Here is an 85,324-nt window from a genome sequence, read left to right as displayed (position 1 = left end):
ATTAGTCATTAGTCATTAGTCATTAGTCATTAGTCATTAGTCATTAGTCATTAGTCATTAGTCATTAGTCATTAGTTGTTGGTTGTTAGTTATTGTTGTTTTTAATTACCAATAATCAATGCCCAATGCCCAATGCCCAATGCCCAATGCCCAATGCCCAATGCCCAATGCCCCATGCCCAATTCCCCATTCCCCATTCCCCATTCCCAAATTAAATTATGCCTAACCTGAAAGAATTCTTAGAAGCTTGCGAACAATTGGGCACGCTGCGTTTAATCGTGACTAGCAGCGCGGCTGTGCTGGAAGTGCGCGGTTCCATTCACAAGCTGTTTTATGCGGAGTTGCCGAAGGGAAAGTATGCCAATATGCACGCCGAAATATTTGAGTTTCACCTAAATATGGACAAAATAAAACAGGTGAAGTTTGAAACTGGGGAGGCGAAAAGAGGCAATTTCACTACTTATGCAATTCGTTTTCTCGACGAACAAAATGAGGCTGCTTTGAGTGCGTTTTTGCAGTGGGGAAAGCCGGGGGAATACGAACCAGGACAGGTGGAAAATTGGCACGACTTGAAGGAGAAATACGGGGAAGTTTGGGAACCTGCACCTGTTGAGGCGCTTTAAAAAATCGGTTTTTCCACCTTTGAATTGCATATTGGGGGCGGGTAGGATGCCCAACCCCTACTCCCCACAAGCAGAACTTTTATTTTTGTGAAACAGGCATCTTGCCTGTTTATGAAACTTCTATAAAATATGATGTTTAAGTCGTTTGTTGTCTAATTTTTGAATTTATGAACCGCAGAGGGCGCAGAGAACGCAGAGAAGAGATAAAGAAGAGAAAGAGAGACATAAGGTTAGTTGTTTGAATGTAATTGGGTATGAAGGGAATTTGGGGTTTTTGTCTGGTTTTGCTGGTGTTGCTGTGGGGTGGCGTTGCGAGGGCAGGGGTTTTGGGCGATCGCATATCAAGTTTTCCCAATTGGGGAAGCAAGCCTCCTATCGCTGTAGCTAAGGGAGATTTGGTATATCCCGACTGGATGGCGGGGAATTGGAATGTTGCTAGCACTTTGGTAGATTTAGCCGCTCCTTTAGCGCCAAATATTGTCACGCCAGGGTTTGAAAGCAACCGCCAGTATTTGCAGCAGCCGATATTATTTAAAGTGCGATTTCAACCTGAAAAACAAAATGGGTTAAGTTCTAATTCTACATTAAAAAATGCTCAAAAGATTGTAGCCGATCGCACTTTTAACGGTTTGAATATTGCCAAGGCTTATTTAGGCGATCGTGGCGTACTTTCGGTGAAAGTCGATCCGACCAATCCCAACCGCCAAATTACTGTTTTGAAAGGGGAACGCCAACTAATTTCGATTGTTACCAGTCGGGGAACTGAGACGCCGAATCCTCGCGAGTTTGTGTCTACAGAGATTTCTCAGCAGATTTTTCGGGGAGAGTCTGATATTTATTTAAACGAGGTGGAAACAACAACGGCTTATCGAGTGGTTGCAGGCGGCGGGAAAAAGGGCGATTCTGCGAGTAAAAGAATTGAGGCGGATCAGGTGACAGCGATTTATTTGTCGCCGCAAGACCCGGATTATTTTGCTGCTGGGGGGCATCCTGTGGCTCTCTACCGATATCGGTTGGAGTTGGTGCGGGCCTAATTAAGCTGTCATCTCGATCGGTCTAGCAATGGACTTTTTTCGCCCCTGTCTCTCCTTACATCAGCTTTCCTGATGACCCTCATCAGTTTAACTGTCGCTCAACCCCTTTACAAACCTTAACGATACCGTTAATAATAGAAACATAATCCGAACATTGACAACCAAATACAGCAATCATAAAACCATGACAACAACCTTACAGCAGCGCGAAAGCGCCAACGTCTGGGAACGCTTTTGTGAATGGGTCACAAGCACCGACAACCGGATTTACATCGGTTGGTTCGGAGTCTTGATGATTCCCACCTTGCTCAGCGCCACCATCTGCTACATCATCGCCTTCATCGCTGCTCCTCCAGTGGACATCGACGGCATCCGTGAACCAGTAGCAGGTTCCTTAATGTACGGTAACAACATCATCACAGGTGCTGTTGTTCCTTCATCTAACGCAATTGGCTTGCACTTCTACCCAATCTGGGAAGCAGCTTCCCTCGATGAGTGGTTGTACAACGGCGGCCCTTACCAATTGGTAATTTTCCACTTCCTGATCGGTGTATTTTGCTACATGGGTCGTGAATGGGAATTGTCTTACCGCTTAGGTATGCGTCCTTGGATCTGCGTAGCTTACTCTGCACCAGTTGCAGCAGCCACCGCAGTATTCTTGATCTACCCAATTGGACAAGGTTCGTTCTCTGACGGTATGCCTTTGGGTATCTCCGGCACATTCAACTTCATGATCGTGTTCCAAGCCGAGCACAACATCCTGATGCACCCCTTCCACATGTTGGGAGTTGCTGGTGTCTTCGGTGGTTCTTTGTTCTCCGCCATGCACGGTTCTCTCGTTACTTCCTCTTTGGTTCGTGAAACAACCGAAACCGAATCGCAAAACTACGGTTACAAATTCGGTCAAGAAGAAGAAACCTACAACATCGTTGCAGCCCACGGCTACTTCGGTCGTTTGATTTTCCAATACGCTTCTTTCAACAACAGCCGTTCTTTGCACTTCTTGTTAGGTGCATGGCCAGTTGTCGGCATCTGGTTTACCGCTTTGGGTATCTCCACCATGGCTTTCAACTTGAACGGTTTCAACTTCAACCAATCGATTATCGACTCGCAAGGTCGTGTCATCAATACTTGGGCTGATGTGATCAACCGCGCTAACTTGGGTATGGAAGTAATGCACGAGCGCAATGCTCACAACTTCCCGCTTGATTTGGCTGCTAGTGAAGTCACCCCAGTAGCAATGGTTGCTCCTTCTATCAACGGTTAATTTTTAACTTGAGATTGACAAAAAGCGCTCCTAGAAATAGGGGCGCTTTTTGTTTGGGGAAAATATTTTGCGATGACTCGGCGGTTGAAACCGCGTCTACACAAACGAAGTCCGCCTCCGCGGACTAAAGAATAGAATATTACGATAGACTCCAAATTTTTGAAGTCGTATATTATGGAAAAATGATTGTGAAAGGTAAGTCAGATGGTTGTCGCAATTTCTAAAGCAGGATTGGGTAAAGGTGCGGCTTTCCTGTCAAACGTGACATGGGAGACTCTGGAAAAATTGGATGCTGATTTGGCGGACACTGGGGCGCGTTTAACTTATTTGGATGGGTGTTTAGAAATTATGGCTCCTTTATCTGAAGAACATGAAGAACCTAAAAAAACTTTAGGTCAACTTTTAGAAAGTTATATGCGGACGAAAGACATTCGTTTTTATGCGCGCGGCAGTACAACTATCGGGATGAAGAAATTAGGCGCGCGGAAGGAACCAGATGAGTCTTACTGTTTGGGTACGCGCAAGTCGGTTCCAGATTTGGCGATCGAGGTGACAGTGACGAGTGGTGGAATTGATACGCTGGAAATTTATCGTCGGGTGGGTGTGCAGGAGGTTTGGTTTTGGGAGGATGGTGTAATTTCGGTTTATTGTTTGCGCCCAACGGGGTATGAGTTGGTGAGTAAGAGTGAACTGTTGGCGGATTTGGATTTGCGATCGATCGAGTTCTATTCGCGTATGGCAGACCAATATGATGCGGTGAATGCTTTTATGCGATCGTTGTAGAAGTTGAGAAGTGCGATTAAAAAAATCATGCTTTCCCCTCACATTTTGCCTTGGCGGGAGTTTGTTTCCCAGCAGTTTCGGTTCCCGGATTTCGGTAGTTTTGCAGCAGCAATTGGGGCAAAAAGTAGTCACGTAGTTCACGTAAACTCACCGGGACTCCAACATTTCCTCAACTGTCAAGCCAATATCAATTGCAATCCGCTGAAGCAATCTAAGTCATGTATCACGCCCTTTATGAAAAGGAACAGTAGTTCCTCGCCCATCTTGATGACGGAACTGCTTATGTGAGCCTTGTTGACGCACCTCTACAAAGTCAAGGTTCTCTAGTATGCGGACTATTTCCTGTGGTTTCAGAACTGGGATATTGCTCGTGTTTATCGGATCGCAATCTGTTGTGTACCTATAAACTCAGTCTGAAGGACGAGAGTATCATCTTCTAGGAGCATCTCAATTACCTCACGCAGATTCTCGTGTAACTCATCCAAGGTTTCTCCCTGGGAATGCGCCCCAGGAAATCCAGGAATATAACCAACGTAAAGCTTGGTATCAGAATCTTTTTCGATTATAGCGGTAAATGTTTTCATAAGATTCGCTTTCTATTCGTTAAATGTAAGAAATGTAATCTCTCATATATTATATAATATTTCACCTGCACTGAATGTATGCTTTGAATACGGGATTGAGGAAAAAGAGCGATCGCCCTCCTACTAACACTTTTTCCACTAAGCCGCGTCGCGCTAAAGATTGTATGGCTTGCCAAAATTCTGGTTGGGATAATTCACTCTCAGTAGCTTTTCGGGAAATATCTACACTTTCATTTTGAGTTGCCAACCAGTATAATGCCTTTTTTTCTGAGCCTGATAAACGCTCTAGGTGAGAGTCTAAGATGGGTTCTAAGTCACCTAAAAATAAATCATTTACATCGGATAAAAACCGGGAAACGCTACCATCAAACAACTCCAAAATAGTTGCAGCAATGATATTTAGCCAGGAAGGATGACCTTGATAAAGGGCGAGCAAGTCTGACCATTTTTCCTCATCGACTAATCCTTTTTGTTGGAAAATTTCTGTGGCTTGTTGTCCTAACCCTTTGAGGTGTAAGCTTCGCGTGGAGAGGTTTTCGGCTTCTAAATTCGCGATTTCTTTGGGTTTTTCCCAACTGAGGAGGATTAAACAACTCTGATGGGAGGATGTAGCAATTTGTTTAAAAAATTTGCCATAGTCTTCATAGCCTGCTAAATATTGACCTGCTAATTGACTGCTACTAAAAATATTCTGTACGTCATCAAGAATGACTAGACAGCGAGAAGATCGGAAATAATCGATGATTGTGGGTAATGGGGGTTGTTGCGATCGCCCAAAAAATTGCTTGAGTTCGGTTTGGAGGGTTGAAAGTGCGGGAGTGTGGGTGAGGCTTAACCAAATAATATAATCAAATTCGGTTTGAATTTGTTCGATGAGTTTGAGGGCGATCGCACTTTTGCCAATTCCGCTTAAGCCGTAGACGGTAATTAAGCGGGTGTGGGCTTGTAAAATCCATTGTTTGAGGGTGGAGAGTTCTGAGGTGCGATCGTAAAAGTAAGGCAGTTCGGGTGCGTCTGTTAAATCGATTATTGGGGATTGACTTTTGTTTTGGGGAGAGTCTGGGGGAAAGGGCGATCGGGTTTGGGAAGATTTTATAGTTTGTATAAATTGACCACAAATAACATTATCAATTTGTAATAAAGAGTCATGTAAATGAGAAATGTTAGAAACCCTATGTTTTTTCTCTACCTTGGAACTAAAATTATATTTATTAAGGTCTTCTCCTAATTCCTCACGCAACTTTTCCCATAACTTAGCCGCTTCTTTTTTAACGTGAGATTCACTGCAATTAAACTCTTTAGCTATTTGAGGATATTTTTGCCTTTGCCAAACACCCGTTAGTATTGCTTCGTGTAGGGGTGTGAGATGTTCTCCAGTTTGATCAAAAATCGAATTATTAGCCCATTGTACAACATCTTCAACATTCATGGGTCAGGGTTGAATGAGGTTTACTGAACTATATCCTACTAAATCCTACTTTGTCAACCGATTTATACTAAGTTCTACTAAATACCTTCAGGATGGTTAAAAATTTAGGGTGCTAAATCCAACCGTTTTGAGTTGTCATATCTCAGGTAAATGTTGCAAACTATAAATTAGTTTAAATAGTTAGGAGGGTATGTATTATGGATTTTTTATTTGCCATACCAAGTTTTATTTTCCACTTGATATCAAGTTTATTTTCTTGGGTTTTCAGTGTCCTATCGGGAATTGTAGGTATTTTTCTATTGCCCGTTAAGTTCGTGTGGGGATTATTGATGGGGGTTGGTAAAACACTAATTTCAATAGTATTATTACCAACTTTATTATTTTCCCACCCAGGAGACATCTCATCATCGCAACCTGTTGTCGCCACAACTCCTACAATTCCTAATAACAATCTTGAACAAATATTCAATGAAATAAAGCGGCTAGAATTCGCAGGCAGAAATATGGAGCCTTTGAGAACTAAAGAAAAATCAGGACAGTGCGGTGACAAAATGCGAGAATACAAAGCTCAAGCAGAAAATTTAATTAATAAAACGAAGGCCCTACCTATAAAATATAAGATAACATTAGGATCGGCAGCTATAAGACTCGATTCTTGCGTGTCTTGCACAACTGATGCCAAACAACAATGCGAAATGGTTCTAGTTGATCTCAGTGATTACCAATCAATGATGAATGAAGAGTAAGGAATAACCAGTATTAGTAGGGTGCGTCACATTTATATAAATTTTTGCTCCAACAGAGCGATTATAGCAGGTGACACACTCTACTAAGTAAAACTAACGTCGATAGAGAGTGCCATCAGGCATTTTTGCCCCATTGAGATTTGCTTGTCTCAAGTCTGCACCACTCAGGTTAGCTTGCTGTAAGTTGCTACCAGTAAAGTTTGCTTTTTGTAAGTCAACCCCACTTAAGTCTACTGCACTCAAATTGTTTGCTAGTAAATTTAGTAAGTCTTGACTATTTAACGTGGAACTCCGCCATAAAGCGCTGTTATTTAGGTGTAGCTGAATTAACCCTAGTAATTCTTCCTTACTAAGATTCACTTTATTAGGATCGCTTTTGATTAAGTTAATTAAATCATGTTGATTTAGCTTAGAGCTGACAAGATTCTGTACATCTTGCTGGCTCAAGTTAACTTTATTCCAGTCTAACCCTCTGAAATCCAAGTTACTAGGGTCAGCTTTGATAAAATTCACTAAATCTTGCTTGCTCAAGTTAGCTGTAACTATCTTAATTGAATCTTCCTTACTCAACTTAATTTTACTCCAGTCAAATCCCTGAAAATCTAAATTACCAGGGTTTTTAACTTTGCTGATTTTAACTTCACTCAAGTCAGCACTATTCAAGTCTACTCCAGTCAAATTTGCACCACTCAAATCGGATCTTCTCAAATCAGCATTATGCAGGTTAACACCTTGTAGATTCTTCCCACTTAGGTTAGCGCCTGGTTTGATTTCGGTTTCAGGCGCTACTGGATTGCTTGTAGATTCTTTACTGTCACAACTTCCTCCGAAAACTAAAAAGCAATCAGTTTTTTTAGTTACATTAGGTTGACTTCCTTCTGCTCTGACTTTTTCAGGGTGCATCAAGAGGATTCCCAGACAGAAAAATATGACAATTAAAAACTGGCTAGTCAACTTTTTAGCTTTTGTCATTTGAGGTAGCATCGTAAACTTTCTCCTACAGTGAGTTTGACAGAGATTGAGACAGATATAATATTTGCTAGTGTAACAGTAAAATAGGGAAACGGCGCGATCGAGCGCGCTACTTTTTTCAAGTATAGTTTCCCTAAGTTTTATCTCCACCTTTAGCTAGCGAGGTCCACCTTCAATTGCAGAATTGGCTATTTGAACGAGCGTTTCCTCTCGCCCATTCTTCATCGTTACTCGATACAAAACTCCTTGATACTGCCATTCAACTAAGGCCGTGCAGTAAGCACCGCAGCCATTAGAAAAAACTCCTTGTGTTCTGCCGGCTAATTGAATGGTTTTGAATTCACTCCTAAATCCTCTAGGGGGTGCTTGGGCTGGTTCTCCACCTCTTTCTGCTGAGATACTCCCGATATAGCAAGGCGTACTGCTGCAATTAGGTATGTGGCCCATTTCAACACTATAGCCATTTGTTTCTACTCGGTTTTTTAAGTAAATTTTTTCTGAGAATGGAAGCTGACTGGGGAGAAAAATTGGTACTCTCGTCTTACCTTCAATCTGCGATACAATTTCACGAACTGGAAAAGAAATACTCGATCGAGAATTACCACCTTCAGAATTAGCAGACTGAGGGCGAAACCCTTGCACAAAATTCGTCCACCGCTGAATTTTATTACCAGTAATATCTAAAATTGGAATAGAACGAGTCCTCGATATTGGCCGCCCAGCCTCCCCCTGAGAATATTCGATCGCAGTACGCTCTGGTTTCCCTAAAGCATAAGTATTAGCAATATCGCTAGCCAACTGACAGTTGATTCTGAATTGCCCCATATCAATTTTACCATTTCCGGCGCGGTAGTACCAAGTTCTACCGCCAGCGTTGGGTATCTCCTGACAGTCCGAATATGTCACCTCAAACATTTTGGCAATATGCACGTCATAGAGGCGCAATTGACCCCCATAAGCAGATTTTGTGGTATTGGTTTCTGACACCGTAAGGGTATAAGTTCCTTCCGCGTGTTGCAATCTCATGGGAATTTGTGTTTGAGCGATCGCCCTCGGTATCCCCTGAATTTGGGTTACTGCTCCCCAACTCAAAGTAACAAACCCCAAACTTGTTAGTAATAATTGTTTTGTAACTTTCATTTGTCCCTTAAAAGCTAGAGGATATTTAGAGCCTATCTTCAATATAAGTTAAAGCCACGTTAATTTGTTCCTCTGTAAGCTCAAATAATCCCCCGATCAACTTAGGTGGATATTGAGCCGTCACATAGTCCATGATGCCCTAGATAGTGATGCGCGCACCGGCCATCGCTAGTCCTCTTTCTGTACGGATGATAGCTGTTTGTTCGTTAGGTATGCTTGTCATCTTTATAGCCTCCTAGAAGTTATCTCTATATTACTAGCTGATTACTTGCAAGTCCTGGATTTGCGAGCCCTAGAGTTCTATTCGCGAATAGCCGATCAATATGATGCGGTGAATGCTTTTATGCAATTGATGTAGAAATTGAGAAGAGTGCAGCACTAGCATTGTTAACTTTCATTAGAAGTGTCACCCGATCGCCCTTGAAAACTAATGCGGCGGTAGACTTCAGACATCGGAAGCTCTATATTTAAACTGTGCAGGACGATCGCCCGATCGAGCCGATCGCACACTTGCCATTGCCAGCGCTCGCTACTTGGGCGATCGCCATTATAATATTGCTCAATGTAGGGTTCAGCTTGACTAACCAGCAAATATTCACAAAAACTAGCAAGAGAGCGATATTTTCTGAACTTTTCACCTCGATCGTAGCCTTCAGTAGAGGGGGAAAGAACCTCAACAATCAGTAAAGGATTGAGAATTTCATCCGTGCGATCGCCATTGAATTCCGGTTCGCCATCAATTACCATAACATCAGGATAAGTTCCATGATTGAAGCTAGGAATCCAAATTCGTAAGTCTCCGTTGTAGGTTTGAAAATTTGTGTCTCGCAGAGCCACGTTAAGAAAAGTCGTAATGTCTACGGCAATACGGCTGTGAGCGGGGGAACCTCCTGGCATAGCGATAATCTCTCCGTTACAGTATTCGTGACGTTCTTCGGCAGTTTCCTCGATCGCCCGGTATTCATCTGGAGTAAAGCGAGTCTTTGTCGCATCTGGAAGATTTGGCGGGTTGGTTTGAGTTATAACCACGATCGCACCTCCTAAATAATTAGACCTTAAATAATTATGGCTGACAGCTAGATAATTGTCTCAACCCAGAGGCGTTTTCTGGATTTCCTTCAAATTCCAGAAAAAACTCTCCATGCCTTTGTCCGATTCTGCTTCACAACCGTTAAATTCTCGCTTTCCTTTTAGTTTTAACACTCAATTGCTTAGTAAGCGATGTATAATAATGCAAAGCAAAAAGCAGATTAATTCCAAAAAATACCAAAGTTAAAACAAATGTAAAAAAAGACGTAAACGACAGCCGGGAAGTCATCGTAAACATCGCCAAAATGATTGAGCAAAGCCCAAAACCGGAAGCAAAAGAACTTAAAAGCAGCAACCGCACCTTAGACATAGTTTAATTTAAAGATTATCAGTAAAATACACTCTTGGCATCTACAGATGAGTGCCAAATGATACTTATTACTATATAGCGGAATTGCTCAGTTCCGCCAAGGGCAAAACGACTCTTTTCCTAAAAAGGTTTGAATTATACAGAAAAATACAGCCCGCGCTCTGGTAAACTCCTGTTGCTCGACTTAATATCAATCAAAGGAATTCCCCGGCCTCCGCGAGCATTCCACCTTTCGCCGTACAGTCACCGCAGCCGCAATCGGGCTGACAGCAAAGTATTCGCTTCCAAAACCGCGCTTTCCCTGGGATTCCAAACATGGCCAAAATCCACAAACGCCGTCACCTGCAAAACTCCCTGTTTGTCGTCGGTGCGCTTGCATCGGATACCGCAACTCGGCTGAATCAAAAATCCCGCTATCGGCCAGCAAAGCCTCCTGACCAGGAATTTCAAAGGTGGTACCCGCCACGTGATTTATCCGTGGAATCAATCCAAAATCGAAAATCTAAAATCAGAAGAGCCCCCGCATTTATCTCGCGCAAGTCAATCTAAAATCTAAAATCTAAAATCTAAAATCGATTGACGGTAGCCCCGCAATGTGTCTGAGCCCCCTATACCCAATGGTTCGATCGACAAAAGCTCTGCCCCAGCCAATTCCACATCCGATCGCACCCGCAGCAGCCTCTCAGGAACCAACAACCGCACGTACTGCAATTGACCCCGCCAAATCAAAAATCGACTGTCAGGGCTGCTGCTGCTCACCGTAGCGCCAAATGCTGCCACTCCCTGACAAAACTGCGATCGCGCCGCCAAGACATCTCTCTCCCCTCTGAGTAAAATCCTGAAACAGCCTCAGCACCGCAACCGGATGTCTACCCCGATTATCTGCTTCCGGCGACAGCGGAAAATCCTTTCCCAGCAAAGATGTATCGCTTTCTCGCCTGCTGGTACCAATACCGATGGCAATTTCTCTTCTCGGATTTTGCACGATCGGCTCGCGGTAAGTCAACTGCCAACTACTTCAAATCGATCGACTTTTATCGTACCCGCCATCTTAGCAATTCTGCAGGCTGTGCCGGCGCGGGAACAGCAGGCGGCAAAAGCTGTTCGCCTGAAAGCAAGGGCGCTGGCGGCGCGGGTTACGGGAGACGAGGCGGATTTGGCCGCCGCGGGTTGGGAATCGGAAATTCGTGTCTGTTTTCTCCTCGGTTCGGCAATGGAGGGATAGTTTCTGGGGTCTCACTTTGGGTCAATTGATCGAACTCCGGGATGCTATTTTCTTGCTCTGTAGTGTCTCTATCTAATTCTGAACCCGAGTATAAATCACGAAGCCGATCGCGATCGTCTGCGGTTTCTTGATTTAGTTTGAATTGAGACGGTAAATTATCATGCAAAATTGGCGCTTGCACCCCTGAGTCGGTAGCAACCATCGACTCGCCAAGACTTAGAGCTGATAGCAGTGCGGGGCAAATAGCGGCCATTGAAAAACCAAGCGCTAATGCCTTGAAAAACTTGATTTTACAAAAGCCTCTAGAAGATTGCACGGGCATGACAGATTAGCCATATTTGGTAGTTATTTACACTTACGAGCGGGCGAGACCGACGCAATTGCAAGGAATAAAACCACTCTATCACTTTTTAAACAATTAATTCCTTAACTCAATATAAAGATAGTTGACAGCAACTCTAGTTTGTGTACTTAACAATTACTAAAAACACTCCGACCGAAAGCATCCAGGATACAAGCCCCCGGATTCATTCCGAAAGCAGACTCAGGACCGGGGAAATAAAAAACCTGTATCCGATGAAACTTGCCCCCGGAATTTATCCGTGGGGCCAATGCTTCAATTCTTGAATCTAAAATCTAAAATCTAAAATCTAAAATCGATTGACCTCCCAAGCTAGCCCTCTTGCAAGGAATAAAATTACTTTATCACTTTTTAAACACTTAATTCCTTAAATAAATATAAATATAGTTGACATAATTACCACTTTGTGCATAAAAGAATTTGTCAAAAAAACTCCGACCTCCCAAGCTAGTCCTGTAGGTCGGCGGAGCATTCTATCAAACCTGCGATCTGACAAATAGGTAAATTTTGATACAGATTACTACATTTTATTGAGCTGCGATCGCAATTCTTCCAACTCAGCATCAATCACCGGGCTCGACTCCGAGCTACTAGCTGCTGCCGTTTTACCCGCTGCAGGCAATTGACCTTGAGACACAGAACCCCCGGTCAGTTGAGCTTTCATCTGAGCCAACTCGTCGTCAACATCACCGCCACTTTCGAGCAAGCGGAACTGTTCCTCTAAATTGCTGCCGCCGGCAGCCAATTCTGCCGAAGCCCCCGCGCGAGCTTCAATCTGCAAAACTTTTTCTTCCATGCGATCGAAAGCCGCCATTGAACTGCCAGTATTCAAGGTGCCAATGGTATTGTTGAGCTGTTCCTGAGCCTTAGCAGCGGATATCCTCGCTTTGAGCATATCCTTCTTAGTCTTAGCTTCGGAAATTTTGCTCTCCAAACCGATCAAGTTGCGCTTGAGACTTTCCACCTGAGCCGATTGCTGATCCAGACTGGCTTTCAGGGTAGCCGCCGTTTCAGCGTGAGACTTTTTGCGAACTAGCGCTTCCCTGGCCAAAGTCTCGTCTCCTTTTTGCAGGGCTAGCTGAGCGCGCTGCTGCCACTGGTTAGACTGAGATTCAGCTTGATTGTACTGAGTCTGGGTGCGCTTTTGAGTGGCGATCGCGCTGGCAACGGCCTGACGCAACTGCACCAAGTCTTCCTGCATATCCGTAACAGACTGTTCTAAAATCTTTTCCGGGTCTTCAGCTTTGTTGACCAGATCGTTAAGATTGGCTTTGACGACTCGGCTAATGCGGTCAAATAATCCCATAATGCTATTTTTCCTGGGTGAGGTGTACGAAGTAGGCGGCAAGAAGGCTTGATAGCCCTAGCCCGCAGTTGTGAAATTCACTCTGGTCAGATTTTTAGTGCGATTTAGTTTTTGGCAATTTTTGCAGACAGATAAATCCAGTTTAAAGCGATCGAGTAATGTGATGCAGGCAAGCTTATTCATGCACCTACCTATTGAGTTTAACTTCGATCCGGGAATTCCCCAACAGGCTTCGAGCCATCTCTAGCTAGGCTGTTGAGAAGTTTTTGCTGGTTCCGACTCTTGTTCTGTTGCCGGGGTTCAGGATGCGGGCGGCTCCCTCGACGGCAATTTGGGTGTATTGTGGCCCGGAAGCAGTTGTGCTTTCATCGCCGCCAACTCGGTATCCACATCGTCGGCACCTTCGAGAGAGAGAAACTTCTTTTCTAAATCATTAGTTCCGAGTTCTGCGATTGCTTCGGAGCGAGCTTCTAGCTGCATGACTTTCTCTTCCATCCGTTCAAAGGCGCTCAAAGTGCTGCCGGTACTGAGATTGCCCATCATTTCTTGCAGCCTTTCCGACGATGCGGCCGATCGAGCTCGGGCAATGTACATATCTTTTTTAGATTTTGCCTCGGAAATTTTACTTTCGAGCGCCCGCATATTTTCTTTAAGTTTACTCACAACAGCCGATTGCTGATCCAGACTGGCTTTCATCGCCGTTGCCGTTTCTTGATAAGATTTCTTGCGCGTCAGAGCTTCCCGCGCCAAATTTTCCTCGCCTTTTTGCAAAGCTAGCTGCGCCCGCTGATGCCATTCTGCTGCTGTAGACTCAGCTTGGGAGCACTGGCGTTCAGTGCGTTTTTGAGCTGCAATCGCTCCTGCCACAGCTTGTCTGAGCTGCACTAAATCTTCCTGCATATCCATTACAGCCTGTTCCAGAATTTTTTCTGGGTCTTCTGCAGCGCCGACCAAACTGTTAATATTGGCTCGAATCACTCGCCATAGGCGATCGAATAATCCCATTTTGCCAGTCTCCCAATTTTAAACTTTAGAATTAAGACAGAGAAATCACCATTAAAAATTAAAAATGAATACTCATCAATCGTCTTTTTAATTTTTAATTGTGAAATTTTAATTCCCTCTAAGTTAGGTCGTCATGATTATTTTTAGGATGGGTAGGGCGCGAGCATTACCCATCAAAACTGAGCAAATGTTGGGTGAAGCGAAACCGAGGGTTCGTGCCTGGGCCCAACCTACTCCCCGATCATTAGTTTAATTGTCTTTGCCTAATTTATGGTTGATAGTATTGTGGCTTCACCCCTTTTTCTTGGAGTTCTTTCACCAAACGTTCTGCTGAGGCAGCATCGTTCAAAGCCCCCATTTGGATCTTGACACCCTTTGAGAAGTTCCGCACGTAGGCATCGGGAACTGCGGTTCTGGCTTGCTGCAGCGATTTTTCGTCTGTGTAATCGGTGACAACGTAATAGAAACCGTCGGCAGCCCGTGCAGGCCTTCCCAGCGGGGGTGTGGCGGCTGGGGATGCTGTCGCCGGGGATGCGGCGGCTGGGGAGGTGGCGGCTGGGGATGCTGTCGCCGGGGATGTGGCGGCAGGCTGGGCTGGGGAGGGTGTTGGAGGCAGTGTCGGCAGTGTCGGCACTGGCTGGGCGGCGCTGGGGCTGGGAGTGGGAAGCAAAGCCGTGCTCAGATTGTTGAGTCCTTGTTCCCTGCCTCTGGCCGGGTTGCCGTCTTCTGTAGGAATCGGCACAGCCCCGCTGGGGCCCGGAGGCGCTGGCGGAGTTGGCGGGATTGATGCTTTGGGTGACGGGGAAGGAATCGGGCTGACTGTCGGCTTGACATTGCTGAGAGTGCTCAAATCTAGCTCGACAAATTCCTTGGATACCAGATTTGGAGCTTTCGGCAGTTCCTTGGTGCTGGTATCTGAGATGGAAGTAGAGGCGGGACTGTCGCTGGGAGAGGGTGAGGTGCGATCGAGCAAACGGTTCAGGCCTGCCATCTTAACTAAATTTGACGGGTACATGACTGCGTAGCCCAAAGCTGTGCATGACAGCAAAAACAGCAGCATCGAACTCAGTCCCAAGGGAGTTAACAAACTGGCGGCTAAACTGCGTTCTACTGTAGGCTCAGCTTTTGACTCGTCCAAACTTTCGATCAGTTTTTCGCTTGATTCGAGATACTTGTTGGGTGCGAAGGCACTGCTAGATAATTTTGTGCCACCCCTGGTAGTTGCTAGCGGGGCATCGCCCTGAGTGCCGGCAAGGGATAGCGGCAGCGATAGCGGCTGCTGGGTTTCCTCCGCAGTCTCTGGCGGCAAATTTTGGGCTAGCTGTTGCTCGGTTGTGGCTGTTTGCTTGCCGGTACGAACTGAGGGCGACACCCACTGTTCTGCCCGCCGCCGGTGCCTTCTGTATGTTGTCAGTTCTGCTTCTAGGTTTACATCTAGACTCCCCAGCACTGCTTGCAAAGCAGGGTTGATTGGGGTTGAAGAGGATTGATGATTTGGGGATTCAACCGAAGAACGCTTACTCATTAGCAAAACTCCTACCGCCTCTGAATTAATTTTAATATGTTGATTGTAGAGATAAACATGAAGGTTGAAAACTTGCCTATTTTATGATTAGCTACTTTTGGCGTCAATGCAACAGGGGCTCGCTCGCCGGCAGCTATTTTTCATTTTCAGTGGAAAAGTCAATTGTTGCTGTTTCCCGGAGGCTGCTAACCGACACTCTCAGCCAATTTTTGTATTCTCTGCTACCGCTTATTTGTAACCTCTCATACTGGTTGGGCATTTGTACTTTTTCTTGATCCCTAACGGCTTTATAAACTTTTAACCTGTGTTTTTACCTATACAATGAGCAAGCACCGAGCTAATTGTTTCTATATATAACGAGATTATAAATAAATTATAAAATTTATTTATGCTCCGGGGATCGCTACAACCCAGACAGCATAAAGGTTGGGATGCTCTAAGGCAGACTAGCTCTGCAAGGGAGAATTAGAGATGAAAATGATTTCCCTAACAACTTTTATGCAAACCTCCTTAACTTCACCTTTAACTTCAGCTTGTGGTCACTGCCGTCACTATACCCCTGAAGGCAGACGCGGGGGTGTTTGCGCTTTACTAGGCGGCCCGGTTCAAAGTCAGTGGAAAGCTTGTGCTTTAGCGGTTTCGCCTTTTAGGTCATCTTGGGAAAACATAGAAGAAATTGGAATGTGGCAAGAATCGACTCTGACGCTGCAGGATGCCACCGTCACTCTTTCCGATCGCCATGCCGGCCAGCTTACAGGCACAACCTTAACCGAAAAATCCGCTGCAGCATTCTCGGTCTAGTTAGTCTGCAGCAGGACAGCTCATACCATTTTCGATTGTCAATTTTCGATTGGGGAATCACTGATGACTATCATGGTTTGGATCTGGCAAAGCAGTTTCATTCTTTTTGGGAACTGGTATCCATACTGACACTTTTGGACGATCGCGTGCATTTGGCTTTACTAACTCATAAAACTCAGCAGCATCTACTTTAATATGAGCGCATAAAAAAAACTGATTTCTCCATCCAGCTATGGCAGCCAAGGATATTGACTAAAATCAGGTTGCCGTTTTTCTAAAAAGGCTTGTTTGCCTTCGGCGCCTTCTTCGGTCATATAGTACAGCAAAGTGGCATTTCCCGCCAGTTCTTGCAAACCGGCTTGACCGTCGCAGTCGGCATTAAAAGCGGATTTCAAGCAGCGAATCGCGATCGGACTTTTTTCGAGAATTTCCGCAGCCCACTGAATCCCTTCTATTTCTAGTTGTTCGACGGGCACGACGCAGTTGACTAAACCCATTTCTAGGGCTTGCTGCGCGCTGTACTGGCGACACAAAAACCAAATTTCTCTGGCTTTTTTCTGGCCGACTACTCTGGCGAGATAGCTAGCTCCGAAACCACCGTCGAAACTGCCGACTTTGGGGCCGGTCTGTCCGAAAATAGCATTGTCAGCAGCGATCGTCAAATCGCAAATTAAGTGCAGAACGTGACCCCCTCCAATTGCGTAGCCTGCAACTAAAGCAATTACAACTTTGGGCATAGATCGAATCAACTTCTGCAAGTCGAGCACGTTCAAGCGGGGTATGCCACCTTCGTCTACATATCCCGCCGAACCCCGCACGCTTTGGTCGCCGCCGGCGCAAAAGGCGTATTTGCCGTCTGTATGAGGCCCGGCACCGGTGAAAAGGACAACGCCGATTTTTGTGTCTTCACGGGCATCAGTAAAGGCATCGCACAGTTCCTGCACGGTTTTGGGACGGAAAGCGTTCCGTTTGTGAGGTCGATTGATGGTAATTTTGGCGGTGCCGCCGCTTTTGTGATAGAGAATGTCTTCGTAGGTTTTGGCGGTTTGCCATTCAATTTGCATAATCAATCAATTTTAGATTTTAGACCGAGCTCGGTCTATCAAGACAGCGACAAGTCGCTTTTAGATTTTAGAGGCATTCGGTTCAATGGGATACCAGGGTCGATCGACTGTTGCAAAAAAAAATAAAGCGGGACTTAGGCAGAAACCAGGTTTTCGATCGACATACGCCGTGCAGCGCTCTTGGCAGGGGTTAAACAACCCGGTTTTTGAGAGTAAGAGCGCCCAATTCCCATCTCAAATGGAAACAGCGTCAAATCCTCGAACTCCTCTGACTACTTTGTACTGCCCAAAAAATTATAGGGGCTGGATTATTGGCGGAGTAAAATACTCAGCAAGTGCTTTGCTGCTTTGCCAAATACCGGATCGCGGGACTCGAATTCGCTGGGATCGAGTAAAGCTTTAACTTCGGCAAAAGCTTCTGAGTCGAGGGTTCCTTCTTTAGTAAATAAAGTGTCTATGACTGCAATGTGTCTGGAGTCGAGGCCGAGCCGATTTGCGATCGACTGTAAGTACATTTGCTCCCGCATATCGATGTGTCCGTCGGCCGCTGACATTTCGTAGCCGGAACCGATGAGCAACAGTTTTTCAGATTCTGAGAACAAAGCTGTCAGGGTTAGCAATTCCGTGGGGTTGAAGTAAACCTGCTGTTTCGATACTCCTTTGACAAGGCGCTGAATTAGTTCGATCCGATCGCGGTCGCCGCTGGCAAAGGCTTTGAGAGTCTTTTGCAGCCGTTCTTCTTCTTCAACTGCGATCGTCCTGTCAATAATCATAACTCCGCGCAGGATGGAAATCAGAGCCGTCAGAAACACTACCAAAGGAGTGATATCTTGTTCGCGCAGCTTTTGCCGACTAATGCGGCACAACAGCTCAACAATTTCAGTGGTAATCGTAGTGGTGTCCATAATTAAAGACTCTCGATTAAGCTGTAATGTAACTTTCTATATCGATCTTAAGTTTTTCTGTAACTTAGGTATGACGTGAATTATAAAGCTGAGCCGTTGGCTATTAGTGAGACTACTTATTTTATTCACAAACGCTGGATGACTAGGGCTGTGGAACTGGCGCAAGCAGCCGGTGATGCTGGTGAAGTACCCGTGGGTGCTGCAATTGTTGACGGTACTGGCAAATTGATTGCCGAAGCGCAAAATCGGCGAGAGCGAGATTGCGATCCGACTGCTCACGCTGAAATCTTGGCTTTGCGGGCGGCCGGCAAAGTTTTGCAAGACTGGCATCTCAACAAATGCACGCTCTACGTAACGCTGGAGCCTTGCCCGATGTGCGCGGGTGCGATCGTCCAAGCTCGGATTGGTCTGCTGGTATACGGAGCAGATGATCCGAAAACTGGCACGATTCGGACTGCGGCTAATATTCCAGATAGCGCGCATTCGTGTCACCGATTAGAGGTGCTCGGCGGTATTATGGAGTCTGTTTGCCGCGAGCAGTTGCTTTCTTGGTTTGAAGCACGCCGGAAAAATTAACCGGTAAAATTTTTTACTCTCTTCGGGGCGATGTTTAATTGAAATTGATCCTTTAACTGAAATAATAGATCCGTAATTGCCCGATCAAGCTTTCCAGGCGGCCGACTGCTCTGCATTAGTGCTGTCCGGTTGGCTGAGGTTTTACCTGTGACAGATTATCTCTTGCGGGCGCGATCGCTCGATCGGCACAAGGCCAATAGCAAAACTGTCCTGAGCCAAAAACTAAAGATTTGTCCAACAACTTACTTTAGACTTTATATTTCGATAAGGCAGCTTAATTGCTATGCGCCACACCGCCACGATCGCCGTTGAGTCCAGTAAATCATCTCTAGTGAAGCCCATGCCTGCCAAGGTAGCATCTAATACCTCTCGCGTTTCTCCTTGGTTAACCTCCTTGCTCTATCCGCTAGGTCACTATGTTGTCCTACCGTTTCATTTTGGCAAGATTGAGATAACCGGACAGGAGCACTTGCCGAAAGACGGGCCTGTCATCTTAGCCCCTACGCACCGCTCCCGGTGGGATGCCCTGATGATGCCTTATTCAACGGGACAGATGGTGACTGGACGCGATTTGCGGTTTATGGTAACTGCTGATGAAGTGAAAGGACTGCAAGGTTGGTTCATCAGAAATTTGGGGGGGTTTGCTGTGGATCTCAAGCATCCGGCAATTGGCAGTCTCCGTTACGGCGTGGAACTACTCCTCGACAAAGAAATGTTGGTGATTTTTCCCGAAGGCGGTATTTTTCAGGATGGCGAAGTTCACCCGATTAAGCCTGGATTGGCGCGTTTGGCAATGCAAGCAGAGTTGAGCAAACCGGGTTTGGGGGTGAAAATTGTACCGATGAGTATCCGCTATCGCCCGCGCATTCCTCAATGGGGTTGTCAGGTAAAAATTGCGATCGGTGCTCCGATTTGCGTGGCGGATTATGCCAATGGTGGCGGTGGTAAAAAAGAAGCACGATTGTTGAGTGCCCAGCTCGAAATGGAGCTTAAAAAGCTTGATGAAAGTTGTTAGTTGTCAGTTGTCAGTTGTCAGTTGTTCTCAAGTAAGTGAGGTAAGTCAGCTAGTAATCACCAATGACCAATCACGCATCTCATATTACTAAAAAGTGCTATAATATTTGTTACGACTGTTGAATACAGTGGTAATTTTTTGCTATGCAATGTCAGAATCTATGGGTTTTGCTTTGAACTTTAAGCCCGGTCAAATTGTCAGTTTAGAATGTGGAGATGCGTGCCTCCATTCCGAGGTGATCCAAGTGGTTGAGGCACGTCAAGTTTGTTGGGTGCGCCCTTTGATGTTAGTTGTATCGGCGTGGGGGAAAGATTTATCGGCAGAATACACTTTATCGGATTTGCGGGATGGTGCTGATTTGCTTTGGCCGCTGAGCTTGTTTCGGGAGGCTTTTGATACTGAGGTAATTTCACTGTTGACTGAGTTGCACTCTCTGGATGCTGAAAAAAAGGATGGTGCGATCGCATCTCGGCAACTTAGAGATTTTGTCGATCGAGTTTGGGAAGCTTTTCCCAGTGCTTTTCATTAAGCAGATATCGGGTGTTTTGTCTATTAGTCCGCCAGGGGTTTTCAACCCCTGTCTAATAGCTAAAGCCCTCTTGGATAGAAGTAATACTCTCTTGATTCTTCAGTCCGCGTAGGCGGACTTCGTTTGTCTAGAAGCGATTTCAATCGCCCAATTTTCTGTTCGCTTTTGGCGGACTTTTATACTAAAATACCGCGTGTGAAAGCTCTTCCGGGTTGAGATTATTGTGAATAACTTGACCGTCCCGGAACCAGACAACGCGGCGAGTTTGGCGCGCTACTTCCGGTTCGTGCGTTACCATAACAACAGTCATGCCGCTTTCGTTGAATTCTGTAAAAATATCCATTACTTCTTGAGTAGTTTTTGTATCCAATGCACCTGTAGGTTCATCAGCCAGCAACAACACGGGACGGTTGACAATAGCCCTGGCGATGGCTACGCGCTGCTGCTGTCCTCCTGATAGTTGATTCGGTCTGTTTTGCAGGCGACTTTCCAGGCCTACTTTCGTTAAAGCATCTACTCCGCGTTCGCGTCTTTCTGCTGCGGGAATGCCGGCATATACCATCGGTAACATGACATTTTCTAAGGCTGTCAATTGAGGCAACAGGTGAAATTGTTGGAAGACAAAACCTAATTTTAAATTGCGAATTCCGGCTAATTCTGATTCGGGCATTTGGGCGACATCTACGCCGTCTAAGTAGTAACTGCCGCTCGTAGGTCGATCGAGACAGCCGATAATATTCATAGCTGTAGATTTGCCGGAACCCGATGCGCCCATAATCGAGCAATATTCTCCTTGTCTTACGGTCAAGCTGACGCCGTTTAAGGCGCGAACTTCCAGGTCGCCAATCCCGTAAACTTTTGTTACCTCTTCCAGACCGACAACAACGGGCTTTGAGAGGACTTGCGGGTCGAGGTCTTGGTATGTATCGGTTTGTAGTTCAGGCATTTTTTTTCTGTGCGATCGACACAACTAACTACTAAGCTAACACTTCCCATCGGTTTTGGCGATCGGGGTGACGGCTGTTTCGATGCTAATGAACAGAAAATCTATATTCAAATCAAAGTGAATACTTTGACACCAACTGGGAGGTAAAGTCGGAGTGGAAACAAAAATCGGCGTTGCTGAATGGGGTATAAAATTTGTAGGGGAAATCCCCCCGTGATTGCCCCACCGCTGACGGTGTAAGGACTTAGAATTATCCCTACAGGCAAAATCATACATAAATTCAGCAGAGCCAAAAAATCTATACTATTTATGCAGTGACCGAAAGCATCCAGGATACAAGTCCCCGGATTCATGCGTCCAGAAATAAAAAACCTGTATCCGATAAAGGAACCCCCGAATTTATCCGTGGGGTCAATGCTAAAATCTAAAATCTAAAATCTAAAATCTAAAATCGATTGACTCTCTCTGTAGGGTGCTTATGGCAACTACTGTCAAAATACGCTCGCCCTGCTTTACCTCATCCTACCCGTTGGCGATGACCAATAAACCCAGTTTATTGGTCATCTACTGTTATACAAGGAATATTTAAAGATCGCCATCAACAACTTTTCAAGGGTTTCAGGGCCTTCTTCACCAAGTTGACAGGGCTTGGGTGAAATAGACACCCAAATAGGCTAAACTTGTGTCCGATCGCCAAACAGAGTACAAACCAATGACTACTTCTGCGGATACAAACCAGACCGAGATTTCCAATACAGTCTCATCGAGTCCACAAATGTTATCTTTCCTGAAAATTGTTGAGTATTTATCCATAGCCGCTTTTGTGGGTGCGTGCCTCCTTACCAGAGTTTTTCCAGACAATCAACTTATCGTTATTTTGGGATCGGTTTTTCTCTCTAGTTTTATTTTTCTCTTCCTGACCAATAGGCAATTGGCTCACAACTCTAGGAATAATGCTAATCAGTTAGAAATCCGAAGAAAAGCGGAACTATATAATTACCTCTTAAATCCGAATAATGTTTCGGATAACAATTCGATTACCCCGGTGAGAGAAAAGGCTTTACGATATTGCCAGGAGTTGATTGACGACTATAAAAACACCAGAGAGACTTCGAGAAATATTTACTATACTTTCCAGTTGGCAACCGTGATTTTCTCGGGAGTCACACCAATTTTAGTATTGGTAGACAAATTGGAACCAGGTCAATCTTTGCTCAAATGGCTGCCCGTAATTTGTCCCGCTGTCGCCTCGATAGTCGCCAGTATAGTTACCTCCTTTCCTTTTCAGGAGAATTGGATTTCTGCTAACACGGCTGTGGAATTGTTAGAAGCGGAACAGGAGAAATTTGTATTAGGAGTGACTCCAGCTTATCGTTGCTATGATGTAGCCGACGCAGCCCAACATCAACAAATGACAAAAATGGCAATAGAAAACTTTATCAATCAGGTGAATGAGATTCATCTCAAGCAAATCCAAAAACCAGATGATACAGCGTCAAAGGATCAGAATACAGAGCCAGCTCAATCTACCGAGTCAAAGTAGGGGCAGAGTTAACGAATCTGACAATACCAGTAAGCAGGTAGGGTTGAGTGAGGGGGAGCATCTCACTTTTTCAGCCAAGCTAGAAATTGGAGTTTTGAGGCAGGAGGCAGGAGGCAGAAGGCAGTAGGAAAGAGGAAGAAGGAGGGAGCTAGAAGAAGTTTTTTTACAAATATGAGATGCTCCCGAGTGAGGCCACCTGCTCTTATACGGCTAAACTTTTCATCACAGATGGCATTTTGGGGCTATCCTATAACCAAATATCGGCTAGTCCCCCGTTTTTTTACCCCTCAATTAGCTATCTATGTAGCGATCGGAAGTTCTCAAAGGCAAAATTTTTGAGCTATCATTAAGAAAATTTAAACGTAAACTTGGTAAGTTGGAGATTTTAGGTAAACACAATTATGACATACGATTACGACTTGTTTGTGATAGGTGCCGGTTCCGGCGGATTGGCGAGTTCCAAGCGAGCAGCATCCTACGGCGCAAAAGTGGCGATCGCCGAAAATGACTTAGTAGGCGGAACCTGCGTAATTCGCGGCTGTGTCCCCAAAAAGCTCATGGTGTACGCCTCCACATTTTCGCACCTTTACGAAGATGCGGTGGGCTACGGTTGGAGTCCAGTAGAAAGCAGCTTTGATTGGGAAAAACTTGTCACCACCGTAGATGCAGAAGTGCGGCGGCTGAGCAAACTGCACATCAGCTTCCTCGAAAAAGCCGGAGTCGAATTAATCTCAGGATACGCGAAATTTATTGACCCCCACACCGTCGAAGTTGGCGACAAAAAATTTACCGCAGCCAAAATCTTAATTGCAGTCGGCGGAGAAGCGCAAAGAGTCCCAATTGTCGGCATTGAACACGCGATTACCTCTCGCGAAATCTTCCTACTAAAAGAGCAGCCAAAACGCTTGGCAATTTGGGGAGGAGGCTACATCGGCGTCGAATTTGCTTGCATTATGAACGGGTTGGGAAGCCAAGTAACTCAAATCATCCGCCGTGACTTAATTTTGAACGAGTTCGACACAGAAATTCGCACCAACGTGCAAGAAGGAATGATTAAGCACGGCATAAACATTTTGACAGAAAGCTCGATAAACCACATTGAGAAAACCCCCGAAGGCTTAAAATTAACTCTGTCGGGAACAGCCGAAGGAACGCTAATAGTAGACGCGCTGTTGTGCGCTACCGGGCGCAAACCCAACTTGGAAAAATTGGCTTTAGAAAATGCGGGAGTAGAAACAGATAAAGGTGCGATCGCCGTTACCAAAGACAGCCGCACCAGTCAGCAGCACATTTTTGCAGTCGGAGATTGCACCAACCGCATCAATTTAACGCCAATTGCGATCGCCGAAGGACGCGCTTTTGCAGATACTGAATTTGGCAACAATCCGAGAGCAATCACTCACGAAAATGTCCCGTCAGCGGTATTTTCCCAGCCGGAAGCAGCTACAGTTGGCTTAACAGAAGAGGAGGCTAAAGCCAAGTTTCCCGAATCAATTAAGTGCTATACAGCCAAGTTTAGACCGATGTTTCATTCTTTGACAGGTGCAGATGAGAAGACTTTTGTCAAGTTAGTTGTTGAGACTAATACGGACAGAGTTTTGGGCGTGCACATGGTTGGGAAAGACGCGGGGGAGATTATTCAAGGAATGGCGATCGCTGTTAATATGGGAGCTACGAAGAAAGACTTCGACGCGACTATTGGCATTCACCCATCGACTGGTGAAGAGTTTGTGACTCTGCGGTAAAGCGGGCGAAGCAGCCAGGGGTTTAAACCCCTGCCTAACAGCCTAAAGTCAGTTAAAATTCAGATATTGCACCATTTTCCAGAACAGGCAGGATGCCTGTTCCACAGAAAAATTAAATTTTATTGTGGGGTGGGCATCCTGCCCGCCCGTAAAGGGATTAATGAGTAATTCAACCAAACAAAACAAAATTTTAGCATTCTATCTCGGCCAGCAGCCTGATTCACAAGGTCGGGCGATCGAGGATATTTGGTCGTGGGATTACCAGAAGCTGGAATCCGTGCACAATTACATTCAATGGCTGTTTCCGCTGAGAGAAAAGAGCCGCTTTAATTCCAGTGCTCCTACTTTAAATGATGAGGTTATTCAAGCTTTTAGAACAAGTGAAGAGTTAAGAAGTCGCTTAGTCAAATCTCTAAAAGTCATGCTGGGGTTTTACGGGTTGGAATGCCGCGAAGGGGAAAACGCAGAAATTGTAATTGCCAAGTCCCCAGAATATTTGTCAAGGAAAAGAGAGTGGATTGAACAATTTAATCACAACTACCTGCGGCTGACTAGGATTCTCACAAGTTTGACAGAGTTGGGATTGAAAAATTACGCTTTAGCTCTTTTCAGGTGTTTGGATGAGATATATAATGAAAATCAAAAAAGTATTGGTTTAAAAACTTATACATATTGGAAAAATGCTGTAAATAGTTAAATCTAGCGAAGCCAATCAGCGGGACAGTAACCGGACGCTACGAACACAATAAATAATGGATAAAGCAATTACAGAAAATCACGCTCAGTCGGGCAGAGAAATTTATCAAAGGATTTCCAACAACATTCAAAAAGTCGTGAAAGGGCAATCAGCAGCAATCAGGAAATTGCTGTCAGCCTTTGTCAGTGGCGGGCACGTCCTCCTAGAAGATTATCCCGGTACAGGTAAAACTACCCTAGCTAAAGCCCTAGCCTTATCTGTAGATGTCAGCTTTAAACGCATTCAATTTACACCTGACCTTTTGCCATCCGATATCTTGGGCATATCCATGCTCGACCCCAATCAACGCACGTTCCATTTCCACGAAGGGCCTATTTTTGCTAATATTGTCTTGGCTGACGAAATCAATCGCTCATCACCGCGAACCCAATCCGCCCTCCTAGAAGCAATGGCAGAATTTCAAGTCAGCATTGACGGAAATTTGCACAAACTTAAAGACCCATTTTTTGTTATTGCTACTCAAAATCCAGTAGAATCTCGTGGCACTTATCCACTTCCTGAAGCCCAAATGGATCGCTTTGCAGTTCAATTTAGTCTAGGATACATCTCGCCCGAAGACGAAGTTAACCTGCTCGGAGACCAAATCCATCAACATCCTATTGATACACTTCAAACCTGCGTTAACTTAGAGGATATAATTAGCTTAAAACAGCAGGTAAAGCAAGTTAGAATTAGTGAAGAATTGAAACGTTACCTCGTAGATATCGTGAATGCAACTCGCTCAGCCGAAGGCGTACAACTAGGAGCGAGTCCCAGAGCTTCCATAGCTTTAATGAAAGTTGCTCAAGCATTAGCTTTGTTCGATGGCTATGAGTTTGTTACGCCTGAACATATTCAAGAACAGGCGGTATCAGTCATCGCTCATCGCCTAGTAATGGAACCTCAAGCGCGTTTTTCGGGTAGAATGGCCCCAGGTGTAGTTGAAGAAATTATCAAATCTATTCCTGTACCCGCCTAAAAAATGAAACGTTTTTTCTACGCTATTTTTCGCTTCTGTGCGCGTGTAAATCGCTCGCGAAAGAAGCGATTGACCAACAATGGGTTAGCAGTGCTTAGCTGCACGCTTTTAGCGGGAATTTTAGGATTAGATACTAATCAGACTGTGACTTATCAAATCTTTACTTTCCTGTTGTCAATTATAGGAATAGCCATAATTTTTAGTAAATTTTTTCGCTTCCGCTTCAATGCAGTACGGTTTTTGCCAAAGTTTGCAACTGTTGGAGTCACTTTAAAATACCGTATACTCATTCATAACAAAACTAGCCACAGTCAAAATAACCTGAAATTGTGGGAAAATTTTGCCGACACCTTCCCAAGTTTTCAAGAATTTATAGAAACACCTGAACCGGGTGAAGAACAGCGCACTTCATTGGATAAATACTTCGGCTATTATCGTTGGCTGTGGCTGATTTATAGAAAACAATGCGCCACAGCTAAAGTCATAGAATTGCCTCCTCTTCCACCCAATAGCAAAACAGAAGTGGTAGGTGAAATCACGCCGTCCTGCAGAGGTGTTATCCGCCTCAGTGGTCTAACAGTTACTAGGTCAGATCCTTTTGGGATTTGGAATGCTTGTAAAACAAATTCCTTGCCCCAATCTATGTTAATTTTACCCAAACTATATCATTTACCACCAATTCAGCTTCCTGGCTCAAGAAGATATCAATCAGGTGGCGTAACATTAGCTTCATCCGTAGGAGATTCCGAGGAATTTAGGTCTCTGCGGGATTATCGACCGGGAGATCCGCTACGAAAAATTCACTGGAAAAGTTGGGCAAAAGCAGGTAAGCCAATGGTCAAAGAAGAACAGGATGAATTTTTTGTGAGGCACGCCCTAATTTTGGATACATTTCAAAATGTAAAATATAGTGAAATTTTAGAAGAGGCAATTTCAATTGCGGCTTCATTATCCTATGAAGTTCAGACTCAAGAATCATTATTGGATTTGATGTTCGTCGTTCAAGAAGCTTATTGTTTTACCTTTGGCAGAGGGCTGAACTCTACTGATAAAATGCTAGAAATTCTCGCCTCCGTCGGTGCCTGTCAGGATAAAGTTTTTGACTCGCTCACCTCAGTTTTGATGGAGAAAATCTCTCTGCTAAGCGGTTGTATTTGTATATTTTTGTGCTGGGACGAACCTAGAAAAAGATTAGTAAATTATCTGAGAAGTCGCGGTATCCATACCTTAGTTTTAATTTTAACAGAGCGAGAAGCTCAATTAGATAGCTTAAATTTAGAACTCATTAAAGATGACTTAACAAGCTGCCATATTTTAAAGCTAGGTCAAATACAAGAGGAGTTAATGAAATTATGAAAATGCCAGTGTTTCTTTTGGGTGTTAGTGTAATTTTTTGGGGCTGGCAGACGGGACTATGGTTTTTTGCGTTGCCAATTGCTCTGATTTTAGAGGCAGCTAACTGGTGGCCTTATCGGTGGGATTTTTCAGCTAGTGATTTTAGGCGCATTGCTAATTTATGTCTGATTTTTTTGTGCTGTTTGCTGGTTTATCTCCTGGTCGCCAACCGCTCTATTTACTTGATATATAATTTGTTGCAGTGGCTTCCTGGTGTATTCTTTCCACTGGTAGCTGCTCAGGTATATTCTGTCAAGGAAAGTCTGGATATACGCCTAATGTTTTTGTGGCTAAACAAGGCCACAAAAAAAGCACCACTTAACCCCTTGATGGTGAATCTAAATTATCCATATTTTATCTGTTGTCTGCTATCCGCTAGTGCGACGAATAGTAGAGAGATATTTTTTTATGCTGGGATATTTGTCTTAACAGCTATTGCTTTGTGGTCTGTGAGAACGAAAAGATTTTCATCTATTCTCTGGCTTTGTCTGATGTTAATTGCTGGCAGTATAGGATTTATAGGACAGATGGGTCTGCACCAACTTCACCTAGCAGTAGAACAGCAAGCAATTTCCTGGCTTAGTAATGGGAATTCTCAAGAAACAGATTTTTTGAAAAAACAAACAAACATCGGGTCAGTGGGATTATTAAAACAGTCAAATGAAATTATTTTTAGAGTTGCTCCTGAAGCTAAACAGACTCCTCCCCGACTGCTAAGAGAAGCCACTTATAATCGCTACAACTCTTCACTGTGGCTCGCCTTAAATCCTAACTTTGTTCCCGTACAACCAAAGACTAATGGCACAACTTGGGATTTAGGCGACCAACTACCGAATCCATCAACGATTACTATTTCGGCTACACTCCAAGGCAACCAAGGTTTATTAAAGCTGCCAGATGGAACTTTTAAAATTGACGCCTTGCCTGTCAGTCAGATGGAAAAGAATAAATATGGCACAATTAAAGTGGTAGGAAAAGTTGATAGGCTGGCTTATCGAAGCTACTTTAATAATAATTTTTCTGTAGATAGCCCGCCTACAGCAGACGACCTGCAAATACCAAAATCAGAAATGGCTGCACTGAATAAAGTCCTCAGCCAAATGGATATTCAAGGCCAGTCTCCACCACAAATTTTAGATAAAATAGAGTGGTTTTTCCTAAAAAATTTCGTTTATTCACTGAAGCTTAGGGGCCAAGATAATGATGCTACGCCTCTATCAACATTTTTACTGAACACTCGCTCTGGACATTGTGAATATTTTGCTACTGCTGCGACACTTCTCCTGAGAAAACTCGGTATTCCAGCCCGTTATGCTGTTGGATATTCTGTTCACGAATTTAGTTCTTTGGAGAACCAGTATATTGTAAGAAGTCGCCATGCTCATGCTTGGACTTTGGCTTATATCGCGGGAAAATGGCAAGCTTTTGATCCTACGCCTTCTGATTGGCAAAGCATGGAGGATGCTGCTGCTCCCCCAGGGGCATTTATCTCTGATTTATGGTCGCTATTGAGTTACAAAATTTTGCTGGGGTTGCGATATTTATCAGGTAGCAATGGATTGAAGTATGGGGGAGTCATCCTGCTGATCTTAATATTTTTCTGGAGGTGTAATCCTAATTTTAAGAAAAATGTACGCCTTTTATCTAAGAAACAAAGCTGGCTAAAAGCTATTTATAACAAAGATTCGTTGAGTCCGAAATCGGAATTTTATTTAATCGAACAGGCTTTAAATGAGTCTGGATTGATTCGCCATCCTTCCGAGTCTTTTAAAAATTGGATCGAGAGGTTAAAAAAAGAAAAACCGGAGTTATATTGTCTCGAAGAGTTAGCATTGTTGATTGAGATTCATTATTGCGATCGCTTCGATCCAAAAGGAATTCAAGACGCACAAAAAGCTGAATTTAAATTGGCAATTCAATCCTGGATAGAGCAATATCACCGGCAGGCGATCGCCTCAAACTCTCAGGTCAATAAAAGCGCTAAGCCTACTATAGCTTTTCTCAGGTAGATAATGTACAGATTTAGATTTTAAATTGGGGTATTGAGGACTTTTTAATTGATTCGTAAATTCCCCAACTATTCAGTTATTCAATCTAAACTTGTACCTCCCTTAATTGATAACCGCTATACATAGCTTTTCTAAATCACTTGTAAAAGTAACGCTTCTGGGGCGAGTCAGAGCGTCCATTTTCTCAACCAAGGCTGGGACTCTGGATCTGGGTTCCCAGGTTTACACCTCGGAACCCGTTAATTACAGGAAAAATCAGGACACGGCAGTGCCGTTTCCCTACCTGCCGCCTCGTCGAAAAAAAATTTTAAATCCTTTGAACCTTTTTTGCGATCGCCCTGTCTAAACACTTCAGATAACGAACTGGTGGGGGAGACTTCACAGGTGTTAGCTGTGTCAGCCAATGTTTTAACCGATGACTGTTCCGACTCGGACTTAGTTGCTCAATGTTTAAAGGGCGATCGCACTTGCTTTCGCTACCTTTACCAACGGTACCAACACAAAGTCAGGTCAACCCTTTACCAACTCTGCGGCCCCTCACTTCTTGACGATTTAGCACAAGAAGTATTCCTGCGAGTCTGGAAAGGATTGCCCAAACTCAAGCACCAGGAAAACTTTTCTACTTGGCTTTATCGAATCACGTGGAATGTGGCTTCCGACCAAAGACAAGCATTTGCTAAACAGCATTCTTTTGACTCCCAACTCAAAAATCAAGAAACAATGGATCGGGTTATTTTCAAAGATAACACATCGGACTTGATGCAGTTGCACTATCAAGATTTAGTGCAACGGGGACTGGAGCAATTGAGCTTTGAACACCGCAGCGTTTTGGTGCTGCACGACTTAGAAGACATCCCGCAAAAAGAAGTAGCCCAAATTTTGGGACTGCCTGCGGGAACCGTCAAATCTCGCGTGTTTTATGCCCGAAATTCTCTGCGGCAATTTTTGCAAAAAGAAGGTGTCAGCGAGCTATGAATAACCCAAGCAGCGACCAAGAGTTAGTTAATTTTTTGAAGCAACATCGCCCAAAGATTCCTGAAGCTGCACCAGATTTAGAGCAAAAAATTCTAGCAGCAATAGAAAGTAATCAGGCGAGCGTTGTTAATGAAACCCACCGGGAAAAAACGCCAGTAACTACGTCACCTAAGTCTAATGACAGGTTAAAAATATCATCGGTTTCTAAGTGGGCTGTGTCGTCTGCGATTGCTGCTGGTCTCCTAGTTCTTTGGTCTGGCTACCGTCCGTTTGAGACTGCACAATTGCCAGATGAGGAAACAGCTAAGTTAGAAGCATTTTTAGTTACTAACTGGGAGGGTGTCCTCCATGATTCTCCGCAAGAAAGTATGACCGATCGCTCACAAACAGACTGGTTGACTTTCAGCCCTGGTGCTGACAGTGAACCGCCCACAAATAAGTAATATCAAAGAGGTAATTTTCATGTCAATTCGTCGTATTTCTGCCCTAGCCGTTTTAATGCTGACTCTCGGCAGCACAGCCGCAGCAATAGCAGTTCCCAATCCCCTAGAACCAGAAACAATTGCACAAAACCAGCGTCCCAATCGACCCGCTGGCAGGGAAGGTGGGATGTTCGAGAAACTTAATTTAAGCGCAGACCAAAAGCAGCAAATGCAGGCAGTGCGCGATCGCTACAAAGACCAAGTTTCCCAGCGAATGCAAGCAGTCCGCCAAGCCAGACAAGAATTGGAAACGATGATGTCCGGCAAGGAAAATGCCAGCCAAATACGCGACAAACACCGTCAAATAATGGGATTGAGGCAGCAGTTGGAAGAGGTGCAATTTGAAATTACACTCGCAATGCGAGAAGTGCTCACTGCCGAACAACGTAGCCAATTAGCTCAACTGATGCAGCAGCGCCGACAAAATGCTAAAAACCGGATGCAAAACGGTCAAAAACCGCAGTAATTGACGAGTAGTTTAGAGTGAATTGCAGGGTGCGTAATTCGCACTCTGCGATTCATTGTAAGCAGGTATAAATCAATAAATACAGGCATCGATAAACGCTGGTTTTCTGTAATCTACGCGATGGCTTTCTCTCTTCGGATAATTCGTCTAAAAAGTAAGCGATTTCAAGTCTATGCGATGGATTTCTCTCTTGGGATAATCAGTAAATATGTTCATCTACTTAGGGTCTTATTTTTTTATTTAATAACTCATTTTAAGTTAAAATAATTAGTTGAGAAGTCTCATAAAATTTTCTGGATGAATCTACAGAACGATTCGAGTTACATTTATTTACACGGATTTGCTTCAAGTCCCGATTCCCTTAAGGCAAAATATTTCCGAGAGCGCTTTTCGTCCCTAGAAATTGACCTAAAAACTCCCGATCTCAATCAAAACGATTTTTCCGGCCTCACCCTCACCCGTCAGTTGCAGCAAATAGAAACAGACTTTCTGCAAACCCAATCCTCGCAATCGGCAGAAAAGGTAAAAGAATTAGGCGGAGTTACAATAATAGGGTCTAGTTTTGGGGGGCTGACAGCGGCTTGGTTGGCCGATCGACAATTGTCCGTAAAACAAATAGTTTTGTTAGCACCGGCTTTTGACTTTATCTCCCACTGGCTGCCGCTGCTGGGACAGCAACAGTTAGAAAAATGGCAGTCTGAGAAATATTTGCCCGTTTACCACTACGGCGAACAAGGTTATCTGCCGCTGAATTATCAGTTTGTGGCAGATATGGCTCAATACCCTGAAGAAAAATTAATGCGCTCCGTGCCTACGTTAATTCTCCACGGGAAGCATGATACAATAATACCGATTCAAGCTAGCAGAAATTTTGCCGCTAACCGTCCCTGGGTGCAATTAATCGAATTAGAAGACGATCATTCTTTGGGAAATGTCCTAGCGGAAATGTGGGAAGCGATTCAAAAGTTTTGCCAATTCAAAAATTAAAATTTGACCAACTTGCAAGTCTTAACACTCAAATGACTGAACAAGATCGATCGACTCGCACCCTAGCCGTTGACATTGGCGGAAGTGGCATCAAAGTTATGGTTTTGGACAATGAAGGCGAGCCCCAAACGGAACGCAGCCGTTTAGAAACGCCTCAACCACCGAAACCGGAACCCGTACTAGAGGCGATCGCCTCTTTAGCAAGCGGACAAGGGGAATTTGACCGAGTATCCGTCGGTTTTCCCGGTGTCGTGCGTCTAGGCGTCATCAAAACCGCAGTGAATTTAGATCCGTCTTGGATAGATTTTGACCTAGAAACTACCCTCAAAGATCGCTTGGGAAAACCTGTGCGAGTGGCTAACGATGCCGATATTCAAGGATTGGGAGCAATTGCTGGGACGGGGGTAGAATTAGTAATTACCCTTGGCACCGGTTTCGGTTCTGCCTTATTTGTCGATGGTATCTTGGTGCCAAATCTAGAATTAGGACATCACCCGTTTCGCAAAGGGGAAACTTACGAACAGCAATTAGGGCGATCGGCATTAGATACAGTGGGCTCCAAAAGATGGAATCGCCGTCTGGAAAAAGCGCTCACCTATCTGCAAAATCTCTTTAATTGCGATCGTATTTACATCGGCGGCGGCAATACTAAAAAGATTGCTGTTGAGTTACCGCCACAGGTTAAAATAGTACCCAATGTGAGCGGTTTATTGGGCGGGATTGCTTTGTGGCGCGATTGAATAAACTTTGTGGCTAAAATAGCCATCAATAATATCAAAGAAACCGGATTTTTTGGTTGGATTAAAGGCAATAATCCAGTCTTTAGGTAAAAAACCCGGTTTCTGAATCCACGACGGTTGATTGGGTTTTTGGCTGGTGCGATGGCAGTTTAAAAAATTATTCGCCCATCGGATCGCGGTAGCGTTTGGGTTCATCCTTGCGAAAGAGATTCGCCAAACCGAGGATGCCCAACAAACCCAAAGCACCCCAATGATTGTTGTCTTCCTTGCTTTCTTGAAGGGGAGTGGTGTCTAGAACAACTCCATTAGACTCAGTATTGTTCTGTGCCGGAGCTGACTCGGTTTGAGCTGAGGCAGGCATAGCTGAAGGGAGAACAGCCAAACTCAAAGCTATGAGGGTAGCGGCGGCATTTTTAGATAAATCGGAAGGCTTAACTTTCATACTCGGTCTCCAAATATCAGCAGTTACTTTATCAAAATAATCAATTTGTTACAGCCGACGCATCAATCGATCGACAGAAACTAAATCCCCCTCTCCTCTTGCTTTCGAGATAGAACAAGCTCTATGCTAAGTTCAGATGCTTCTAAGCAGATAATCTAAAATAAAAAGTCGTAAATTATACCATGCTTCCCTTTATCCGAAAAGATTTAGCCGAACTTACCGCATACACTCCCCATCCGGGCGGCACATCAGGAGAATCAGCGCACTCGGAAAGTGCGATCGATCGCCTGGATACCAATGAATGCCCCTACGAGTTGCCAGAAGAATTAAAAAAAAAGCTAGCTTGGACTTACCAGCAGTTAATTGAGACAAATCGTTATCCCGACGGAGGCCACGCAGCGCTCAAAGAGGCGATCGCCCAATACGTCAATGAATCCCTAAATGTCCCCCCCCTTAACAAGGGGGGGCTAGGGGGGGTTACACGGCCAAAAACCGCCATTACAGCCGACAATATTTCTGTGGGCAACGGTTCCGACGAACTAATTCGATCCATCTTAATAGCTACTTGTTTAGGCGGCCAAGGCTCTATTTTGGTAGCGAATCCCACCTTTTCGATGTATGGAATAATCGCCCAAACCCTCGGCATTCCCGTTGTGAGTGTTCAGCGGAAAGAGGAGAATTTTGAAATCGATATCGAGGAGGCTAAAAGGGCGATCGCCCAAAATCAAAATCCCCCCGTGCGCGCCGTCTTTGTCGTTCACCCCAATTCGCCCACAGCCAATGCTTTGACAACCGATGAAATAGAATGGTTGTCAACTTTACCCGAAGAGATATTAGTAGTAATTGACGAAGCATATTTTGAATTCAGCCAAAATACTTTAGCCGACCAATTGCACAACCACCCGAATTGGATAATTTTGCGGACATTTTCCAAAGCATTTCGGCTAGCATCAATGAGAGTCGGATATGCGATCGCCCATCCCGAACTCACAGCCGCCTTAGAAAAAATCCGTCTCCCCTACAACCTTCCCAGTTTCTCGCAAACTGCAGCCGAGTTAGCTCTAGCGCAGCGGCAGTTATTGCTAGCAACTATTCCAGAAACTCTATCAGAAAGAGCCAAATTAATTGCAGCGCTAACTCAGCATCAAAAATTGCAAGTTTGGCCGAGTGCGGCTAACTTCGTTTACCTGCGCGTGAAAGCCAGCGAGGGCGAATCTGCCGAACAGGAACACAAACAAATGATGCAGCAGCTAAAAGAGGGAGGTACTTTAATTAGGCATACTGGGGGAGGTTTGCGAATTACGGTGGGTAGCCCGGAGGAAAATCAGCGGACAGTCGATCGAATTGGAGAAATTTTTGACAACTCATAATATTCGGTCTCCAGTTTCTGCTTGACACAAAAATAACTTAGGAGAAGATATATATGCTTCAAGGAAAGGTTTTACGGGTTGCTCGTCCAACGGATTGCCTCGATCGAGTTGTTCATTTTTACACAGAGGGTTTAGGGCTGCAAATCCTCGATAGTTTTGAAAACCATGAAGGTTTTGACGGAGTAATGGTTGGGATGCCAGGAGAAAGCCACCACTTTGAATTTATCCATCAACGGGGACATATTGTAGGTGGCGCTCCAACTCAAGACAATCTTATCGTCTTTTACCTTCCTAACCAACAAGAATGGCAGCAGGCTGTTGAGCGAATGAAAGCAATGGGATTTGAGCCTGTAAACTCCTACAATCCCTACTGGGACAAAGATGGAGTGACCTTTCAAGACCCAGATGGCTATCGAGTCGTTTTGCAGAATGCCGAGTGGAGCTTGTAGCTGGTATTCTGTAGGTTGGGTTAAGTGATAGCGAACCCTACGCTTCGCTCTGCCAAACACCCAATTGATTAATAATGTTGGGTTTCGTTTCTCAACTCCACGGCTTATACAGAATGTTGGGTTTCGTGCCTCAACCCAACCTACACTATAAAAATCAGTGCTTAGCACATGCAGTATCGTCGTCTAAAAACTCCCGGAGCTACCTATTTTTTTACTATTGTTACGTATCAGCGCCAACGCTTATTTTCTGACCCCGAAATGGTAGAGCTGCTTCGCGCTGCATTCCGCAATGTTATAGGTGGATTTCCCTTTACAATTGATGCTATTGTTGTTTTACCAGATCATCTCCATTGTATTTGGACGCTGCCAGATCAAGATGCTAATTTTTCAACTCGCTGGCGATCGATCAAGAATTATTTCAGTCGTAATTGTCCTGAGCAATATAAACAAACTCGTTCAGTATCTCGTTTGAAAAAAGGTGAGCAAGCTATCTGGCAGAGGCGGTTTTGGGAGCATCAAATTAGAGATGAAGTGGATTTGGCAAATCATGTGGATTACATTCATTATAATCCGGTCAAGCATGGATTAGTTGCCGCACCACGGGATTGGGAATATTCCAGTTTTCATCGCTATGTGCAGGATGGTTCTTATTCAAGGGATTGGGGCGCGAATGTTCTGATTGAATGGGACAATGAAGTTGGTCAGGAATGATGAATATTAATTTTGCAACAAATCTTGCGTAGGTTGGGTTGGAACGATAGTGGAAACCCAACATCAACATCGGTTGCGTTGGGTTTCGTTCCTCAACCCAACCTACGGCTAAAATGATGCAATAACATTTTTAATTATCAATCTGCCGTGCCGCCCGAATGGTTTGAGGAAATACGCCTACTAAAAGTGCCAAAGCTTCATCGGGAATTTGTGCCACCGTTTCCCAATCCAAATATTGTTCAAACTGAGTTAAAACCATTTGTGCGCGTTCCAAAGCTGCTGGCTTTGCCGTTAACTGTTCCATTAACCGCACCCACTGCCGCCGAATTCCAAAAGCTTTCTGTATTTCTTCGGGAGATTGAGGGCAAACCAAACAAAAATCGCCCACGGGAATCGCCTGCTGAGAGTCAACATCAAAAGCGCCCCCAACGGCAGCCCCAGGCCCGGCAAACTCCGCGTGGAAACGTTTAATCAAAATTAGGCCGTTCCGGCGACGGCTATCTACCATCAACAGCTTGCCGCTGTTGATTTCTGCGAGAATGTCAGAGGAGTGGGGGTGTTCTGTCAAATCTGTGCCAAGGTTTCGAGTTCGCAAGTCCGGGTCAGCAGAAAGGCCGAGGGGGACAATATAATTAGAGGTAAGATTAGAGCTGGTTGAAGTATCAATTTTTTTCTCCTCCCGCTGCCGATCGAGATTATTCATTTAAAGTCATAAATTAATACTGTCACAAGGTGGTAGTTTGAGCGCGATCGAATATCAAATGCAGGTAGAACAAGCAGTAGACACCCTGAAAGCGGATCTCCCGACGCTTTTTGAAAAAGACATCTCCTACGACATCTACACAAAAGATGTTTATTTTCAAGACCCTGTTAACAAATTTAAAGGAAAAATCAACTATCGCATTATCTTTTGGACTCTGCGATTTCACGGGCAGCTATTCTTTAACGAGATTTACTTCGACCTCCACGACGTAGGTCAGACAGCCCCTGATACTATTGTGGCAAATTGGACTGTTCGCGGGACACTGCGGGTTCCCTGGAAAGCTCGGATTTTTTTTAACGGCTACTCTACTTATAAACTGGATAAAGACGGCTTAATTTACGAACATATCGACACCTGGGACAGAGAACCCGGAGAGATTTTAAAGCAGTTTTTCCGCAAGGGGGAGGAGGCGAGCCAAGTATAAGCCAAAAAGGTCGATCGGGCCGAGCCATCAGGGTCGGCAACCGAATTAACTTATAGTCAGTAACTCAGCTCTAAAGAGACTGAGCTTGTAAGAAATTGCAAGCTATGCTGACCAGCCTAAGATTCTTGAAATCTACGTTATTTTAGTCACGACACCAGGCGAATGCGAAGCTAGTTCCCTGCTCTGTCATCTGCAACTAAACAGTCTTAAAGTCACTGAGGCAGTGTTGCAGGTTTAAAAAGCTCTTATAACCTTGGCGAAGCTAACATTACACGCAAGTGGAGGGACGCAACAATGTCCAATTTTATTTTCGTACTTGATACAAACAAAAGACCGCTAACACCTTGCAAGCCTTCAATGGCTCATAAGTTGTTAACTGCCGGCAAAGCGGCTGTTTTTAGACGGTTCCCATTCACAATTATTCTCAAAAAGGTGATAACAGCAACTATTGAATCAATTAGTCTCAAGTTAGATCCAGGTTCTAAAACTACTGGCATCGCTTTACTAGAAGGTGAGAAAGTAATTTTTGGCGCTGAACTAACTCATCGAGGTCAAGCCATCAAAGCAAGTCTTGATTCCCGTCGCGCACTGCGTCGAGGAAGACGAAACCGTCATACTCGCTACCGCCAAGCAAGGTTTTTAAACCGTACCCGCCAAAAAGGTTGGTTAGCACCATCTTTGCAGCACCGGGTAGAAACCACCCTAACTTGGGTCAACAAATTACGCAGACTTGCACCAATCAGTCTAATCGTTCAAGAGCTTGTCAGATTCGATCTACAACAACTAGAAAACCCAGAAATTAGTGGACTGGAGTACCAGCAAGGCATTTTATGTGGGTACGAAATCCGCGAGTATTTATTGAATAAATGGAACAGGAAATGTGCTTATTGCAACCTTGAAAACGTACCTTTGCAAGTTGAACACGTTCATCCAAAAGCCAAGGGTGGAAGCAATCGAATTTCTAATCTCTGCCTTGCTTGCGAGAAGTGCAACCAGAAGAAAGGTACTCAAGATGTTCAGCAATTCTTAGCCAAAAAACCTGACATTTTGAAGCACATTCTTGCACAAGCAAAACGTCCGCTCAAGGATGCTGCTGCCGTGAATTCGACTCGATGGGCGCTGTTCTCTCGACTGAAAGAAACGGGGTTGCCCGTCTTAACTGGTTCAGGTGGACTGACCAAGTTTAATCGTACTCGACTGCAACTACCTAAAACTCATTGGCTTGATGCTGCTTGTGTCGGTCAACTTGAATCATTGTCTGTAGTAACGAGTAAACCATTGCTAATCAAGGCGACTGGACACGGAACTCGTCAAATGTGCCGCACAGACAAATTTGGCTTTCCATCTCGGTACGTTCCGAGAAACAAGTTTGTCAAAGGTTTTCAAACGGGCGACATTGTAAAAGCAGTCGTTACCAGTGGCAAGAAAATTGGTGAATATGTTGGTCGAGTTGCGGTTAGAACGACGGGTTCGTTTAATATCTCGGCATCAGAATTGATGCAAGGGATTAGCCATAAATACTGCAAAATTGTTCATCACAAAGATGGCTACAATTACTCATTTTGAACTTGAAGATTCACGGCGCTTGAAATCGCCGGGTCGTTTTCCTCTCAGGACTGAAGTCACTGAGTTTCCCACTTACCGAGTGTTTTTTATGACTAAAATAATCATCATCCCTCCGATTCATTTTCTGCTATTTGTAAATTGCTAAAATGAGTGTCGCCTCTGATTCATTTTCTGCTATTTGCACTCCTGAAAAACATCATGGCTGATATTGTCGAGACTGCCACCAATGCCGGCTCTTTCAAAACCCTCGTGACTGTTATTGAAGCGGCTGGTTTGTTAGATTTATTGCAAAGTCCGGGCCCCTACACCGTCTTAGCACCAACTGACGAGGCATTTGCCAAAATTCCTACGAACACTATTACGTCTTGGCTGGAAGACATACCCAAGCTCAAGAAAATTCTGACTTATCACATTCTGTTTGGCGAGGTACTAACTGAGAATTTGCTTGAGTTAAGTTCTGCTGAAACAGTGGAAGGTTCTGTGGTAGGAATTGATACTTCTGACGGACTTAAAGTGAATGATGCTAAAGTTCTCACTTCCAATATTCTTGCCGACAATGGCGTCATTCATATCATTGATGCGGTGCTAATACCAGCATTGGTTGCCGCATAATCAAACTTGCGGCCTCTCTAAATTTAGTAGGGTGCTTATGGGCGCACATTACATTTTAAACTAGAGAACTTACGCAAGTGTCACAATTAGTAAGGTGCGTCAGAGCCAAAACCCTGGATCATCCGTCCATCAATCGGTTTGACGCACCCTACAAGTCGATTGAATCGTGACACTTGCGTAATTGCTGAACTAATTATCCGAACCTAAAATCAATGCCGATCGCGCCGGCAGCATCAATTCTAAATGCCGAGTTTCCCCGTCACCTTTCCAAACAAACTCGCCTTTACCGAACAGCAATTTATCGTGAGGAGATTTCAAACTAGCTGGCTCAAAGCTAATATTAGCTTCTTCGGTCGCGACATTGACAGCAACAACTATTTCCTCATCCCCCAAAATTCTGGCAAAAACGTAAACCGTTCCCTCAGCAAACAGAACTTGGTACGAACCAGTGCGGAGGGCAGCGTATTTGTGCCGCAAAGCTATCAACTGCTTGTGATAATCTAAAACATCAAGTTCCCACTGACCTTGTAAGGGAAAACTGCGACGAGAATCGGGATCGAGAGCACCGGGCAAACCAACTTCATCGCCGTAGTAAATGCTAGGAGCTCCGGGAAAAGTTAACAGCAGCAAAGTTGCGAGTTCGACACTAGCTCTATCGCCTCCTGCAATTGTTAACAACCTCGCAGTATCGTGACTGGCTAACAAATTAAGTTGAGTTAGCTGTATTGGCCACGGGTACAGTTCCAAAACCTGCTGAATTTTGTCGCCGTACTCTTTAGCAAAAAGCGGTGGGTAGGGATGGTAAGCACGGCCTTCAATTTGAGTTAAATCTACCCTGTCCCCCGCTGCAAAAGCAATAGTCGGTGCAGCAAAAAGATAATTCATTACCCCGTCAAATTGAGTGCCGTCGAGCCATTCTCTCGCATCCTCCCAGACTTCGCCGACAATGTAAGCTTCGGGATTAACTGCTTTAACTCGGTCTCGAAATTCCTGCCAAAATCCCGGAGTTTTAATTTCAAAAGGAACGTCCAGCCGCCAGCCATCGACGCCGAATTCAATCCAATATTCGGCGATTTCCATGATGTATTCTCGCACTTCGGGATTGTCGTGATTGAATACAGGAAGGGCTCGATTCCCATCCCAACCGGCATAATTAGCAGGAAAATTGCCGTCGTAGGCAGATAACGGCCAGCCTTCAATTTTAAACCAATCGAGCCAAGGAGAACCGGGGCCGTTTTCGAGGATGTCGTGGAAGAAGAAAAAGCCGCGGCTGGCGTGGTTGAATACGCCGTCGAGGACAACTTTGATATTGCGATCGTGGGCGGCGTCTAGAAGCTCTTTAAAAGCTGGATTGCCACCCAACATCGGATCGACTTGATAGTAGTCGTGGGTGTGGTAGCGGTGATTGCTGGCCGACTGAAATATGGGGGTGAAGTAAATTGCGTTAATGCCTAAGTCTTGCAAGTAGTCTAGCTGTTCCATCACGCCCCACAAGTCGCCACCTTTGTAGCCTTGCAGGGTGGGCATTGCCTGCCATTCTTCCCACATGAAGTTTTGCAGCATGCGTTTGCGAGGCTGTTTGCTTTTGGCGAAGCGATCGGGGAATATTTGGTAGAATACGGCGTTTTTAACCCAGTCCGGCGTTTGAATTTGCATACACTTTTTCTAGCTTTTAGGGGTTAGGCTACAGTAGCAGATGTTTGTTGCGGATCTAGCTTTTGGTAGAGAATAGACATTTTCTGCAATTTTCTCGATCGACAAATTGTAAAATATTACACAAATTTGCAGTCAATCTAAGACTGAAAACTGACTCTACCTAGAAATTTATCGTCCCGACGGGCGGCGCTTTCTGACTGGTGTGGAGTCGGACAAACTCAGATAACAGGAACGCCAGCAAAAAGAACCGGATCAAATTCAAGCAGAACCAGAGCGCACTTTGGGCCCATACAGAGCGTCAATCGATTTTAGATTTTAGATTTTAGATTTTAGATTAAAGAATGGAAGCATTGACCCCACGGATAAATTCGGGGGGCAAGTTTCTCGGATACAGGTTTTTTATTTCTGGACGGATGAATCCGGGGGCTTGTATCCTGCATGCTTTCGGTCAGTGGGCGTGGCGGTGCGAGTATCGACCTGCCTTGAAAAAGAACAACAGCACCATGAGCCTCGATCGAGAAATTGTGAAAACGGGGAATTTACCCAAAAAACTTGTTATTAACAGCCAAAACCCCGAACCTTATTCTTTCCTTAAACTGCCTTTATTTAGGGAAGGGTATTTTAACTCACAACTCAAAACTTTTTTAAATATCCATTATGGATTGATGGGTATTTTAACTCACAACTCAAAACTCTTAACTCCTGTCCCGGAAGCACTCCAACTCTCATAAACCGGGTTTTTTAACTCTTATTGAGGGTTTGAAGAAGTATTTGGATTAAACAACCCGGTTTCTGTGTAAGCGACTCAACTCCTAACTCAAAACTCAAAACTTCCTTGCTCCCCCCCCTTGTCAAGAAGCCCTCACCATCCGACACTGTACTTGGAGAGTTAATCGACCCTAGGGAGAAAGTTCCTTGAAAAAAGTTTTAGCCATCATCCTCGGTGGCGGTGTAGGCACCCGCCTTTACCCCCTAACCAAATTGCGAGCCAAACCCGCAGTTCCCCTCGCAGGCAAATATCGCCTCATCGATATTCCTCTCAGCAACTGCATCAACTCGGAAATAGTCAAAATCTACGTCCTCACGCAATTCAACTCGGCATCCCTGAACCGTCACATCGCTCGCACCTACCAGTTTTCGGGCTTCACCGAGGGATTTGCCGAGGTGCTCGCCGCCCAGCAAACTCAGGAAAACCCCAACTGGTTTCAAGGGACAGCCGACGCAGTTCGCCAATATCTCTGGCTGCTAGAAGAGTGGGACGTTGACGAATACTTGATTCTTTCGGGCGATCACCTCTATCGCATGGACTACCAGAAGTTTGTGCAGAGACACCGCGAAACCAACGCCGATATCACCCTCTCGGTGTTGCCTATGGACGAGAAGCGGGCCTCGGATTTTGGTTTGATGAAAATAGACGACAACGGCCGCATTGTTTCTTTCAGCGAAAAGCCAAAAGGCGATGCGCTCAAACAAATGCAGGTGGATACTACTAAACTGGGACTGACAGCGCAGCAGGCTCAGGAAAGTCCTTACATTGCTTCGATGGGGATTTACGTCTTCAAAAAAGAAGTTCTGATTAAACTTCTGAAAGAATCTCCCAACCAAACTGATTTTGGTAAAGAGATTATTCCGAATAATGCAAAAGACCACAACGTTCAAGCTTATTTGTTTGACGATTACTGGGAAGATATCGGAACCATTGAGGCTTTTTACGAGGCTAACTTGGCTCTGACAAAACAGCCTCAGCCGCCTTTCAGTTTCTACGATGAAAATGCGCCGATTTACACTCGCCCGCGTTTCTTGCCGCCGACTAAGCTTTTAGATACTCACGTGACTGAATCGATTATTGCTGAAGGCTGCATTCTCAAACAGTGCCGGATCGACCATTCTGTGTTGGGAGTTCGATCGCGCATTGAAGCTGGATGTACGATTCAAGACACCCTGGTGATGGGTGCTGACTTCTACGAACCCGACGCCGAACGGCATTCGAGTTTGGACAGCGGCGGCGTCGCCCTCGGTATCGGTGCAGATACTACAATTCGCCGCGCGATTGTGGATAAAAATGCCCGCATCGGCCGCAATGTTCAAATAATTAATAAAGACCGAGTGGAAGAAGCCAACCGCGAAAACCAAGGTTTTTACATCCGCAGCGGCATTATCGTAGTTCTGAAAAATGCCACGATTCCTGATGGAACTATCATTTAGTTATTAGTCATTAGTCATTAGTCGTCAGTCATTAGTTTTTTAAGTTAAAATCTGTTACCTGCTTTTCAAGTGACTGATGATAAATAATGAAATTAGTGACAGATCACCAATGACCGATGACTGATGACTGATGACGAAATTCATTCTTTTTTTTGTTGATTATTAATTCCCACCGCTGATGCGAGGTTGTCGAAATACTTGGCTTTCTTCCAAGGCTCGCGCATTATTAATAAGCGACAGTCTCTGTTACTGTCTGCCGTGATACAGATATGTCCGCTCGCCTGCGTCTGGCGAATAGCTTCTGATTTTTGTATTTGCGCTGGTAGCACGACTGACAAATACGCTGCCCGTTTCTGAGTACCACAGCACTCTCGGAACTATCTTTCCAATCGTCGCAGCAGCCGCAAGGCCAACTTAGCAAATAATTCATAATGTTAGCACCCTGGTACCGTTAAAAGCTTATCGCTCTACTATCCTATCTTAATGTTTTATAAAAGTGTGTGATGTAGCTAACAGACAGGGGAGAAATTATGTTATATTAGTTTGATTAAAATCTATTCAGAGGTTGTAAAAATAAAATTCTCTAGCACGGGTCTGATGTGAATAAAAAATATCTAGAAATTTTGTGTAAAAACGGCGCAATTTAGGGTATTATATAGTCACAATTCAGACACCAGATTTGACCGAACTTGCTGATGAAAACCTGCTAAGATTTGGATTGGGTGATCAAGCTCAGATCGAGAAGTTCGTAGGCGTAAGCCGGGGCGTAGCCATCGCACCGCGCCCCGGAAAAAAAGAGCAAAAAAAATCGATCGTCCGCGCAAGTCAACCCTCCTGGGCTCGCGCCCGCAACAGCAGCAGCTTTCCCCCCCTCACCTCAATCGGGCTGCCGCCTCCCGAAAGCCCTAAGCCTCATAACTCCCCAAAAGTTTTCGCCGCAGGAGTTTCACCGTCTCAAAGCTCACAGCTATAGCAACGGCCTATAGGGTAAGGACGTTCCTTAATTGAGGAAAGCATTGTTTTTGCTGTCGAATGCCAAAATCATTTCTAGAGCCCACTGCTCCGGCTGCCTTGTGCACGAGAGAGCCGAATGCTATAAAATCTTAAACAGCAGCGGAGTGCGGAAATTGCGATCGAACGCCCAGCAACAACCGAACTCGATCGAGTCCCAACCTTTGATAACCTATAATTTGAATGAGATGTCGCAGGCACTTCGGCTACTGGCATTATACTAATGCGCCATCCTGCGGCTAATTTGGGATTTATTCTTTCTAACAACTAACAACTAACAAATAACAACTAATAAAGAGGGGATTGCTTAATGGCTGCAACAGATTTTAAAGACTATTACGCTATTTTGGGACTCAACAAAACTGCCACTTCTGACGAAATAAAAAAAACTTTCCGCAAACTAGCCCGCAAATATCACCCGGACATGAACCCCGGCAACAAAGAAGCCGAAGCTCGTTTTAAAGAAGTAAACGAAGCTTACGAAGTGCTCTCAGACCCTGAAAAACGCAAAAAATACGATCAATACGGTCAATACTGGAAGCAAGCTGCCACAACTCCAGGTGGATGGCCGGGCGGGGGCAGTACGAATGTAGACTTTGGCGGGGTTGACTTCAGCGAGTACGGCAGTTTTGACGAATTTATCAATGCCTTGTTAGGTCGCGCAGGTAGTAGTCCGGGTAGTGCCCGCAACCCCAAGTGGAATTACAGCAACTACCGCAACACCAGCGGCGGGCCCACCGGGTTTGGCGGATTTGAAGATTTCGCGGGGTACGAAAACCGCAGCGCAGGAAGCTCTCTCGACACCGAGGTCGCCATTTCCCTGACTCTGGGGGAAGCATTTCGGGGCACTTCCAAGCGAGTCGCCACGGGGGAAGTTTCAATTCCAGCCGGAGTGAAAACCGGCAGCAAAATTCGGATAAAAGGCAAAGGTCAAGTTGACTCGTACACGAAGCAACAGGGAGATTTATACCTAAAACTAGAAGTGTTGCCTCACCCTTTCTTCCAGTTTGAGGGAGAGAATTTGGTCTGCGAAGTCCCGATAACTCCCGACGAAGCGGTGTTGGGATCTTCAATTGAAGTGCCGGCGCCTGAAGGTATGATCACTGTGAAATTTCCAGCCGGGATTCGTTCGGGTCAGTGTTTGCGGTTGCGGGGCAAAGGATGGCCGAAACCCAAGAAAAATGAGCGGACTGATTTGTTGGTAAAAATTGCGATCGTGCCACCGAAAGAACTCACCACTGTCGAACGCGAGGCCTACGAGAAAATTCAAGCAAATCGTACTTTTAATCCTCGCAGTAATCTCAATCAGATGGTGCTTTGAAAAAACGTGCATTTCTCGGACGCAAATAATACCCTTTCTTCAAGATTGGCCAGGGACACAGCATTGTTGTGTCCCTACAGTATGCAAGCGCGATCTCATTTTAAAAAAACCCTGTTAACAACTCAAATTTTATTCGCCCGTAATTTGCACTTTCCCACTTTCTCAAGACTCTTCACTAGCTCTTAGCTGAGTAGGTTGACTACCTTGTTTGATGTTGATGCTAATTTTTTTAGAGCCTTTGTTCTCCAAGTCTCGGATGTAGTAGTTCGAGTTGTCGGAAGCTTCCTGTCTGCTGTCATAGGGCCCAAAGTAATAGGTACTCTTTGGCGAATCTGTATCCACTTCTACCCACCATTCGTCGCGTCGAGTGCTGCTAGCAGGTTGAGCTAGCACCCAAAAAGCCGTGAAAAACATACCCAACATAGAGATTTCAAACATATTTACCTCTGGGAAGATTTAAGTAGTTTTTACTGTTCTCAATTTATCAACGCAACGAGAGCGATCGGCTCATCCTCAGTGCTGATTTGATCCCGATAACTTTTGGCAGTTAATGGTGGATAAAATCTGCACTTTGATGGAGATGATTCCGACTTTTCAGCCACCACTACAAATACGAAGTCCGCAAGGTAAGGACTAGGCCAAGCTGAGGCTTAATATTATTGTGGAGGCTTGAGGTAATTGAAAACTCAAACAAAACTTAGGCTCTCTTGACGCTCAGAAACCGGGTTATTTAACAGATACCCCTCGCGATAGATGGAGTATTTTAGTCAAAAAACCCGGTTTCTGGAGTCTGGACTATCAAAATTCTTAAGCCGCGATACTCTCTGAGAATTCACTGTCGCAAATCGTGAGTTCCGAAGGCTGACACCGTTTGATGCGGATGCTAACTCTTTTGGCTTTCTCGCTTTCCAGGTCTTCGATGTAGCCCGGAATATTGCTGGAGGCTTCTTTGTCGGTGTCGAAGGGGCCAAAATAGTAGGTACAGCGGGGCAAATCTGTGACGATTTCTACCCACCATTTCTCAGGGCTGCGGGGGCGGGAGCCAGCAAACACGGACAATACTGCGACGTAGATACAAAATAAATAAATTCCGAGCATTTTTCCTCTTTTGGGGTTATTTATTTTCTCACAGGACTTACGCCCTCGCGACTCTCATCAACCGGGTTGTTCAACTCCTAGCGATCGCCCTTTACCAGAGAATTTCGTCCCTCAAACCCGGTTTCTGCGTTTAGGAATGTCTAAGTCTATCAAAGTAATTTGTGCGATCGCATCAACCTGAGTGCTGATTGTGAGGCGAGAATAGAATCCCAGTGAATCAACTATTTTGCATTTAAATTTAAGCTTGATGGTGGGCTAGGAGTGGCGACCCCACAAGAGTTTAAGTACGCAGTAGTCGATCGATTAAATGCGCGACAGCTTACTTCGCAAAATACGCCGGAATATATAGAATTTCTTGGGCAGATGAGGTATGAAATCAAACTTAATAACCTTGGCACCACAGGTTTCGGTGTATCCAATTTTTGTGAGAAAGGCTATATAGTCTAGGCGATTGCTTCGCGTATAGCTGACAATGACATATAGCTTGGCCACACAGGTTTGGGTGTACCCAATTTTTGCGAGCAAGGCTATAGCGCCACCTTACCCTAGCAGCGCCACAGCTTAAAAACTGTCGCTAAAATAGCAAAACCCGCCTACGCGGGTTGTGCTGTTAAGCTTTGACACTCCTGGCCCTGAAGGCACGAGGATTCTTAAGACATTTCGATCTTAATATCCCTAGTAATAGGGTTCCCAGGCTGACCACGAAAAGCACATAGGTGTGTAGTCATATCTCCTCTGTGAATGTTTTGGGCGTAGACTTTCCCCCAGTCCGGGGGTAGGTTTTTAAATCTTGTCTGATCTGGTTATTGTACCATATTCATTTGTTTAGATGGATGTGTTATTTTACTTGAAAATGGAAAAAGCCGTCCTAAAAGGACGGGGTTTTAAACCCAATCTTCTGATAAAATTCCTCAAACAAATCGGATTTGGCCAGCTCAGCAGGCTGAGGCTTAGCGCTTACCTTTGGGGAATTGCTCGATACCAGCCCAACCGTAGAAAACCAGCTCGTCGTTCTGAACTCGGCAGCGGTCTACTCGCAGTTGAGTGCCTTCTAAGGCAAATTTGTCTAAGTCTAGCAAGTTATTTACGTGGGCAATTATAGCTTGACCCAAGTCTACTGCTTGCTCGTCACCGCCGTAAGTAACGCTGACAAATTGGATTTTGCGTCTGTCTTCTACTTGCAATTGAGCAGTAATATCTATTTTGACCGGTTCGCTGGCATCGCCTACGGTAATTTCGGACTGAAGCCGAATTGATTTGTCGGTTCCGAAGCTGACTTCAGTGTTTTGAAAGTGCAGAGATTGCTCTTGGTACTTCAGCTTCTGGAGTTTTTCAACTACAAAAGGTGTATTGAATGAGGTGGTTAAATCCGATCGACTTAAGACTACTCGCATATTTGCCTGGGTAGGCTGCCGTAATTTCACTTGACCTGCAAAAATCGCTCCAAAATCAATGGAGAGTGCTTGCAGGTAGAGTTCCATCACTTCTATGCGAAGGCCGTTGTACATCAACATACCTTTGCCAACGAAGTCGAAACCGTCGATGCTTCCCTGCAAGAGTTTGGCTACTGGTTCGACTCGGATGTTGGCCTCGGCCTTTTCAGAACGCTTGAATAAGGCTGCGATCGCAGCTCCTGCTACTTTACTAACAAGGCGATCGCCACTTTGACCTTGAAAGGATGTACCGCTAAACAAAGCTGCTACCATTTATTCGTTTGCTCATCTACAGTCGCCATTATAACCCTATATTAAGAAATGTAAAAATCGCTTGTGCTTATTCACCTCATAAGCAGATCTTGTTTTTTGTCTGTCTTCTAAACAACATTCTTGAAATTTAAAGGCTCAGGGGGGTGCCCTGGAGACAAGCGCGATCGAGCAAAGCTCCATCCCAAAGGGTTTTTTCCATCATGGCGCAAAGCAAATTAGCCCCCGTCAGGTTAGCGCCCCGCAGTACGGCTCCATTCAGGATCGCTTCTTCCAAGTCAGCTCCTGACAAATCAGCGCCGGACAAATTGGCATGGCTCAAATCGGCACCAAGCAAAATTGCCCTAGCCAAAGCAGCGCCCCGCAAATCGGCACCGCGCAAATCGACACCGCTCAAATCCAAATTGCCGATGGATGCCGCCGTCAAAAAAGCACCCCCAAAACTTGCGTCGCGGACTAAAGCGTTAGCGAAGGAAGCGCCCCGCAAATCGGCATTGCGAAAATCTGCGCCTCGCAAGTCAGCGCCGCTCAAGTCAGCGCCGCGGAGGTTGGCTCGCAATACTGCCCGCTGCAAGTTAGCGCCGGCGAGATTAGCTCCACTCAAGTTGGCTTGAGACAAGTTAGCACCGGCGAGATCGGCTCCGGCTAAGTCTTTGCCGGCTAAATCAGTGCCGACCAACATCAAAATTTTGCCTTTGCGTATGGCTTCGAGGTCATTAGTCATTAGTCAGTTGTCAGTTGTTGGTTGTCAGTTGTTGGTTAACAGTCAACAGTCAACAGTCAACAGTCAACAGTCAACAGTCAACAGTCAACAGTCGAGTTATTTTATAATGCCGGAGCGGCCGAGGTCGTTCGATCGCCCTCCTCCAACCACACGTTAGGCAGTTGGCTCGGACGAGTTGGTAACTCCATCAAACCAATTTCTGTCATTCTGACGACGCTGCTGAGAGTTTCCAGCAAAGCCGGATCGAAGCGAGTGCCCGACAGTTCGCGGCACTGTTCCAAAGCTTCGCTCAAACTCAAAGCCGGACGATCGCCACGTGGTTGAGTCAGTTCTTGAAAATAAGCGACCAACCCCAAAATCCGCGAAGTCATCGGTATCGCTTCGGCTCGCAAACCCTCTGGCCTGCCGCTGCCGTCCCAATATTCGAGTTTATGCTTGACAATTTCCGCTACAGGTGCTAGTTCCGGCATTGCTTGCAGCAGTTGGGAACCGATGAAACTGCGATCGCGCCAAAACGAGAAAGTTGCTTCGTCAAAAGCATCGGGAGTGCGATCGAACACCTCATTCGGGGCCGAAACTAAGCCGACTCGAAATAGCAATCCAGCCAGCCGCAGCCTCCGCAACTGCAAAGCCGGCAAATCGAGGATTTGACCCAAAGTTTCCGACAAAGCCGCCACCTGCAAAGACGCTGTAGGATTGGAGGTATCGCGTTCGTCTACGCGCTGGGCGATCCGCAGAAAAGCTTGAAGTTTGTTAGCGTTCAAATTGCGGCTGACGCGCAAAGCTTGACCTTCCAATTCCCACAACTCGCGGGTTTGGCGGTTAATTGCCACCATTTGCTGCTGAGAACTTTGCAGGTAAGTGACGATCCGCGATACCACCCCACTAATGTCGGCCAAGGGCGGGCCTTTAGTTGCCAGGATTTCGTGGTGCATTTCCAGCAAACTTTCGGCTAGGGGGGCGTTGTAATGTCGCGTCTGTTCTATAAAAATTTCTGCAGCAGCCGACACCAAAGACTGGTCAAACGACCACAAACCGTAGAACTTTCGTTCTATATCTACTTCCGGCTTGCCATCGGGCAAGTATTCCTGGTCTGAAAGTTCGCGACAAAGCACCATTGCTTTGTATGTCGGGGCGAGGATGATTAAATTCCATTCTTGGATTATGGGGTCGCTCTCATCGAGATTTATTAAAGATACATTTTCTAATTGAGCGGTTTTGTGGGTAGCGAAACCGCTGTCGGCTACTGCACCTATGACAACGCGCCGAGAGGCATTAGCAATATCTAGGTAGCGATCGGCTTCCTGTAAATACCATTTTCCCTGCTGAAACATCACCAAAACTAGGGGTTGGAGTTCGCTCTTGTCCCCGCCACTGGTTTGCAAAATGTGGTCTTCTAGGGCGTGACACAGGGCTACGAGGGTGTTTTTGAAGTATACCCCGTAGCTAGAAGGCAGTTTTCCGCCGGGAAGTGTAGCTTGTAGTCTAGCGAGAGTTGATTCTGAATTCATCAGAAAAATGAGCCTGAAACCCCGTCCTTCTAGGACGGCTTTACATTGGATTGGGGTGGAGGGGTATGGTTGCCCCTCCGTGGAGATGTGGTCTTCTCCAAAACTCCCTTACGGGTAAAGTTAGCACGCGCCTTTGTTTTGAGAGCTTGTTAAACTTGCAGCACTGTAAAGCGTGACCTTAAAACTGTTTAACTGCAAATGACAGAGCAGGGGACTAGCTTCGCATCAAGCGGGTGTCGTGACTCAAAAAACGTAGACCTCGAAAGTATACGGCCCGTCAGGACGGCTCGCAAGAATCTCTTACAAGCCTCATGCCTGATAGCTGAGGTTCCTGACTGCAAAAAGCGGTGCCTGCTCTTACTTATTGTAGCGGGCGATCGAACTTCTCGAAAAGACTTTTGGCAAAAATCCGAGTTTTTGATTTTTCCCCGCTTCGCAACCGAGTCAATCGATTTTAGATTTTAGATTTTAGATTTTAGCATTGAAGCATTGAAGCATTGACCCCACGGATAAATTCGGGGGGCAAGTTTCATCGGATACAGTTTTTTTATTTCGGGACAGATGAATCCGGGGGCTTGTATGCTGGATGCTTTCGGTCAATGTAGAGTGCGCCGAAGAGTACCTGATTAATTTTAGCAATTTTCTGGAAACCCTCTGTCTTTGGCTGAGTTTTTTTCAGACGAGAAACCAGCCGAGAGGAAGACGGTAAATGACTTAGGTATTAACTACTATTTTGAAAACAATATTAGGAATTCTGAGCGTGCTTCAACAAAATAGAAGTTTAGGGGAACAGGCGATCGACAAAGTGGCCGAGATTGCTATTGCGAGCAAATTAGACGAATCCGAAACTTTGTCTGTCACAGTTAACACCGATCCGATCCAGCTAGCCCAGGGTTCAGTAGAGGCCGTTGCGGTTGAGGGCACAGGGTTGGTAATGCAACAAGATTTGCGCGTGGAAGATTTGCAAATTCACATAAAGGATATTGCTGTCAATCCCCTCACCGCTATGTTTGGCAAAATTGAACTGAACGGGCCTGCCTTCGGTGCGGCGCGCGCAGTTTTAACAGAAAGCGATATCAACCGCGCTTTTAATTCCGAATACATCAGCAGGAAACTGAAAAACTTAAAAGTTACTGTTGAGGGACAACAGCAGACAATAGACGTTAAAACTATTGAGTGCCAATTGCTAGCTGGAAAAATCGCTTTAAATGCTGAGGTATTGGTGCAGGAAACTGCCTCTACTGAAAAAATTTATTTTACATCAAAACCTCAGATCGCAGCGGGCGGTTGGGCAATTTCTCTTCAGGATGTCGAGTATCCCGAAAACAAGGAATTTTCGCCGGAGTTAACAGCAGCTTTGGCGGACAAAGCTGGTGAGGTTTTAAACTTGCGAAATTTTGAAATTGAGGGAATGTCCCTGCGAATTCAGCAGCTAAATGTGGAAGCTGGTGTGCTGACTTTGCAAGCTGAAGCGAAAGTCGAAAAATTCCCAGAGTAGCAGTAGGGTTCTGAGGTTAGTAGCTGGTAGGGTGCGTCAGTGGATTGGAGATTTTAGATGTTATGTTTACTCCACAGATGAATCTGGGATGTTGAACAAGAGTCTAAAATTTTTCTAACTCCACGACAGCATTCGTTCGCAAGTATCCGTTTTTGGGCGTGGTCAAAAACAGAAAAGCTTTTGTCATCAAGCAATTCTTGGAACGCACGCACCCGAAGACTACGCTTTGAAACTACCTGGGCCCTTTTCTTGTCGGTCGGGTACGAGTGTCTCAACCAAACTTACTCTAGAAACCCGGTAAAAAAGCTGGGTTTCTAGATACCTGCGCGTAAGTCCTACCAAAAATAATCTCTCGAAGGCGATCGCCATTTTTAAATCCCTCTAAAGTTAGAAAAAAATAGATAGCAATTAGTGGCAAAATATCACCGCCGTTAGAGGCAGGTGTGGGGAGTTTATTTTTACTCTTGATAAGTAGTAGTAAAAAAATGGAAAATTTTTGTGAACACTGTAACTGCTTTTTTTAAAAGACTGCGTATCGGTCAAATTTTGACTGTATTTATGGCAGGTGTGCTGCTGTTTACCAGCACCGCTTGCAATGCCGGCGATACTCGAGGTGCTCGGCCTGAGAATCCTCCCGTCCAAATGGGAGGAATGAATAACCCTCACAAGGCCGGTGGTGATGGATATACGAATTATCAAATGTCTACTGACCCTAAAGTCAATCAATCGCCTGCTAAAGCAGAAAAGAATCGGGCTGATTTGTCGATCTTAGGCGATCGTCTCCTGGCCTCGACTACCGCTGAATCTAATTCCTCAAAGCTGCTTTATCCGGGTTCTGCACCGATGGAAACTGACAAGTTTGACCTCGAACTCGGCGGAGATAAAACTCTGTTAGATACGCCAGACGGACAGCCGGCTAAGGCTCAACCCGTATTCGATCGCAGCGATCCCGATGCCAATATTTTAGAGAGAGTAGGCGCCGCATTTAAGGATGCTTCTGGTTTCCTCAAAGATAGCGCTGAAGATGCCAAGGAAAGTTCCGTTACGAAACTCAATCCGCTGCAAAAATAAGCTAGCCGAACCAAAAATGATGTAGGGGCTGTCTGAAATTAGCCCCTACATAAATAATATAATTTATTGAAACTAGATAAACGCTTGTATATCTGCAATCTGCTCAACAATATTTACGTTTTTTATGCTTTTTTGATATGATGCAGAGCAATATATTTTACATCTTAGGTGATTTATGATGGGAATGCCCGACAGTATTTTTGGTAAATTTCACTCAGGTTGAATAACTCTCAGACATATTAATTAACCTGAACTATTTTACCATAAATTAAACTGACAGGGTTGTTGATTTCGTGAGCGACTCCAGCGACTAACTGTGCTAAACTCGACATTTGTTCGGAGTGAATTAGCTGAAGATGCCCAGGAAAGTTCCGTTACAAAGCTTAAATTTTAAGATTATTTTACTGATCCAGGAAAAACCCTAAACAGTTTTAGGCGTAAAGAAACATTGTAATGATGGATAAAATACCAGATAGCTCTCACATGATTGGAAAGCTTTTTATAAAATGACCGAGTTTTTATTACAATAACGAGATATCCCTGCCATCAGGGTGTTATTGAATCTTTCTATATCACAAGTTTTGCCCGTATCTCTCCCGACAGATTGGTGTCGCTTGCGAGGGAAAACTTTTTCCTATGCGACCTAAAAAGTTGTATAGTACAGGGCATATTGTCTGTAAACGGCTGAGAGCGAATCTCAGAAATCTGGGTCGCAAGAAAACAGGGATGTCTACAGCTTCATATAAAGCCTGTTTAGGCTTCGTTTGGGCTTAAAACGCAGTTTTTGTCCCGCTAAGCCAGGGATGATATTACACTGCGGGTTTTGAAGCAACAGGTAGAAACTTCTAATAACGCCACGCAACAACTGGAAGCGATGCTAAAGGCGTAATTATTCTTAGTTAATCGCTATACCCGTGAAATCTTGGAAAAATACTTCTCGTAAATTCCAGCTTCGTACTGCCCTCGTCGTTCCCTTCGTTCTGCAAATCGTCGCGGCGGTGGGGTTGGTGGGTTATCTTTCCTTCGGCAATGGGCAAATTTTTCTGTAGCCAGCATTGACCCTTTGAATAGCCCACCCACTCATGGAAATCTTATGAAACTCCAAAGACAAATCCTCTTAACAACGATCGGGCTGGTTTCCCTTGCCCTTGTTCCCACCGTTGCTCTCCTGACCTGGACTTCCCGACACGCTCTCCTCGCACAGACTGAAGCACAAGGTAAGCAAGTCGCTCAATCCCTGGCTCGCAGTGCTCAGTTTGTTGAGAAAGTTCCCAAAGATGTGGAAAATACGATCGCAGATCATATGCTTGCCCAAGCCACGATCTCGGCTCACCTGGTTGCTATAGCTGAAGCAGCCAATCTCAGCCCCCAACAAATCAATCAACGGTTAAGTGCGATCGCCAAAAAATCCGTCGTGGAGGAGTTCTGGATTACGGATGAAACTGGACGGGCTTATTTGAAGAATGCTCCCTTCGCGTTCACGTTTAGTCCTGATCGGGCTAAACAACCCCAGGCGTCTATGTTTTGGCCCCTCCTAACAGGAGCAAAATCTACCGTTGTTCAGGATGCCCAGGTGAGAGAGTACGATAAGCAAATCTACAAATATGTGGCAGTAGCAGGGGTCGATCGTCCCCGGATTGTGCAGGTTGGGTATAACGCTTCGTTTATTGAGCGGTTGCGCCAACAAGTTGGAATCAATGGCTTGATCAAGCGATTGTTAACGAGTGGAGAAATCGGTGGCATCTGGGTGGTCGGTCTCAACGCCACCACCAATGCAACGGGTGTGGCAGACAATTCTGGATTGAGTCAAATACTGAGTCCAACAGATACCCAAAGGTTGGAGGACAGTATAGCTCAAAAACTGACCCAAAGTTATCAAGAAGATGGTTTTTTGAAAGTTGCCACGCCGTTAATTGACGAGACAGGACAGATAACAGGGGCAATCCTGGTTTCACTCTCCACAAAACCTGTGCAGGCAGCGCTTCAGAATCAACTGTTATGGTCGCTGACAGTTTCAGCCGTGGTGCTAATAATCAGTTCGATCGTTGCCCTGCTGTTATCGTGGCGACTAACTCAGCCTGTGCTGCAATTAAGCGAGGCTGCATCTTCGTTGTCTACTGGCAACTGGGATCAAACTGTTCATGTCCAGGGGACTGATGAAATGCACGATCTAGCAACTGCATTCAACAAAATGAGCGGACAATTAAAGGAGTCTTTTGCAACACTTGAAGATAAAGTTAAAGAACGCACCGCAGAACTAGGAACCGCTAACGAAGAAATCATTGCCCTCAACGAGAGACTCAAGGAAGACAATCTCCGCATGGGTGCGGAATTGGATATCGTGCGTCAGATGCAGCAAATGATTCTGCCGACTGCTGAGGAACTGAAAATTGAAGGACTCGATATTGCCGCATACATGGAGGCCGCCGATGAAGTCGGCGGCGACTACTATGATGTCTTAAACACCGATGGCGTTGTCACTCTGGGCATCGGCGATGTCACGGGGCATGGACTTGAAAGTGCCATCTTGATGCTGATGGCGCAAACCGCCGTTCGTACCCTCAAGGAGATACGTGAAGTAGACCCGGTTCGGTTCCTAGATGCGCTCAACCGCACCCTTTACAAAAACGTGCAGCGCATGAAATCTCACAAAAGCCTCACCCTAGGGATTTTAAATTACTCCCAAGGACTCGTCAGCATTAGCGGTCAGCATGAAGAAACAATTATTGTGCGAAACGGTGGACAGGTAGAACGTGTCGATACGATGGATTTAGGTTTTCCTATTGGCCTCCACGATGACATTGCTGAGTTCATCAGTCATATTTCAATTGAGCTACAGCTAGGAGATGGTATAGTGCTATATACCGATGGTATTCCCGAAGCAAAAGACATTAAGAAAAAACAATATGGCGTGGAGCCGATGTGTGAAGTCATCAGCAAAAACTGGCATTTATCGGCTGGGGAAATCAAGCAAGCGGTGATTGACGATGTGCGGCGACATATCGGCAATCAAAAAGTATTTGATGATATTACGCTGTTGGTTTTGAAGCGGACGGAATTAGGCGTAGAAACAGAGTCACAGCCTCAAGCAGCCGCATTCGTTTAGATCGATCGCCAATACCTCGAAACCATAAACTTATGACATCAAACGGGATAATTGTCGTCGGGGCGATCGCGTTACAGTCAATTGATTTTAGATTTTAGATTTTAGAATTGAAGCATTGACCCCACGGATAAATTCGGGGGGCAAGTTTCATCGGATACTGTTTTTTGTTCCTCCACAAATTAATCTCTAGGCTTGTATCTTGGATGCTTTCGGTCAAATTTACGAAAAAGTGGTGAGATATCTCAAACGCCGCCCCCCGAAAGAGGCAGAATCTCAAGAGAACTCCAAAGCTGTAGTCAACTTCTAAATTTCTATGATTAAATCTATCTAATGATATCTTGCATCAATGTAAAGAAAGCGATCGATCGCGGGATGAGCGCTCCCTTTATTGACATTAGTGCTTTCGGTCAATTAAAACTATTCACTCAAAGCCTTTCTAAATAGCGTAAGGCGCGCCAAGGCGCACCCTACCGGAGCGATCTGCAAGGGTAATTCCTATTCCTCTCAAAGCTTTTTCCGAGCTAAAACAGCTTTATTCTATTTTTTCTTTGAATCAGAAACCTCAGCAATCAAATCGTCTTTATCAACTTTCGGTACAAAATCAGGGCGTTCTTTGGCTTCCCAACCCGGTGGGCGCTTGGAGTTGTACCAGGCGATCGAGCCGATCGTAGCTGCAGCAATAAAGCCAGCAACAAGAACTAATATTGGAGTGCTCAAGCTGACACTTGATTCCGGCACGGGCTGCTGCATCAGCAGCTCAATCATTACTAGCTTGATGGGTGCAACAACAACTGCTATGGGAGTGGTCAAGCTGATATCTATCATCAAAATTCCTCGGGTCTGAAACCCCGTCCTTACAGGACGGCTTTACATTTAATTTGAATCCCCTTGCGGGTAGGGGGGTATGGTTGCCCCCCGTGAGGATATGGTTGTCATCAATCTCCCATTTCTGGGGTAAAGTTAGCTTTGCCAATGTTTTCTGAGCTTGCGCGGGCTAGCAGCACTGTTCCTGTTACCTGAGAACTGTTTAACTACTAGCGACAGAGCAGGGAACTAGCTTCGCATTCGCCCGGTGTCGTGACTCAAAAAACGTAGTCAGTTAAGACGCAAGGCGGGTCAAGATGGCTTGTTAGATTTCTCTTTCAAGCCTCATGCCGTCAGGGCTGAGGTTCTTGACTAGGCTAAATCCTTATCTACTCTACTTTTACATTATCTTAAGTGCTAATGCCGTGTGGTTGATATATCGGAAGACAGAAAAATTGACAGAATTGCGGTCATAATGGTTAGAGGTTGAAAATAGGAGAGCAGATTTTATGCCGTTGGGGACAATAGCATTGCTGTTGGCTGCGAGTTTCAGCCTGGGTGCTTTACCGCTAACGGGATGGGCGGTGCGAGTCTTTACCGGCCGAGATTTGAGGGCGCTGGGCACGGGGAATGTTGGGGTGTCGGCAGCTTTCATTCACGGGGGGAAATTAGCGGGAATTGCTGCGGTGTTGGCGGAAATTGCCAGGGGTATTCTGCCGGTTTTGGCGGGGCGATTTTGCTTCCCGGATGCACCTGCGATCGCGATCGCCCTGTTAATTCCTCTAGTTGCAGGCAGATATGCGATCGCCCGAGGTGGAGGCGTAACCAACGCTGTCTGGGGTCTTTTGGTATTTTCGCCGCCGGTGGCGGTATCATCGGGCATTTGGGGGCTGCTGGTGTGGGGTTTGGCACAGCGGTGGTGGGGTAAGGGCGATCGGGCGAGACTCTTTGCTTCCCGTTGCGGGTGTCTGTGTACCCCAATCTGGGTTTGGGTGTGGCGTCAATCAATGCCCGAATTTTTAGCAGCAGCAGGATTAGCCTTTTTACTCTTCACAATTAGTCTTCGTCAGGGTGATGATATGGCTTTATCTAAATCAGACCAATTGTTTTCTCTTGATGACTCGTTAGATTCTGCAATCTGTGGCGATAAAGCAGCTAAATTGTCTCAACTGAAACGAGCCGGGTTTAATGTACCTTCTGGTTGGATATTATCCCAAGAAGCGGGCATCGGGCATCGGGCATCGGGCATCGGGCATCGAGGAAATAGTGATGAATTGTCAATTTCCCATGCTTCCATTCAAAATCTAAAATCCAAAATCCAAAATCGAATGATTGTGCGTTCTTCTGCTGCCGGAGAAGATGGCGATACGAGTTCTGCAGCCGGACAATATCAAACTATTGGCCCTGTTTTCACGGAAGCAGAATTACTCGATGCAATTAATCGCTGCCGCCAGTCTTATTGGACTTCCGAAGCTGTGGCTTACCGCCGACAGCGACAATTGCCAGACACCCAAATGGCTGTATTAATTCAGCCTTATATTGACAGCGAATTTGCGGGAGTCATGTTCAGTCGCAATCCTTTAGATGGCGGTTCCCAGATTATTATTGAAGCTTTACCGGGAGGGGCTGAATCTGTTGTCGGCGGACAATCTACTCCGGTTCATTTAGAAATTGATTTTAGTCAACCTGAATCCTTAGAAAAAAAATTAACTGAACTTCAAACTAATTCAATTATTGCTCAATCGATTTTAGCAGAATTGGTGAAACAAGCCCAAGCGATTGAAGCATTCTTTCACGGAATCCCGCAGGATATTGAGTGGAGTTGGGACGGGGAAAAAGTTTGGATTTTGCAAAGCCGCCCAATTACTAATTTACAGCCTTTTTGGACGCGCACTATTGCAGCAGAAGTAATTCCTGGTGCAATTCGCCCCCTAACTTGGTCGATTAATCGGCCGCTAACTTGCGGGGTTTGGGGAGAGATTTTTAAGGTGGTTTTGGGCGATCGCGCCAGTGGCTTAAACTTTAATGAAACGGCAACTTTGCTGGGTTCTCACGCCTATTTTAATGCGACTTTGTTGGGCGAAATTTTTCGGATGATGGGATTGCCGGAGCAGGGTTTGGAATTTTTGCTGAGAGGGCAAAAAATGGGCAAGCCGCCTTTGGGGAAGATTTTGCAGAATTTGCCTGGTTTGTGGCGTCTGGTGCAGCGGGAGAGGGCGCTGAATGCAGAATTTAAGGGCGATCGTACTTCTATTTTCCTCCCGGCACTGCAAAGTTTGGAGAAGGAAGGCACGACACGGGTTTTGACACGGATACACGGATTAATTATTGAGGATGAGTCAAAAGGAATTTTAATGCCCAATGCCCAATTCCCAATGCCCAATTCCCAATGCCCAATTCCCAATGCCCAATGCCCAATGCCCAATTATCAATATTTAACGGAATTGTTGGAGAGAGCGGAGCAAATTCAGGAGTGGCTGAAACCGATTACTTACTACAATATATTAGGGCCGATCGGGCTGGCTATTCGCAAGGCAATTTTTCGAGTTAATGATGACTGGCTGGCTAATGACAGCGCTCCTGAAATTGCTTCGGTGCGAGCTTTACAGCAGTTGGCTCAGAAATTGCGGCACGCTGCTGTTTCGCAGCCTGACGAAACTGTTTCAGTCGCACATTTAGGACAGACATTTGCGGAAACTCCGGCTTTACAAGCAGATTTTGAAAAGTGGCTTGATATTTACGGATATTTGAGCGAGGTGGGAACTGATATCGCTGTTCCTACTTGGCGAGAACAACCGGAAGTTTATCAAAAGTTGCTAATAAATATGGCTCAAAAAGCCGAAACTAATTTAGTTGAGAAAGGTGAAATAGGATTGAGTTTTTCGCAGAAGTGGCGATTAGATAAATGTCAAGAAAGAGCGCTTGTCAAAAACGAAATTAGCGAAATTTACGCGCGGTTGTTGGCTCACCTGCGCTGGACTTTTTTGGAGATTGAAGCTTGCGGCTTGGCAATGCAGGTGTTTGAGGAAAGCGGGGATATTTTTTATCTGGAATTTGGGGAAATTCAGCAGTGGATTCGTAGCGGTGCAAGTGTTTCGTTTAAGGATACAATTAGCCAAAGGCGCGATCGCCTGGTAGCCGATCGTGATCGCCAGATTCCCCCCGTAGTCTACGGCAATTTGCTGCCAAATTCTCAGACAAGGGCGATCGACTCCGCAACATCAGAAACTAATATCATCCAGGGAATTCCAGCAAGTATTGGTCGTGTCGAAGGCTTTGTCAAGATTTGCCGCACCGCGAGCACAGATTTAGGAGAAAATGCGATCGCAGTAGTCCCATACACCGATGCAGGTTGGGCACCGCTGCTATTAGGAGCAACAGCAATTATCGCCGAAGTTGGTGGCCAACTATCTCACGGAGCAATTATCGCTCGCGAGTACAAAATTCCCGCAGTTATGAATATTTCTGAAGCTACAACTCGCTTGCGAGACGGTCAAAAAGTCCGAGTAGACGGGTATCTCGGCACTGTAGAATTGCTGGAATAATTAGGAACAGGCAAGATGCCTGTTCCACAAAGAGTTGATTTCTTGTGGAACAGGCATCTTGCCTGTTCCTAAAAAGATTATTGAAAATGGTGCAACATCTCAGCAATCTCGTAAACCCGTCCCAACTTTCCTAGGCTGTTAAGAAATTCTGGAGAACATAATTCCCCAGCTTTCTACCCGCACTCAAACCATCTACGTTAGCACTCATGAAATGGATGCCTCCGTAAATGCGACTCATGCCCGATTCATCGGCCGCTTCGCTGAAGTTTTGGTAGGTTCGCAAAGTGTTGACACTCCTGTCTCCCCGATCGGCAAAGCCGTAATCCGAACCAAAGACAGAACTCATAACAGGATCTGCGGCACCGCTAAAGGTACTGTGGCCCGACGTGTACTCAGGGAACGGCGGAGTAGTTAGCAGCGGAGTCCACAGGGGGTCGGCTGTGGTGTCGGTATTGTTGTCTGTCTCAGCTTGGCGGATAGCTGTCACCGGCCGCCATAAATTGTACTGGTACTTGGCATCCCAGCAACTAATAGCTGCATCGGCGAGAGCAATATTCAACAGGGCAAACAACTGGGCGCTATCTTCCAGGGATGTGGCGGTGAGAGTTGCTGTTTCTTCGGCGATTTGGTTCCAGTGACCCGGAGGCGTAAACGTCCCAGCGCCGTTGGCCCAGAATTTGGCGATCGCTGTTTGGTCTGGGGTGCGCGTAAGACTGTCACTTTTGCCGATTTCTTTGACGTAGTTAAGTTCCTCTGCGTACTTGGCGCTGTCGAGGGCGGGCGGGCCGGGCGGGCGGAACTGAGAACCGCTAGTCATGGCAAAGGGAGTAACTTGGGCCCACTGTGGCGCCAGCGCGGCGGCAAGGGCGGGGGGAGTCGGCATCCAACCGCCAAGGTTGGTTGAGGGGGTGTACTCCACTACTTTCGTGATCCCGTCTGTACTCCGCAAACTGATAATTTGGTCGGCAACTTGCTGTCCGAGGGCAATCCCGTCTTGTTTGGCTTTGCCATCGGTAATTTTAGCTAAAGACGATGCGTATGCTTCGTTGAATGTGGCTGCTTGCGCTGGGTAGAGGTTGACTAAGACGCCGTAGGCGGCCGCTGCGGTGGCTGCTTCTGCTGATGTACCTGCGGGTGGGTCTATTTCCACGAGGTAAGGGGTGTATTTTTTGCCGATCGAGTTAACAGCATCGTAAATGGCTGCGTGAACCATTGCCATGTTGCGGGAGGCGAGGGGAGGCGCGGTGCTGGCTGTCCGCACTGCATTCAGCAGGACTCCGTTCCACTCAATGACAGGGTTTCCCGATAGCTGATTTGTGAATTGGTCGCGGTTGATTGTGTTGCTGTTGACTCCTTGCAATACTGCTAAATACTCGCCCGTAATTTTGTCTTGAATTACTGTGCTGTTGCTGTTGACTCCGGTGCCTTGCTGGATGTTTAAATCTTCAAAGCTGAGGCCGTCTAGCAATCGAATTTTGTCATTGCCGTTGCCGAAGTCGGCGATGTAGTCGGCTGTGGCTAAAGTTGGGCCGCCGCTGCCTTTAGCAATGGCAAATATATCATCGCCTGTGCCGCCGCTCATGGTATCGCTACCTGCGCCCGCGTAGATGAGATCGTTGCCGGAATCGCCACCAATTAGGTCGCTGCCTTTGCCTCCCCAGAGGATGTCGTCGTCTGCACCGCCAACAATCGTATCGTTGCCTTGGTCGCCGCAGATTTTGTCTTTGCCGACATCGCCTCCGAGATAGTCGTCTCCGCTGTTGGCATAAATGATGTCGTTGCCATCCAAGGCGTTAAATGTGTCTGCTTGCGTAGTTCCTTCGAGATAGTCAAAGTTAGAACTAGGGGTCAGGGATGCCATGTTGATTTATTGGATATTTTGATTAAAGCGCATAGATTCCTACTGTCAGTAGATGCTTGAGTCTGTTTACCCCAGCTTTAATATTATTAAACTTTGTGGTTCGCAAGCAAACGCCACAACAAAGCTTTATTAAATCTTTAACGTTGAATGGGTTTTTGATGAACTTTTGCGCTGTAAATGTACGTCAAGATACTATTTAAAAAAGTTCCTCAAACAGTGCCACTTTGTTAAATCTTTACAAAAAAACAGTTTTTTTAAATTTTTATATAACCCCTATTCCATATCATAAATGAGCGGATTGTGTAACGGACTAAGTAGATATTTATTAAGCACTCCTCAAAGCTGCGATCGGGTCTAGTTTGGCGGCTTGGCGGGCGGGGACAACGCCGAAGAAGAGGCCTACTGCACCGGATACACTGACAGCCAGGGCGATCGCCACGGGTGATATTCCAGCTTGCAGGGGCGTGAAATTACCTACAAGCAAGATACCGCCGACACCGACGCAAGTACCGACTATCCCTCCGGCGGCGGATAAAATTACAGCTTCAACAATAAATTGAAACAAGATATCTTGTTGAGATGCGCCGATCGCCTTTCTGAGCCCGATTTCCTGAGTGCGTTCGCTAACGGACACAAGCATAATGTTCATAATCCCAATGCCACCGACTAATAGGGAAATGCTGGCAACAGCAGTTAACATCAGAGTCAAAGCGCCGGAAATTGCCCCCATTCTTGCCATTAAATCTTTTTGATTTCTGACAGTAAAATCATCTTCGGTAGTAATTTTATGCCGCAATCTCAGCAGGTTTTCCACCTGAAATTGCGCCGCATCCATTTGCGATTCATCTTTAATCGAAATAAATATCGACGTGACAGCCAAACCGTAGGGAGATTTGCGCCCAACTATGCGATTGGCCATTGTGGTGATCGGCACAGTGGCGGAATTATCAAAATTCGTACCAAAAGATGTGCCTTTGGGCGCCAATACTCCAATTACTTTGAGGCTGACATTTTTGATCCGCACTTGTTCGCCCAAGGGATTTGTATTGCCAAAAAGTTTCTCGGCCAATTCTGAACCGAGCACCACAACTTGGTTACTTTGCTTAACATCAAGTTCGGTCAAAAACCGCCCTTTTGCCATTTCAAAGCTTCTAACTTCTAGAAACTCTGGAATTGTGCCAAAAATTAGAGATGAGACATTTTTGTTGCTGTAGCGAACTATTTCAGAACTGTTAAGTTCTGCTGAGACGCCTTGAACGGATGGGACTTGAGTTGCGATCGCCTTTGCGTCTGGCAATACGAGAGTTTGAGGCGCACTTGAGATGGTACTTCGCCTAGCGTTGGGAACTCCCGGCCTAACTATCAATACATTTGTACCCAGAGATTGAACTTGTCCTGCTACAAATTTTTGAGCTCCTTCTCCCACTCCAATCATGGCAATTACTGAGGCATTGCCGACAATCATGCCAATCATTGTTAAACTGCTGCGAATTTTGTTGGCTAGTAGCGTTTGACCGGCCATTTTGACGCTTTCAATAAAATTCATAATTTGGGAATTGGGAATGGGGAATTGGGCATCGGGCATCGGGAATTGGGAATCGGGCATCGGGCATCGGGCATCGGAAATTAGTAATTGGTAATGGAAACCAACAAATAACTAATGACTACTGACTAATGACTAATGACTAATGACTTCTTAAGCACTTCTTAATGCCACAATCGGGTCGAGTTTAGCAGCTTGTTTTGCGGGCACAATGCCGAAAAACAAGCCGATACTGCCCGAAACACCGACTGCAAGTGCGATCGCCACTGGGGAAACGCTAGCTTGCAAGGGAGTAAAAGCAGCTACTAAAAGCACGCCGCCGATACCGAATCCAGTGCCGATCGCCCCGCCTGCCGCCGACAAAATCACAGACTCTATCATAAACTGAATCAGGATATCTTGCTGAGAAGCTCCGATCGCCTTTCTCAATCCAATCTCCTTCGTGCGTTCAGTAACCGAAACCAGCATGATATTCATAATCCCGATGCCGCCGACAAACAGCGAAATTGCCGCCACGAAAGCCAACATCAACGTCAAAGCACCAGTAATACTGCCCAAAGTATTCATTAAATCTTTCTGGTTGCGAACAGTAAAATCATCTTCTTTAGTAATTTTGTGCCGCAACCTGAGCAAATTTTCTATTTGAAATTGGGCCGCTTGCATCATACTTTCATCTTTGATAGCAACCGAAATAAATGTTACTTTTGTACCGTAGGGAGACGAGCGACCAACAATTCTGTTAGCCATTGTTGTCAGCGGCAAATAAACATTCATATCTTGATTGTCGCCAAAACTTGAGCCTTTCGCCTGCATGACACCAATCACTTGAAAAGTCGAGTTTTTGATGCGAATGTATTGACCAATTGGCTGTGTATTGCCAAACAATTGTTCTGCTGCTTCCGATCCTAAAGCCACCACATTTTCTTGTCTTTCTAAATCTAATTTGTTTAAAAATCGACCTTGGGCAACATCAAAGCTTCTGACTGTCAGAAACTCTGGCGTAGTTCCAACAATAGAAGATGAGACATTTTTGTTGCGGTAGGTAACGAGTTGACTGTCATTGAGAGTTGGTGCGACTTCTTCGACAGAAGGAACTTGAGATGCGATCGCCTCTGCATCTTCCACTACTAAAGTCTGGGGCGGAATCACCGGGCGGCTTTGCGCTTCAGGGCTTCCGGGAATAATAAATAGCAAGTTTGAACCCAGAGAGTTAACTTGTCCCTCGATAAATGTTTGAGCTCCTTCGCCAATACCGATCATAGAAATTACCGAAGCATTGCCGATGATAATTCCTAACATCGTCAAGGTGCTGCGAAGCTTGTTTGCCATCAAAGTTGTGACAGCCATTTTGACGCTTTCAACAATATCCATAATTCGATTTTAGATTTTGGATTTTAGATTTTAGATTTGGGATTTGAAATTGGGATTATTCGTGTCAACTTAATATTTAAACCCATAATAAATCTCGCTTGTAGTCGAGTCTAGAACCCCCTAAACCCCCTTAATAAGGGGAGTAGGGGTTGACTTTGAATAGTCTTGTCCCCCCTGATTAACAGGGACTTCGACTGCTCTTGTCCCCCCCTGATTAACAGGGACTTCGACTGCTCTTGTCCCCCCTGATTAACAGGGACTTCGACTGCTCTTGTCCCCCCCTTCTTAAGGGGGGTTAGGGGGGATCTCCGGGGAAAGAAAACACCCTAGAGCGATCGAGATAAATAATGCCCCATGCCCCATGCCCCATGCCCCCGGCCCTGTGGCCCATGCCTTATGCCCTACTTTTGATTCTTGATAATATCCTCTAATTTTTTACCTTGAGGAAGTTCGGTAAAAACGCGATCGCCCACTTTTGCACCCTCTAAAATCTGAATCTTGTTGCCAATAGTCGATCCAACCGTAACAGGCTTAAACTTCGGCTGTTGTTTCTCATCAGGAACCAGCACACCCGTTTGACCTTTATTAGTGACAATTGCCACCGTCGGCACAACTAAAGCATTGCTCAGCTTTTGACCAACAAATCTCAAATCTACATTCATCCCCGATTGCAGCGACTCTTTGCCCGTATCAATGGCAACTCGCACTTGAAATAGGGTCACATCCCGTTCCTTAACCGCTTCCGGTGCAATTAATTTAACGCGACCTTTAAACACTTTATCGGGATAAGCATCAGCCACTATTTCAACGACTTGACCCGGTTTAATTTGACTGATATCAGCCTCCGGGACTTTCGCCAAAACTTCCACATCTCTAGCTAGAGCGACAATCGATGTCGAAGTTGCCGAAGTTGCTTCCGAGGCAGAAGTTGCGGGAGTTACAAAAGCTCCTTGGATGGCGTATCTTTGGGTAATAATTCCAGCAAAAGGAGCGCGAACTTTCGTATCTTCTAACTGCACTTCTTGAAAGCGAACTTGAGCTTGAGCTTCGGCTAATTCAGCTTTAGCTTGAGCTATTTCTTCCGGGCGAGAACCGTTTTCTTGTGCGGCAAATTGGCTTTTTGCTTCAGCAACTGCTGCTTCTGCTTTGGCGATTTCTTCGGGACGGTTGCCGTTTTCTAGTTGTGCTAATTTGCTTTTAGCTTCGGCAACTTCTGCTTCGCCTTTGGCAATTTCTTCCGATCGCGTGCCGTTTTGCAATTGGTTCAATGCTTGCTGCTCGACTTGCACAGCAGCTTGCAGTTGCTTAATTTGGGACTCCCGACTTTCTTGTAGTTGTTGCAGGCGTCTTTGAGATTCTATTAATTTAGCTTGGGCAGTGCGATTTTCTTTAATTAATTCATCAAGTTTATCTTTAGCAAGAGCGCCTTCTTCCACTAGCGGTCGGTTGCGTTCCACCCGTTGAGCAGTTAGTTCCGCTTGGGCTTTACTCGAGTCAATTTGCGTTTGTGCTTGGGCAATTTCTTGTTTGACACTGCCGGTTTGAGCATCTGCTAAACGAGCTTGAGCTTGGGCTAAACGAGCTCGCGCTTGGCTGACTTCTTCAACGCGGCTGCCGGCTCGCAGTCGCTGCAAGCCTGCTTGAGTCTGCTGCAAGCGGGCTCTGGCTCCTGCAACTTCTTCAACGCGGCTACCGGCTTGGGCTTGCGCGAGACTGGCTTCGGCTTGCTCTAAGCGCGCTCGGGCGCTGGCGATGTCTTCCGATCGATTCCCGGCTTCGATTTTGGCGAGTTTTGCTCGCACGCTAGCTTCGCGGGCTTTAGCTTGAGCGAGTTGAGCTTCTACATCGCGGCTTTCCATGCGGGCCACGATTTGTCCTGCTTCGACTTTATCGCCTTGTTCGACAAATAATTCTGCTATGCGCCCGGAACCTTTCGGGCTGAGATTCACGCGCTGTACGGGCTGCACCGTGCCACTGGACGTGATCCGCACCGTGAGGTTTTGCGCTTCCACCGACACTGTCATAGTGGCGATCGCATCTACTTTCGGCTGCGATCGACTTTTTGCTATATATATTGTGGTCGGTACAGCTAGCAACCCGGCTGCAACCAACCCAATCGCCCACCGCTGCGGTTTGCGCGCGGGTTTCTTCGGAGACTGCTTTTGGGCGGTTTTTTTATCTGCAATTTTGGTCTCTGCGGCCTTGGTGTCTACAATCTGAGTATCTTCCACCTTGACCTGAGCAGTTTCCTTTTTAGGGCTAACGATCATACCGACTCACCTAATTTAATCTCAGGATTACCTTTAAAGGTAAAATTTTTGCTGATGCTTGGCATCGTCTTTCAGACTCATCCGATCGGGTGATTTATAAAAAGTTCCCCAACCCGCACCTGTAAACAATTATAGCTAATCTTTGCAATTTATTAAAAAATGTTAAGTTTTTTCAGCCAAAAGAGGTGGATCTAAACAAAATCGCTCCCGGCTGCTGGCAAATAAAAATATATTTTAATAAATAATATCATTTTTGGGATATCGGGGCGTGATCCTCAGCAGCAACAAAGGCCGATCGGGCAGCGGGCGATCGACTAAACTCGGTCATTGCGGACTCGCGAGCCCATAGCTGCGGGATCTGCCAGTGCGAATCTCGCAACGAGACAGTATGGACACACTTATTCTCATAAACCCGGTTTCACGGGTAGCGGTGCGTAAACCCTGAATCCATATCAGCCCTGTGCCCACAACAGGGTAAAATGTTTTCCAAATCCCCTTAAAAATGGAAAATAAACAAAAATGAATCGTCCTCAAAGCGTTACAGTTTTGGCAATCTTGCAGCTAATTAGCGGCATTTTCAGTCTGCTTGACGGCTTGTTCATCTTACTTTTTGCAGGCATTTTTGGCGGTCTCGGTGCGGCTGTCGCCGGCGCAAAAGTTGGCACTGTAATTGGCGGCTTCATTGCAATTTTTGCTGGAATTAGTTTTATTTTAGGCCTCCTCTCTTTACTCTTAACTTGGGGTTTGTTTCAACTCAAAAATTGGGCTTGGACGGGAACGTTAATTGTCCATATCATCGCCACCCTCGCGCAAATTGTCAAAATGTTTGGCAGCGGCGGTACAGCAGTCAATTTTTTAACTCTGGGTTTTGCAGTGGCTAGCATTTACTACCTGCAGCGGCCGGATGTCAAACAAGCATTTCGTGTCTAATTTCCTTTTCATTAACGGTACTGAATTCTCGGATCGAAAAAAGCATAGGAAATATCAACCGCCAGATTAATCAGTACAAAAGTTACAGCCACAAAAATAACTCCTCCTTGGACAATGGGGTAATCCCGCGTCAGAATACCGCTATAAATCCAAGAACCAATTCCCGGCCACGAGAAAATCGTTTCAGTCAGAATAGCGCCCCCTAAAAGAGTGCCGAACTGCAAACCAATAGTTGTGACGATCGGCAAAAACGCATTTTTCAAAGCGTGTTTCAAAATCACCCAATATTCCGGCAATCCCTTAGCCCTTGCAGTGCGGATGTAATCTTGAGAAAGGACTTCCAGCATCGCCGAACGAGTGATGCGAGCTATAATAGCCAGAGGAATAGTTCCTAAAGTCAAAGCTGGCAGGATTAAATGGGCGATCGCATCCCGCAAAGCGGCAAAATCCCATCTCAGCAAAGCATCCAAAACATAAATACCCGTAATCGACTTAAAACCAAACCCCAAATCTACACTAATTCGCCCGCTAGGAGGCAGCCATTTCAGATAAACAGCAAACAAATAAATCAACATCAATCCCAACCAATAAACCGGCAAAGATACGCCAATTAACGAACCACTCATCGCGAGATTGTCCAGCCAGCTATTTTTCCGAACAGCAGCCAAAATACCGGCCGGAATTCCGATAACAAGTGCCACCAACATCGCCACCACAGACAGTTCAAAAGTAGCAGGCCAGCGACTTGTAATTTCATCAATTATCGGAATACCGCTAATAATACTATTTCCCAAATCCAAGCGCAGCAAACTCCATAAAAACGCCAAATATTGCAAAGGTAAAGGCTGATTTAAACCTAATCTCGCTCTCAAAATTTCCACCTGTTCGGGAGTTCCCCGTTCTCCCAAAAGCACTGTAGCTGGGTCTCCTGGTATCAAATGCAAAAATATAAATACTAGCAGAGTGATTCCGAAAAGGACGGGCAATAGTCCCAGCAAACGTTTTACAATATAATTAATCATGTTTTTAATATAGATTCTAGCGTCTCGGATTTTGCGGCTTTTTCACATATTATTATATGATTGGTAGGGGTTTTTTTATGAGCAATATTTGGCATGACTAAAAATATAGATAAACCCGCCCTTTTTTAGGGAACCACGAAGTGAAGAGGGCGGGTTTTTGAGATTGTCGGTATTAGGGCTATATTGTTGGTAAAACCCGCCCCTACACAATTAGATACAAGGAAAACCCGCCGCTTTCAAGACTTACTAACATCCTCAAAAGACTCAGACCCCAAAGGACTCGGAATCCAACCTTGAATATTCTTGCGTTTCCCTAAAAGCGGCTGCGAATGTACGATCGGCAAACGCACAGCTTCCCCATGCAAAATCTCGCTAACTTCCGCATAAATTTTCGCCCTAGCTGCTTTATCGCCACTCGCCCTCCCCTGATCCAAAAGTTCCAGAACTTTCGGATTTTTCCAATTTCCCAAATCCCCCGTGGAACCAGGCCCGAAGTGAGGATAATAAAAATTGTCTGGATCGCCATAATCTCCAGTCCAACCCATCATAAAAGATTGAAATCCGGGAGGTTTTAGCCGATCGGCTAAATAAGCAGACCAATCCTTTGTCAGCAATTTTACCCGAATCCCGATCGCGCTCAAATCCGCCGCAAATGCCTCAGCGATCGGCTTCGGCGTGGGAAAATAGGGACGGCCCACGGGCATATACCACAAATCCAAATCAAAACCGTTCGGATAACCGGCTTTCGCGAGCATTGCTTTAGCTTGCTGCGGGTTAAATTCATAATCTTTAACTCGATCGGACGCCGCCCAATTCAGCGCAGGCGGGATAAATTGCGAATCATGTTTTCCGAGTTCTCCCCAGAAAGCTTGGACTATGGCTGGCTTGTTAATGGTTTGGGCGATCGCCCGCCTGACTTCCGGTTTTGACAAAGGTTCGTAAGTCGGATTTAGCCCTAAATAACCGACATTAAAAGAAGGTCGCACAACAGCTTCTAAATTAGGATCTCCCTGAACTTCTTTCAGTTGATCCGGCGTTAAATCCACAGTAAAATCAAGTTGTCCTGCTCGCAACTGAGCCAGTCTCGCTGCCGGATCGTCAACAAAACGAATTACCAATTGATTGACTTTTGGCGTGCCAGTTTTCCAATAATTCGGATTTTTCTCCAAAACAATGCGATCGCCCGATCGCCATTCCTGAAACACAAAAGGCCCCGTCCCCACCGCCAGCGACCCCGGAGTGCCGTATTTAGCACCCGCTTTTTTCACCGCCGCCGGACTCGCCATCCCGAAATAACCAGACCCAATCGCCGACGGAAAAGCAGCAAAAGGTCGATTCAAAACAAATTTAATTGTAAACTTATCAACAACCGCCACATCTTTTACTAAAGAATCTTTTTCTCCCTTAAACCCGCCAAATAAATTTTTCCAAATCGGATAAGTCTTGCCCGCTTCTCGAAAACCGTTAGGATTTTTCGCATCCCACCAGCGCTCCACATTAAACTTAACAGCTTCCGCATCAAAATCCGTACCGTCGTGAAACTTTACCCCAGAACGCAACTTAAAAGTCCAAGTTTTACCATCTTTAGAACTTGACCATTCAGTAGCGAGACTCGGCTCAAGTTCCACAGTTCCCGGTTTAAAATCAGTCAAGCGATTGTAAATTTGGTCGATAACAATCACCGAATTGCCATCAGTAATATTTCCCGGTTCCAGATTTATCGGCGGCCCACCCGCACCGTAAACTAAAGCCCCAGCCGGAACCGCCGCCGGAGTTGGCGGAGTTGGAGAATTATTGCTAACCGTGTTTGAAGGAGTGCCGCAATTTGATAAAATTACAGCCATCCCAAAAACTATACTTAATAAAACTAAACGCCAGGGTTTTAACAATCTCATTTCAATAGCTCCCGTTTAATAGTAAATTGTACTCATGTAATAATAAAATGGTAATTCTCCCCGGCTCTTCCCTCTGCGAACTCTGCGCTCTCTGCGGTTAATTTAATAAATTCTATCAGGACTTACGCAACTGTCACAAGCGCTAGCGGCTAAGCACACCATCCGCCCAAAAACAAGACCCTAAACATAGTTAGGGATAGAACAGGCCAACTCCAGTTCTATCCTAACTATTTCTGAACCTATCAAGCAGCTTTTTCTCCAAAAAACTTTAGCCGTTTCAACCACTTCTGCCAGTATTCCAGCAATAGTTCGCGTTCCAACACAAATATTTCCGCATCTTCATCGGGAAGAGCCACAACAATCAAAGCATTAACAATTTTAGAACCAAACAGAGTCTCACCATAGCATCGATTAATTGCCCCACCATAAGCAACTAACTGTAAAGGCTTGTCGTAGAGTTTTTCTACTCGCAGTTTAGGTTCTTCAGCAGTCGTCCACTCAATAGTGCATGGAACACCTTGATAACGGGCAACTAAATCAACTTTCCCGGCGTATCCTTCCACATAATTTGGCACAACTGTCTCCACCAACTGGATCTCGCTAAGTTTCTCCAGTACAGGCTGAACGCTATAACAATAGGGCTGAATTAGGCTGGAAGCGGGAGATAACCCTTGCAAATAATCCTTAACCCACTGATGCAATAGTTCTCCCCGGCGACGGCTGCTTACAGCAATGCGATTTGCTTCTGTGTTTCCTACTTTCTTGCGCCAATTACAAAGAGCAGCTACAGACTCAAGCGGCTGTGTAGCCTTAAGTATCGTGGTAACTGCTGGTAGCAGAATGCCATTTTTGCCTTTGTAGTCAAACCGTCCATTAGCCCTGGTTCTTTTCATGATAAGAATCTCCCAAAAATTACTAAATTCAATTTCGCAATTTAGCTTTGGAGATATCTCTCACGTTGAGGCTGACTTAGACTGACTTAGGCTGACATATCTAGAATCTTCAGTTTCAGCCTGCTATTGAATAGCATTTTGGCTCCACAATAAGTAATATAAGAGCAGCCCTAACTGTGATTTAAGGCTAGATAGAAGATACTGAATTCGTTGTCAGGTAATAGAGAGGCTAGTCCATGTCAATGCCGCGTGACTTTTTAATTGAGATGGCTCGTAAGTATGCGCTTTCGCCAGAGCAAGAGGATGCTTTTGTAATCTGGTTTAGCAGTAACAAGACAGAGTTGGAGATAGCAACAGAACTCCATATCAGCAACAGTGCGCTTACCACTCGCATGAGCCACGTTTACAAAAAGTTCAGTATCAACGGTAAAGGCCCTGGTAAATATGGTCGCTTGCTCAATTTTCTGACTGCTGAATATCGTAAATGCAAGGCTTCGGACTCTCCAACTTCTAATCTGTCAGAGGATGAGTTAAATGACTTGGTGCAAGAGGTGCGCCAGAATTGCCACGAGATGATTCAAGACCAGTGCGGTACAATGCGATCGCTCACGATGTCGCAACGCATTGACGTAAGTGACCTCTACACCAACGTCAACATTCTGGAAAAAATTACCAGTTATCGGCGGCGCGAAATAGATGAACTGTTGCAAGACTGTAACCCGGAAAACTTCGATCGCTTTGGACTTGGCCAAGTAACTGAGACAATACCAGGACTAGAAGCAGTTGAGAAATACTCAAAATTAATGGTGCTGGGTAAGCCAGGGTCAGGAAAAACCACATTTTTGAAGCATTTAGCCATCCAGTGCGATCGAGGTAAATTTCAAGCTCATCGCGTTCCTATTTTTATCACACTCAAGCAGTTTGCAGAAACAGAAGGAAAACCGAGCTTACTGGAATACATCACCCAGATGTTTTCTGATTGTGATGTTTCTGCTGACCAAATAGCTATCCTTTTGAAGCACGGTAAGACACTGGTTTTACTCGATGGTTTAGATGAAGTAAAAGATGAGGATAGCAACCGTGTTATCAAGCAAGTTCGCGATTTTTCTGACAAGTTTCGCACGAATCACTTTGTAATGACTTGTCGGATTGCAGCAAAAGATTATACTTTTGATAAGTTTACAGAGGTTGAAGTCGCAGATTTTGATGACAAACAGATAGCCACCTTTGCCCGAAAATGGTTTCAAGCTAAGGAACCAGCGAAACCAAAGGAATTTATTCAACAGCTTAGGGAAAACAACCGGATTCGAGAACTAGCAACCAATCCCTTACTGCTGACGCTGTTATGTTTGGTGTTTGAAGAATCAGCCAAATTTCCCGGCTTACGTTCCGAACTTTATGAAGAAGGAGTAGATATTCTGCTGAGAAGATGGGATGAAACGCGAAAGATTGAGCGAGAGCAGGTTTATAAAAATCTCTCATTGCAGCACAAGAAAGATTTACTCAGTCAAATTGCTCTAACGACATTTCAGCAGGGAGACTATTTCTTTAAACAGAAACAACTAGAGCAGTATATTTCTGATTACATCCGCAATCTGCCCGATGCTCAAAACGACCCGGAGGCGTTGCAGGTAGATAGTGAAGCGGTGCTAAAATCAATTGAGGCGCAACATGGGTTATTGGTGGAACGGGCGCATAAAATCTATTCTTATTCTCACTTGACTTTTCAAGAGTATTTTATAGCCAGAAAAATTGCGATCAGTTGTAATTCATACATACCAAAGCAACAGGCTTGGCCAATTCTGATTAATAACATTACTGATAAACCCTGGCGGGAAGTGTTTTTTTTAGTGGTTGAAATGTTAGCAAGTGCAGACTGTCTGTTGTTTTTTATGAAGCAGGCAATTGATGTACTTTTAGTGCATGATGAAAAGTTACAACAATTTTTGTATTGGATAAATCAAAAATCTTGCTTAATTCAACTTCCGTTTAAAAGAGCAGCAATCCGAGCCTTCTACTTCGATCTAGCTCTGGCTCCGGCTTCCACTCATTCGCCCGATCTTGATTGCTCTCTAAACCTTGCCTTTAAGGTTGATTCTAATTTAATATTTTTTCCCGAAGATTTTTACAACTATCATGTTGATTTCCATCTCGATTTCTGTCTGTATGCCACTCTCGCTCATGCCATTAACGACTGTATCGATACTGACTTTGTTACCCCTTACTGTGAGTTTGATTTGAATCTGTGGCAATTATTGCAAAAACTTCAAGCGGAAATACCTGATTGGAAAGATAGTATTTTATTTGATAAGTGGCAAGCAGAAAATGGTCAGTTTGGGACTGAAAAATTCAGAAGTTTGATTATAAAGTATCGCAATATTGGTCATAACTGGCAGTTTAACGACTCACAAAAACAACTCTTACAGCAGTATTACGATGCAAATAAGCTGCTGATAGACTGTCTAAATAGCGGTTGTAATGTATCTCCGGAAGTGCGCGAAGAGATTGAAGAAACATTGTTATTGCCAAAATATGAAGTTAAAAAGTGGAAGTAAAAGCACCGACTCTCGTCCGTCTGTTGAGAATATCTTCCAGATCGGTCGCTTAAGTCAACCAAGACAAGCGAATGCAACTAATCTGCTTGAAGGCGATCGCAATTAAAACCAAACAGAATCTAAATATATTCTTCACTTGTCCCCTATTGACAGATCATAAAAAATTGTCCGCTCTCAAGAAAGCCCCGTGAATGACGTACCAAAAGCCCAAGCAATGGCTGATGCAGGAGTGGAAGCACTGTTAGATAGCAGTGGCGGTTTATTGAAGCTAGAAAATATGGAACACGCCGATGATATCATGTTGGAATTGGCGGGAATTTGCGATCGCGATCGAGTCACACTCGGCGGCGTCGTCGATACCCGCAATTCCAAAAAACCCCTGAGCACCAACGTCCAAATTACCGATCGCACATTCATTCGAGGGCAAAATTTCAACCCACACCTTTACATTAGGCGAGGCAACCAGCCTGAAAGCCAACGTTTGCGGCCCAGCTAAAGGGGTCATTCGATTTGCGATTTGAGATTTGAGATTTACTCCATGAATCTGGGAGCTTCAACTTTCGTCTAAAATTTTTATCTCTCCACGACATCGGGGGCTTGTATCCGTTTTTGCCCGGATCACAAACGCCAAAGCGATCGATTAATTCGATTGTTTGAAATGCGATCTACCTGTGGACCATAAACCTTCCTTTCCCCACCCAAAATATCTTTGAATATCTGCATATAACAACCCGATTTAGGATTGGCAAACATCAATATTTATCTCTTTTCTCTTTCTCTGCGCCCTCTGCGCCCTCTGCGGTTCGTTGAAAAAAATCTACTTTACATCAAGCAATAGGAGGGCTATAGGCGATCGCACCCACCCCTACAAATCAAAACTCTCTTCACCAATACTTCCGAGTTCCCCCCTACCGAGAAACTCTTCCTCCTCTACTTCCTCAATCCCAGAGTCCAAACTTTCCACCACAAACGGCAAACCAGCCGCCATCAAACCCCGTTGAATCAGTTCCGGCGTTTCCTCAAACAAAACAAATAGCGGATGAACCGCCTCAGCTTCATCGCTGTAAATATGTCTGTAGCGGTGCGGCATCACCCATTCGTAACCTTTATCCAGCCAAACCTGAGACTGCCGCCAGCGGCCTAGCAACTCAGAAAACTCTTCGCCCGGACGATGAATGAAAATCAAAATTTCCACTCCTATTTTAACTTTCCATTCAGGATCGCACATCAAAATCGCCAAATCGCACGGCAAACAAACTGCCTGTCCGGGCGATATGCTAGTGCCCCCCCTTCCCGCATAAGAAACCCCGTCCCGCAACCGCGCAATTGGCAAAGGAATTGTGATTAAACTCTCAAGGGCGCGGCGGATACTGGGAATCATTTCCATGTAAACCCGATATTTTTTCAGCAGGGCGATCGCGGCGGAAGATTCGCTGTACTCTGCTAGTAAAGTCTCGTAATGTGATTGTTTAACAGACATTTTCAAACCAAAGAATAAGTAATTACTAATTTGCTAATTGCTAATCGATCACTTCTCGTTACTAGGAAGACCCCATTGGTGACAACTTAAGCTTAAGTTCCCCCCTTCGGAGAACTTGAGCTTGCCTCCAGGCCTTGCTGTGTAACGCGAAGAGCGATTGAAGCATTGATGGCTATGGGCTACCAATGTCGGGAGAATGCTTACAGCCTTTTTATTTACAAGGTTTGAGCCATGTGCAGCCTCAAGATTAAGCCCGATACGATGCCTCTTTCTCATTTTATGCCGCTCGCCTGAACTTCGTCTGAGCGAAAAAGGTAATCAGGTCTGTAAGGTTTGACTCTGGGAGCAACAGGGGAAAACGACGTATTATAAATCCAGATCATATTCGCCATCGGAATGTATCAGTTCGCCTCAACTGAAGTGATCGCAGCCAGATTGCAAGAATTGCTCTCTCCCCTAGTCTATTCAAGAATCGAGCGTCTCTTCAGACCTGAGTGTGTCAATACCCCAAGCTCAAGAGCGCGATGCGGCAACCTTATAACTCATAAGATTGATCATAAGTCAACATAAAACCTAAATCTTTACAAAAATCGACTAATTTTAAAGACTTACTAAAGCACTGAGGGGTTGTACCGCTTGTGAAAACCTAGGCAAACCTAGGTAAACTCTGCGGTATAAGCTTTAAACGTTCTTTCTTAGCGCTTGCGCTTCCTCGGTATCGAGGTTGACCAAGAAACTCCAGTTAGAAACGGTATAATAATTACAACGACGTAATATTACACCGGAACGTTTGATTTTTTTATTCAGTTGGTTCCACTCGCTCCAAACGTGCTTTTCCGGGTTCACCTCGGAATAGGCGGTTAAGGAGCGAGGTATTCTTTCACTTAATTTCATGGCTCTGCGAGCAATGACCAGAGAGGCAGATTCGTCGCTAGCTAGACCATACATTTTTAGATATTTTACCAAACCGATAATACTTGAATAAGCCGGATTGACTACAATTAGCTCAATTCCGCGATTCGATAAAATAGAATTGAGTTGTTTGTAGAACTCGCTGTATGCCCAGCCTGACAGCATCCGGGCATACTTTTTACCCTTCTCTCCTAAAGATTCTTTTTTTGCTGAGAAATCAAGTTCTTCGCAAACTACAGGACATTCAAATTCCACAGCCTTTGCTGCTAATTGCAGGCAAGCATTAACGATCTGAGCCTGTTGCTTGCCATTCGGTAAGCCCATCTGCAATGGAATCTGCCCTTTGGCTTGGAGATTCCCTTCAGTATCAACATACGCCCACCCAATAGAACCAGGATTCATATCGATACCAATGCAACCGTACATCCTATTTCTAGAAACTTGATTCACCGGCTTGGGAGTAAATTGCAAGGCAATAACCCACTTTCCGTTTTTACGGTAGAAATGCCAGGTCTTAGCACCGCATTCTGGTAGTCTATTTATGTTGCGACTGAAATCACCCACCTCGGAAGATACGGCTTTCCCGAATCGTGACTCTAAGCATTTGGGGACTCTAAAAGTTATTGTGTTCCCATTCCACTGGGAAACTTGATTACCGAAAGACTCGTCCTTGGAACCGACAACGAAAATATCACTGTGAGGGACGAAGACTTTGATTGGCTTGAGTCTTAAGTGTTCGAGCCTATTCGTTAACCGGGTCAGTCTCCGCTTTTTATGGTGTATTTGAAAGCGTAAGCTCTGCCAATTGGTAGATTTGTATTGGAGCGAGCAAGCTATGGGGAAATTACAACCTGTCTTGGAATTCTGCCATTTTTTCTTGGCATAAAATTTACGAGCTAATGCCAACTTACGCTCGGCTTTCTTGAGCCACGCACTAATGGATTTAATCTTTCCTTCAAGAGTCTTTACGTGTAAAATTCTGTGCTCTTTAGCGCCGTCTACACGACCTTTGGCAGCACTAATTACGCCATTTGCATGGCGCTTATTGATGCCGTAGGTGTGCTGTAAGTGTGTGTTCCAATCGGATTTCTTGAAGTCTGTATTTAAAAGTAAGTGGCTGACTGTTTCAATACTTGCAGCCCTGAAAATTGGGGCGTAAGCTTCCAAGAACATCTCGAAATCTGTAAATCCAAGTTCGTTGAGTTCATCTGCTGGCGTGGGTAAGCCTTTACAGTAAGTTAAGGTAGCCATTGATTCGACCTCTCAATGTGGTTGCATCCTAGTAGATTAATCGCTTCGCGCAGGATTTGCAAGTTTTTCAATGAGTTTCTTTTATTTCCGAAACGTCGCTGGCGAGGTCTTTTTCAAAGGTTACGCATTCTCTTTCGAGAGACATCACCAACGCTAATTAGTCTGTTCGTCAATTTACCGATAATTTAGTAACTAAAACCTAGGTAAATCTAGGTAAAATGTCAACGGCTGTGAACCGCTCCTAAAAACCTACAGAAATCTCTAAATCAAACTTAGCGGTCTATGTTTTGCCTAGAGCAAGTGCTATATGCTTCCTGATTGCTCAGGTTGGCCTACTCTTCCCAGTTAGAGACTGCCTAATTAGCAGAGGACTTGAAATATTTGGTTTTTTTGACGATCCGTTTGAGCAAGAGTGTTTTTCTGTGGTTTTCACACCCAGTAAGCTTTATTCTTCCCGCACTAATCAAGCGTTTCCCCAGTTTATCACAATTCTTGTTGGTTTCCGTCTAATTCTTAGAAAAACCTAGACAAACCTACGTATTTTGGCAACTGCTTAAAACCCCTAACTCTGCGAAATAACCCAAAGGCGGTAGCATAGTTTGGGAAACGGCATCAACTGAAGATGAACTTAGCGCCAGCAACAGTCCTGCAACAGGGCAAATACAAAATTAACGCGACTTTAGGGATAGGAGGGTTCGGCATCACTTACCGAGCTATCCACACCCATTTAAACCAAACCGTCGTACTCAAAACCCTCAACGAAAGTCTGCGCCAACACCCAGAATCTGCCCAATTTCAGCAGCAGTTTATTGCCGAAGCCCAACGCCTGTCGCGGTGTCAGCATTCCAACATTGTCAGAGTAATCGACTTTTTTGAAGAAGCCGGACAGTCTTTTATCGCAATGGACTACATTCCCGGCCAAACTCTTGCCCAAATAGTCGAAACCGATCGGCCGCTGCCAGAAGCCCAGGCCCTGCACTATATTCGGCAGATAGCCTCAGCCGTAAGTACAGTTCACCACAGCGGATTGCTGCACGGAGATATCAAGCCAGAAAATATTATCCGGCGAGCCGATTCTCACGTAGTAATGTTAATAGATTTCGGAATTGCGCGCGGCTTTACCGCCGGCACCAAACAAACCCACACTAACTTGCTCTCCCCTGGGTACGCGCCGATCGAACAATACCTCTATGACGGTAAATGTACACCGGCCACTGACATCTACGCGATCGCAGCCACCCTCTACTACTTACTCTCCGGCGTGGCGCCCGTAGCAGCACCCCTGCGCGATCGCATTCCCCTGACTGAGTTGCGGCAATTTCAGCCCAACCTCAGCCCGGGAATCGAGCGAGCCATCCTTCAGGGACTCGAAATCGACCCCCACAACCGCCCTCAGACAGTCGAAAATTGGCTCACCATGCTGCAAGAAACAGAGCGAGTATCAGTAAAAAGAAAAGGCAAGCAAAGTCTAAGATTGCCCGCACCTCCCCCGCCGCAGTTGACTTTTGTGGCGTTTGTCGTAACGGCTGCAATTGCAGGCTGGATGGGTTTTGACCTAGCATCGCACTACAACACCACCAGTCTCAGCAATCGGCCCAAAATTGAGTCCTTCCCCTCTCTCGAAGATTTGCTCAAATCCCGCGATTTGTCAGGGCCGATGTTCGGGCAGCCGTCTGTCGAAAGCAGCCCTCTGTACCCCATCGAACTCAACAAGCGTCCCAAACCCCCCAAAGACACCAGCAACATTCCCGAACAGATCGAGCCCTCCGAAACTAGCGCCGAACCTTCTGAGTCTCCAAACCAGGAAACTCCCGCGCCAGAGCCCGCAGCGGAACTGGAGCCATCCCCGACGCCGGAACCCGCAGAGGAGCCTTCTGAGTCCCCCATTCCAGAGCCTCAAGCCCAAATCGAGCCAGATCCCCAACCAGAAGTTGCACCAGTACCGGAAGTTGCGCCCCTGCCTGCTGAACCACCCGCCGCACCCGCCGCGCCTGCCCCTGAGAGTGCTAGCGCTGAAACCCTACCGCCGTCGGCATCCCCGTCGCCAGTAATAGCGTCGCCGATCGAGCGATCGCCTGAGCCTGCGATACCAAGCCGCAGTGGCAACAATTCAGATAGTTCGATCGCACCTGATTCACCACCCCCTGTGGCAGATCCCACGATGCCTTTTCCCGAACCTGCGACAAATTAGTATTGTTTTTGTTGGTTAAAAGTGCCGACAAATACTTGGTTTTATGAGTCAGCAAATATCCGCTCAGTAGTTGAGATAATAAAGCCAAACCTAGCCAACGACTATCTTCCAAAAACTTCGGTCTAATCTGGAAATCCCAACAGTCGCCGTCTGAGTTTAGGGAATATTTCCTATTCCCTCTGCAATCCAAATGCCCGCAAAAAAATGCAGGACTGTTTCCTATTTTGATTTAAATTATGTTAGAATATGTGCGCGGCGCTGAGGTGGTGTGAGGTCGCGTATTAATGCTGCCAAGCTGCCAACATTTTGGTACAAAGCAACCCCAACCTCGAATTTGAGCCAGTCTAAGCGACCCTTTTGGGCTACGCCGTGGCGCGTTAGACTGTTCTAAATCTCAAGAATCCCATCTCCGACACTCGGGGTGGGAGTGTCAATTCCCCCAAAATTCCTTCCTTTGGGAGCAAGCATCATCGGGGACAAGCAAGTTATAATTTGTTGCGGAAGCGCACAGAGACTTTTTATGAGTAAACCCCCAGTTCATGCTTTTTTTGTAGGCAGAGCACTTGCCGAAGCACTGTACGAGCAATTAGAAAGCGCAGCAACCAACGCTTTCTCTGAACTCGGCAAATTTGACGCAGAACAAAGAGAACGCCTGCGGCAGTTCACCGATCGAGTTGTGGAACGGGCAAATCGTGCTTCGGATGAGGCGATGCAGACCAGAACTGGCACTGCAAGCACCACAACTATTCAAGACATCCATCCCGCTGATTTGCAAGCGACTATTGACGATCTGCGCGCCGAAGTGGCTCTGGTGCGATCGGAATTACAGCGTTACCGCAGCAGTTTGCCCTAGCGATCGACTCGACCACAACTATTATTTACTACGTGAGCGCATTGCTTTGCGCTCCTGCGCTCCTACTTTCAATCAAAGCAACAACATAAAATAAGCAATTTGGGAACCCAAGTGTCTGCTCTCCTTGATGACTCTGTTAATCGCCAGCGCTCCCCCAAGCACACTGGCGAAGCCGATGAGCAAAAAACTGCTAGTAAATCCTACAAAAGTAAAGCTTATCGCTGGAATCGCGAAAAATACTCCCGGAAGCGGCGCTTCTTCGACATTTGGGCCTTTGTCTTGCTCTGGCTGGCTTCCCTCTGGCTCGACAGCAAAAATTGGAGCTACTGGGGAGGCGTGACTGAAGAAAAGAAAGTTGCCAGACGGCGCTTTCAAGCTATCTGGGTTCGAGAAACACTCTTGGATTTGGGGCCAACTTTCATTAAAGTTGGGCAGTTATTTTCTACCCGCGCCGATTTGTTCCCAGCAGAGTTTGTCGAGGAACTTTCTAAGCTGCAAGATAAAGTGCCTGCTTTCAGCTACGAGCAGTTAGAGGTAATTGTTGAGCAAGATTTGGGCAAGACTGTTCAAGAACTCTACCGCAGCTTTGACCCGGTGCCCCTGGCCGCTGCCAGTCTGGGTCAGGTACACAAAGCTCAACTGCATTCGGGCCCGGAAGTGGTGGTCAAGGTACAGCGACCGGGACTGCGGAAGCTGTTCGAGATCGATTTGCAAATTCTTAAGGGAATTGCCCGCTACTTTCAAAACCATCCTAAGTGGGGCCGCGGTCGAGATTGGATGGGGATTTATGAGGAATGCTGTCGCATTCTGTGGCTGGAAATTGACTATCTCCATGAAGGCCGCAATGCTGATACTTTTCGCCGCAATTTTAGCAACTGTGACTGGGTGCGGGTGCCGAGGGTTTACTGGCGGTACGCGGCTCCGCGAGTGCTGACTTTGGAATACCTGCCAGGGATAAAAATCAGCCACTACGAAGCTTTGGAAGCGGCCGGTATCGATCGTAAATTAATCGCTCAGTTGGGGGCAAAAGCTTATTTGCGCCAGTTGCTCAACGACGGCTTTTTCCACGCTGACCCACACCCCGGCAACATCGCTGTTAGTGCTGACGGTTGTCTGATTTTCTACGATTTTGGCATGATGGGGCAAATCCAGTCGAACGTCCGCGAAGGACTGATGGAGACGCTCTACGGCATTGCTTCCAAGGATGGACAGCGGATTATGGATTCTCTGATCAATTTGGGAGCTTTAGTGCCTACGGGTGATATGAGTCCGGTGCGCCGCAGCATCCAGTATATGCTGGATAACTTCATGGACAAGCCTTTTGAAAATCAGTCTGTGAGCGCGATTACCGATGACCTTTACGATATTGCTTACGACCAACCTTTTCGCTTCCCAGCTACTTTTACTTTTGTAATGCGAGCTTTTTCCACCATCGAAGGGGTGGGCCGAGGTTTAGATCCCGAGTTCAACTTTATGGAGGTGGCACAACCTTTTGCCATGCAGCTTATGACTAATGGAAATGGCCATGATACAAGTAGCAGCATTTTTAACGAAATCGGCCGTCAGGCGGCTCAGGTGAGTTCGAGTGCTTTGGGTTTGCCCCGCCGGATTGAGGAGACTATTGACAAACTCGAACAGGGAGATTTACGGATTCGCGTCCGTTCTGCCGAAACAGAGCGATTGATCCGCCGCATGACCAGCGTTCAAATGGGCACGAATTATGCTTTGCTGATGAGTGCTTTTACTTTGTCGGCGACAATTTTGTTTGTCAGCAATCAAGTCTGGCCGGCTGTCGCTGTTGCCGTGCTGGCTGCGGGTGCAGGGTTGGCTCTTATGCGTTTGTTCAAGCGGATCGATCGTTTAGACAGGATGTCATAATTGTCCAATTTGGGATTGGAAATTTCAGGTTTGAGATTTCTCGCCAGCCAAAATTTGACATCGAATGTTAAGTTTTGGCTGCAATACCACAGATTGCTAAAATTTACAACCCTTACGCGCTTTGAGGCTAAAAACCCGGTTGCTGCCTAAGTTTTTCGCCAGCCAAACCTCTGATTTTGGGTATAAATCCAGTTTTTTTTGCAGGTGCTGCTGAATTTACTGGATTTACCGAAATTTTAAGACGGGATTACCATCATATCGATCTACAATATGAGGTCAAGGAAGTGCAATTTTTCCAAAACTCGCGATCGCGGGCCGCAGAATTTCAAGTTTGTTCGGGATTTAAGTTTTGGAATAAAAAATCGCACCCCATTAAATCAAGCTTTCAAGTTCGATGAGTCCAATCACCCAATCTATGAAACGCTCTTTCGCAGGTAAGACAGACACAGGGCTAGTTCGTTCCGTAAATCAGGATTCGTACTACATAGACTCTGACGGGCGATTTTTCATAGTGGCCGACGGAATGGGAGGACACGCCGGAGGTCAAGAAGCCAGCCGGATTGCGACTCAGGCGATTCAATCTTATTTGCTCGAACATTGGGAAGGGCCAGAGGATTCTCCGCTGTTGTTGGAAAAGGCTTTTTTAATTGCCAATCAAGCAATTTTGACGGATCAGCTCGACCACCCGGAGCGTGCTGATATGGGAACTACGGCTGTGGTTCTAATGTTTAGGGATGAGGGCCGACCCTGGTGCGCTAATATCGGGGACTCTCGCTTGTACCGACTGCACGGCTCTCGCTTGGAACAGATTACTGAAGACCAGACTTGGGTGGCTCAGGCTGTGAAAAGAAAGGCTCTAACTCCTGACCAGGCTCGAACTCATCCTTGGCGTCACGTTTTGTCCCAGTGTTTGGGCCGCGATGATTTGCGGGAGATAGATATTTTGCCGGTGGACGTGCAGCCTGGGGATCGCTTGCTGCTCTGCAGCGATGGCTTGACTGAAGAACTTTCCGATCCTTTGATAGCTTCGCCTCTGAAGTCGATTCGCGCCTGCGAGGGCGCTGCAAATGCTTTAATTCAAGCAGCTAAGGATAAAGGTGGACGCGATAATATTACTGTGGTGATCGTGACGATCGACCTCAAATAATATTCGATCGCCCGATCGCACCCGACCATCTAAAATCGAAAAATCGAAAAAGTGAACAATCTAAAATCTAAAATCTAAAATCTAAAATCTAAAATTGAATGACCCGCGTTATCGGTTTGATCAGCGGCACGTCGGTGGATGGCATTGATGCTGCTTTGGTGGATGTCGTCGGTTCCCAAACAGACTTGAAAGTGCAATTGGTGGCCGGCAAGACTTTCTCTTATCCTGCTAATTTGCGATCGCAAATTCTCTCGGTTTGCAGTGGCTCAGCTTTGTCAATGGCTGAACTAGCGGAATTAGATGATGCCATCGCCCAAGAATTTGCCACGGTGGCCTTGACAATTCAAGCAGAATATGATAAAGCCGAATTAATCGGCTCTCACGGTCAAA

The 85,324-nt window shown here is 45.6% G+C and carries 81 protein-coding genes and 1 pseudogene (1 of these 82 running past the window's edge); 48 read left to right on the top strand and 34 right to left on the bottom strand.

Translation table 11 applies throughout. The features are described from left to right. Positions 1-218: 218 nt before the first annotated feature. The 4 genes from QUA00_RS05395 (at position 219) to QUA00_RS05380 (ending at position 3,707) form a co-directional block, all read left to right on the top strand. Complete coding sequence (locus tag QUA00_RS05395; RefSeq protein WP_333157197.1) at positions 219-623, top strand: ChuX/HutX family heme-like substrate-binding protein; 405 nt, start codon at positions 219-221, stop codon at positions 621-623. A gap of 254 nt (positions 624-877) precedes the next feature. Continuing rightward, positions 878-1,657, top strand: a complete 780-nt coding sequence (locus tag QUA00_RS05390) for a DUF6816 family protein (protein WP_333408932.1) — start codon at positions 878-880, stop codon at positions 1,655-1,657. A gap of 184 nt (positions 1,658-1,841) precedes the next feature. Next, positions 1,842-2,924 (top strand): photosystem II q(b) protein, encoded by a 1,083-nt coding sequence (psbA, locus tag QUA00_RS05385; protein WP_333198860.1) that lies wholly within the window; start codon positions 1,842-1,844, stop codon positions 2,922-2,924. Positions 2,925-3,128: 204 nt separating this feature from the next. After that, positions 3,129-3,707, top strand: a complete 579-nt coding sequence (locus QUA00_RS05380; protein WP_333408931.1) for a Uma2 family endonuclease — start codon at positions 3,129-3,131, stop codon at positions 3,705-3,707. A 25-nt stretch (positions 3,708-3,732) separates the two neighbouring features. Here QUA00_RS05380 and QUA00_RS05375 read toward each other — a convergent pair whose 3' ends face one another. The 4 genes from QUA00_RS05375 to QUA00_RS05365 form a co-directional block, all read right to left on the bottom strand. Beyond that, positions 3,733-3,858 (bottom strand): hypothetical protein, encoded by a 126-nt coding sequence (locus QUA00_RS05375; RefSeq protein WP_333408930.1) that lies wholly within the window; start codon positions 3,856-3,858, stop codon positions 3,733-3,735. Between the two features lie 65 nt (positions 3,859-3,923). Further along, positions 3,924-4,046: a type II toxin-antitoxin system HicA family toxin gene (locus tag QUA00_RS36760; protein WP_445305720.1), complete on the bottom strand. Its 123-nt coding sequence runs from the start codon at positions 4,044-4,046 to the stop codon at positions 3,924-3,926. A 35-nt stretch (positions 4,047-4,081) separates the two neighbouring features. Then, on the bottom strand, positions 4,082-4,291 hold the full coding sequence (locus tag QUA00_RS05370; RefSeq protein ID WP_333408929.1) for a type II toxin-antitoxin system HicB family antitoxin: 210 nt from the start codon (positions 4,289-4,291) through the stop codon (positions 4,082-4,084). Between the two features lie 61 nt (positions 4,292-4,352). Next, positions 4,353-5,720 carry an ATP-binding protein gene (locus QUA00_RS05365; RefSeq protein WP_333408928.1) on the bottom strand — a complete coding sequence of 456 codons (1,368 nt, stop codon included), beginning with the start codon at positions 5,718-5,720 and terminating at the stop codon, positions 4,353-4,355. Between the two features lie 197 nt (positions 5,721-5,917). Between QUA00_RS05365 and QUA00_RS05360 the strand changes: the two genes are divergently transcribed. Beyond that, positions 5,918-6,466, top strand: coding sequence for a hypothetical protein (locus QUA00_RS05360; RefSeq protein WP_333408927.1), 549 nt, complete (start codon positions 5,918-5,920; stop codon positions 6,464-6,466). A 93-nt stretch (positions 6,467-6,559) separates the two neighbouring features. On the opposite strand, the gene QUA00_RS05355 is transcribed toward QUA00_RS05360, so the two are convergent. The 5 genes from QUA00_RS05355 to QUA00_RS05335 all read right to left on the bottom strand — a co-directional run bounded on the left by QUA00_RS05355 (position 6,560) and on the right by QUA00_RS05335 (position 10,787). Further along, on the bottom strand, positions 6,560-7,450 hold the full coding sequence (locus tag QUA00_RS05355) for a pentapeptide repeat-containing protein (RefSeq protein WP_333408926.1): 891 nt from the start codon (positions 7,448-7,450) through the stop codon (positions 6,560-6,562). Between the two features lie 144 nt (positions 7,451-7,594). Then, positions 7,595-8,578, bottom strand: coding sequence for a hypothetical protein (locus tag QUA00_RS05350; protein ID WP_333408924.1), 984 nt, complete (start codon positions 8,576-8,578; stop codon positions 7,595-7,597). A 387-nt stretch (positions 8,579-8,965) separates the two neighbouring features. Then, positions 8,966-9,607: a Uma2 family endonuclease gene (locus QUA00_RS05345; RefSeq protein ID WP_333408923.1), complete on the bottom strand. Its 642-nt coding sequence runs from the start codon at positions 9,605-9,607 to the stop codon at positions 8,966-8,968. Between the two features lie 560 nt (positions 9,608-10,167). Further along, positions 10,168-10,443 carry a hypothetical protein gene (locus QUA00_RS05340; RefSeq protein ID WP_333408922.1) on the bottom strand — a complete coding sequence of 92 codons (276 nt, stop codon included), beginning with the start codon at positions 10,441-10,443 and terminating at the stop codon, positions 10,168-10,170. Positions 10,444-10,529: 86 nt separating this feature from the next. Continuing rightward, positions 10,530-10,787: a ShlB/FhaC/HecB family hemolysin secretion/activation protein gene (locus QUA00_RS05335; protein ID WP_333408920.1), complete on the bottom strand. Its 258-nt coding sequence runs from the start codon at positions 10,785-10,787 to the stop codon at positions 10,530-10,532. A gap of 55 nt (positions 10,788-10,842) precedes the next feature. On the opposite strand from QUA00_RS05335, the gene QUA00_RS05330 reads away from it, so the two are divergent. Further along, positions 10,843-11,202, top strand: a complete 360-nt coding sequence (locus QUA00_RS05330; RefSeq protein ID WP_333408919.1) for a hypothetical protein — start codon at positions 10,843-10,845, stop codon at positions 11,200-11,202. An 881-nt stretch (positions 11,203-12,083) separates the two neighbouring features. Here the strand turns inward: QUA00_RS05330 and QUA00_RS05325 are convergent. Further along, complete coding sequence (locus QUA00_RS05325) at positions 12,084-12,869, bottom strand: PspA/IM30 family protein (protein WP_006635936.1); 786 nt, start codon at positions 12,867-12,869, stop codon at positions 12,084-12,086. 70 nt (positions 12,870-12,939) lie between these two features. Here QUA00_RS05325 and QUA00_RS05320 point away from each other — a divergent pair, with 70 nt between their 5' ends. Next, the gene (locus QUA00_RS05320; RefSeq protein ID WP_333139302.1) at positions 12,940-13,116 is read left to right on the top strand and encodes a hypothetical protein; all 177 of its coding nucleotides are present in this window, start codon (positions 12,940-12,942) and stop codon (positions 13,114-13,116) included. A gap of 53 nt (positions 13,117-13,169) precedes the next feature. Here QUA00_RS05320 and QUA00_RS05315 read toward each other — a convergent pair whose 3' ends face one another. Both QUA00_RS05315 and QUA00_RS05310 read right to left on the bottom strand, forming a co-directional pair. Then, complete coding sequence (locus QUA00_RS05315) at positions 13,170-13,874, bottom strand: PspA/IM30 family protein (protein WP_333408918.1); 705 nt, start codon at positions 13,872-13,874, stop codon at positions 13,170-13,172. Positions 13,875-14,142: 268 nt separating this feature from the next. Further along, positions 14,143-15,399, bottom strand: coding sequence for a hypothetical protein (locus QUA00_RS05310; protein WP_333408917.1), 1,257 nt, complete (start codon positions 15,397-15,399; stop codon positions 14,143-14,145). Positions 15,400-15,870: 471 nt separating this feature from the next. Between QUA00_RS05310 and QUA00_RS05305 the strand changes: the two genes are divergently transcribed. Further along, on the top strand, positions 15,871-16,200 hold the full coding sequence (locus QUA00_RS05305; protein ID WP_333338568.1) for a hypothetical protein: 330 nt from the start codon (positions 15,871-15,873) through the stop codon (positions 16,198-16,200). A gap of 35 nt (positions 16,201-16,235) precedes the next feature. After that, positions 16,236-16,394: a hypothetical protein gene (locus QUA00_RS05300; RefSeq protein ID WP_333408916.1), complete on the top strand. Its 159-nt coding sequence runs from the start codon at positions 16,236-16,238 to the stop codon at positions 16,392-16,394. 36 nt (positions 16,395-16,430) lie between these two features. On the opposite strand, the gene menB is transcribed toward QUA00_RS05300, so the two are convergent. Then, on the bottom strand, positions 16,431-17,264 hold the full coding sequence (gene menB, locus QUA00_RS05295; protein ID WP_333338566.1) for a 1,4-dihydroxy-2-naphthoyl-CoA synthase: 834 nt from the start codon (positions 17,262-17,264) through the stop codon (positions 16,431-16,433). A gap of 308 nt (positions 17,265-17,572) precedes the next feature. Then, positions 17,573-18,169: a TerB family tellurite resistance protein gene (locus QUA00_RS05290; RefSeq protein ID WP_333139315.1), complete on the bottom strand. Its 597-nt coding sequence runs from the start codon at positions 18,167-18,169 to the stop codon at positions 17,573-17,575. 75 nt (positions 18,170-18,244) lie between these two features. On the opposite strand from QUA00_RS05290, the gene tadA reads away from it, so the two are divergent. The 4 genes from tadA (at position 18,245) to QUA00_RS05270 (ending at position 20,289) form a co-directional block, all read left to right on the top strand. After that, positions 18,245-18,745, top strand: a complete 501-nt coding sequence (gene tadA / locus QUA00_RS05285; protein WP_333308153.1) for a tRNA adenosine(34) deaminase TadA — start codon at positions 18,245-18,247, stop codon at positions 18,743-18,745. Between the two features lie 147 nt (positions 18,746-18,892). After that, on the top strand, positions 18,893-19,057 hold the full coding sequence (locus tag QUA00_RS05280; protein ID WP_333408914.1) for a hypothetical protein: 165 nt from the start codon (positions 18,893-18,895) through the stop codon (positions 19,055-19,057). Then, positions 19,029-19,760 carry a lysophospholipid acyltransferase family protein gene (locus QUA00_RS05275; RefSeq protein WP_445305719.1) on the top strand — a complete coding sequence of 244 codons (732 nt, stop codon included), beginning with the start codon at positions 19,029-19,031 and terminating at the stop codon, positions 19,758-19,760. Before QUA00_RS05280 ends, QUA00_RS05275 begins: the two co-directional genes overlap by 29 nt. A gap of 148 nt (positions 19,761-19,908) precedes the next feature. After that, the gene (locus tag QUA00_RS05270) at positions 19,909-20,289 is read left to right on the top strand and encodes a hypothetical protein (protein ID WP_333139321.1); all 381 of its coding nucleotides are present in this window, start codon (positions 19,909-19,911) and stop codon (positions 20,287-20,289) included. Positions 20,290-20,470: 181 nt separating this feature from the next. On the opposite strand, the gene QUA00_RS05265 is transcribed toward QUA00_RS05270, so the two are convergent. After that, positions 20,471-21,235, bottom strand: a complete 765-nt coding sequence (locus QUA00_RS05265; protein ID WP_333139323.1) for an ABC transporter ATP-binding protein — start codon at positions 21,233-21,235, stop codon at positions 20,471-20,473. A 9-nt stretch (positions 21,236-21,244) separates the two neighbouring features. Here QUA00_RS05265 and QUA00_RS05260 point away from each other — a divergent pair, with 9 nt between their 5' ends. The 12 genes from QUA00_RS05260 (at position 21,245) to QUA00_RS05205 (ending at position 33,292) form a co-directional block, all read left to right on the top strand. Continuing rightward, positions 21,245-21,382 (top strand): hypothetical protein, encoded by a 138-nt coding sequence (locus tag QUA00_RS05260; RefSeq protein ID WP_333139325.1) that lies wholly within the window; start codon positions 21,245-21,247, stop codon positions 21,380-21,382. A gap of 565 nt (positions 21,383-21,947) precedes the next feature. Next, on the top strand, positions 21,948-22,778 hold the full coding sequence (locus tag QUA00_RS05255) for a DUF4231 domain-containing protein (RefSeq protein ID WP_333139327.1): 831 nt from the start codon (positions 21,948-21,950) through the stop codon (positions 22,776-22,778). A 401-nt stretch (positions 22,779-23,179) separates the two neighbouring features. Then, the gene (gene gor, locus QUA00_RS05250; RefSeq protein ID WP_333408912.1) at positions 23,180-24,523 is read left to right on the top strand and encodes a glutathione-disulfide reductase; all 1,344 of its coding nucleotides are present in this window, start codon (positions 23,180-23,182) and stop codon (positions 24,521-24,523) included. Between the two features lie 160 nt (positions 24,524-24,683). Continuing rightward, complete coding sequence (locus QUA00_RS05245; RefSeq protein ID WP_333139331.1) at positions 24,684-25,220, top strand: opioid growth factor receptor-related protein; 537 nt, start codon at positions 24,684-24,686, stop codon at positions 25,218-25,220. Positions 25,221-25,275: 55 nt separating this feature from the next. Further along, positions 25,276-26,238 carry a MoxR family ATPase gene (locus QUA00_RS05240; RefSeq protein WP_333308149.1) on the top strand — a complete coding sequence of 321 codons (963 nt, stop codon included), beginning with the start codon at positions 25,276-25,278 and terminating at the stop codon, positions 26,236-26,238. Between the two features lie 3 nt (positions 26,239-26,241). Next, positions 26,242-27,594, top strand: a complete 1,353-nt coding sequence (locus tag QUA00_RS05235; protein ID WP_333408910.1) for a DUF58 domain-containing protein — start codon at positions 26,242-26,244, stop codon at positions 27,592-27,594. After that, the gene (locus QUA00_RS05230; RefSeq protein ID WP_333408909.1) at positions 27,591-29,642 is read left to right on the top strand and encodes a transglutaminase domain-containing protein; all 2,052 of its coding nucleotides are present in this window, start codon (positions 27,591-27,593) and stop codon (positions 29,640-29,642) included. The genes QUA00_RS05235 and QUA00_RS05230 overlap by 4 nt, the downstream gene beginning before the upstream one ends. Before the next feature lie 384 nt (positions 29,643-30,026). After that, a complete protein-coding gene (locus tag QUA00_RS05225; protein WP_333139338.1) occupies positions 30,027-30,617 on the top strand; it encodes a sigma-70 family RNA polymerase sigma factor in 591 nt (196 codons plus the stop codon). Next, positions 30,614-31,060, top strand: a complete 447-nt coding sequence (locus QUA00_RS05220; protein WP_333408908.1) for a hypothetical protein — start codon at positions 30,614-30,616, stop codon at positions 31,058-31,060. The genes QUA00_RS05225 and QUA00_RS05220 overlap by 4 nt, the downstream gene beginning before the upstream one ends. A 19-nt stretch (positions 31,061-31,079) precedes the next feature. Beyond that, positions 31,080-31,565, top strand: coding sequence for a Spy/CpxP family protein refolding chaperone (locus QUA00_RS05215; protein WP_333139342.1), 486 nt, complete (start codon positions 31,080-31,082; stop codon positions 31,563-31,565). A 297-nt stretch (positions 31,566-31,862) separates the two neighbouring features. Continuing rightward, a complete protein-coding gene (locus QUA00_RS05210) occupies positions 31,863-32,552 on the top strand; it encodes a YqiA/YcfP family alpha/beta fold hydrolase (RefSeq protein WP_333408907.1) in 690 nt (229 codons plus the stop codon). A gap of 32 nt (positions 32,553-32,584) precedes the next feature. Then, a complete protein-coding gene (locus tag QUA00_RS05205; protein WP_333107905.1) occupies positions 32,585-33,292 on the top strand; it encodes an ROK family protein in 708 nt (235 codons plus the stop codon). 157 nt (positions 33,293-33,449) lie between these two features. Here the strand turns inward: QUA00_RS05205 and QUA00_RS05200 are convergent, their stop codons facing one another. After that, positions 33,450-33,734: a WGxxGxxG family protein gene (locus QUA00_RS05200; protein ID WP_333139346.1), complete on the bottom strand. Its 285-nt coding sequence runs from the start codon at positions 33,732-33,734 to the stop codon at positions 33,450-33,452. Between the two features lie 182 nt (positions 33,735-33,916). On the opposite strand from QUA00_RS05200, the gene QUA00_RS05195 reads away from it, so the two are divergent. The 3 genes from QUA00_RS05195 (at position 33,917) to QUA00_RS05185 (ending at position 36,264) form a co-directional block, all read left to right on the top strand. Next, positions 33,917-35,104: a histidinol-phosphate transaminase gene (locus tag QUA00_RS05195; protein ID WP_333408906.1), complete on the top strand. Its 1,188-nt coding sequence runs from the start codon at positions 33,917-33,919 to the stop codon at positions 35,102-35,104. 53 nt (positions 35,105-35,157) lie between these two features. After that, positions 35,158-35,553: a VOC family protein gene (locus tag QUA00_RS05190; RefSeq protein WP_333107902.1), complete on the top strand. Its 396-nt coding sequence runs from the start codon at positions 35,158-35,160 to the stop codon at positions 35,551-35,553. 168 nt (positions 35,554-35,721) lie between these two features. After that, complete coding sequence (locus QUA00_RS05185; protein WP_333408905.1) at positions 35,722-36,264, top strand: REP-associated tyrosine transposase; 543 nt, start codon at positions 35,722-35,724, stop codon at positions 36,262-36,264. Between the two features lie 130 nt (positions 36,265-36,394). On the opposite strand, the gene QUA00_RS05180 is transcribed toward QUA00_RS05185, so the two are convergent. Then, positions 36,395-36,967, bottom strand: a complete 573-nt coding sequence (locus QUA00_RS05180) for a hypothetical protein (protein WP_333139354.1) — start codon at positions 36,965-36,967, stop codon at positions 36,395-36,397. Positions 36,968-37,025: 58 nt separating this feature from the next. Here QUA00_RS05180 and QUA00_RS05175 point away from each other — a divergent pair, with 58 nt between their 5' ends. The 3 genes from QUA00_RS05175 to QUA00_RS05165 all read left to right on the top strand — a co-directional run bounded on the left by QUA00_RS05175 (position 37,026) and on the right by QUA00_RS05165 (position 39,629). Beyond that, positions 37,026-37,451: a DUF2358 domain-containing protein gene (locus QUA00_RS05175; protein ID WP_333139382.1), complete on the top strand. Its 426-nt coding sequence runs from the start codon at positions 37,026-37,028 to the stop codon at positions 37,449-37,451. Between the two features lie 294 nt (positions 37,452-37,745). Continuing rightward, positions 37,746-39,017 (top strand): RNA-guided endonuclease IscB, encoded by a 1,272-nt coding sequence (gene iscB / locus QUA00_RS05170; protein ID WP_333408904.1) that lies wholly within the window; start codon positions 37,746-37,748, stop codon positions 39,015-39,017. Positions 39,018-39,215: 198 nt separating this feature from the next. Next, positions 39,216-39,629, top strand: a complete 414-nt coding sequence (locus tag QUA00_RS05165; protein ID WP_333107900.1) for a fasciclin domain-containing protein — start codon at positions 39,216-39,218, stop codon at positions 39,627-39,629. A 189-nt stretch (positions 39,630-39,818) separates the two neighbouring features. Here the strand turns inward: QUA00_RS05165 and QUA00_RS05160 are convergent, their stop codons facing one another. Next, positions 39,819-41,285, bottom strand: coding sequence for a glycoside hydrolase family 13 protein (locus QUA00_RS05160; protein WP_333408902.1), 1,467 nt, complete (start codon positions 41,283-41,285; stop codon positions 39,819-39,821). A gap of 341 nt (positions 41,286-41,626) precedes the next feature. Between QUA00_RS05160 and QUA00_RS05155 the strand changes: the two genes are divergently transcribed. Together QUA00_RS05155 and QUA00_RS05150 are read left to right on the top strand one after the other, a co-directional pair. Continuing rightward, a complete protein-coding gene (locus QUA00_RS05155; RefSeq protein ID WP_333408901.1) occupies positions 41,627-42,016 on the top strand; it encodes a hypothetical protein in 390 nt (129 codons plus the stop codon). Positions 42,017-42,200: 184 nt separating this feature from the next. Beyond that, the gene (locus QUA00_RS05150) at positions 42,201-43,490 is read left to right on the top strand and encodes a glucose-1-phosphate adenylyltransferase (protein ID WP_333139363.1); all 1,290 of its coding nucleotides are present in this window, start codon (positions 42,201-42,203) and stop codon (positions 43,488-43,490) included. A 226-nt stretch (positions 43,491-43,716) separates the two neighbouring features. Here the strand turns inward: QUA00_RS05150 and QUA00_RS05145 are convergent, their stop codons facing one another. Continuing rightward, positions 43,717-43,920, bottom strand: coding sequence for a hypothetical protein (locus tag QUA00_RS05145; protein ID WP_333084483.1), 204 nt, complete (start codon positions 43,918-43,920; stop codon positions 43,717-43,719). 249 nt (positions 43,921-44,169) lie between these two features. Here QUA00_RS05145 and QUA00_RS05140 point away from each other — a divergent pair, with 249 nt between their 5' ends. Both QUA00_RS05140 and QUA00_RS05135 read left to right on the top strand, forming a co-directional pair. Beyond that, positions 44,170-44,463, top strand: a complete 294-nt coding sequence (locus QUA00_RS05140) for a hypothetical protein (protein WP_333408899.1) — start codon at positions 44,170-44,172, stop codon at positions 44,461-44,463. A gap of 348 nt (positions 44,464-44,811) precedes the next feature. Further along, positions 44,812-45,822, top strand: coding sequence for a J domain-containing protein (locus QUA00_RS05135; RefSeq protein WP_333408898.1), 1,011 nt, complete (start codon positions 44,812-44,814; stop codon positions 45,820-45,822). A 162-nt stretch (positions 45,823-45,984) separates the two neighbouring features. On the opposite strand, the gene QUA00_RS05130 is transcribed toward QUA00_RS05135, so the two are convergent. From QUA00_RS05130 to QUA00_RS05110, 5 genes are all read right to left on the bottom strand, one after another. Then, positions 45,985-46,260, bottom strand: a complete 276-nt coding sequence (locus tag QUA00_RS05130) for a DUF1816 domain-containing protein (protein ID WP_333139367.1) — start codon at positions 46,258-46,260, stop codon at positions 45,985-45,987. A gap of 369 nt (positions 46,261-46,629) precedes the next feature. Next, entirely contained in the window at positions 46,630-46,920 is a 291-nt protein-coding gene (locus QUA00_RS05125) for a DUF1816 domain-containing protein (RefSeq protein ID WP_333408896.1), read from the bottom strand. A 950-nt stretch (positions 46,921-47,870) separates the two neighbouring features. Further along, the gene (locus QUA00_RS05120) at positions 47,871-48,626 is read right to left on the bottom strand and encodes a DUF2993 domain-containing protein (protein ID WP_333035730.1); all 756 of its coding nucleotides are present in this window, start codon (positions 48,624-48,626) and stop codon (positions 47,871-47,873) included. Between the two features lie 127 nt (positions 48,627-48,753). Next, positions 48,754-49,347, bottom strand: a complete 594-nt coding sequence (locus QUA00_RS05115; RefSeq protein ID WP_333139369.1) for a pentapeptide repeat-containing protein — start codon at positions 49,345-49,347, stop codon at positions 48,754-48,756. A gap of 101 nt (positions 49,348-49,448) precedes the next feature. Next, positions 49,449-50,858 carry an HD domain-containing phosphohydrolase gene (locus tag QUA00_RS05110; protein ID WP_333139371.1) on the bottom strand — a complete coding sequence of 470 codons (1,410 nt, stop codon included), beginning with the start codon at positions 50,856-50,858 and terminating at the stop codon, positions 49,449-49,451. A gap of 733 nt (positions 50,859-51,591) precedes the next feature. On the opposite strand from QUA00_RS05110, the gene QUA00_RS05105 reads away from it, so the two are divergent. The 4 genes from QUA00_RS05105 to QUA00_RS05090 all read left to right on the top strand — a co-directional run bounded on the left by QUA00_RS05105 (position 51,592) and on the right by QUA00_RS05090 (position 56,533). Continuing rightward, positions 51,592-52,356, top strand: a complete 765-nt coding sequence (locus QUA00_RS05105) for a DUF2993 domain-containing protein (protein WP_333408895.1) — start codon at positions 51,592-51,594, stop codon at positions 52,354-52,356. A gap of 498 nt (positions 52,357-52,854) precedes the next feature. Further along, positions 52,855-53,427 (top strand): DUF6658 family protein, encoded by a 573-nt coding sequence (locus tag QUA00_RS05100; protein WP_333139375.1) that lies wholly within the window; start codon positions 52,855-52,857, stop codon positions 53,425-53,427. 914 nt (positions 53,428-54,341) lie between these two features. Further along, complete coding sequence (locus tag QUA00_RS05095; RefSeq protein WP_333146579.1) at positions 54,342-54,476, top strand: hypothetical protein; 135 nt, start codon at positions 54,342-54,344, stop codon at positions 54,474-54,476. Between the two features lie 44 nt (positions 54,477-54,520). Beyond that, positions 54,521-56,533, top strand: coding sequence for a SpoIIE family protein phosphatase (locus QUA00_RS05090; RefSeq protein ID WP_333408894.1), 2,013 nt, complete (start codon positions 54,521-54,523; stop codon positions 56,531-56,533). A gap of 537 nt (positions 56,534-57,070) precedes the next feature. Here the strand turns inward: QUA00_RS05090 and psb35 are convergent. After that, the gene (gene psb35 / locus QUA00_RS05085) at positions 57,071-57,283 is read right to left on the bottom strand and encodes a photosystem II assembly protein Psb35 (protein WP_333138098.1); all 213 of its coding nucleotides are present in this window, start codon (positions 57,281-57,283) and stop codon (positions 57,071-57,073) included. A gap of 563 nt (positions 57,284-57,846) precedes the next feature. On the opposite strand from psb35, the gene QUA00_RS05080 reads away from it, so the two are divergent. Continuing rightward, entirely contained in the window at positions 57,847-60,882 is a 3,036-nt protein-coding gene (locus QUA00_RS05080; RefSeq protein WP_333408893.1) for a glycerol-3-phosphate acyltransferase, read from the top strand. A gap of 130 nt (positions 60,883-61,012) precedes the next feature. Here the strand turns inward: QUA00_RS05080 and QUA00_RS05075 are convergent, their stop codons facing one another. The 4 genes from QUA00_RS05075 to QUA00_RS05060 form a co-directional block, all read right to left on the bottom strand. Next, positions 61,013-62,743 (bottom strand): chemotaxis protein CheB, encoded by a 1,731-nt coding sequence (locus QUA00_RS05075; RefSeq protein ID WP_333408892.1) that lies wholly within the window; start codon positions 62,741-62,743, stop codon positions 61,013-61,015. 325 nt (positions 62,744-63,068) lie between these two features. After that, entirely contained in the window at positions 63,069-64,289 is a 1,221-nt protein-coding gene (locus QUA00_RS05070) for an ABC transporter permease (RefSeq protein WP_333146581.1), read from the bottom strand. 150 nt (positions 64,290-64,439) lie between these two features. Continuing rightward, a complete protein-coding gene (locus tag QUA00_RS05065) occupies positions 64,440-65,657 on the bottom strand; it encodes an ABC transporter permease (RefSeq protein WP_333146571.1) in 1,218 nt (405 codons plus the stop codon). A gap of 401 nt (positions 65,658-66,058) precedes the next feature. Continuing rightward, the gene (locus QUA00_RS05060; protein ID WP_333408891.1) at positions 66,059-67,927 is read right to left on the bottom strand and encodes an efflux RND transporter periplasmic adaptor subunit; all 1,869 of its coding nucleotides are present in this window, start codon (positions 67,925-67,927) and stop codon (positions 66,059-66,061) included. Positions 67,928-68,446: 519 nt separating this feature from the next. On the opposite strand from QUA00_RS05060, the gene QUA00_RS05055 reads away from it, so the two are divergent. After that, the gene (locus QUA00_RS05055) at positions 68,447-68,857 is read left to right on the top strand and encodes a hypothetical protein (protein WP_333408890.1); all 411 of its coding nucleotides are present in this window, start codon (positions 68,447-68,449) and stop codon (positions 68,855-68,857) included. Positions 68,858-68,868: 11 nt separating this feature from the next. On the opposite strand, the gene QUA00_RS05050 is transcribed toward QUA00_RS05055, so the two are convergent. The 3 genes from QUA00_RS05050 to QUA00_RS05040 all read right to left on the bottom strand — a co-directional run bounded on the left by QUA00_RS05050 (position 68,869) and on the right by QUA00_RS05040 (position 72,667). Further along, complete coding sequence (locus QUA00_RS05050; protein ID WP_333408889.1) at positions 68,869-69,879, bottom strand: ABC transporter permease; 1,011 nt, start codon at positions 69,877-69,879, stop codon at positions 68,869-68,871. Between the two features lie 236 nt (positions 69,880-70,115). Further along, positions 70,116-71,774: an ABC transporter substrate-binding protein gene (locus tag QUA00_RS05045; RefSeq protein WP_333408888.1), complete on the bottom strand. Its 1,659-nt coding sequence runs from the start codon at positions 71,772-71,774 to the stop codon at positions 70,116-70,118. A 242-nt stretch (positions 71,775-72,016) separates the two neighbouring features. After that, a complete protein-coding gene (locus QUA00_RS05040; RefSeq protein WP_333408887.1) occupies positions 72,017-72,667 on the bottom strand; it encodes a hypothetical protein in 651 nt (216 codons plus the stop codon). A gap of 236 nt (positions 72,668-72,903) precedes the next feature. Here QUA00_RS05040 and QUA00_RS05035 point away from each other — a divergent pair, with 236 nt between their 5' ends. Continuing rightward, complete coding sequence (locus QUA00_RS05035) at positions 72,904-75,222, top strand: NACHT domain-containing NTPase (RefSeq protein WP_333408886.1); 2,319 nt, start codon at positions 72,904-72,906, stop codon at positions 75,220-75,222. A gap of 202 nt (positions 75,223-75,424) precedes the next feature. Next, positions 75,425-75,740, top strand: a pseudogene (locus tag QUA00_RS05030) (saccharopine dehydrogenase-like oxidoreductase); the annotation flags it as partial. Positions 75,741-76,087: 347 nt separating this feature from the next. Here the strand turns inward: QUA00_RS05030 and QUA00_RS05025 are convergent. Both QUA00_RS05025 and QUA00_RS05020 read right to left on the bottom strand, forming a co-directional pair. Next, complete coding sequence (locus QUA00_RS05025) at positions 76,088-76,702, bottom strand: hypothetical protein (RefSeq protein WP_333408885.1); 615 nt, start codon at positions 76,700-76,702, stop codon at positions 76,088-76,090. Positions 76,703-77,383: 681 nt separating this feature from the next. Next, positions 77,384-78,865, bottom strand: a complete 1,482-nt coding sequence (locus QUA00_RS05020) for an IS200/IS605 family accessory protein TnpB-related protein (protein ID WP_333408884.1) — start codon at positions 78,863-78,865, stop codon at positions 77,384-77,386. 622 nt (positions 78,866-79,487) lie between these two features. Here QUA00_RS05020 and QUA00_RS05015 point away from each other — a divergent pair. The 5 genes from QUA00_RS05015 to QUA00_RS04995 all read left to right on the top strand — a co-directional run. Then, a complete protein-coding gene (locus QUA00_RS05015; RefSeq protein ID WP_333408883.1) occupies positions 79,488-81,056 on the top strand; it encodes a protein kinase domain-containing protein in 1,569 nt (522 codons plus the stop codon). A 520-nt stretch (positions 81,057-81,576) separates the two neighbouring features. After that, positions 81,577-81,909 (top strand): DUF6825 family protein, encoded by a 333-nt coding sequence (locus QUA00_RS05010; protein ID WP_333378435.1) that lies wholly within the window; start codon positions 81,577-81,579, stop codon positions 81,907-81,909. A 111-nt stretch (positions 81,910-82,020) separates the two neighbouring features. Next, positions 82,021-83,787 (top strand): AarF/ABC1/UbiB kinase family protein, encoded by a 1,767-nt coding sequence (locus QUA00_RS05005; RefSeq protein WP_333408882.1) that lies wholly within the window; start codon positions 82,021-82,023, stop codon positions 83,785-83,787. 415 nt (positions 83,788-84,202) lie between these two features. Further along, positions 84,203-84,934 (top strand): PP2C family serine/threonine-protein phosphatase, encoded by a 732-nt coding sequence (locus QUA00_RS05000; protein ID WP_333064224.1) that lies wholly within the window; start codon positions 84,203-84,205, stop codon positions 84,932-84,934. 98 nt (positions 84,935-85,032) lie between these two features. Further along, positions 85,033-85,324 carry the 5' portion of an anhydro-N-acetylmuramic acid kinase gene (locus tag QUA00_RS04995; RefSeq protein ID WP_333408881.1) on the top strand. Its footprint extends 911 nt past the window's final position, so only the first 292 of its 1,203 coding nucleotides appear in the window; its start codon is at positions 85,033-85,035; its stop codon lies off the right edge, out of view.

Origin of the sequence: Microcoleus sp. T2B6 (assembly GCF_036700475.1) — a bacterium.
Taxonomy (GTDB): domain Bacteria; phylum Cyanobacteriota; class Cyanobacteriia; order Cyanobacteriales; family Microcoleaceae; genus Microcoleus.
This window is presented reverse-complemented; position numbering and strand designations above follow the sequence as displayed.

Excerpts from the sequence above, each read along its gene's own strand:
- QUA00_RS05050 (WP_333408889.1), bottom strand. The coding sequence starts at position 69,879 with ATGATTAATTATATTGTAAAACGTTTGCTGGGACTATTGCCCGTCCTT.
- QUA00_RS05180 (WP_333139354.1), bottom strand. The coding sequence starts at position 36,967 with ATGAATAATCTCGATCGGCAGCGGGAGGAGAAAAAAATTGATACTTCA.
- psbA (WP_333198860.1), top strand. The coding sequence starts at position 1,842 with ATGACAACAACCTTACAGCAGCGCGAAAGCGCCAACGTCTGGGAACGC.
- QUA00_RS05350 (WP_333408924.1), bottom strand. The coding sequence starts at position 8,578 with ATGAAAGTTACAAAACAATTATTACTAACAAGTTTGGGGTTTGTTACT.
- QUA00_RS05175 (WP_333139382.1), top strand. The coding sequence starts at position 37,026 with ATGCAGGTAGAACAAGCAGTAGACACCCTGAAAGCGGATCTCCCGACG.
- QUA00_RS05090 (WP_333408894.1), top strand. The coding sequence starts at position 54,521 with ATGAAACTCCAAAGACAAATCCTCTTAACAACGATCGGGCTGGTTTCC.
- QUA00_RS05015 (WP_333408883.1), top strand. The coding sequence starts at position 79,488 with ATGAACTTAGCGCCAGCAACAGTCCTGCAACAGGGCAAATACAAAATT.
- QUA00_RS05075 (WP_333408892.1), bottom strand. The coding sequence starts at position 62,743 with ATGGCATCCCTGACCCCTAGTTCTAACTTTGACTATCTCGAAGGAACT.
- QUA00_RS05240 (WP_333308149.1), top strand. The coding sequence starts at position 25,276 with ATGGATAAAGCAATTACAGAAAATCACGCTCAGTCGGGCAGAGAAATT.
- QUA00_RS05365 (WP_333408928.1), bottom strand. The coding sequence starts at position 5,720 with ATGAATGTTGAAGATGTTGTACAATGGGCTAATAATTCGATTTTTGAT.
- QUA00_RS05355 (WP_333408926.1), bottom strand. The coding sequence starts at position 7,450 with ATGCTACCTCAAATGACAAAAGCTAAAAAGTTGACTAGCCAGTTTTTA.
- QUA00_RS05220 (WP_333408908.1), top strand. The coding sequence starts at position 30,614 with ATGAATAACCCAAGCAGCGACCAAGAGTTAGTTAATTTTTTGAAGCAA.
- QUA00_RS05380 (WP_333408931.1), top strand. The coding sequence starts at position 3,129 with ATGGTTGTCGCAATTTCTAAAGCAGGATTGGGTAAAGGTGCGGCTTTC.
- QUA00_RS05290 (WP_333139315.1), bottom strand. The coding sequence starts at position 18,169 with ATGGACACCACTACGATTACCACTGAAATTGTTGAGCTGTTGTGCCGC.
- QUA00_RS05020 (WP_333408884.1), bottom strand. The coding sequence starts at position 78,865 with ATGGCTACCTTAACTTACTGTAAAGGCTTACCCACGCCAGCAGATGAA.
- menB (WP_333338566.1), bottom strand. The coding sequence starts at position 17,264 with ATGCAAATTGAATGGCAAACCGCCAAAACCTACGAAGACATTCTCTAT.
- QUA00_RS05115 (WP_333139369.1), bottom strand. The coding sequence starts at position 49,347 with ATGACTAATGACCTCGAAGCCATACGCAAAGGCAAAATTTTGATGTTG.
- QUA00_RS05110 (WP_333139371.1), bottom strand. The coding sequence starts at position 50,858 with ATGAATTCAGAATCAACTCTCGCTAGACTACAAGCTACACTTCCCGGC.
- QUA00_RS05395 (WP_333157197.1), top strand. The coding sequence starts at position 219 with ATGCCTAACCTGAAAGAATTCTTAGAAGCTTGCGAACAATTGGGCACG.
- QUA00_RS05155 (WP_333408901.1), top strand. The coding sequence starts at position 41,627 with ATGGAAGCATTGACCCCACGGATAAATTCGGGGGGCAAGTTTCTCGGA.
- QUA00_RS05070 (WP_333146581.1), bottom strand. The coding sequence starts at position 64,289 with ATGAATTTTATTGAAAGCGTCAAAATGGCCGGTCAAACGCTACTAGCC.
- QUA00_RS05255 (WP_333139327.1), top strand. The coding sequence starts at position 21,948 with ATGACTACTTCTGCGGATACAAACCAGACCGAGATTTCCAATACAGTC.
- QUA00_RS05305 (WP_333338568.1), top strand. The coding sequence starts at position 15,871 with ATGAAAATGATTTCCCTAACAACTTTTATGCAAACCTCCTTAACTTCA.
- QUA00_RS05265 (WP_333139323.1), bottom strand. The coding sequence starts at position 21,235 with ATGCCTGAACTACAAACCGATACATACCAAGACCTCGACCCGCAAGTC.
- QUA00_RS05080 (WP_333408893.1), top strand. The coding sequence starts at position 57,847 with ATGCCGTTGGGGACAATAGCATTGCTGTTGGCTGCGAGTTTCAGCCTG.
- QUA00_RS05230 (WP_333408909.1), top strand. The coding sequence starts at position 27,591 with ATGAAAATGCCAGTGTTTCTTTTGGGTGTTAGTGTAATTTTTTGGGGC.
- QUA00_RS05120 (WP_333035730.1), bottom strand. The coding sequence starts at position 48,626 with ATGGTAGCAGCTTTGTTTAGCGGTACATCCTTTCAAGGTCAAAGTGGC.
- QUA00_RS05245 (WP_333139331.1), top strand. The coding sequence starts at position 24,684 with ATGAGTAATTCAACCAAACAAAACAAAATTTTAGCATTCTATCTCGGC.
- QUA00_RS05330 (WP_333408919.1), top strand. The coding sequence starts at position 10,843 with ATGTCTACCCCGATTATCTGCTTCCGGCGACAGCGGAAAATCCTTTCC.
- QUA00_RS05065 (WP_333146571.1), bottom strand. The coding sequence starts at position 65,657 with ATGGATATTGTTGAAAGCGTCAAAATGGCTGTCACAACTTTGATGGCA.
- QUA00_RS05370 (WP_333408929.1), bottom strand. The coding sequence starts at position 4,291 with ATGAAAACATTTACCGCTATAATCGAAAAAGATTCTGATACCAAGCTT.
- QUA00_RS05160 (WP_333408902.1), bottom strand. The coding sequence starts at position 41,285 with ATGCAAATTCAAACGCCGGACTGGGTTAAAAACGCCGTATTCTACCAA.
- QUA00_RS05055 (WP_333408890.1), top strand. The coding sequence starts at position 68,447 with ATGAATCGTCCTCAAAGCGTTACAGTTTTGGCAATCTTGCAGCTAATT.
- QUA00_RS05315 (WP_333408918.1), bottom strand. The coding sequence starts at position 13,874 with ATGGGATTATTCGATCGCCTATGGCGAGTGATTCGAGCCAATATTAAC.
- QUA00_RS05200 (WP_333139346.1), bottom strand. The coding sequence starts at position 33,734 with ATGAAAGTTAAGCCTTCCGATTTATCTAAAAATGCCGCCGCTACCCTC.
- QUA00_RS05270 (WP_333139321.1), top strand. The coding sequence starts at position 19,909 with ATGTCAGAATCTATGGGTTTTGCTTTGAACTTTAAGCCCGGTCAAATT.
- QUA00_RS05135 (WP_333408898.1), top strand. The coding sequence starts at position 44,812 with ATGGCTGCAACAGATTTTAAAGACTATTACGCTATTTTGGGACTCAAC.
- QUA00_RS05040 (WP_333408887.1), bottom strand. The coding sequence starts at position 72,667 with ATGAAAAGAACCAGGGCTAATGGACGGTTTGACTACAAAGGCAAAAAT.
- QUA00_RS05310 (WP_333408917.1), bottom strand. The coding sequence starts at position 15,399 with ATGAGTAAGCGTTCTTCGGTTGAATCCCCAAATCATCAATCCTCTTCA.
- QUA00_RS05000 (WP_333064224.1), top strand. The coding sequence starts at position 84,203 with ATGAAACGCTCTTTCGCAGGTAAGACAGACACAGGGCTAGTTCGTTCC.
- QUA00_RS05060 (WP_333408891.1), bottom strand. The coding sequence starts at position 67,927 with ATGATCGTTAGCCCTAAAAAGGAAACTGCTCAGGTCAAGGTGGAAGAT.
- gor (WP_333408912.1), top strand. The coding sequence starts at position 23,180 with ATGACATACGATTACGACTTGTTTGTGATAGGTGCCGGTTCCGGCGGA.
- QUA00_RS05010 (WP_333378435.1), top strand. The coding sequence starts at position 81,577 with ATGAGTAAACCCCCAGTTCATGCTTTTTTTGTAGGCAGAGCACTTGCC.
- QUA00_RS05165 (WP_333107900.1), top strand. The coding sequence starts at position 39,216 with ATGGCTGATATTGTCGAGACTGCCACCAATGCCGGCTCTTTCAAAACC.
- QUA00_RS05205 (WP_333107905.1), top strand. The coding sequence starts at position 32,585 with ATGACTGAACAAGATCGATCGACTCGCACCCTAGCCGTTGACATTGGC.
- QUA00_RS05325 (WP_006635936.1), bottom strand. The coding sequence starts at position 12,869 with ATGGGATTATTTGACCGCATTAGCCGAGTCGTCAAAGCCAATCTTAAC.
- QUA00_RS05195 (WP_333408906.1), top strand. The coding sequence starts at position 33,917 with ATGCTTCCCTTTATCCGAAAAGATTTAGCCGAACTTACCGCATACACT.
- QUA00_RS05025 (WP_333408885.1), bottom strand. The coding sequence starts at position 76,702 with ATGTCTGTTAAACAATCACATTACGAGACTTTACTAGCAGAGTACAGC.
- QUA00_RS05210 (WP_333408907.1), top strand. The coding sequence starts at position 31,863 with ATGAATCTACAGAACGATTCGAGTTACATTTATTTACACGGATTTGCT.
- QUA00_RS05130 (WP_333139367.1), bottom strand. The coding sequence starts at position 46,260 with ATGTTTGAAATCTCTATGTTGGGTATGTTTTTCACGGCTTTTTGGGTG.
- QUA00_RS05235 (WP_333408910.1), top strand. The coding sequence starts at position 26,242 with ATGAAACGTTTTTTCTACGCTATTTTTCGCTTCTGTGCGCGTGTAAAT.
- QUA00_RS05185 (WP_333408905.1), top strand. The coding sequence starts at position 35,722 with ATGCAGTATCGTCGTCTAAAAACTCCCGGAGCTACCTATTTTTTTACT.
- QUA00_RS05045 (WP_333408888.1), bottom strand. The coding sequence starts at position 71,774 with ATGAGATTGTTAAAACCCTGGCGTTTAGTTTTATTAAGTATAGTTTTT.
- QUA00_RS05215 (WP_333139342.1), top strand. The coding sequence starts at position 31,080 with ATGTCAATTCGTCGTATTTCTGCCCTAGCCGTTTTAATGCTGACTCTC.
- QUA00_RS05125 (WP_333408896.1), bottom strand. The coding sequence starts at position 46,920 with ATGCTCGGAATTTATTTATTTTGTATCTACGTCGCAGTATTGTCCGTG.
- psb35 (WP_333138098.1), bottom strand. The coding sequence starts at position 57,283 with ATGCAGCAGCCCGTGCCGGAATCAAGTGTCAGCTTGAGCACTCCAATA.
- QUA00_RS05145 (WP_333084483.1), bottom strand. The coding sequence starts at position 43,920 with ATGAATTATTTGCTAAGTTGGCCTTGCGGCTGCTGCGACGATTGGAAA.
- QUA00_RS05360 (WP_333408927.1), top strand. The coding sequence starts at position 5,918 with ATGGATTTTTTATTTGCCATACCAAGTTTTATTTTCCACTTGATATCA.
- QUA00_RS05390 (WP_333408932.1), top strand. The coding sequence starts at position 878 with ATGAAGGGAATTTGGGGTTTTTGTCTGGTTTTGCTGGTGTTGCTGTGG.
- QUA00_RS05275 (WP_445305719.1), top strand. The coding sequence starts at position 19,029 with ATGCGCCACACCGCCACGATCGCCGTTGAGTCCAGTAAATCATCTCTA.
- iscB (WP_333408904.1), top strand. The coding sequence starts at position 37,746 with ATGTCCAATTTTATTTTCGTACTTGATACAAACAAAAGACCGCTAACA.
- QUA00_RS05190 (WP_333107902.1), top strand. The coding sequence starts at position 35,158 with ATGCTTCAAGGAAAGGTTTTACGGGTTGCTCGTCCAACGGATTGCCTC.
- QUA00_RS05035 (WP_333408886.1), top strand. The coding sequence starts at position 72,904 with ATGTCAATGCCGCGTGACTTTTTAATTGAGATGGCTCGTAAGTATGCG.